Source organism: Streptomyces sp. NPDC005195 (genome assembly GCF_040608315.1).
GTDB lineage: Bacteria > Actinomycetota > Actinomycetes > Streptomycetales > Streptomycetaceae > Streptomyces > Streptomyces kaempferi.
Map to the genome: position 1 here is coordinate 56,545 of NZ_JBEXHZ010000014.1, position 105,358 is coordinate 161,902.

Annotated in this window: 82 protein-coding genes, 1 tRNA gene, 1 rRNA gene and 1 pseudogene (1 of these 85 cut by a window edge); 30 read left to right on the forward strand and 55 right to left on the reverse strand. The window is 71.0% G+C overall.

All coding sequences use genetic code 11. The annotated features are described in order from the left end of the window. Positions 1-919: the 5' portion of a DNA topoisomerase IV subunit B gene (locus tag ABZV34_RS17555; protein ID WP_356276764.1), read on the reverse strand. The gene continues 1,205 nt to the left of window position 1, outside the view; the window shows 919 of its 2,124 coding nt (coding positions 1-919); its start codon is at positions 917-919; the stop codon falls past the left edge of the window. A gap of 438 nt (positions 920-1,357) precedes the next feature. Between ABZV34_RS17555 and ABZV34_RS17560 the strand changes: the two genes are divergently transcribed. Beyond that, the gene (locus ABZV34_RS17560) at positions 1,358-1,588 is read left to right on the forward strand and encodes a hypothetical protein (RefSeq protein ID WP_356276767.1); all 231 of its coding nucleotides are present in this window, start codon (positions 1,358-1,360) and stop codon (positions 1,586-1,588) included. A gap of 373 nt (positions 1,589-1,961) precedes the next feature. Here ABZV34_RS17560 and ABZV34_RS17565 read toward each other — a convergent pair whose 3' ends face one another. The 7 genes from ABZV34_RS17565 to ABZV34_RS17595 all read right to left on the reverse strand — a co-directional run bounded on the left by ABZV34_RS17565 (position 1,962) and on the right by ABZV34_RS17595 (position 12,762). Beyond that, a complete protein-coding gene (locus ABZV34_RS17565; RefSeq protein ID WP_356276770.1) occupies positions 1,962-2,780 on the reverse strand; it encodes a serine protease in 819 nt (272 codons plus the stop codon). 132 nt (positions 2,781-2,912) lie between these two features. Further along, the gene (locus ABZV34_RS17570) at positions 2,913-4,442 is read right to left on the reverse strand and encodes an RNA polymerase sigma factor (protein ID WP_356276773.1); all 1,530 of its coding nucleotides are present in this window, start codon (positions 4,440-4,442) and stop codon (positions 2,913-2,915) included. A gap of 440 nt (positions 4,443-4,882) precedes the next feature. Further along, entirely contained in the window at positions 4,883-5,770 is an 888-nt protein-coding gene (locus tag ABZV34_RS17575) for an FCD domain-containing protein (RefSeq protein ID WP_356276776.1), read from the reverse strand. A gap of 162 nt (positions 5,771-5,932) precedes the next feature. Further along, complete coding sequence (locus tag ABZV34_RS17580; protein ID WP_356276779.1) at positions 5,933-7,693, reverse strand: ATP-binding cassette domain-containing protein; 1,761 nt, start codon at positions 7,691-7,693, stop codon at positions 5,933-5,935. Positions 7,694-7,801: 108 nt separating this feature from the next. Beyond that, positions 7,802-8,560: an NUDIX hydrolase gene (locus ABZV34_RS17585; RefSeq protein ID WP_356276782.1), complete on the reverse strand. Its 759-nt coding sequence runs from the start codon at positions 8,558-8,560 to the stop codon at positions 7,802-7,804. Positions 8,561-8,692: 132 nt separating this feature from the next. Beyond that, the gene (locus tag ABZV34_RS17590; RefSeq protein ID WP_356276785.1) at positions 8,693-10,711 is read right to left on the reverse strand and encodes a glycogen debranching N-terminal domain-containing protein; all 2,019 of its coding nucleotides are present in this window, start codon (positions 10,709-10,711) and stop codon (positions 8,693-8,695) included. A gap of 410 nt (positions 10,712-11,121) precedes the next feature. Next, on the reverse strand, positions 11,122-12,762 hold the full coding sequence (locus ABZV34_RS17595) for a DUF4192 domain-containing protein (RefSeq protein WP_356276788.1): 1,641 nt from the start codon (positions 12,760-12,762) through the stop codon (positions 11,122-11,124). 133 nt (positions 12,763-12,895) lie between these two features. Here ABZV34_RS17595 and ABZV34_RS17600 point away from each other — a divergent pair, with 133 nt between their 5' ends. Together ABZV34_RS17600 and ABZV34_RS17605 are read left to right on the forward strand one after the other, a co-directional pair. Then, complete coding sequence (locus ABZV34_RS17600) at positions 12,896-15,076, forward strand: RecQ family ATP-dependent DNA helicase (RefSeq protein WP_356276791.1); 2,181 nt, start codon at positions 12,896-12,898, stop codon at positions 15,074-15,076. 222 nt (positions 15,077-15,298) lie between these two features. Further along, on the forward strand, positions 15,299-15,934 hold the full coding sequence (locus ABZV34_RS17605; RefSeq protein ID WP_356276794.1) for a hypothetical protein: 636 nt from the start codon (positions 15,299-15,301) through the stop codon (positions 15,932-15,934). Positions 15,935-16,502: 568 nt separating this feature from the next. On the opposite strand, the gene ABZV34_RS17610 is transcribed toward ABZV34_RS17605, so the two are convergent. The 3 genes from ABZV34_RS17610 to ABZV34_RS17620 form a co-directional block, all read right to left on the reverse strand. Beyond that, positions 16,503-17,126 (reverse strand): hypothetical protein, encoded by a 624-nt coding sequence (locus ABZV34_RS17610; protein WP_356276797.1) that lies wholly within the window; start codon positions 17,124-17,126, stop codon positions 16,503-16,505. 68 nt (positions 17,127-17,194) lie between these two features. After that, positions 17,195-17,896 carry a ribonuclease HII gene (locus ABZV34_RS17615; protein WP_356276800.1) on the reverse strand — a complete coding sequence of 234 codons (702 nt, stop codon included), beginning with the start codon at positions 17,894-17,896 and terminating at the stop codon, positions 17,195-17,197. A gap of 82 nt (positions 17,897-17,978) precedes the next feature. Continuing rightward, the gene (locus ABZV34_RS17620; protein WP_356276802.1) at positions 17,979-18,602 is read right to left on the reverse strand and encodes a TetR/AcrR family transcriptional regulator; all 624 of its coding nucleotides are present in this window, start codon (positions 18,600-18,602) and stop codon (positions 17,979-17,981) included. 230 nt (positions 18,603-18,832) lie between these two features. On the opposite strand from ABZV34_RS17620, the gene ABZV34_RS17625 reads away from it, so the two are divergent. Beyond that, positions 18,833-20,380, forward strand: coding sequence for an MFS transporter (locus tag ABZV34_RS17625; RefSeq protein ID WP_356276805.1), 1,548 nt, complete (start codon positions 18,833-18,835; stop codon positions 20,378-20,380). 242 nt (positions 20,381-20,622) lie between these two features. Here ABZV34_RS17625 and ABZV34_RS17630 read toward each other — a convergent pair whose 3' ends face one another. The 3 genes from ABZV34_RS17630 to ABZV34_RS17640 form a co-directional block, all read right to left on the reverse strand. Next, complete coding sequence (locus ABZV34_RS17630) at positions 20,623-21,528, reverse strand: ADP-ribosylglycohydrolase family protein (protein ID WP_356276808.1); 906 nt, start codon at positions 21,526-21,528, stop codon at positions 20,623-20,625. Next, positions 21,518-22,201 (reverse strand): histidine phosphatase family protein, encoded by a 684-nt coding sequence (locus ABZV34_RS17635; RefSeq protein ID WP_153288193.1) that lies wholly within the window; start codon positions 22,199-22,201, stop codon positions 21,518-21,520. The genes ABZV34_RS17630 and ABZV34_RS17635 overlap by 11 nt, the downstream gene beginning before the upstream one ends. 105 nt (positions 22,202-22,306) lie before the next feature. Further along, positions 22,307-22,912 carry a DUF4937 domain-containing protein gene (locus tag ABZV34_RS17640; RefSeq protein ID WP_356276811.1) on the reverse strand — a complete coding sequence of 202 codons (606 nt, stop codon included), beginning with the start codon at positions 22,910-22,912 and terminating at the stop codon, positions 22,307-22,309. A gap of 157 nt (positions 22,913-23,069) precedes the next feature. Between ABZV34_RS17640 and ABZV34_RS17645 the strand changes: the two genes are divergently transcribed. Continuing rightward, positions 23,070-23,603 carry a TerD family protein gene (locus tag ABZV34_RS17645; protein WP_356276813.1) on the forward strand — a complete coding sequence of 178 codons (534 nt, stop codon included), beginning with the start codon at positions 23,070-23,072 and terminating at the stop codon, positions 23,601-23,603. 243 nt (positions 23,604-23,846) lie between these two features. After that, positions 23,847-24,881, forward strand: a complete 1,035-nt coding sequence (locus ABZV34_RS17650; RefSeq protein ID WP_356276816.1) for a hypothetical protein — start codon at positions 23,847-23,849, stop codon at positions 24,879-24,881. Between the two features lie 279 nt (positions 24,882-25,160). On the opposite strand, the gene ABZV34_RS17655 is transcribed toward ABZV34_RS17650, so the two are convergent. Together ABZV34_RS17655 and nrdR are read right to left on the reverse strand one after the other, a co-directional pair. After that, positions 25,161-28,064, reverse strand: coding sequence for a vitamin B12-dependent ribonucleotide reductase (locus ABZV34_RS17655; protein WP_356276819.1), 2,904 nt, complete (start codon positions 28,062-28,064; stop codon positions 25,161-25,163). A gap of 150 nt (positions 28,065-28,214) precedes the next feature. Then, entirely contained in the window at positions 28,215-28,778 is a 564-nt protein-coding gene (nrdR, locus tag ABZV34_RS17660; RefSeq protein WP_356276822.1) for a transcriptional regulator NrdR, read from the reverse strand. 529 nt (positions 28,779-29,307) lie between these two features. Here nrdR and lexA point away from each other — a divergent pair. Beyond that, positions 29,308-30,084: a transcriptional repressor LexA gene (gene lexA, locus ABZV34_RS17665; RefSeq protein ID WP_168530554.1), complete on the forward strand. Its 777-nt coding sequence runs from the start codon at positions 29,308-29,310 to the stop codon at positions 30,082-30,084. Positions 30,085-30,404: 320 nt separating this feature from the next. On the opposite strand, the gene ABZV34_RS17670 is transcribed toward lexA, so the two are convergent. The 5 genes from ABZV34_RS17670 to ABZV34_RS17690 all read right to left on the reverse strand — a co-directional run bounded on the left by ABZV34_RS17670 (position 30,405) and on the right by ABZV34_RS17690 (position 39,311). Further along, positions 30,405-32,453, reverse strand: coding sequence for an ATP-dependent DNA helicase (locus tag ABZV34_RS17670; protein ID WP_356276825.1), 2,049 nt, complete (start codon positions 32,451-32,453; stop codon positions 30,405-30,407). Between the two features lie 136 nt (positions 32,454-32,589). Then, the gene (locus tag ABZV34_RS17675; protein ID WP_356276828.1) at positions 32,590-34,467 is read right to left on the reverse strand and encodes an IucA/IucC family siderophore biosynthesis protein; all 1,878 of its coding nucleotides are present in this window, start codon (positions 34,465-34,467) and stop codon (positions 32,590-32,592) included. A gap of 57 nt (positions 34,468-34,524) precedes the next feature. Then, entirely contained in the window at positions 34,525-35,511 is a 987-nt protein-coding gene (locus ABZV34_RS17680; protein WP_356276831.1) for a GNAT family N-acetyltransferase, read from the reverse strand. Between the two features lie 38 nt (positions 35,512-35,549). Further along, on the reverse strand, positions 35,550-37,718 hold the full coding sequence (locus tag ABZV34_RS17685; protein ID WP_356276834.1) for an IucA/IucC family protein: 2,169 nt from the start codon (positions 37,716-37,718) through the stop codon (positions 35,550-35,552). Between the two features lie 204 nt (positions 37,719-37,922). Further along, a complete protein-coding gene (locus tag ABZV34_RS17690; protein ID WP_356276968.1) occupies positions 37,923-39,311 on the reverse strand; it encodes a diaminobutyrate--2-oxoglutarate transaminase family protein in 1,389 nt (462 codons plus the stop codon). A 345-nt stretch (positions 39,312-39,656) separates the two neighbouring features. Between ABZV34_RS17690 and ABZV34_RS17695 the strand changes: the two genes are divergently transcribed. After that, positions 39,657-40,886: a hypothetical protein gene (locus ABZV34_RS17695; protein WP_356276837.1), complete on the forward strand. Its 1,230-nt coding sequence runs from the start codon at positions 39,657-39,659 to the stop codon at positions 40,884-40,886. A 250-nt stretch (positions 40,887-41,136) separates the two neighbouring features. Here ABZV34_RS17695 and ABZV34_RS17700 read toward each other — a convergent pair whose 3' ends face one another. Then, positions 41,137-41,655, reverse strand: coding sequence for an SMI1/KNR4 family protein (locus ABZV34_RS17700; protein WP_356276839.1), 519 nt, complete (start codon positions 41,653-41,655; stop codon positions 41,137-41,139). Positions 41,656-41,724: 69 nt separating this feature from the next. Between ABZV34_RS17700 and ABZV34_RS17705 the strand changes: the two genes are divergently transcribed. After that, a complete protein-coding gene (locus tag ABZV34_RS17705; RefSeq protein WP_356276842.1) occupies positions 41,725-42,858 on the forward strand; it encodes an IS630 family transposase in 1,134 nt (377 codons plus the stop codon). Positions 42,859-42,865: 7 nt separating this feature from the next. Here ABZV34_RS17705 and hflX read toward each other — a convergent pair whose 3' ends face one another. The 6 genes from hflX to miaA all read right to left on the reverse strand — a co-directional run bounded on the left by hflX (position 42,866) and on the right by miaA (position 51,270). Beyond that, positions 42,866-44,359, reverse strand: coding sequence for a GTPase HflX (hflX, locus tag ABZV34_RS17710; protein WP_356276845.1), 1,494 nt, complete (start codon positions 44,357-44,359; stop codon positions 42,866-42,868). A 190-nt stretch (positions 44,360-44,549) separates the two neighbouring features. Then, positions 44,550-46,118, reverse strand: coding sequence for a M1 family metallopeptidase (locus tag ABZV34_RS17715; RefSeq protein ID WP_356276848.1), 1,569 nt, complete (start codon positions 46,116-46,118; stop codon positions 44,550-44,552). A gap of 67 nt (positions 46,119-46,185) precedes the next feature. Beyond that, positions 46,186-48,360, reverse strand: a complete 2,175-nt coding sequence (locus ABZV34_RS17720) for an HD domain-containing protein (protein WP_356276851.1) — start codon at positions 48,358-48,360, stop codon at positions 46,186-46,188. Between the two features lie 356 nt (positions 48,361-48,716). Further along, positions 48,717-49,586: a diaminopimelate epimerase gene (dapF, locus tag ABZV34_RS17725; protein WP_356276854.1), complete on the reverse strand. Its 870-nt coding sequence runs from the start codon at positions 49,584-49,586 to the stop codon at positions 48,717-48,719. Between the two features lie 61 nt (positions 49,587-49,647). Then, entirely contained in the window at positions 49,648-50,223 is a 576-nt protein-coding gene (locus ABZV34_RS17730) for a hypothetical protein (RefSeq protein WP_356276856.1), read from the reverse strand. Between the two features lie 108 nt (positions 50,224-50,331). Beyond that, entirely contained in the window at positions 50,332-51,270 is a 939-nt protein-coding gene (gene miaA / locus ABZV34_RS17735; RefSeq protein ID WP_356276858.1) for a tRNA (adenosine(37)-N6)-dimethylallyltransferase MiaA, read from the reverse strand. Positions 51,271-51,452: 182 nt separating this feature from the next. On the opposite strand from miaA, the gene ABZV34_RS17740 reads away from it, so the two are divergent. Both ABZV34_RS17740 and ABZV34_RS17745 read left to right on the forward strand, forming a co-directional pair. Beyond that, on the forward strand, positions 51,453-51,863 hold the full coding sequence (locus ABZV34_RS17740; RefSeq protein ID WP_356276861.1) for a hypothetical protein: 411 nt from the start codon (positions 51,453-51,455) through the stop codon (positions 51,861-51,863). A 24-nt stretch (positions 51,864-51,887) separates the two neighbouring features. Next, positions 51,888-52,148: an antitoxin gene (locus ABZV34_RS17745; protein WP_356276864.1), complete on the forward strand. Its 261-nt coding sequence runs from the start codon at positions 51,888-51,890 to the stop codon at positions 52,146-52,148. Positions 52,149-52,234: 86 nt separating this feature from the next. On the opposite strand, the gene ABZV34_RS17750 is transcribed toward ABZV34_RS17745, so the two are convergent. Beyond that, positions 52,235-52,954, reverse strand: a complete 720-nt coding sequence (locus ABZV34_RS17750; protein ID WP_356276867.1) for a class III extradiol dioxygenase subunit B-like domain-containing protein — start codon at positions 52,952-52,954, stop codon at positions 52,235-52,237. Positions 52,955-52,989: 35 nt separating this feature from the next. After that, positions 52,990-54,516 (reverse strand): tRNA (N6-isopentenyl adenosine(37)-C2)-methylthiotransferase MiaB, encoded by a 1,527-nt coding sequence (gene miaB, locus ABZV34_RS17755; protein ID WP_356276870.1) that lies wholly within the window; start codon positions 54,514-54,516, stop codon positions 52,990-52,992. A 120-nt stretch (positions 54,517-54,636) separates the two neighbouring features. Here miaB and ABZV34_RS17760 point away from each other — a divergent pair. Together ABZV34_RS17760 and ABZV34_RS17765 are read left to right on the forward strand one after the other, a co-directional pair. Further along, positions 54,637-55,241: pseudogene (locus ABZV34_RS17760) on the forward strand (MBL fold metallo-hydrolase); the annotation flags it as partial. A 106-nt stretch (positions 55,242-55,347) separates the two neighbouring features. Beyond that, complete coding sequence (locus ABZV34_RS17765) at positions 55,348-55,773, forward strand: DUF6234 family protein (protein ID WP_356276873.1); 426 nt, start codon at positions 55,348-55,350, stop codon at positions 55,771-55,773. A gap of 88 nt (positions 55,774-55,861) precedes the next feature. Here the strand turns inward: ABZV34_RS17765 and ABZV34_RS17770 are convergent, their stop codons facing one another. Together ABZV34_RS17770 and ABZV34_RS17775 are read right to left on the reverse strand one after the other, a co-directional pair. Beyond that, complete coding sequence (locus ABZV34_RS17770) at positions 55,862-56,530, reverse strand: response regulator transcription factor (RefSeq protein ID WP_356276875.1); 669 nt, start codon at positions 56,528-56,530, stop codon at positions 55,862-55,864. Continuing rightward, the gene (locus tag ABZV34_RS17775; RefSeq protein ID WP_356276878.1) at positions 56,527-57,552 is read right to left on the reverse strand and encodes a sensor histidine kinase; all 1,026 of its coding nucleotides are present in this window, start codon (positions 57,550-57,552) and stop codon (positions 56,527-56,529) included. The genes ABZV34_RS17770 and ABZV34_RS17775 overlap by 4 nt, the downstream gene beginning before the upstream one ends. A 490-nt stretch (positions 57,553-58,042) precedes the next feature. On the opposite strand from ABZV34_RS17775, the gene ABZV34_RS17780 reads away from it, so the two are divergent. Both ABZV34_RS17780 and ABZV34_RS17785 read left to right on the forward strand, forming a co-directional pair. Beyond that, on the forward strand, positions 58,043-58,528 hold the full coding sequence (locus tag ABZV34_RS17780) for a cation:proton antiporter regulatory subunit (protein WP_168530539.1): 486 nt from the start codon (positions 58,043-58,045) through the stop codon (positions 58,526-58,528). 4 nt (positions 58,529-58,532) lie between these two features. After that, positions 58,533-59,810, forward strand: a complete 1,278-nt coding sequence (locus ABZV34_RS17785) for a cation:proton antiporter (RefSeq protein ID WP_356276881.1) — start codon at positions 58,533-58,535, stop codon at positions 59,808-59,810. Between the two features lie 164 nt (positions 59,811-59,974). On the opposite strand, the gene ABZV34_RS17790 is transcribed toward ABZV34_RS17785, so the two are convergent. Next, on the reverse strand, positions 59,975-60,379 hold the full coding sequence (locus ABZV34_RS17790; protein WP_356276971.1) for a MazG nucleotide pyrophosphohydrolase domain-containing protein: 405 nt from the start codon (positions 60,377-60,379) through the stop codon (positions 59,975-59,977). A gap of 199 nt (positions 60,380-60,578) precedes the next feature. Here ABZV34_RS17790 and ABZV34_RS17795 point away from each other — a divergent pair, with 199 nt between their 5' ends. Continuing rightward, a complete protein-coding gene (locus tag ABZV34_RS17795) occupies positions 60,579-61,577 on the forward strand; it encodes a TAXI family TRAP transporter solute-binding subunit (protein ID WP_356276884.1) in 999 nt (332 codons plus the stop codon). 151 nt (positions 61,578-61,728) lie between these two features. Here ABZV34_RS17795 and ABZV34_RS17800 read toward each other — a convergent pair whose 3' ends face one another. Together ABZV34_RS17800 and ABZV34_RS17805 are read right to left on the reverse strand one after the other, a co-directional pair. Then, on the reverse strand, positions 61,729-63,135 hold the full coding sequence (locus tag ABZV34_RS17800; protein ID WP_356276886.1) for a HAMP domain-containing sensor histidine kinase: 1,407 nt from the start codon (positions 63,133-63,135) through the stop codon (positions 61,729-61,731). Between the two features lie 8 nt (positions 63,136-63,143). Beyond that, positions 63,144-63,830: a response regulator transcription factor gene (locus tag ABZV34_RS17805; protein WP_356276889.1), complete on the reverse strand. Its 687-nt coding sequence runs from the start codon at positions 63,828-63,830 to the stop codon at positions 63,144-63,146. 443 nt (positions 63,831-64,273) lie between these two features. Here ABZV34_RS17805 and ABZV34_RS17810 point away from each other — a divergent pair, with 443 nt between their 5' ends. The 8 genes from ABZV34_RS17810 to ABZV34_RS17845 all read left to right on the forward strand — a co-directional run bounded on the left by ABZV34_RS17810 (position 64,274) and on the right by ABZV34_RS17845 (position 71,168). Next, complete coding sequence (locus tag ABZV34_RS17810; protein WP_356276892.1) at positions 64,274-65,050, forward strand: amino acid ABC transporter ATP-binding protein; 777 nt, start codon at positions 64,274-64,276, stop codon at positions 65,048-65,050. Between the two features lie 131 nt (positions 65,051-65,181). After that, positions 65,182-66,015, forward strand: a complete 834-nt coding sequence (locus tag ABZV34_RS17815) for a glutamate ABC transporter substrate-binding protein (RefSeq protein WP_356276895.1) — start codon at positions 65,182-65,184, stop codon at positions 66,013-66,015. Positions 66,016-66,089: 74 nt separating this feature from the next. Further along, positions 66,090-66,755 (forward strand): amino acid ABC transporter permease, encoded by a 666-nt coding sequence (locus ABZV34_RS17820; RefSeq protein WP_356276974.1) that lies wholly within the window; start codon positions 66,090-66,092, stop codon positions 66,753-66,755. After that, complete coding sequence (locus ABZV34_RS17825; RefSeq protein ID WP_356276898.1) at positions 66,752-67,645, forward strand: amino acid ABC transporter permease; 894 nt, start codon at positions 66,752-66,754, stop codon at positions 67,643-67,645. Before ABZV34_RS17820 ends, ABZV34_RS17825 begins: the two co-directional genes overlap by 4 nt. 175 nt (positions 67,646-67,820) lie before the next feature. After that, entirely contained in the window at positions 67,821-69,593 is a 1,773-nt protein-coding gene (locus tag ABZV34_RS17830; RefSeq protein ID WP_356276900.1) for an FAD-dependent monooxygenase, read from the forward strand. A 496-nt stretch (positions 69,594-70,089) separates the two neighbouring features. Continuing rightward, a complete protein-coding gene (locus ABZV34_RS17835) occupies positions 70,090-70,161 on the forward strand; it encodes a putative leader peptide (RefSeq protein ID WP_322747027.1) in 72 nt (23 codons plus the stop codon). Positions 70,162-70,233: 72 nt separating this feature from the next. Continuing rightward, a complete protein-coding gene (locus tag ABZV34_RS17840; RefSeq protein WP_356276902.1) occupies positions 70,234-70,761 on the forward strand; it encodes a cysteine dioxygenase in 528 nt (175 codons plus the stop codon). Beyond that, the gene (locus ABZV34_RS17845; RefSeq protein ID WP_356276905.1) at positions 70,758-71,168 is read left to right on the forward strand and encodes a rhodanese-like domain-containing protein; all 411 of its coding nucleotides are present in this window, start codon (positions 70,758-70,760) and stop codon (positions 71,166-71,168) included. Before ABZV34_RS17840 ends, ABZV34_RS17845 begins: the two co-directional genes overlap by 4 nt. 275 nt (positions 71,169-71,443) lie before the next feature. Here the strand turns inward: ABZV34_RS17845 and recX are convergent, their stop codons facing one another. Then, a complete protein-coding gene (gene recX, locus ABZV34_RS17850) occupies positions 71,444-72,364 on the reverse strand; it encodes a recombination regulator RecX (RefSeq protein ID WP_356276907.1) in 921 nt (306 codons plus the stop codon). 3 nt (positions 72,365-72,367) lie between these two features. Further along, positions 72,368-73,495: a recombinase RecA gene (gene recA, locus ABZV34_RS17855; RefSeq protein ID WP_356276910.1), complete on the reverse strand. Its 1,128-nt coding sequence runs from the start codon at positions 73,493-73,495 to the stop codon at positions 72,368-72,370. 402 nt (positions 73,496-73,897) lie between these two features. Between recA and ABZV34_RS17860 the strand changes: the two genes are divergently transcribed. Then, positions 73,898-74,767: a hypothetical protein gene (locus ABZV34_RS17860; protein ID WP_356276913.1), complete on the forward strand. Its 870-nt coding sequence runs from the start codon at positions 73,898-73,900 to the stop codon at positions 74,765-74,767. Between the two features lie 60 nt (positions 74,768-74,827). Here ABZV34_RS17860 and ABZV34_RS17865 read toward each other — a convergent pair whose 3' ends face one another. Then, a complete protein-coding gene (locus tag ABZV34_RS17865) occupies positions 74,828-76,042 on the reverse strand; it encodes an AI-2E family transporter (protein ID WP_356276916.1) in 1,215 nt (404 codons plus the stop codon). A 92-nt stretch (positions 76,043-76,134) separates the two neighbouring features. Next, complete coding sequence (locus ABZV34_RS17870; protein WP_356276918.1) at positions 76,135-76,329, reverse strand: DUF3046 domain-containing protein; 195 nt, start codon at positions 76,327-76,329, stop codon at positions 76,135-76,137. Positions 76,330-76,409: 80 nt separating this feature from the next. On the opposite strand from ABZV34_RS17870, the gene ABZV34_RS17875 reads away from it, so the two are divergent. Then, on the forward strand, positions 76,410-77,366 hold the full coding sequence (locus ABZV34_RS17875; RefSeq protein ID WP_356276921.1) for a hypothetical protein: 957 nt from the start codon (positions 76,410-76,412) through the stop codon (positions 77,364-77,366). A 112-nt stretch (positions 77,367-77,478) separates the two neighbouring features. Here ABZV34_RS17875 and ABZV34_RS17880 read toward each other — a convergent pair whose 3' ends face one another. The 3 genes from ABZV34_RS17880 to ABZV34_RS17890 are packed head-to-tail and all read right to left on the reverse strand — an operon-like array spanning position 77,479 to position 79,417. After that, positions 77,479-77,787 carry an AzlD domain-containing protein gene (locus ABZV34_RS17880; RefSeq protein WP_356276924.1) on the reverse strand — a complete coding sequence of 103 codons (309 nt, stop codon included), beginning with the start codon at positions 77,785-77,787 and terminating at the stop codon, positions 77,479-77,481. Further along, positions 77,784-78,470, reverse strand: a complete 687-nt coding sequence (locus tag ABZV34_RS17885) for an AzlC family ABC transporter permease (RefSeq protein ID WP_356276977.1) — start codon at positions 78,468-78,470, stop codon at positions 77,784-77,786. Before ABZV34_RS17885 ends, ABZV34_RS17880 begins: the two co-directional genes overlap by 4 nt. Further along, entirely contained in the window at positions 78,422-79,417 is a 996-nt protein-coding gene (locus ABZV34_RS17890; RefSeq protein ID WP_356276927.1) for an AraC family transcriptional regulator, read from the reverse strand. The genes ABZV34_RS17885 and ABZV34_RS17890 overlap by 49 nt, the downstream gene beginning before the upstream one ends. Positions 79,418-79,575: 158 nt before the next feature. Here ABZV34_RS17890 and ABZV34_RS17895 point away from each other — a divergent pair, with 158 nt between their 5' ends. The 3 genes from ABZV34_RS17895 (at position 79,576) to ABZV34_RS17905 (ending at position 86,263) form a co-directional block, all read left to right on the forward strand. Continuing rightward, positions 79,576-84,468, forward strand: a complete 4,893-nt coding sequence (locus ABZV34_RS17895) for an ATP-dependent helicase (RefSeq protein ID WP_356276929.1) — start codon at positions 79,576-79,578, stop codon at positions 84,466-84,468. A gap of 86 nt (positions 84,469-84,554) precedes the next feature. Further along, a complete protein-coding gene (locus ABZV34_RS17900; protein ID WP_356276931.1) occupies positions 84,555-85,469 on the forward strand; it encodes a DNA-formamidopyrimidine glycosylase family protein in 915 nt (304 codons plus the stop codon). A 32-nt stretch (positions 85,470-85,501) separates the two neighbouring features. Next, positions 85,502-86,263, forward strand: coding sequence for an SDR family NAD(P)-dependent oxidoreductase (locus ABZV34_RS17905; RefSeq protein ID WP_356276934.1), 762 nt, complete (start codon positions 85,502-85,504; stop codon positions 86,261-86,263). Here the strand turns inward: ABZV34_RS17905 and ABZV34_RS17910 are convergent. The 10 genes from ABZV34_RS17910 to ABZV34_RS17955 form a co-directional block, all read right to left on the reverse strand. Next, entirely contained in the window at positions 86,211-86,498 is a 288-nt protein-coding gene (locus ABZV34_RS17910; RefSeq protein WP_356276937.1) for a hypothetical protein, read from the reverse strand. The two genes, ABZV34_RS17905 and ABZV34_RS17910, sit on opposite strands and share 53 nt — an antisense overlap. Positions 86,499-86,610: 112 nt before the next feature. Further along, complete coding sequence (locus ABZV34_RS17915) at positions 86,611-87,081, reverse strand: DNA starvation/stationary phase protection protein (RefSeq protein WP_356276940.1); 471 nt, start codon at positions 87,079-87,081, stop codon at positions 86,611-86,613. A 185-nt stretch (positions 87,082-87,266) separates the two neighbouring features. Continuing rightward, positions 87,267-87,644 carry a helix-turn-helix transcriptional regulator gene (locus ABZV34_RS17920; protein ID WP_148010798.1) on the reverse strand — a complete coding sequence of 126 codons (378 nt, stop codon included), beginning with the start codon at positions 87,642-87,644 and terminating at the stop codon, positions 87,267-87,269. A 109-nt stretch (positions 87,645-87,753) separates the two neighbouring features. Beyond that, a complete protein-coding gene (locus tag ABZV34_RS17925; RefSeq protein ID WP_356276943.1) occupies positions 87,754-88,299 on the reverse strand; it encodes a CinA family protein in 546 nt (181 codons plus the stop codon). Then, positions 88,296-89,009: a CDP-diacylglycerol--glycerol-3-phosphate 3-phosphatidyltransferase gene (gene pgsA, locus ABZV34_RS17930; RefSeq protein WP_356276946.1), complete on the reverse strand. Its 714-nt coding sequence runs from the start codon at positions 89,007-89,009 to the stop codon at positions 88,296-88,298. The genes ABZV34_RS17925 and pgsA overlap by 4 nt, the downstream gene beginning before the upstream one ends. After that, entirely contained in the window at positions 89,006-90,481 is a 1,476-nt protein-coding gene (rimO, locus tag ABZV34_RS17935; protein ID WP_356276949.1) for a 30S ribosomal protein S12 methylthiotransferase RimO, read from the reverse strand. The genes pgsA and rimO overlap by 4 nt, the downstream gene beginning before the upstream one ends. Positions 90,482-90,572: 91 nt before the next feature. Next, the gene (locus ABZV34_RS17940) at positions 90,573-91,427 is read right to left on the reverse strand and encodes a RodZ domain-containing protein (RefSeq protein WP_356276952.1); all 855 of its coding nucleotides are present in this window, start codon (positions 91,425-91,427) and stop codon (positions 90,573-90,575) included. 276 nt (positions 91,428-91,703) lie between these two features. Then, the gene (locus ABZV34_RS17945; RefSeq protein ID WP_356276954.1) at positions 91,704-94,430 is read right to left on the reverse strand and encodes a DNA translocase FtsK; all 2,727 of its coding nucleotides are present in this window, start codon (positions 94,428-94,430) and stop codon (positions 91,704-91,706) included. Positions 94,431-94,646: 216 nt separating this feature from the next. After that, the gene (locus ABZV34_RS17950; protein ID WP_356276957.1) at positions 94,647-95,330 is read right to left on the reverse strand and encodes a response regulator; all 684 of its coding nucleotides are present in this window, start codon (positions 95,328-95,330) and stop codon (positions 94,647-94,649) included. A 301-nt stretch (positions 95,331-95,631) separates the two neighbouring features. Continuing rightward, entirely contained in the window at positions 95,632-101,133 is a 5,502-nt protein-coding gene (locus tag ABZV34_RS17955; protein WP_356276960.1) for a HAMP domain-containing protein, read from the reverse strand. Positions 101,134-101,497: 364 nt separating this feature from the next. On the opposite strand from ABZV34_RS17955, the gene ABZV34_RS17960 reads away from it, so the two are divergent. After that, the gene (locus tag ABZV34_RS17960; RefSeq protein WP_356276963.1) at positions 101,498-104,245 is read left to right on the forward strand and encodes a SpoIIE family protein phosphatase; all 2,748 of its coding nucleotides are present in this window, start codon (positions 101,498-101,500) and stop codon (positions 104,243-104,245) included. Positions 104,246-104,306: 61 nt separating this feature from the next. Here the strand turns inward: ABZV34_RS17960 and ABZV34_RS17965 are convergent. The 3 genes from ABZV34_RS17965 to rrf all read right to left on the reverse strand — a co-directional run. Next, positions 104,307-104,382 (reverse strand) — tRNA-Thr (locus tag ABZV34_RS17965). A gap of 104 nt (positions 104,383-104,486) precedes the next feature. Continuing rightward, on the reverse strand, positions 104,487-105,149 hold the full coding sequence (locus ABZV34_RS17970) for a DegT/DnrJ/EryC1/StrS family aminotransferase (protein ID WP_356276980.1): 663 nt from the start codon (positions 105,147-105,149) through the stop codon (positions 104,487-104,489). Between the two features lie 114 nt (positions 105,150-105,263). Next, a 5S ribosomal RNA gene (rrf, locus tag ABZV34_RS17975) occupies positions 105,264-105,358 on the reverse strand; the annotation flags it as partial.

The following is a 105,358-nucleotide window of genomic DNA, read 5'->3' on the forward strand; positions in this document are numbered from 1 at the left end:
CGCGGGTGACCTCGGCCGGCGTCATCTGTCCGTGGTCGTCGAGGACCGGGACGGTCTCCTTGAAGCTGCCCTGCCCCGAGAAGCGGAGAACGTCGCAGACGGGCTTGTCCGAGGCCAGGTACTCGCAGAACTCACTGATGCCGCCGTCGAAGCGGAAGGACTCCTCGCCCTTGCTGCCGCCCTCGCCGAGCCCGTACTCGTCGCGTACGACGATGGTCAGGCCCGGGACCAGGAAGGCGGTCTGGCGGGCACGCTGATGCAGGTGGTCCAGGGAGAGCTTGGCGTCCTTGAGGAAGATCTGGCGATCGGCCCAGTAGCGCACGCGGGTGCCGGTGCGCGTCTTGGGGATCCGCTTGAGCTTGCGCAGCCCGCTCGTCGCGTCGAAGGCGGCCTCGGGGCCGTCCGCCTTGAACGCTCCCGGGGTGCCGCGCCGGAAACTGACCGCGTGCGTGTTGCCGCTGCGGTCCACCTCGACGTCCAGACGGGCGGAGAGCGCGTTCACCACGGAGGCGCCCACGCCGTGCAGACCGCCGGAGGCCGCGTACGAGCCGCCGCCGAACTTGCCGCCGGCGTGCAGCTTGGTCATCACGACCTCGACGCCGGACAGGCCGGTCTTGGGCTCCACGTCGACCGGGATGCCACGGCCGTTGTCCCGCACGTCCACCGAGCCGTCGTCGTGCAGGATCACGTCGATGTGGTCGCAGTAGCCCGCCAGGGCCTCGTCCACGGAGTTGTCGATGATCTCCCACAGGCAGTGCATCAGACCGCGACTGTCGGTCGACCCGATGTACATGCCCGGGCGCTTGCGGACGGCTTCGAGCCCCTCGAGGACGAGCAGGTGCCGCGCGGTGTAGTTGGAACCGTCCCGGTCTGATCCGGTCAGCAACGCTGTGGACGGCACGGACGTGTCGGCGGTCACGCGGTTCGCTCCTCGCTGAATTTCAGATGGGGCCCTTTTGGGTAAGGGGCCGGCTTCGGTCACCGCTGAGAGGGTACCGAGGCCTGGTAGAGCCGTTGTAACGCCACCCTCGCATGAACTCAGACTAGTCCAGGGTCGTATGGGTGTTCGATCCCTCGATGGAGTGAAGTACATATCACGTTCCCTTCGGGGCATGAACCATTTAGGCTCCGGGCACGTCCTCATGAACAACCGGCAAGCCAGCCGGGAGGGCCGACCCTGACAGACAGCGCGAACCCGTAAGACGCGAAGACGCAATACGGCTCATTCGCCGCCACCTGGCAGCAGACAGCCGCCCCGGAGAGAAATTTTCGAGGAAAGGCCACGAGCGGGAACGTTTTCGGCCTGGTTGGATGTTGACCCTGGTACGACAGCTCGTCGAGCTAGAGAAGAGGCGACGTGACTACTGTTCTGACCCCCGCGAGCCCGCTGACGGCCGCTGACCGCTGCGACCGTTGCGGCGCCCAGGCATATCTGCGCGTCGTCCTCCTCAGCGGCGGTGAGCTGCTCTTCTGCGCCCATCACGGGCGTAAGTTCGAGCCGGAACTCAAGAAGATCGCCGCTGAGATACAGGACGAGACGGAGCGACTGACGTCGGCCCCGGCAACGTCCGACGACGAAGAGCGCTGACCCTTCTTCGCATCAACGACGAGCCACCTCCGGCATAGGCCGGGTGTATGGGCGGCCACCCCTGCCACTGGGGGTGGCCGCCCATATGCGTACCGTCTCCACCGGATGAGCCGCATCGCCCCGGTGCGTACGGCTCCAGCCGCTTCGAGCACCAGGGGTGGCGAGGCTCCGACGGCCGGAACACCCCGGGCCGCCCTCTCCGAATACACCTGGCGCGCTCCTGGGCCGCACAGCTTCCGGAAGCACGCGAACCCGTATACCGACCGGCACGGCCTCAACGTCCTCACGGGCCTCCACGGCCTCCACACCGCCTGGAGCGGCCGGCAGGCCCGGCACCAGGCCCCGGCACAGGCCCGCTACGCCCGTGCCGCCCTCAGCGGCGCGAGCCCAGCGCCCTGACGACCTCTGAGACCCGCGTGTACACCCCGGGGCTTCCCGGCTGTCCGCAGCCGTTGCCCCACGACACGAGACCGATCAGCCGGCCCCGAGCGACCAGCGGCCCGCCGCTGTCACCCTGGCAGGCGTCCCGCCCGCCCTCGATCTCGCCGGCGCAGAGCATGGAGGCGGCCCTGTAGGCCCCGTCCGCGTTTCCCGGATAGGCTCGTTCGCAGACCGCGTCGGCCAGTACGCTCACGCCCACGGAGCGCAGGGTGAGCGCGTAGTCGCCGCCGCCCGACGTGTCACCCCAGCCGTAGACCGCGGCTCCCGTACCGGGCGCGTAGGCGGCGTCCCCGGAGGCCGCCATCCTGATGACCGAGCTCTGGGGCAGCGGGGAGGCGAGCGTGAGCACCGCGAAGTCCCCGGCGTTCGCGGTGGCGTCGTAAGCGGGATTGACCCAGGTCCTGCTGACCGGGATCTCCTGGCCCTTGGTGGAGAGCAGGTCCCCCCGGCCCGCGATGACACTCAGGTCGCGCACCTTCTGAGGTGGTCCTCCGAGCACTGTCGGACCCAGGCAGTGGGCCGCGGTCAGTACGAGCGTCGGGCCGATCGCCACACCGCCGCAGAACTGCCCGGCCCGCGTACCCCCGAACCGGTCACGGCTGGACAGCGCCACGGTCCACGGGCTCTGGGCGATATCGACGGGTTGGCCTCCGATGATGACGCCACCGGTCGCGGCCGGGGCGGGGGACGCCAGCGGTATCACGGCCGCGGCGGCCGCAAGGGCCAGCGAGGCGACAAGGGGGCGGCGCATGCGCGCTCCTCACTCTGGGATGGTCTTGGAACACCCAGAGTGATCCAGCCTGCGACGACGCGCACTCCGCGCACAGACCGAGGGCCCGGCTCCTCAGCGGGAGTCGGGCCCTCGGTGACGTACGGCCGAGACCTAGTCGAGGTAGTCGCGCAGCACCTGCGAGCGCGACGGGTGGCGCAGCTTCGACATCGTCTTGGACTCGATCTGACGGATCCGCTCGCGCGTGACGCCGTACACCTTGCCGATCTCGTCGAGGGTCTTCGGCTGACCGTCGGTGAGACCGAAACGCATCGAGACGACACCCGCCTCGCGCTCGGAAAGGGTGTCGAGAACGGAGTGCAGCTGCTCCTGGAGGAGCGTGAAGCTGACCGCGTCGGCCGGGACGACGGCCTCGGAGTCCTCGATGAGGTCACCGAACTCGCTGTCGCCGTCCTCACCCAGGGGGGTGTGCAGCGAGATGGGCTCGCGGCCGTACTTCTGGACCTCGATGACCTTCTCCGGGGTCATGTCGAGTTCCTTGGCCAGCTCCTCCGGGGTGGGCTCGCGGCCCAGGTCCTGGAGCATCTGGCGCTGCACGCGCGCGAGCTTGTTGATGACCTCGACCATGTGCACCGGGATACGGATGGTGCGGGCCTGGTCGGCCATGGCGCGGGTGATCGCCTGACGGATCCACCAGGTGGCGTATGTGGAGAACTTGTAGCCCTTGGTGTAGTCGAACTTCTCCACCGCGCGGATCAGACCGAGGTTGCCCTCCTGGATGAGGTCCAGGAAGAGCATGCCGCGGCCGGTGTAACGCTTGGCCAGGGAGACCACCAGACGGAGGTTGGCCTCCAGGAGGTGGTTCTTCGCCCGACGGCCGTCCTCGGCGATGATCTCCAGCTCACGCTTGAGCTTCGGCGCGAGCTTGTCCGCGTTGGCCAGCTTGTCCTCGGCGAAGAGGCCCGCCTCGATGCGCTTGGCGAGCTCCACCTCCTGCTCGGCGTTGAGCAGGGGGACCTTGCCGATCTGCTTCAGGTAGTCCTTGACCGGGTCCGCGGTGGCACCGGCGGCGGCGACCTGCTGCGCCGGCGCGTCGTCCTCGTCCTCGTCGGACAGCACGAAGCCCTGGGCGCCGTCCTCGGCGGGCTCCTCGGCACCGGGCTTGCCCGGGGTCTCCTCGACCGCCTCGTCGTCGGCCAACTCGACGTCGTCCTTCTTGGCGGTGGTCTTCTTCGCGACGGCCTTCTTGGCGACCGTCTTCTTCGCGACGGCCTTCTTGGCGACCGTCTTCTTGGCGGCGACCCGGCCGTCGGACGCGTCCTCGGCCGGATCGTGGGCGGCAGGGGCGGCCGGAGCTGCGGTGGCCTTCTTGGTGGTCACCGTCTTCGCCGCGACCGTCTTGGTGGCGGTGCGCTTGGCCGGACTCTTCGCTGCGACGCTCTTTCGGGTGCGCTTGGGCTCCGCGGCACTGACCATCAGCGTCACACCCTCTTCCTCGAGGATCTGGTTGAGGCTGCGCAGTACGTTCTTCCACTGAGTGGCCGGAATCTGGTCAGCTTCGAAGGCCCGACGCACGTCATCGCCGGCGATCTGCCCCTCAGCCTTTCCCCGCTCGATGAGCGCCATGACAGAGACGGACTCGGCGATCTCCGGCGGGAGCGTACGGGATGTGCTGGCCGACACGAACAACCTCTCGGAACGTTGGAAAACGGCTTCCGGCCCCGTCCGATACGGACAGGGACCGACGACCGCCGACTTGGGGATGGGTCGACGGCGCGGGCGGGGGCCGGGAAGACTCACAGCGCCATGAACGGCGTCCGTATTCCTTCCTCGGCTGTCACCTCTTAGGTCATCGCGCAGTTCCGAAGAGCGTTACGCCCAATCTGCGTGGCCCGAGTCACACCCCGTAAGAGCCCAAAAGCAGCCAGATACGGTCAGATAAGGTCAGAGAGATTCAGCTGATGGACTCATCACCTCAAACCGACGGCTGCGTCACCTCATCACATCACCGGACCCCGCCGAATCCCGGAAGGATCCGAAGAGGTCCGACGAGAGATGGTTCACCGGCCGAGCGATGCCACACGAGGACACACGCCCCCGACCGCGCCGCCCTCGGAGCGCGGTCAGTGCTCGCGCGGCGCGGGCACCACGCGCTCCACCTCGGGGTGGACCGTGAGCAACTGGCGCATGGCGGTCTCGGCCGCCGTGCCGTCCGCAGCGGCCAGCGCGTCGACGATGCGGCCATGGTGCACCAAAGAGGCCTCGGTCGGCCGCTCACAGCCGGTGACGGGACCACCGGAGACCTGGAGCGCGGCCGACACGATCCCGGAAAGGTGCTCCAGCATGCGGTTGCCCGCGACCTGGATGAGCATCGAGTGGAACTCCGAGTCGGCCCGCGAGAACGTGAGCGAGTCACCCTGCGCCAAGGCGTGGCCCATGATCTCGACCATGTCGCCGAGACGCTGCTGCACCTCCTCCCGACCATGCCCGGCGGCGAGGCGGGCGGCGAGCGGTTCGATCGTCCAGCGCAGCTCGCCCAGCTCGCGTCGCTGATCGTCACGCTGCGGACCGAAGGCACGCCATTCGATGATGTCCGGGTCGAGAAGGTTCCAGTCACTGACGGGGCGCACCCGTGTACCGACGTTGGGCCGGGCGCTGACCAGGCCCTTCGCCTCCAGGACGCGAAGCGATTCACGGACGACGGTCCGCGAGACTTCGAACCTTTGTCCGATTTCCTCGGGGACGAGGGGACGGTCCGCGCCGAGGTCGCCGGAGACGATCATCTGGCCCAGTTGTTGAACGAGCTGGCCGTGGAGTCCGCGTCCGCGGTTGCCCGCGCCGCGTCGGCCCACGCGGCCGAGCTCCTGGTCGGCGTTCTCCCACGCGGGGACACCGAGGCGTTCGGTACGAGGGGAGTCGCTGTAGGGATAGCGGTCGAGTTCGCCCGGGCCGGCCAGGCCGGAGTCTGTGGAGCGGGCGGCGGTCATCATGGTGTGCGCAAGGGTACTCACGGATCATTTGTCGGCGTTGTCTCCAACTCCCTTGAGGTCTTTGGTGAAAAGCACACGAAAGGGTGATCGCTCACCCCGTCGCAATTGACGCCTTATCGGAAAGAAATGGGCGTTCTCCAAGGAGTTGTGGGCAGGGCGGAAACGGACGGGCGCGGACGGTCGTCATCGAACCCGGCTCCGCAGGGTCGTGAGCAGATATGCGCAGAGCAGTGCGGTCAGCGACAACGTCAGTGCGCCGCCGACGGGTTGGGCGACCAGCCGCGCCATGGCCGCCAGATAGCGCGCTCCCCCGAACGGCCACTGCACCAGAGTGAGCTCGCGCAGCCGCTCCGGGAACCCGGCCGCCGTCCGCACGGATGGCCCCGACAAGGCCTTTTGTACGAGCGGGACGACGACGACCGGAACGGCGAGAACGGCCGCGAGCCCGGCGGTGGTGGACCGGAAGAGACCCGCCGCCAGCACCCCGGCCCAGGCGCAGCCGACCACCAGTCCGGTCCAACTCGCGCCCAGGGAAAGCCAATCGCCGGGAATTGCGGTGAGTTCCCGCCCGTACACGAGATAGAGGATTTCAAGGTCGCAGCCCACGGTGAGAAAGGCCAGCATGAGCGCGGTGCCCGAGGAGACGAGGAGTTTGGCCGCCAGCAGTCCCAGCCGGCGGGGGACGGTTCCGCGGTCCGCGGCCAGGGCGGGGTAGCGGAATTCCTCGCCGAAGGCGATCGCGCCGAGCAGTCCCGCGCCGAGCGCGGCCGGCGGCAAAGGGCTTTCGCGCGGCCAGGCGACCAGCAGTCGCGCGGTGGGGGTGTGCCCGATTCTGGCGAGGAAGACGGACAGGAGGACGGAGACGAGCAGCACGGCGGCGGAGGTGCGGTAGCCGGTGCCGAGACCGGCGGCGCGGCGCAGTTCGTAGCGCAGCGGACGCAGGGGACTCGGTGCCTGGCGTACGGCGATGGGGGGCGGGAGCGCGGGCCGCCCTTCCGTGACAGGAGTCCCGGCGGGGGAAGAATCGTCACTGCCGAGCGCGTCGCCGCGGGCGGACGGGTCGGCGGGTGTTCCCATGTCGCCGATCTCGTCGGCGAGTTGGTGGACGAGGATGCCGTGCCGGAAGGCGGTCTCGCCGACGTCGGCGCAGGTGCTGCCGTACACCGAGAGCCGGCTGCCGTTCTCGCGCACGACCTCGACGGAGCGCCGGCCGGTCCGGGCCTCCTTGGCGAGCAGGGTGCCGAGGCGGGCGGCGTGCGGGCTGCGGACGGCCACCCGGGGGCGCAGCCGGGTGCGGGCGAAGTCCGCGGCCTCCTGGTCGGCGGCGAGGCGGCCCTCCCGCAACGTGATGACCCGGTCGGCCACCCGAGCCGCTTCCTTGGGGTCACCGGTGCTGAACAGGACGGTGCCGCCCTGGGTCGCGTGCGCGCGCAGGATCCCGTGCATCCAGCGGCCCTCACGGGCGGAGAGTCCGGCGGCGGGGTCGTCGAGGACGAGGGTGTGCGGGTCGGCCAGCAGGGCGCAGGCGAGGCCCAGGCGGCGGTCCAGGCCGCGCGAGAGAGTGCCCAGGCGCTCGTCGCGCAGGCTGACGAGACCGGCCACTTCGAGGACCTCGTCGGCGCGCCGTACCGGAACACCGGCCGCGGCGCACAGCATGCGGAGCTGTCCGTGGACGGTGCGCGCGGGATGGCCGGGCACATCGCCGAGCAGTACGCCGACCTCGTGCGACGGATGGGCGATCCGGTGCAGCGGCCGACCCCTGAAATAGGTGATTCCTCGGCCCTGCCGGAGTTCGAGCATGAGCTTCAGCGTCGTTGTCTTTCCCGCACCCGAAGCTCCGAGGAGGGCTGTGACGTGGCCCGCGCGCGCCTCGAAGGACACGTCGTCGACAGCGGGCGGAAGCTCTCTGCGGGGGTTGCTGGTCAGTCCGATGGCCTGGATCACTCACAGCAAGATAGCGCGACATTTCCGTTTTTTCGGGCACCGATGACTGGTCTCTGCCGGGCCGTCCCTCTGTCGCGCGAGCTTCCCGCCCCGGAGCAGGTCTGATTGTCAGACTTCGGGGCGCAGCATGGGCGGATTGAGCAGGGTGGCGCCGCCCGCGCGGAACAGCTGGGCGGGGCGGCCTCCCTGGCGCGTGGTCGTACCTCCCGTGGGCACGAGGAAGCCCGGCGTACCCGTCACCTTGCGGTGAAAGTTGCGCGGATCGAGCGCGACGCCCCACACCGCCTCGTAGACACGGCGCAGCTCGCCGACGGTGAATTCGGTCGGGCAGAAGGCGGTGGCCAACGACGAGTACTCGATCTTGGACCGGGCGCGTTCCACACCGTCCCCGAGGATCGTCGCGTGGTCGAAGGCGAGTGGCGCCGCCTGCTCGCCGTCGCGGCCGTAACCACCCTGCTGGAGCAGCTCCTCCACCGGCGCCCAGCGCGCGCTCCTGGCGTCACCTCCGGCCCGGGGCGTGGGCAGGTCGGGGGCGAGCGCGAGATGGGCCACGCTGACGACCCTCATGCGCGGGTCGCGTTCGGGGTCGCCGTACGTCGCCAGCTGCTCGAGGTGCGCGCCGTTGTCCTGCGCCGGCGCGGACGGGTCGTGGGCGCGCAGCCCGGTCTCCTCGGCCAGCTCGCGCGCCGCCGCCTGCGCCAGATTCTCGTCGGCCCGCACGAACCCGCCCGGCAGCGCCCACCGGCCCTGGAACGGCTGCTCGCCCCTGCGTACCGCCAGCGCGCACAGGGCATGGCGGCGCACGGTCAGCACGACCAGGTCCACGGTCACGGCAAAGGGCGGAAAGGCAGACGGGTCGTAGGGCATGCCGCGATCATAGTCGTCTCCTTGACGATAAACACGCCCTTCGCCGACCACGTCCGGCCGTGATCCACTTCCGATCGCGACACGTTCCGGAGGACTCCGCGGGCCACGGTCCGAGGGGGGTCACCCGCGAGGTCACGCCCCCAACTGCAGTCCGTCGGCGGCCTCCTCGACCATGGCGAGGCCGAGCCTGCTGATGCGTACGGAGAAGGGTCCGCCCGCGATCCGCAGTCCCGTCAGCCCGATCTCACCGAGGGGTGCGCTGCCGGCCGGACGCAGTGTCACCGTCCCCGCCGGGGCGTCGGGGCGGATACCCGCGAGGGCGGTGACGAGCAGCACGACGGCTGCCGCCGACGTGGCCGCGGGCCGGCAGGCCGTGGGATGCGGCACCGGTGCGCTTCCCTGGGTGCGCTGCTCGCCCGCGTACATCTCGGGCAGCCGGTGCCCGAAGGTCTCGGCGGCCGCCAGGAGCCCCTGCAACAGGGCGTTCGCCTCCCTTTCATGGCCGGCGGCGATCAGCCCGGCGACGGCGACGGCGGTCTCGTGGACCCGTACGGCGCCGCTGCGATGGCCGAAGGGGTTGTACGCCGCTTCCCTGGCGCCGAGGCTGCGCAGCCCCCAGCCCGAGTCCATGGCGGGGCCTGCGAGCGCCCGCGCGAACCGCTCGGTCCGCGTCTTGTCCAGAAGGCCGGGGGCCAGGGCTCCGGAGCCGAGGAGTCCCGTGTCCAGGAGGTGGACGGTGCCCGCGCCGAGCTGCGGCACCGGGCGCCCGTCCGGGGCGCGGGCGGCCATGGGTCTTTCCTCGCCTCTGTCCTCGACCCAGAAGTCCTCGTGAAAGGCCGCCCGCAGGTCTTGCGCCCACTGCCGCAGTCCCGCGCCACCGGGCCGGCCTGTCTCGTCGAGCAGGTCGGCACCCAGCACGGCCGCCCGATGGGCGTGGGCCTGCGTCTCGCAGCGGTACGGCCCGCCGGGTTGCGGGTCGGGCAGGTAGGTGCCGTCACCCACGGTGGTCCGCAACCAGGCGAGGCACCGCTCGGCGGCGGGCAGCAGTTCCTCGGTCGCCCGCTCCGCCAGCCCCCAGCGCCGAGCCTCCGCGAGGAGGACGGGGAACAGCAGGGTCGCTTCGGTTGCCGTGCATCCCGGCGGCAGACAGGGACCCGCGTCCCGGAGCGGCCCGGGGATCAGGCCGGATCGCGCTCCCTGGCCCGCGATCTGGGTCCGGGCGAGAGTGCGCAGGGTGCCCGCGGCAAGGCGGGTGCCGAGCGGCAGCGTCATCCGGGCCGCGGCGAGCGCGTCGGCCGGTGCCAGGCCGCAGCGCCACGGCGCGCCCGCCGCGAGGTGCGGGTCCGACGGGTGCGCGGGGTCACGCAGCAACAGGGCCCGGAGATCCTCCACGCCGGTGTGCAGGAGCGCCTGGATCCTGGGGTCGTCGCCCATGGCCTGGGCCTGGGCCAGCGGGCTCGCCGCGCCTCGCCCCACGGCTCTGTTGGGCCCCGCGCCGTCGGGCCGTACCCGCAGCTCCACGGTGCGCGTGCCGCCGGGCGGCAGTTCCAGCTCCCAGCGGAGCAGTCCCGCGGAGGCCAGGGCGTCGGCGGGTGGCGGGTCGGCGGTGACGGTGGAGTTTCCCGTGGGGCTGGTCCACCGGAGGCCCGAGTCGTTGACGGTGGCGGGCAGTTCGGGTCCCGCTCGGCCCGAGGCGACCGAACCGAGTTCCGCGAGGTCCGTGCCGAGGGCGACCTCCAGCGAGAGGCGCAGCGCGCGGGAGGCAGCGCTGTGCAGGACGATCCGCTCCGTGCCGTCCGCGCTCCTGGTCCGTTCCACGATCACGTCCGGATCGGGGCCCGAGTCGGTGGACGCGCGCACCGTCCCCACGAAGCGGGCCCGGTCGGCGCCGATCATCCGGGCCTGTACGGGGAGCGGTTCACGCCCCGCCACCTTCACCTGGCAGCGGGAAAGCATCCGCCGGCCCGCGCGGTAGAACCCGTCCAGTCCGCGACCGGTCAGCTGTCCCTGTTCCGTGGAGATCGCCAGTCCCGGCAGGGCGACACAGATGAGCGATGTGTGCACGGGAGGCAGGTCCGTGGACCGGCGCGGAAAGGGAACCGGTGCCGGGCGGGCCGTGGGAGCACCCGCCGTCGCCGCGAAAGGGCTCATTGCGGTCTCCACTCCTGCGAACGGTGGTGCCGAACCGCCTCGGCGGTTGAGGTGTCGCGCGGGGCCGCGCGAGGACGGGAGGTCGCCGTCGGACTCGGAGGGCGGGGTGGGCATGGGCATGCGGCTTCCTCCGCGCTCGGTGCGCTGCGGGCGCGCTCGGCGCCGGGTCGGGAGATCCGGAGGGTCGGGGGTGTTCGGCGGCGCGGTCCGGCCGCGGGTACCGCCACACAGGTGAACGGAACGGCCCTGCTCCGAGTCACGCCCTCGATGCCGGAAGCCGACCGAATGGCGGCGGGACGGACGGCCATCCGTGACAGGGAGGTCGACGGGCCGGCCGAACACGCCGGGGATTCGCCGGGCGAACGCGGATGCGCGCGCCCCGCCTTCGGGGACTCGGTGGAAGCGACCGCTCATGTCTCCTCCCCCACCTCCCGGCGACGGTCCTCGCGGCGAGCCCTCGCCCGATCGGTCGTCCGCCCGAACGCACGCCCCGGCCCGTCCCCGGTGGGCGAGCCGTCCTCAGCGGGCCGAAGCATGGGGAGACCGCGCGCCCCGGGAGAGCGGCGGCTCAGGCGCGTCTCCCCGCTCCCCGCCGGTCGCGCCCTGCGCCGGCGACGGCCAGCCGCCCCGGAGGGCTGCGCCGTGACGTCGGACGATCCAGGGGGAACCGGTGCCCCTGAGTCCGGTGACGGTTCCACGGCCCCGAGGGGTGCCGCGCGGTCGGTTCCGGACGGCCGCGCCAATTCAGCCCCCGGCCGGCCGGTGCGCTCCGCGCGCAGGCAACGACGGATCGACTCGGGGTCCAGTCCCTCGTTGCACGCCTGGTGCAGAAGGCGCGCGAAGAGGTAGTCGGGATCGGCGCCCAGGGCCATGGCGAGGGCTTCTCGGGCCTCCAGTTCGTCACCGCTCGACCAGGCGACCCATCCGGCGAGGGTGAGAGGGGCCGCGGCGTGCTCGCCGTAGGAGCCGACACAGCGGCGGGCCAGCGCCCGCCAGAGTCGCAGGGCCGGGCCGGCCTCGTCGCCCTCCATCCACTCGGCGGCGCGGTCGCGGGTCGTACGGTCCTGAAGGCCGAGGATCAGGGTGGCGGCCTCCTCGGCTTCCAGGAGTCCGTCGTCGCGGAGGTCGGCCGGACGGACACCGGAGACGGGTGGAGCGTCCGCGAACCGTTTCAGGAGCCGTCGCGCCTGTTCGAGTGTCTCCTCGGACAGGGCCGTGCGGCTCTCGTCGTCCAGGATCCTGGGAATCAAAGCTCTGTTCGCCGCATCGAGCGCCACCTCCTGATCCACCGCGGCCCCGCGCTCCCAGGGGATGAGGCGAGCCGTGAGCTCTCGGAGAGTTCCGCGCACCTGGAGGCCCGCGTAGGTCGCCGCGGCGGCGAGGACGGAGGTGCCGGGCAGTCCCATCGTCTCTCCGTCGGGTGAGCAGCATCCCCGGCCGGGGCAGCAGTACGACCAGAAGCGGCCGTCGGAGATGCAGAGGGCCTCGATCACCGGCACGTCGAGGCGGCCGCAGGCCGTCCGCAGCAACTGGGCGAGCGGGCGCAGCCGCTCCATGACGTCCCGGCCCGACTCGCCGCTCCCGGGCTCCTGGCAGAGGTACACGACGATGCTCCCCGGGCGGGCCCCCCTGCGCTCACTTCCCTTCACCAGCCCGTGCGCCAGCTGCTCGGCCACGGACGGCCAGTCGTCCGGCTGGGCCGGGATGCCGAGCCGCGCCCGCCCGCCGAAGCGGCCCCGCCTCTCCCCGTCGTGCAGGGCGGCGAGCACGACGCTGTCCTCCGGCCGGTACCCGAGCAGGTACGGCAGGGCGTCCGCCAGCTCGGCCGGTGTCCGCAGGGTGACCTGGTGCCCGCCGGGCAGATCGCGTCCGTCGTGCCGGGGCCGCTTCTTCCACCGTCCGCTGCGCGTGCCGTGGGCCCCGCACTCGTCCTGTCCGCCGCGCGCACCGCCGTCATCGTGTCCGCCGTGCGCGTCCTCTCCCCCGTGCCCACCGCGCCCGCTGATGTCGCTGTCGCCGGACGCACCGGCCGCTTCGTTGTGATTCGTCATGCCGTGACCATCCCGCGGATCACGAAATCCCGCTTCGGCCTGTGGATAACCATGACCATGCGCACGACACAAGTTGTCCACAACGCGGTGGTCTCATTCGCGCGATGTCCGACTCATCGGGTTGCATGGGGCCATGACCAACGAAGACCCGGGACCCACGTCCGGCGAAGACCTGCGCATCGCGGCCGATGCCGTACTCGCCCGCCTAGTCGGCGCCCCGGCGGGCGAGGCCCGGTTGCGCGAGGACCAGTGGCGCGCCATCGAGGCCCTGGTGGCCGACAAGCGCAGAGCGCTGGTCGTGCAGCGCACCGGCTGGGGCAAGTCCGCGGTGTACTTCGTCGCGACCGCGCTGCTGCGCGAGCGGGGTGCCGGGCCCACCGTCATCGTCTCCCCGCTCCTCGCCCTGATGCGCAACCAGGTCGAGGCGGCGGCCCGCGCCGGCATCCGCGCGCGCAGCATCAACTCGTCCAACACGGAGGAGTGGGAGACCATCCAGGCCGAGGTGGCCGCGAGCGAGGTCGACGTGCTCCTGGTGAGTCCCGAGCGGCTCAACAATCCGGACTTCCGCGATCAGGTGCTGCCCAAGCTGGCGGCGGCGACCGGCCTGCTCGTGGTCGACGAGGCCCACTGCATCTCCGACTGGGGGCACGACTTCCGGCCGGACTACCGGAGACTGCGCACGATGCTCGCCGATCTTCCGCCCGGCGTCCCCGTCCTGGCCACCACGGCGACGGCCAACGCGCGCGTGACCGCGGATGTGGCCGAGCAGCTGGGCACCGGTGCGAGCACGGACGCGCTCGTCCTGCGCGGACCGCTGGAGCGGGAGAGCCTGAGTCTCGGCGTGCTGCAGTTGCCGGACGCGGCCCACCGGATGGCCTGGCTCGCCGAGCGCCTGGACGACCTGCCGGGTTCCGGCATCATCTACACACTCACCGTGGCCGCAGCCGAGGAGGTCACCGCTTTCCTCCGCCAGGCCGGGCACACGGTGGCGTCGTACACCGGGAAAACGGAGAACGCCGACCGCCAGCAGGCCGAGGAGGACCTGCTCGCCAACCGGGTCAAGGCCCTGGTCGCCACGTCGGCGCTGGGCATGGGTTTCGACAAGCCCGACCTCGGATTCGTGGTGCACCTGGGCTCCCCGTCTTCTCCCATCGCGTACTACCAGCAGGTGGGACGCGCGGGCCGCGGCGTGAAGCACGCCGAAGTGCTCCTGCTGCCGGGGAAGGAGGACCAGGCGATCTGGCAGTACTTCGCGTCGATCGCCTTCCCTCCGGAGGAGCAGGTGCGCCGCACCCTGGACGTCCTGGCCCGCGCCGGCAGACCGCTCTCGCTGCCCGCCCTCGAACCACTGGTGGAGCTGCGCCGGTCCCGTCTGGAGACGATGCTCAAGGTGCTCGACGTGGACGGAGCGGTACGACGTGTCCAGGGCGGCTGGGTCTCCACCGGCGTTCCCTGGACGTACGACAGCGAGCGCTACGCGTGGGTGGCCGAACAGCGGGCCACGGAGCAGCAGGCGATGCGCGACTACGTCTCGACGACCGGCTGCCGGATGGAGTTCCTGCGGCGGCAGCTGGACGACGAGCGGGCCGCACCGTGCGGACGCTGTGACACCTGTGCGGGAGCCCGGTTCGAGGCGTCCGTCTCCTCGTCGGCGCTCGACGCGGCCCACGGCGAGCTGAGCCGCGCGGGCGTCGACGTCGAGCCCCGCAAGATGTGGCCGACGGGCCTGCCGGCGGTCGGCGTCGATCTGAAAGGCCGTATCCCGGTGGGCGAACAGGCCGCGGCGGGGCGTGCCCTGGGACGGCTCTCGGACATCGGCTGGGGCAACCGCCTTCGTCCCCTGCTCGCCCGTCAGGCCTCGGACGGACCCGTGCCGGACGATGTGGCGCAGGCCGTGGTCGGTGTGCTCACCGACTGGGCGAAGGGGCCGGGCGGCTGGGCATCGGGACGGCCCGACGCACAGCCGCGACCCGTGGGCGTCGTCACCATGGCCTCACGCACACGTCCGCAACTGATCCAGTCACTGGGCGCGCGGATCGCGGAGATCGGCCGACTGCCGCTGCTGGGGTCCGTGGAGTACGTCGGCGAGGCCTCGCAGCTCGCGCGGAGCAACAGCGCCCAGCGTCTCAAGGCGCTCGACGGCGCACTGTCCGTGCCTCCTTCGCTGGCCGAGGCGCTGAGAGCGGCGGCGGGCCCGGTGCTGCTCGTGGACGACGCGACGGAGACCGGATGGACGCTCGCGGTCGCCGCACGACTGCTCCGCCGGTCCGGGGCGCAGGGAGTGTTGCCGCTGGTCCTGGCCGTACAGGCGTGAACCATGTGTCGTCACCGAGAACACTGGGCAAGGATATAAACGGCGTATAGTAAGAATTCGGTCGGTGGCCCCAATTGCTCGTTGCCGCAACCAAGTTCGACAGGAAGAATTGAAGTCCGCTCCCCGCACGGCTCGCCCGTGGTCCGGTAGGGCTCTGCCGCGACGTGCGCTCCCCCAGTCCGACCCCGCCCGCAGTGTGGGCGCGTAGCCGAAGGGAGGACCGTGACCTTCGGATTCGCTCCGTCCTCGGCGGCATCCATGTCGACGTCCGCCGATCTGTCCGCCGCTTCCGCCAATTCACTGACCCGCATGCTCGAACCCGCCGAATGGGCAGCCGCGGGCATTCCGCTTCTGCGCAGTCCCCGCGAGGTCGTCAGTGGTCTGCACGCTCGGCACCGGCCCAGACCGGCGACAGCGATCGTGGCCGTGCTCGACGCGGACGAGCGGCTGAGCGCGAGCGCCTCGTTCGTCCGACTGCCGACTCCGGCCGACGGCTGGATGTTCCGCAACGCCCTGCTCGCACAGCTGCGCCGGGTCATCCCGCACGACCTGCGGCGGCGCACCCCGGTGCGCACGGCGGTCCTGCTCTACTGCCGTGAGGGCGACGCGCGTTGGACACAGGAGGACGGGGCGTGGATGTGGGGGCTGCGTGACGCGTGCACCTTGCACGGGCTGCGCTGCGGGGCGTACATCACGCTGACGCACGACGGCTGGCAGGTTCTCGGCGAAGGCCGGGGTGGACGTCGTCCGAACACGGACTCACCACCGGAGCCCTTCGCCATGTCCGACGCACCGCCACCACTGCCGCGCACCGGAGGCGTCGCGTCGGAGGTGTTGCGGCGGGCGGCCGCCCGCTGATTCCCACGCCTCGGGCACCGACGGGCGCTTCGAACAGTCGGCATCCCGGTACCGGCCCCTGGCGGGCAGCGGCTTGCCGGGATGCCTCCTGAACGGACGGCCACCGGGCGGGACCGCACCCGATGGGAAGTCACCGCACGGGAGGGCACCCGGGGGCGGGCAGGTCAGCCGGCGCAGGCGCGGACCGCCGCGGCGACGCATGATCCGGCCAGTTCGGAGCCGCTCAGGACGTCCAGAAAGGCGCCTGGGAGCGGGCGGGCCCGCCGACGGTCCGTCCGTCGACCGCGGCGTTGCCGATAGCCGACCGCGGCGTCGCCGATCAGCCGCACCGGACACCGGAGGGCCCGCCCACCGCCGGTCCACGACCGACAGGCCGCCTCACCGAGCAGTCCTCCACGGGCGACCCCGCGCGCGGGGTCTCTACCGCGATCGCGCCGCGATCGTGGCGTACCCAGTGATCTGCGGGCACGCCGAAACGATCACCTCGCGTACGTCACCACGCCGACTCACCACGGTGCGGCGGTTCCGAGCGAGCCCCGGACGGCCTGGGACGGCGTCCGGGACTCGTTCAGACTCCGGCGCCCAGAACCGAGTTGATCTGCTGCGGGTCACCGCAGACGATCAGCAGGGCGCCGGCCCGGCCGAGGGCCAGGGGCAGAGCGGTGGCGACAGTGTCGGAACCGCCGTTGACGGCGACCACGACGACGGGACGGGACTTGGCCCGGCCCACGACGGAGGCTTCGGCGTAGAACACGTCGTCGCCCGCGTCGAGCTGCGCCCAGTAGGCGGTTTCGCCGAAGGAGAGCTCGTGCACGGCCCACGGGTGCGGTTGGCCGGTGGTGATCACCAGCACCTCACCGGGGGCACGGCCCGACTCCAACAGCAGGTCGACCGCTTCTTCGGCGGCGTCCAGCGCACCCTCGGCCGAGGCCGGGATCAGCTGGATCTGCGGGGTGGCGGCAGCGGGTGCGGCCGCCGGGACGGAAGACCCCGGCGCGGCCACGACCGGCTCGCGCGGGGTGCGTTGGGCCGGCATCGGCCTGACAGGTCCCGGACGTCCGGGACGCGGCGGAGCCACGGGACGGGGACCGGGTACGGGACGAGGGGTCGGCGCGGTACGGCCACTGGCCGAAGCCGCGCGGGGACCCTGGGCACTCTCGTGAATCTGAGGCTCCTCGGGAATGAGAGGCATGAGCTGATTTTTATCAAACGCCGGTGCGACTCGCGTCGGCGGGTGGCACAGGAGTGCGAGCGGAACCGTCAGAAATCGAAGCCGAGCTGACCCTCGATCTCCGAACCGCTTCCGTCCGCCCAGCCGCGGACCTTCTTGAGGTGCCGCCACTGGGGCAGCGCATCAAGATACGCCCATGTCAGCCGGTGGTACGGGGTGGGGCCCCGCTCCGCCAGTGCGGCCTTGTGCACGGGAGACGGATACCCGGCGTTGGCCGCAAAGGCGAAGTCTGCATGGTCGACACCCAGTTCGGCCATCATTTTGTCGCGCTGAACCTTGGCGATCACCGAGGCCGCCGCGACGGCCACGCAGGACTGGTCACCCTTGATCACCGTGCGGACCCGCCACGGCGACCCGAGGTAGTTGTGCTTCCCATCGAGGATGACCGCGTCGGGCCGGACGGGCAAGGCTTCCAGGGCCCGTACCGCCGCGAGGCGCAGGGCCGCCGTCATCCCCAGTTCGTCGATCTCCTCCGGAGAGGAATGCCCCAGGGCGTACGACGTCACCCACTTCTCCAACTCCACGGCCAAGGCGGTTCGCCGCTTGACGGTGAGGAGCTTGGAGTCGGTGAGACCTTCGGGGGGACGGCGCAGACCCGTGACCGCGGCACAGACGGTGACCGGGCCGGCCCATGCACCGCGGCCCACCTCGTCGACGCCGGCGATGGTCTTCGCTCCGGTCGTGGCGCGGAGGGAGCGCTCGACAGTGTGGGTGGGTGGTTCGTACGGCATGGCACCCTCAGCGTACGCCGCCCGGAGCCCCTCGTGACACCAGGGTTTCCCGCGGCGGCCGGTGCCCCGCCTCCGACCCGGTTCAGGCACCGTCGCGCCGCAGCAGCGGAACCATCAGCTGGTCGATCATCTCCTCCAGATCCCGCTCACTCCATTCGCTCGCGCACACCTTGGAGCGGTACATCATCATCGCCGGAATGGCGTCGAAGACGTAGGGGTTCGCGGCGTCCGGACGCACCTCTCCCCGCTCGATACCCCGGCGGACGATGTCCTGCAGCAGGTGCGTCGTCGGCTCGATGACCCCGCCGAGGATCACGCTGTGGAAGCGTTCGGCCTGCGCCACGTCGCATTCGTGAAGTACTGATCGAAGAGCGAATCCGGGTTGCGAGTACATCGCCTCCCGCACCAGCCGGCACAGCTCCAGCAGGTCCTCCCGGACACTCCCCAGGTCGGGGGCCTCGGCCAGACTCGGCAGCCCGGCCTTCAGCGCGTCCGCGACAAGATCCTCCTTGGAGGGCCACCGGCGGTAGACGGCCGCCTTCCCCGTCTGGGCCCGCGCGGCGACGCCTTCCATGGTGAGGCCGCTCCAGCCGACCGTACTGAGCTGCTCCAGTGCGGCATCGAGGATCGCGCGTTCGAGCACAGCACCGCGTCGGCGCAGTGAGGCCGCCTGAGCGGGGGCGGCCGTCCAACGCGAAGTAACCATCTGCGTGTCTCCGTTGTGCGAGGAGGCGGGGGACTGGGGGTGGGGCCGGAGGCGAGACCCTTTGGGGCGAGGGCCGCTCCGGTCGGGTGCGTTCGGTACCGGCGCGGGCGGCCGAACGACGTCACGCGGCAGCGACTTCAGTGAACGCTTGCGTTCACTGTCGGGGACTCACTACCGTTGACGCGACAGTGAACGCGAGCGTTCACTAACGCACTTGTGGGGGACCCATAGTGACAACCTCTCAGTTGATTCAGGATTCGAAGCCAGGAGCGGCCCGTCGGGAAGGACATCCCGGCCTCGCGCTCGCCGTCATCGCGGCCTGCCAACTCATGGTGGTACTCGACGCGACGATTGTGAACATTGCCCTCCCGCACATTCAAGACGCGCTCAAGTTCAGCACAACCGACCTGACCTGGGTGGTCAGCGCGTACACCCTCACCTTCGGCGGCCTGCTGCTGCTCGGCGGCAGGGCAGGCGACATCCTCGGTCGTCGCCGGGTCTTCATGACCGGCATCCTGCTCTTCACGCTCGCCTCGCTGCTCGGCGGACTCGCCCAGGAACCCTGGCAGTTGCTGGCCGCGCGCGCCCTCCAGGGCGTGGGTGGCGCGATCGCGTCGCCCACCGCGCTGGCGCTCATCACCACGACCTTCCCGGAAGGCCCGGAACGCAACAGGGCCTTCGCCGTCTTCGCCGGGGTCTCCGCGGGCGGTGGCGCGATCGGGCTCCTCGCGGGCGGCATGCTCACCGAGTGGCTCGACTGGCGCTGGGTGCTCTTCGTCAACGTGCCCATCGGCGTGCTGATCGCGGTGCTCGCACCGATGTACATCAACGAGTCGGAACGCCATCCCGGACGGTTCGACATCGCGGGCGCGCTGACCTCGACGGCCGGTATGGCCACCCTCGTGTACGGCTTCATCCGCTCCGCGGCGGAGGGCTGGCGGGACGGTCTCACCATCGGGTCGTTCGTCGCGGCACTGCTCCTGCTGCTGGCCTTCGCCTTCACCGAGACCCGGGCGAAGGAGCCGATCACCCCGCTGAAGATGTTCGCCGACCGCAACCGCTCCGGCACGTACGTGATCATGCTCAGCCTGGCCGCGGCGATGTTCGGGATGTTCTTCTTCATCGTGCTGTTCGTGCAGAACGTCCTGGGATACACCCCGATCCAGGCGGGCCTTGCCTTCCTCCCGGTGACGGCGGCGATCGGTATCGGCGCGGCTCTCTCGCAGCGGTTCCTTCCCGTACTGGGGCCCAAGCCCTTCATGATGGGCGGTTCCGCCCTCGTGGCGGTCGGGCTCGGCTGGCTGACGTTCATGAGCCCCGACAGCACCTACGTCGGCGGAATCCTCGGTCCGATGCTGCTCTTCGCCTTCGGCATGGGACTGAACTTCGTGACGCTGACCGTCACCGCGGTCTCCGGTGTGGCCCAGCACGAGGCGGGCGCGGCCTCCGGACTTCTCAACGTCACGCAGCAGGTGGGTGGTTCGCTCGGTCTCTCCATCCTGACCACGGTCTTCGGCACCGCAAGCCGGGGCGAGGCGAAGAAGCAGGTGCCGAAGTTCCTGACCGGCTCCTCGCCGGAGCAGAAGGCGGAGTTCGCCAAAACGCATCAACTGCCCGCGCCCTGGGGCCACGACGTGCTCGCCCACGGCATCTCGACCGCCTTCGTCCCGGCCGTCGCGATGGCCGTACTGGCCCTGATCACCGCTTCCGTGGTGATCCGCGTCCGCAAGAGCGACCTGGAAGCCCTGGCCGGCACGGCGGGACCGGCCGGAGTCTGACGAGGAGAGCCGCGGAGGCCGGACCCGGCCCGGGGACGACCGGTGCGGTCCGCGGTCAGGCCTTCCGCAGCGCGCGGCACCACGCCGTCACGCATCGCGGCCGGGACACCGTCCCGGCCGCGCATCGCGAACCGGACGGGTCACCGCTCCGAGGAACGTGAGGGACGGACCCAGAGGCCGCAGCGCCGCTCACGTCGCCTTCGCGGACGGCGGAGAGGCCATGGCGACCAGCGGCACCCCGCCTACGCCGCGACGGCCATCCACCGCGGCAGGCTCTCCGTCCGCGTCACCCACTCCCCCGGTGGGGCCCCCGCCTTTCCGGAGGCGACCACTCCGCCGACGATGGCACAGGTCGTGTCCATGTCGCCGCCCACCTGGGCCGTCGCCCAGAAGGCCGCTTCGTAGTCGCCGAGAGTCCGGGCCGCCGACCAGAGCGCGAACGGCACCGTGTCGTGCGCCGTCGTGCGCCGCCCGCAGCCCAGTACGGCTGCGACCGTCGCGGTGTCCCCGTAGTCGAGCATGTCCCGGGCCCTGCGCAGCCCCGCACCCACGGCGCTGCGCGGCACGAGCGCGATGACACCGTCGAGCAGCGCCCTGGGGCTCGGTGGCCCCGCCGGGTCGGCCGCCAGGGCGGCGGCCGCGGCGACGGCCATGGCGCCGACGACGCCCTCGCGGTGCTGGTGGGTGGGGTACGCCGAGATCTCCGCCTGGTGGACCGCCTGCTCGGGGTCGTCCGCGTACCAGGCCCCCAGGGGGGCGATCCGCATGGCCGCGCCGTTGCCCCACGAACCCTGCCCCTTGAAGAGGGCGGAGGCCAGCTGTCGCCAGTCGCCGCCTTCCCGGACCTGTCGCAGCAGCCGGTTGACCGCGGGGCCGTAACCGCGGTCGAAGTCGTGGTGCTCGGCGAAGGAGCGGGCCAGTGCGTCCTGGTCGATGCGGCGGTGCCGGGCCAGGACGGCCACCACGGAGGAGGCCATCTCGGTGTCGTCCGTCCACTGCCAGGGGCCGGGCGGAAGATCGCGGCGCTTGAGCAGCGGGTAGTGCGCGGGCACGAAGAACTGTGAGCCCAGCGCGTCCCCCACCGCGAGTCCACGCAGGCTGGCCAGGGCGCGGCCCATGCGTGCGTCGGGAGAGGTGTCAGCGGTCATCGCCCTGCCACTCTATCCCGCTGACCCCGTACGGCTCCGGATCACGCCAGCGCTCGAAGGGCCGGTCGAGCGTGTACTTGTCGTCGTCGCCGAGGACGAGCATCCGCATCTCCGCGTTCCCCGGATTCGACAGCGCCTCGAACTCGGCCACCGTCCAGTGGAACCAGCGCATGCAGAACAGGCGCATGGCCAGACCGTGGGTCACCAGGAGCACGTTCGGCGGATGGTCGGGCGCCTCGAAGCTGCGGTACAGGCTCTCCAGGAAGCCGCCGACCCGGTCATACACGTCGGCGCCGGACTCACCCTGGGCGAAGCGGTAGAAGAAGTGCCCATAGGCGTCCCGGTACGTCTTCTGAAGGCGTACGTCGTCGCGGTCCTGCCAGTTGCCCCAGTCCTGCTCGCGCAGCCGGGGCTCCTCGCGCACCCGCATGAGCTCGGGGTCGAGGTGAAAGGCACGAAGCGTCTCGTGCGTACGCCGGTACGGGGACACGTACACGCTGACGCGCTCGCGTCCCAGCACCTCGCGCAACCGCTTTCCGGTCTCCTCGGCCTGCTGCCAGCCCTTCTCGGTGAGCGCGAGAGCGTGGTCGGGCTCGCGTTCGTACACGGTGTCATCCGCGTTGCCCGCTGACTCGCCGTGCCGGACAAGGACGATGCGCCGTGGTCTTACCATGCCAAGACCCTAATTCGGGTCATGGCCGATCGAGCACTCGTACGGGCTCCATACGGCACAGATCACACGCGTCCCCCACATCGGGCACCCATGGTCACCACGCCTTCAGACCGTCCAGGCGGGTTCCAGCGCCACTATGTCGCCCGCGAGGGCCGCGACATCGGTATCCGTCTGGGCACGCAGCGTGAGCCGCTCCACGCGCTCGGCGCGGTACTTGCCGTGCTCGGCGGCCGACAGCCACATGGACAGGACCAGGAACTCGTGGCCCGGCGCCTCGCCGAACAGCCCCCGCACCATGCCGGGCGACCCGGCCATCGCAGGGTTCCAGACCTTCTCCTGCATCAGCGCGAAGTGCTCGGCCCGGTCCTCGTGGACACGACAGTGGGCCACTCTCAGCACGTCGGCGTCCGTGAAGCGCGGCTCGAAGCCGGTCTTCACGTCGAACCGGTGATCGAAGAGCTTGACCTGCGCGTCCTTGAAAGTCCCGGACTGAGCGGTGGCGAGCCGATCGTGCGAGCGGGCCATGAAGGAGTCGTAGAAGGCACGGCTCTCCCAGAAGGTGAAGATGTGCGCCACACCGGACCGCCCCCGGCTCCAGCCCCCGCCCTGTCCCCGGAATCCCGGCTCACCCAGAAGCCCCGCCCACTTTCGCTGCCCGCGCTCGAAACCGCGGCGGTCCACCACGGTGCAGCGAATCCACTTGACCAGCACCGCGCCATCGTAAGGCCACGGAGCGTGGCGTCGGTCACACTCCGGCGGAGTGCGCCCGCGCGAGCGCTCCCGCGCGCGTGGCACGATGGACAACCGAACCTGACCGCACAGCAGTTGGGGCAGGAAGTGGATGGAACGCGGGGAGGGGGAGATTCGGATGAACGGTCTCAACAAGGGGATACGCAAGGTCGAGCTCGCGGTGAAATGGGACCCCAGTCCCGTCGGTGAGCCCGCGACCGATCTCGACATCATCGCGGCGACCTACGAAGCCGGCGACGCGTACGGAACTCCCGTCTACGTGGTGCACTTCGACAGCCGCTCGCCGGACGGCACCATCTATCTGAACCGGGACAGCAAGGACGGCAAGGGCTACGGCTGGGACGAGGTCATGACGCTGGAGCTGGACCGCCTCAACAGCCGCTACACGCGTGTGGTGGTCGGCGTCCTGATCCAGCAGCGCTCCGGTCACAAGGCGTTCGTCGGCGTGCTCAACCCCGGTCTGCGCATGCGCGAGGGCTACACCGCCCTGGCGGAGGACAACTTCGGCGGGGTCCTGGGCGCGACGGCCGCGACGGTCGGCGAGTTCGTCCGCGACGACTCCGGGGAGTGGACCTTCCACCCGGGCATCCACGGCTACGACACGACCCCGGCGGAGTTCCCCGCGGTCATGGGCCGTCGGCACGACTCCTGAACCGCACCCCGGGCGCTCCCTGCCCGCGGGGACGTTCCTCCCGCGAGGACCGTCCCTCGCCCGGGAAGTCGGGCTCTCCGCGGGCCCGGAGGACGCCGGAGGGCGGCACAGCCTGCGGTCGCGCCGCCCTTCCGCCGTGGGACCGGCCGGACCTGACGCCCCCTCCGCCCGGCTGCCGGCGGGTGTGTCAGGGCGTGGGGATACAGTCCGCCGGACGTTTGCAGGTGAGGTGAAGGAGTTCAGATGGCGAGGACCACTCCGCCCCGGCCGATCGACGTGGCCGCCGTGTTCCCCGAGCTGGGACCGCTGGCACGGCAGGCCGTCCGCCTGCATCCTCGGCCGGGCCGACCCACCGTCCACGAGAGCTCGGTCGGCGGCCCGCTGCTGTGGCCCGTCGGCGAGGACTGGCCCGCATGCGGTGACGACCACGACCACGGGGACCTGCCGGTGTCGCTGGACGACGTCCGCCGGCACAGGGACCTGCTGGAAGCCGCGTGGCTCCGGCCCCGGTCTTCGCGCGAGGACCTCCTCACGGCGGAGCAGCGGGAGCGCCTCGACAGGTTTGAGGAAGGGCACCCTCCGCACGACGGGCCGAATCCGCTCCTGCCGGTCGCGCAGCTCTATCTGCGCGACGTGCCCGGACTCCCCTGCCCCGAGGGAACCGACGTCCTCCAGGTGCTGTGGTGCCCACTCGATCACGAGGAGGAGGCCATGCCCACGGCCCACCTCGTGTGGCGTAACTCCTCCGACGTCCACGAGGTGCTCGGCGAACCGCCCGCCCCGCTCGACGTCGACCACTACGGCGACTACGTGCCCGAGCCCTGTGTGCTGCATCCCGAGGTCGTCACCGAGTACCCGGCACCCCACGAGCTGCCCGGCGAACTCGCGAGCCGCCTCCACGACTGGGGACGCGACCTGTGGGCCGAGTTGCACCCGGAGGACGAAGGCCACCCCGGCGGCGCCTACTACCAGTACGAGCACAGCGTCGCCCCCGGCTGGAAGGCCGGCGGGTGGGGTCCCTGGAGCTTCCGCGACCCGTGGCCCATGAACTGCGAGACCTGCGGCGCGGAATACCGGCCGCTCCTGACCGTCAGTTCGGGGGAATGGGACGGCGGAAGCGGCAGTTGGATTCCGCTCGAGGACCGCGACCACACCGGTCCTGTCGGGATCCGGCGTCCGCCCGACCCTCCGATGGTCCAGATCGGCCGCGGCTACAACATGCAGATCTACCGCTGCCCCACGTCGTTCGACCACCCGCACCTCGAGAACATGCAGTGAGCCGGCGGTGATCGTCCGGCCTTCTTCGGTGAGCCGGAGGAGGCACCGCTCCTGACGGACGGCTCGACGACGCTCCCGTCAGGGCGCCGGGGCCGTCCCTGACGGATGTCCAGAAGCACGGTGACCACCGGTGACCGGACGGACGCCCTCCGCCAAACAGTGCGGCCCCCGGAGACAGTCTCTCCGGGGGCCGCACCGCTCTCTCACCCGCGCCTCATGCCCCGCGTGTCACGACTGCCCTCGAAACCCCGGGCAGGGACACATGGAGGACGGTCGCGATCAGCTGCAGCCGCTGGTCGAACCGCAGCCCTCGCAGATGTAGCAGGAACCGGCCCGCTGCATCTTCGTACCGCAGGAGAAGCACAGCGGGGCGTCCGCCTGGATGCCCAGCTGCATCTCCACCAGTTCGGCACTGGTGTGAGCCTGCCTCGGGGCGGGCTCGGCCACCGCGACCTCGGCCACGGGGGCGACGACGGCCCTCAGTTCCTGCGCGCGGGGCGCGGACTGCGCGAGGCCCTCGACGTCCATGTCGACATCGTCCATGGACGGCTCGTAGGAACCGGTCTCCAGGTGACGCTGACGCTCGTCCGCCGAGTGGATGCCGAGCGCGGAACGCGTCTCGAACGGCAGGAAGTCCAGCGCCAGACGGCGGAAGATGTAGTCGACGATCGACTGCGCCATCCGCACGTCCGGGTCGTCCGTCATGCCGGCCGGCTCGAAGCGCATGTTGGTGAACTTCGAGACGTACGTCTCCAGGGGCACGCCGTACTGCAGACCCACGGAGACCGCGATCGAGAAGGCGTCCATCATGCCCGCGAGGGTGGAGCCCTGCTTCGACATCTTCAGGAAGACCTCGCCGAGACCGTCGTCCGGGTAGGAGTTGGCGGTCATGTAGCCCTCGGCGCCGCCCACCGTGAAGGAGGTGGTGATGCCGGGACGGCCCTTGGGGAGGCGCTTGCGCACCGGGCGGTACTCGACGACCTTCTCGACCGTCTCACGGATGGTCGCCTCGGCCTTCGCCGTGACGGCGTCGGTCGCGGGCTTGTCCTTGGTCTTGGCGGAGAGGGGCTGGCCGACCTTGCAGTTGTCGCGGTAGATCGCGAGCGCCTTGACGCCCATCTTCCACGCCTCGAAGTAGACCTCTTCGACGTCCTCGACGGTCGCCGTCTCCGGCAGGTTGACCGTCTTGGAGAGCGCGCCGGAGATCCAGGGCTGGATCGCGGCCATCATGCGGACGTGGCCCATCGCGGAGATGGAGCGCTCGCCCATGGCGCAGTCGAAGACCTCGTAGTGCTCGTGCTTGAGGCTCGGGGCGTCGACGACATTGCCGTTCTCGGCGATGTGGGCGACGATCGCCTCGATCTGCTCCTCCTGGTAGCCAAGGCGTCGCAGGGCCTGCGGGACGGTGCCGTTCACGATCTGCATCGAGCCGCCGCCGACGAGCTTCTTGAACTTGACCAGCGCGAGGTCGGGCTCGAGGCCGGTGGTGTCGCAGGACATCGCGAGACCGATGGTGCCGGTCGGGGCGATGACCGAGGCCTGCGCGTTGCGGAAGCCGTTCTTCTCGCCCAGGTGCAGTACGTCCTGCCAGGCCTCCGTGGCGGCGGCCCAGATCGGCGTGTCCAGGTCGTCCGCACGGACGGCCACGGCGTTGGCGTCGGAGTGCTGCTTCATGACCCGCTGGTGCGGCTGCGCGTTGCGGGCGTAGCCGTCGTACGGGCCGACGACCGCGGCGAGCTCGGCGGAGCGGCGGTACGAGGTGCCGGTCATCAGCGAGGTGATGGAGCCGGCCAGGGCGCGGCCGCCGTCGGAGTCGTACGCGTGACCGGTCGCCATCAGGAGGGCGCCGAGGTTGGCGTAGCCGATGCCCAGCTGACGGAAGGCGCGGGTGTTCTCGCCGATCTTCTGGGTCGGGAAGTCCGCGAAGCAGATGGAGATGTCCATCGCGGTGATGACGAGCTCGACCACCTTGGCGAAGCGCTCGACCTCGAAGGACTGGCGGCCCTTGCCGTCGTCCTTCAGGAACTTCATGAGGTTCAGCGACGCGAGGTTGCAGGACGTGTTGTCCAGGTGCATGTACTCGCTGCAGGGGTTCGAGCCGTTGATACGGCCGGACTCCGGGCACGTGTGCCACTGGTTGATCGTGTCGTCGTACTGGATGCCCGGGTCGGCGCAGGCCCAGGCGGCCACGGCCATCTTGCGGAAGAGCGACTTGGCGTCGACCTCCTCGATGACCTCGCCGGTCATGCGCGAGGTGAGGCCGAACTTGCCGCCCTGCTCGACCGCCTTCATGAACGTGTCGTTCACGCGGACCGAGTTGTTGGCGTTCTGGTACTGGACGGACGTGATGTCGTCGCCGCCCAGGTCCATGTCGAAGCCCGCGTCGCGCAGGGCGCGGATCTTCTCCTCTTCCTTGACCTTGGTCTCGATGAAGTCCTCGATGTCGGGGTGGTCGACGTCGAGGATGACCATCTTGGCCGCGCGGCGGGTGGCGCCGCCCGACTTGATCGTTCCCGCGGAGGCGTCGGCGCCGCGCATGAAGGAGACGGGACCGGAGGCGTTGCCGCCCGAGGAGAGGAGCTCCTTCGAGGAGCGGATACGGGAGAGGTTCAGGCCGGCACCGGAGCCGCCCTTGAAGATCATCCCCTCTTCCTTGTACCAGTCGAGGATCGACTCCATGGAGTCGTCGACGGACAGGATGAAACAGGCGGAGACCTGCTGGGGCTGCGGCGTCCCGACGTTGAACCAGACGGGGCTGTTGAAGCTGAAGATCTGGTGCAGGAGCGCGTACGCCAGCTCGTGCTCGAAGATCTCGGCGTCGGCGGGCGAGACGAAGTACTTGTAGTCCTCGCCGGCCTTCCGGTACGTCTTCACGATGCGGTCGATGAGCTGCCTGAGGCTCACCTCGCGCTGCGGGGTGCCCACGGCGCCCCGGAAGTACTTGCTGGTGACGATGTTGACCGCGTTCACCGGCCAGAAACCGGGGAACTCGACGCCACGCTGCTCGAAATTGATCGAGCCGTCGCGCCAGTTGGTCATGACGACGTCACGGCGTTCCCACTCCACCTCGTCGTACGGGTGCACGCCGGGGGTGGTGTGGATACGCTCGATGCGCAGTCCCTTGCTGGCCTTGGTGCCCTTGGCGCGGGAACCTCGTGCCGGACCGCTCGCCGTCTCTGTCATGCCGTCTCCCTGTTTCAGGCTAAAACGCCCTGAAGTGCCACGTTCTTCCCATGGCACATTGTGTGTCCGATGCCGCGCGCGCCGTCCGTACGGCCCCGCGCGGCAGGTCTGTGGTCGCCGCCGGGCGGCCGGGCCGAGCCGGCCTTCCCGTCAGTCGGCGGCGGTGGCGGGCACGGGGACCTGGACGGTCTCTCCGGACCCGCGGTCGCATTCCGGGCGCTCCGTGTCCGCGGCGCCCGCGCTTCCCTCGTTCCCCACGGCGGGGCAGCGCCCCGTCTCCCTGAGTTCCACGATGGCGGCCTCGAAGTCCTCGAGCGAGTCGAACGCCCGGTAGACGGACGCGAACCGCAGATAGGCGACGAGGTCGAGTTCCTGCAACGGGCCGAGTATGGCCAGCCCCACGTCGTGGGTGGTCAGTTCGGCGCTTCCGGTGGCCCGCACCGCCTCTTCGACCCGCTGGCCGAGCTGGGCGAGCGCGTCCTCGGTGACCGGCCGCCCCTGGCACGCCTTGCGCACGCCGTTGATGACCTTGGTACGACTGAAGGGCTCGGTGACGCCGGACCGCTTGACCACCATCAGCGAGCACGTCTCCACGGTCGTGAAACGACGGGAGCAGTCGGGGCACTGGCGGCGCCTGCGGATCGACGTGCCGTCATCGGTCGTACGGCTGTCGACGACGCGGCTGTCGGGGTGCCTGCAGAAGGGGCAGTGCATGGCTCCAACCCTCCTTCACAGCACGGCTCATAGACCCCGCGAGACCTCACGGGCCTCTCGAAGCAGCCCCAAGCATAGGCGATGACCGGGGGCTCGAAGACCCGGGGGACCACAACTTCTGGGCCGCTTCGGCAATCCAACCACTAGATGTGGGGATCGACCCGTAAATTCGCCCAGGGCGCGCGTGTCGCGCACGTAATGGGCATGTGCCGCACGGGCGTACCGATCCCGGACACGCGGAGATACCGTGGTCACGGCGCGGACAGCACGCGGACGGGGGGTCGGTACCCGACGGACGGGGTGCCGGATGGCAGACTGGGCGCGGCCCACATCCGCCGGCACGGTCATCGCCTCGGCGGTGAAGAGTACAGCAAAGAGACCTTTTGTCCGACGGATGCGGCATCAGCCATACACCCAGCCACATGATCGCGTAGGGCAATCCACGTTTTTTCACTCGAACGTGTGTTTGGCGCAACCTTTCGAAAGCAACTACCGTTGTCCAGCAGGGAGACCATCGAGAGGGGCCGACGTGACCACCACCGCAGACAGCGCCACCATCACTGCCCAGGACCGCTCCCAGGGCCGACTCGAGCCGGTGCATGCGATGAACGAAGCCACGAACCATGAGGGGCCCAAGCGTTCCCTGCCGGGCCGACCTCCAGGCATCCGTGCGGACAGCTCGGGACTCACCGACAGGCAACGCCGGGTGATCGAGGTCATCAGGGACTCCGTGCAGCGACGCGGCTACCCGCCGTCGATGCGGGAGATCGGACAGGCGGTAGGCCTCTCCAGTACCTCCTCGGTCGCACACCAGCTGATGGCACTGGAGCGCAAGGGCTTCCTGCGCCGAGACCCGCACCGCCCGCGCGCGTACGAGGTCAGGGGCTCCGACCAGTCCTCGGCACAGCCCACGGACACCGCGGGCAAGCCGGCCGCGTCGTACGTCCCGCTCGTGGGCCGTATCGCCGCCGGTGGCCCGATCCTGGCCGAGGAGTCCGTGGAGGACGTCTTCCCGCTCCCCCGGCAGCTGGTGGGTGACGGTGAGCTGTTCGTCCTCAAGGTCGTCGGTGACTCGATGATCGAGGCGGCCATCTGCGACGGTGACTGGGTGACGGTCCGCCGCCAGCCCGTCGCGGAGAACGGCGACATCGTGGCCGCGATGCTGGACGGCGAAGCCACCGTGAAGCGGTTCAAGCGCGAGGACGGCCATGTGTGGCTGCTCCCGCACAACTCCGCCTACCAGCCGATCCCCGGCGACGAGGCGACCATCCTGGGCAAGGTGGTGGCCGTACTGCGGCGAGTGTGACCGCGCGCGCCGGACGGCACCGTCCGGCGCGCCCCTGACCGGGCCCCGGGACCAACTGCGCCGGTTCCGGGGCCCTGCACGTTCTGCCGCGCGGTCGCCCCGCGGCGCTGAGTTCGGTCCGGGCCGCCCAGCATCCGGGCGTTCCACACCCGGGTCCCGGCCTCTCGGTGTCCCCCACCAGCGTCCCTCACCGGCGTCCACCGAGACTGATCATCGGGGTACCTGACGCCCTCGGCTCCGCACTCGACGGACAGGCCCCGCGGGCCGACCCGAGACGCGATGCGCGACGCGCTAAGGACCGGCCCCCCGGCAGACAGCCGCTACGCCTCGTCGGCCGCCTCGCTCGCCTCCGCCGTCGCCCCCTCAGGCCCGGTCCCGGTTTCCTCCGCGGTCCGGGTTTCCTCCGCCTTCCGTGCCGTCTCGTCGATCGCCGCGAGCGACCTGCGGACCTGATGACGATCCGTCGTGTACCAGAAGTCGGGCAGCGAGGCCTTGAGATAGCTGCCGTAGCGAGCCGTGGCCAGGCGCTGGTCCAGCACCGCCACGACACCACGGTCCCCCGTGGCACGTACGAGACGGCCGGCGCCCTGCGCCATCAGCAGCGCCGCGTGCGTGGCGGCGACGGCCATGAAGCCGTTGCCGCCCTTGTCCTCGACGGCCTTCTGGCGGGCGCTCATCAGAGGGTCGTCGGGGCGCGGGAACGGGATCTTGTCCATGACGACCAGCTGACAGCTGGGACCGGGGACGTCCACGCCCTGCCAGAGCGAGAGCGTGCCGAACAGACAGGTCTCCGGGTCCGCCGCGAAGTTCTTGATCAGCTCGCCGAGCGTCTCCTCGCCCTGCAGCAGGATGGGGTACTCGGGGATGCGCGTGCGCAGCTCCTCCGCCGCGAGCTGGGCGGCCCGCATCGAGGAGAACAGGCCCAGCGTGCGGCCCCCGGCGGACTGGATCAGCTCGGTGAGCTCGTCCAGCATGTCGCCGCGGTCGCCGTCGCGCGCGGGGCGGGCCAGGTGCCTGGCCACGTACAGAATGCCCTGCCGGGGGTAGTCGAAGGGCGAGCCGACGTCGACGCCCTTCCACTGCGGGAGGTCGTCGCCCTCGGTGCCCTCGGGGGCGAGGCCCAGCGACGCCCCCACTCCGTTGAAGTCCCCGCCGAGCTTCAGGGTGGCCGACGTCAGGACGACCGACCGGTCCGAGAAGAGCTTCTCCCTGAGGAGACCGGACACCGACATGGGGGCCACCCGCAGCGACGCGCCGAAGCGGTCGTGGCGCTCGTACCAGACGACGTCCCATTCGGAGCCGTTGGTGATCCGCTCCGCCACGTCGTGGACCGACTCCACCGCGGCGAGGGCCTGCTTGCGGACCGCGTCCTCGTCCTGGACGGACTTGTCGCGGGTGGAGCCGATCGCCGAGATCACCGTGCGCGCGGCGTCACGCAGGGCCATCAGCGCGTAGCCGAGATCCTCCGGGATCTCCTCCAGACGTCCGGGAAGCGCCAGCTCCATCAGCCGCTCGAAGCCCTCGGCGGCGGTCTGCAGCTGGTCGGCCGCCTTCTCGTTGACGAGCCTCGCGGCGCGTCGGACGGCACGGTTGACCTGGCCGGGGGTGAGCTCGCCGGTCGCGACGCCGGTGACCCGGGAGACCAGCTCATGGGCCTCGTCGACGATCAGCACCTCGTGCTGCGGGAGGACCGGCGCGCCCTCGATGGCGTCGATCGCCAGCAGCGCGTGGTTGGTGACGACGACCTCGGCGAGCTTGGCGCGCTCACGGGCCATCTCGGCGAAGCACTCCGCTCCGTAGGCGCATTTGCTCGCGCCCAGGCACTCCCGGGACGACACGGACACCTGGCTCCAGGCGCGGTCGGAGACGCCCGGCGTGAGGTTGTCACGGTCACCGGTCTCGGTCTCGTCCGACCAGTCCCGCAGACGCAGCAGGTCCTGGCCCAGCTTGCTGGTGGGCGCGGCGGCCTCGAACTGGTCGAAGAGGCCCTCTTCCTCCTCCTGTGGCACACCCTCGTGCAGCCGGTGCAGGCACAGATAGTTCGACCGGCCCTTGAGCATCGCGAACTCGGGGCGGCGGCGCAGCAGGGGATGCAGCGCGTCGACGGTCCGTGGAAGATCACGCTCCACGAGCTGTCGCTGGAGCGCCAGGGTGGCGGTCGCCACGACGACGCGCTCCCCGTGGGCGAGCGCGGGCACCAGATAGCCGAGCGACTTTCCGGTGCCGGTGCCCGCCTGCACCAGCAGGTGGGAGCTGTCGTCGATGGCACCCGCGACGGCTTCGGCCATGGTCACCTGGCCGGGGCGCTCCGTGCCGCCGACGGCGGTGACGGCGGCGTGCAGGAGTTCGGGGAGTGAGGGCTCTGTCATAGCGCTGCCAGCCTACGGGGCTCCACTGACAACCGGGCGATCACGGCCGGGACGACGGACGCGATCAGGACGGTCGCGGGAAGGGTCGGGGGGACGGGTGCGGGGCAGGTCGGGGGGACGGGTGCGGGGCGGGTGATCACGACGTGTGGAGGGGGTTCGGCACGGTGCCGTGCACGGCGGCGTGCGGGCGCTCGGGGCGGTCGCGGTAGCCGTCGAGATGCAGCCGGTTGCGGTTCAGGCACAGCCGCTCGATACGCGGGGTGAGCAGGTCGAACGTCTCGTGGCGTTCCTTGAGCTCCGGGAAGCGGGTCTGGTGGCGGACGACCTCGGCGCGGACGAGTGACCAGAACTCGCTCTCCGGAACACCCAGTTGTTCCTCGCAGAGCGGCGCGAGATAGCGGAAGACCCCGACGAAGAGCCCGGAGTGGATGAACTGGGTCAGGAAGGCCGGCGGCTCGGTCAGCAGCACCTCGCGCACCTCGTCCGGCATGGAGGAGTGTTCGGGCAGTGGATCCGCGCTCACGTTGATGTCGTCGACGAAGTCCTTCACGGCGAGTCGGACCGGTACGTCGTGGTCGTCGAAGACGACGATCGCGTTCTCTCCGTGCGGGCTGAACACCGTGCCGTACCGGTAGAGGAAGTGCAGGAGCGGTGGCAGGAGCGCGGCGAAGAGGCGGCGCAGCCAGGCCCTGGGCGCGAGACCCGAGCGGGCGACCAGTTCCGCCGTGAAGGCGCGGCCCTGGGGGTCGGTGTGCAGGAGGGCGGCCAGGGTACGGGCACGCTCGCCGGGTGCGAGGTGCCGCGAGACCGGCTCGCGCCAGATCGCGCCGAGCAGTTCCCGGTACTGGTAGGGCACTTCGGGAAGTCCGTCGTACACGGGGTGGTGGACGGTGACCGAGGCGACCTCGCCGAGCAGGATCACTCCGCAGGTGTCGCGCAGGAACGGATCGGCGTCCCGCAGGGTCCGCATCCAGGCGGTGACGGCGGGGGCGGCGAGCGTGCGTTTCGTGGGGAGGCCCCGCCACACCAGCGTGTTGAGGACGGACAGCGGAAGCTTCACCGTGTGCCGGTCCGGGCGCGAGACGTTGAGGAAGGTGCGGATCGACTGCTGGGGCAGGCGCAGATCACCGTCGGAGGGCAGGGGCACGATCGCTCCCGCGGCGACATGCCGCGCGAACAGCGGCAGCACGACGTCGTCCCACTGCCACGGGTGCACGGGCAGGTAGAGGTACGACTCCGGTGCGAGCCCGCGGGTGCGGAGGACCTCGTCGAAGGCCTCGCGGGTGGCGGGGGCCAGTTCGCGCGCGTAGAGCTGTTCGGCGGTGTCGAGGCCGCCGACGCCTCGGTAGGTGGCCAGTGTCGTGTGCACCGCGATCCAGGGAAGGGGCGTGGCCCGGCGGGCCTCGGGGGCCCAGGCGGCGGCGTCCCGCGCGGAGAAGCCGAGGCGGCCCTTGTTGAGCACGATCCACGGATGGCCGGTCTGATGGCCTTCCAGCTCGGCGTACCCGAGGTCGGCTAATTCGGCGGCCGTACGGGCGTCACGGTCGAGGCGCACGTCCGCGGCGAGCGTCGTGCTGAGCTCGCGCAGGGCGTGGCCGAGCGTCGCGCCGTCCAGTTCCAGCGTGCCGCGGGCCCGGGTGAGGAAGCCGAGCGGGTCGGTGAACGGACACGGTTCCTTTCCCTCTTCGGTGAGGGTGAGCGAGGCGGGGTCGACGCGCCAGCTGTCGTACGAGAGGCGGCGGGCGCGGAAGGAGAGGCTGTCGCCTGCGTCGAGCCGGAGGGTGTAGGGGCGAAGGGCGTCGGCATGGGGAGCGTCGTGGTGCGGGGCGTCGGGATGCGCCGACGGACGCGGGTGACCCTGTTCCGGCCGGACGATCTCCTCGTGCGCGAACTCCCCGATCATCTTCGCGAGCAGTCGGCGGCCGGCCTGCTCCCAGCGGTCCTCGCGCAGCTCGGGCGGGTCGTACAGGGGGGACAGTCCTTCGGAGGCCGGGCTTGCGGACGGATTCGGCACGGGGACTCCTCGACGGGGAACCGGGACGGGACGAGCGGAGTACGGAGAGTGACGGATCTACATCAGGTCGCGCAGGGCCCGGTCGCGCATCATGAGTGCCGCCCTCTTGCCCGGCAGTTCGACCTCGGCGGAGAACCGGAAACCCCCGCTCAGGAAGGCGGAGACGGAGGGGATGTTGCGCAGATCGGGCTCGGCCACGACCCGTGCGCAGGCGGGACGCCGGTCGAGTACGAGATCGGCGACGGCTCTGAGCAGGGCCGAGCCGAGACCGTGCCCGCGGTGGGCGACTCCGCCGATGAGCAGATGGATTCCCGTGTCGTGCGGGCGGGCCGGGTAGTGGCGGGCGAGTTGGTCGAGGTCCGCGCGGTAGATCTCCCAGTAGCTCATGGGGGTGTCTTCCAGCAGGCCGATGCAAGGCACGCTGCGTCCGTCGCCGTCGAGCTGTCGGTTCAGATGCTCCTCGGTCACCGACTCGGGTCCCGCGAGCTCCCAGAAGGCCGAGACGGCGGGGTCGTTCATCCACCGGGTGACGAGTCGGAGATCGCGTTCCACCCGTACCGGAACCAGCTGGAAGGTGCCCACGGGGGTGGCCGTCGGACCCCAGTCGCCGATGCCGCCGAGCAGGTCGTCACGGGCTGGACCGACGGGAGCGGAGCAGGCGGCGCCCGCGCCGCGGTGGTCTCCGGCGTCGCCCGCACGGTCCTCGCCCGTACGGTCCTCACCGGGCCGGGATCCGCCGACCGCGCCGGCGTGCGCACCGGCCACTCCGGATCGACCGCCTCCCCCGGATTCCCCGGCTGGCCCGGCTGAACCGACCGGCCGTGCCGACCCTGCCGACGCGACCGACCCTGCCGAGCTGATCGGCTCGACCGACCCGCCGGGCTCGACCGGCCCGGGTGTGCCGGCGAACAGGGCGATCAGCTCGTCGGGCAGGCGCAGGTCGAGAGTGTCCTCGCAGTCCGTGCCCGGCCCGGGGTACGGGTCCGCGCCGGAATCGGTGTCGGGGGCGGTACCGGCGTCGGTGCTCGCATCGGTGGGAGGCACGGCGACGCTCCTCTCAGGAGACGGGGTGGGTCGAGCCCTCAGGAACGAAGGGGGTTGGTGACGGTGACGTAGACGGACTGGGTGTCGACCGGGCCGACGAGTTCGTCGAGGCCGTGCAGCCGTGTGAGCAGGTTGGCCTTGCAGCGCAGAACGGGCGAGTCGAGCAGGAGGGAGGGCAGGGGCGTGTCGAGGCGTCCCGGGCCCGCGGCCGCCTCGGTGAGGAAGCGGCGGAAGGCCGCGAGCAACAGCCCTTCCCCGGCCAGGCGTTGGGAGCCGAACGCACCGATGAGGCCGAACACGTTGTTGATGGCGAGGTAGTAGGCGAACCGTTCGTCGGTGACCTCGTCGCAGACGAAGGTGTCGCTGTGCGCGCCGATGCCGGGCAGCCGGGCGTCGAGCTCCGCGCGCCGTGACGCGCGGAAGTAGTAGCCCTGGTTGTCGCGATAGCGGCCGCCGACGGGCCATCCCTCGCGGTCGAGCACGACCAGGGTGTTCTGCTGGTGGGCCTCCAGCGCGATTCCGGCTTCGCCGTCCAGCCAGAGCACGGGGCGGACGACCTGTTCCAGGTAGCGCAGGAACCACTCGGTGGCGACGGCTCCCCGGGGCCGGCCGGCGCGGCCGGCCAGCCGGGTGACGATCTCGGCGAGCCGGGACCGCATGACGGGCCGTGGCTCGTCGTCGGCCCGTGCGCCGGGCTGGGCGTACGGCCGGGGCGAGACGAGTCCGGCGACGCAGGCGACGTCGTCCGACGGGCCGAAGGGGTTGTGCCGGATCATCACGTCGAGCCCGGCCACGGGCGTGCCGTCGGGGGCGTCGACGGCGAGCCAGGCCGGGTCACGGACGATGTCGAACCCCGGGTGGACGGCCTGCCACTGCTTGGACAGGCCGCCGCGCAGCAGCCGGTGGACCTCCACACCGCGGTGGAGCTCCTTACGGAGGTTCTCCCGGCGCGAGTTGGTGATCCGCAGGCCCAGCGACAGCTTCAGCATCGCGGGGGCACCGGCGCGGTAGAGGGTTCGGACGGAGGACGTGGGGTGCCAGCGGGGGCCGTACGGGCCGAGGTCCTGGAGCAGTCCCGCGTCCAGCAGGGCCGCGGTCCCGGGGCGGTGCCGGACCTCGCCCATCTGCCAGGGGTGCAGCGGCAGGGCCGCGTACCCGTCGGGCAGCGGCAGGCCGGCTCCGGCCAGCCGTACGGTGAGCTGCTGTGCGTGGACGGGGCGGCCGCGCTCCGTCCACGCCGAGTCGGACGCCAGCAGCGAGGGGGCGACCGCCATCCAGTGCAGCGGGAACGACCCGCGCAACTCGGGTGAGTACAGCGGCATCTCGGCCTCGGAGAGTTCCTCCCGGCTCTTCGGGGTGGGGTGCAGGGGATGCCCCAGCAGGAGCGCCTGCTCGGCCGCGAGAAAGAGGTCGGGGGTGTCGGCGGGCCGCTCTCTGCGGTCGCTGAGGAACACCACGGTCCGGCGTACGGAGTCGGCGACCCGTCCGACCAGGTCCGATCCGTCACCGACGGGGTGGTGGGCGGGGGCCGGGTCCATGACGTACGGGAGCGCGGTGTCCGTCCCGCACGCGACGCCGGCGTCGGTATCGGCGTCGGTGCAGGCTTCGCTGCCGGTTCCGGTGCAGGCATCGCTGCCGGCGCCGGACATGGGCGGGGAAGCCATGTCCCGCGTGGACGCGGTAGCCGTGGCGGACTCCGGCGCACGGTCCGCCCCGGACGTCGGCGCCGGGTCCTCCTCGGGTGCCCCGCCGATCGTGGACGTCGTCCCGGTGCCCGGCGCCGGCTGGCGCGCGAGCAGTGCCGCCACCGTGACCGCGTCGGCGGGCGGCGCTCCCTCGGGGGCGTCGGCGAGATGCGGGAGCCCGAAACGGTGCCAGCCCGTCGGGGACCAGTAGAGGACCGGGACCAGCAGGGCCGTCCCGCTGGCCGGGAGGGGGACGCGCAGGGTGCCGTCCACGGGCGCGGTGAGGTCGTGCTCCCGTACCCAGCAGCGCAGCAGGTTCTCCACCGCCGCCGCCTGGGCCGCGGTGTGGGCGAGGGGGTGCTCCAGCGGATCGGTGGTGGCGCCGCGCAGCCGCTCGGCCTGCTGGGCCCCGCCCTGCTGCCGGGGGACCGATTCGGCATCCGCGGCGAGCGGGGTGTGCGGGCCACGCCCCGCTCGCTCGGGGGTGACGAAACGGCCGTCGGGTGCGGGGGTGGCGTTCAAGAGAGTTCCTCGTGGGGTCGTTCGGACTCGTGCGGCGACGAGTCGGGGCGGTACCGGGGTGCGTGGGCTCTTCGGCGTTCCCGGCTGGTCCGGGCGGGGGCGGTGGCTACGGCCGTGGAGGTCGTCGGGCCGGGGCCGCGCGGTGTGCGGGGCGGCCACGAACCCGCCGGGACGGCCGGACCGGGGACCGGCCGGCGCGCCCCCTCAGCCCGATCCCCCGCGCGCCACCGCGCCCACCGCGTCCGCGAGCCGGTCGAGTACCGCGGCCGCCTGTTCGTCGGTGATCGTCAGGGGTGGCAGAAGCCGTACGACGCTGGCGTGCCGGCCGCCCAGTTCGACGATCAGGCCGCGGCGCAGGCACGCGCGCTGCACGGCGGCGGCGAGTTCCGGGGCGGCGGCCCGGGGTCCGTCGGCGGCGGGGTCCGACGGCGTCTCGGGCCGCACGAGCTCGACACCGATCATGAGCCCGCGGCCCCGTACGTCGCCGATGCAGGTGAACTCCCCGGCAAGGCGGCGGAGTTCGCTGATCATGCGGGCGCCCAGGGTCGCGGCGCGCTCCGCCAGTCGGTTCTCGCGGACGTACGCGAGGGTCGCCGTGCCGGCGGCCATGGCGAGTTGGTTGCCGCGGAAGGTGCCCGCGTGGGCGCCCGGCTGCCACACGTCGAGGTCGTCGCGGTAGACGACGACCGCCAGCGGCAGGCTGCCGCCGATGGCCTTGGACAGGACCATCACGTCCGGGGTGATCCCGCTGTGCTCCACCGCCCAGAAGGTGCCGGTCCGGCCCACTCCCGTCTGGACCTCGTCCGCGATCAGCGGGATGGACCGGGCCGCCGTGATCTCGCGCATCCGCCGCATCCAGGCGTCCGGCGCGGGAATCACCCCGCCCTCGCCCTGGACGGGTTCGAGGATCATCCCGGCGGGGTGGGGCACTCCCGACTTGGTGTCATCGAGCACGGACTCGGTCCAGCGCGCGGCGAGTTCGGCGCCACGCTCACCGCCGATACCGAAGGGGCAGCGGTAGTCCTGGGGGTAGGGCAGGCGGGTGACCCTGACCTCGCTCGCGCCGCCGGACGCTTCGAGCGCCCCCGCCGTCATCCCGTGGTAGGCGCCGGTGAACGCGAGCATTCCGGTGCGTCCGGTGGCCGCGCGCACCAGTGTGAACGCGGCCTCGACGGCGTCGGTCCCGGCCGGTCCGCAGAACTGCACCCGCGCGCGTGCGGCGAACTCCGGGGGCAGGGTGCGGAACAGCTCGGTGGTGAAGGCGTCCTTGACGGGTGTGGCGAGGTCGAGGACGTGCAACGGCGCCCCGGAGTCGAGGACTTTCCTGATCGCCTCCAGGACGACCGGGTGGTTGTGACCGAGGGCCAGGGTCCCCGCCCCGGAGAGACAGTCGAGGTAACGGCGCCCGTCCGCGCCCTCGATGGTCAGCCCGCGTGCCCGTACGGGAACGATCGGCAGGGCGCGCGCATAGGTACGCGCCGCCGATTCACGCGCCGACTGGCGCCGCAGAATCCCCTCGTGCGCCGCGCGCGCCCCCTCGGAGGCGCCCGGCGAGCCCTCCTGTGTCTCTTCGGGCTCGCGCCCCACCGGCACCACCGCAGAATCGGTCACCGCCACGACTTCAGGTCCTCCCGCTGTGCAGACGCGAGTTGGCGGGGGGTTCTGAACGCACGGTGCAGGCCCCCCGTACGTACCAACGACGTGACCGGCGTGGAGAAGCGGGTGCGGCGAAGATCCTTGCCGTGACGGAACCGTTGCCGTTCCGTGGGATGTCCCCCACAGCGAGCGCATAGTGTGTGGTGCCGTTCAGCGATACCGAAGGATCGCCGGTTCCGGCCGGTCGATCGCCGCCCGCGGTCCCGTGCCAGAGGTTCCGTGCCAGGGGTTCCGGACCGGCGGATCCTGACAAGTTCTCATACGCCCAGGGGGAGTTACACCATGCCATCCATACGCCCGCCCTTCACCGCCCGTCGAGGCGGGAGCGCGCGCCGCACGACCTCCCCCGTCCTGGCCGCGGTCGGCCTGGCCGCGGCGCTGACGCTGACCGCCACCGCCTGCGACTCGGGCAGCAGCACGGCGGGCGACCGGCCCAGCACGCCGGCGTCCCAGAACGGCGACGACAAGATCAAGATCCCGGACGACATCAAGAACAAGCTCAAAGAGCACGGGATCGACATCGACAAGTGGAAGAACGGCGCCTGGAAGAACTGGAACAGGGACGACTGGCTGCGCGAGGCCAACGACTTCGTCAACCCCATCATCAAGGGGCTGTGGAACCCGGACCGGATGCGCGGCGCGGACGACCCTGACAAGAACAAGGGCGTCGACGAGAACGACCTCTCCGGTGACCAGGGCGTCACCGATCCGACCCCGGCCCCGGTCGCGGCCAAGGCCGTGAGTCCCGCGTACCACGACAGCGTGCCCGTGGCGGGCAAGGTGTTCTTCGACTCCCCCGAGGGCACCATGGTCTGCTCGGCGACCGTGGTCGAGGACCCGGCGCACCCGGGCAAGTCGAACCTCGTGTGGACCGCGGGCCACTGCGTGCACGCCGGCAAGAAGGGCGGCTGGTTCCGCAACATCGCCTTCGTGCCCTCGTACAACAGCGCCGGCAAGTCGTCCGCGGAGCTGCAGAACGCCGACCGGACGGAGGTCGCTCCGTACGGTGTCTGGTGGAGCGACTGGGCGCAGACCTCGGACCAGTGGATCGAAGGCGGCGGCCCCACGGGCGGTCAGGGCGCGCCGTACGACTACGCGGTGCTGCACGTGACGCCCGAGAAGGGCGGCGACGGCAAGTCCCTGGAGGAGACGGTCGGCGCCGCGCTCCCGGTGAACTTCGGCGCTCCGGCCGTACCGAAGGTCGCGCGCATCACGGCGACGGGCTATCCGGCGGCGGCGCCGTTCGACGGCCAGAAGCTGTACCAGTGCACGGACAGGCCCGGCCGGCTCTCGATCGCGCAGGCCGATCCGACGATGTACCGCATCGGCTGCACCATGACCGGCGGCTCCTCCGGCGGCGGCTGGGTGGCCGCCGGCCCGGACGGCAAGCCCGCGCTGGTGTCGAACACCTCGATCGGCCCGGTCAGCGCGGGCTGGCTGGCCGGCCCGCACCTGGGCGATGTGGCCAAGGGTGTGTACGACTCGGTGAGCAAGAAGTTCGCGGGGCGGTAGGACGACGGGCGTGAGCGGGACGTACGGCGGCCGGTTGGCGTTGCCAGGACCGGTCCCGCAGCGCCGCACGGACGAAGGCCCGCCCCCTGACTGAGGGGGCGGGCCTTCGTCCGTCCGTCCGTAGACAGAACCGGGGCACCCGGAGCCCCGGGCACCGGGTGGAGCTAGTGCCGCATCAGGCAACGTTCGCCCTGCTGTGACGTCTCAGCTGGTGCTGTGTCGCCGGCGGGCAATGCCTTCCCGTCAGATGTCAGTCGGGTTCGTCTTCGCTGTCGAAGTCACTGGCGGAGGTGAGGCCTTCGACGAAGGATCGGAAGTCCGGGGCGAGGGCCAGCTCTTCATTGCGGTCGGCATCGAACCACGTCACCGATGGTTCCCGGTGTCGGCCGGATGCCCGGTAGTCGAGGGCAATCCAGTAGTGCCCGTCGCCGGAGAGGAGCACGGCCGGCGCGGGAAGTCCCCATTCCTTGATCAGGTACGGGCTGTCCAGCAGAGAGACTGTGCGTTCGTGGTCGCCGATGCCCAGCAAGTGGTCGAACGGGATGTGATCGGCACTCCAGGAGGTCGGCTGGTCTGTCGGGAAGGCGTCCCGGTCGGCTGCGGACTCGCCCCCGTTCTGACCGCGCAGCAGGTCAAGGAGCGGGCTCGGGAGCGTGACACCGAGCAATTGCTCGGCTTCGCGCACCGCCTCATCAGTCAGCGGCTGGTGTACTCCGTAGCGGCTGCCGGACTTCCAGAAAGCGGCCTGCACATCCTCAAAGCGTGCCATGGCCGAAATCGTAGGAGCCCTGCGTCGCGCTGCGGCGCCCGGCCCGGGACAGGCCGCCAGAATGATCACGTGAGCGGACGTGCGCGGGTGCGGGAAATTGACGATGCCGAGGGGCGACGGCTGCTGCGGATCGTCCGCAGGGGCACCGGGTCGGTGGTGACGTGGAGGCGGGCCCAGATGGTGCTGCTGTCCGCGCAGGGCATGCCGGTGGCGAAGATCGCCGAGGTGTCGTTCACCAGCGATGACCGGGTGCGGGACGTGATCCACAACTTCAACGCCGACGGCTTCGAGTCGCTGTATCCGAAGTACTCCGGCGGTCGGCCGAAGACCTTCACCCTGCCCGAGCGGCGTGAGATCAAGAAGATCGCGAGGTCCAAGCCGACCGAGCACGACCTGCCGTTCTCGACCTGGAGTCTGACCAAGCTGGCGGACTTTCTGGTCGCCGAGGGGGTGGTCGACGACATCAGCCACGAGGGCCTGCGCATCCTGCTCCGCGAGGAAGGCGTCTCGTTTCAACGCCTGAAGACCTGGAAGACCTCCCGTGATCCGGACTACGCGGCCAAGAAGGCCCGCGTCGAGCACCTCTACGCGATCGCCGACGGCGAGGTCATACCCGAGGAGGGCGAGCCCGAAGTCATCTTCTGCATGGACGAGTTCGGGCCGCTCAACCTCATGCCCCACCCCGGCCGACAGTGGGCCGAACGCGGCGGCAAGAACAAGGATCCCGACCGGGAGCCACGCCGGCGTAGGCGGGCGACCTACAACCGTTACGACGGAGTACGGCACCTGTTCGCCGCACTCGACCTGGCCAAGAACAAGCTCTACGGCCACATCAAACCGATCAAGCGGCGCACCCAGTTTCTGGAGTTCTGCCGCTACCTGCGCACCCTCTATCCGCGATCGATTCGGATCGCGATCGTCTGTGACAACTTCTCCCCACACCTGAGCACGAAGCGGTGCCAGCGCGTCGGCGAATGGGCTGCAATGAACAACGTCGAGATCGCCTACACCCCGACCAACAGTTCCTGGCTCAACCGCATCGAGGCCCAGTTCACGGCCCTGCGCTACTTCACCCTCGACGGCACCGACCACGCCACCCACAAGGAACAGGGCAGCATGATCCGCCGCTACATCATCTGGCGAAACCGCCACGCCGACGACCGGCGCCTACGCGCCGTCGTCGACAGGGCGAACGTTGCCTGATACGGCACTAGAGCGCCGGCGCCGGAACGTACGGCGCGAGGTCCGCCGCCAGTTCCTCGTGGACCCGCACTTTGAGCAGCGTGCCCTCCGGGGTGTGCTCCTCGGAGATCACCTCGCCCTCGGAGTGGGCGCGCGCGACCAGTCTGCCGTGCGTGTACGGCACGAGCGCCTCGATCTCGACCGAGGGGCGCGGCAGCTCGTTGTCGATGAGCGCGAGCAGCTCGTCGATGTTCAGGCCGGTGCGGGCCGAGACCGCGATGGAGCGTGTCTCGTTCCGCATCAGGCGCTGGAGGACCAGCGGGTCGGCCGCGTCCGCCTTGTTGATCACCACGACCTCGGGGACGCCGGTGGCGCCGACGTCACGGATGACCTCGCGCACGGCGGCCAGCTGCTCCTCCGGCGCCGGGTGCGATCCGTCGACCACGTGCAGGATCAGGTCGGCGTCGCCGACCTCCTCCATCGTGGAACGGAACGCCTCGACGAGGTGGTGCGGCAGATGCCGTACGAAGCCGACGGTGTCGGTGAGGGTGTAGATCCGCCCGCTGGGCGTCTCGGCACGGCGCACGGTCGGGTCCAGGGTGGCGAACAGCTCGTTCTGCACCAGGACGCCCGCGCCGGTCAGGCGGTTGAGCAGGGAGGACTTGCCGGCGTTGGTGTAACCGGCGATGGCGACCGAGGGCACCTTGTTCCTGCGCCGCTCCTGGCGCTTGATCTCGCGGCCGGTCTTCATCTCCGCGATCTCCCGGCGCATCTTCGCCATCTTCTCGCGGATACGGCGCCGGTCCGTCTCGATCTTGGTCTCACCGGGACCACGGGTGGCGAGGCCGCCGCCCTTGCCGCCGCCCATCTGACGGGACAGCGACTGGCCCCAGCCGCGCAGTCTCGGCAGCATGTACTGCATCTGCGCGAGCGCGACCTGTGCCTTGCCCTCGCGGGACTTGGCGTGCTGGGCGAAGATGTCGAGGATCAGGGCCGTACGGTCGATGACCTTGACCTTGACGACGTCCTCGAGGTGGATCAGCTGGCCGGGGCTCAGCTCACCGTCGCAGATCACGGTGTCGGCGCCGGTCTCCAGGACGATGTCCCGCAGCTCGTTGGCCTTGCCGGATCCGATGTACGTGGCCGCGTCGGGCTTGTCGCGGCGCTGGACGACGCCGTCGAGCACGAGCGCGCCCGCGGTCTCCGCCAGGGCGGCCAGCTCGGCGAGCGAGTTGTCCGCGTCCTGGATGGTTCCCGAGGTCCAGACACCGACGAGGACGACGCGCTCCAGGCGGAGCTGTCGGTACTCGACCTCGGTGACGTCCTCGAGTTCGGTGGAGAGGCCGGCGACGCGGCGCAGGGCCGCGCGCTCGGAGCGGTCGAACTGGTCGCCGTCCCGTTCTCCGTCGATCTCGTGGCTCCAGGCGACGTCCTCTTCCATCAGGGCATCGGCCCGAAGACCTTCGGGGTAGTTCTGCGCGAGGCTCTGCGCGTCCTGGGAAGGGGAAGAAGAGGAGGTCATTGGATCCTTACGTCGAAGGAGGCTCCGGTGCGTCACTGGCGACACCGGGTCGGCGACGGACCGCGCCCGTCTGTGGGAACAACGTGCGGGACCACCGGGAGATTCCCCGATTCCACCGGGCCTACTCTCCGCGGGGCCGCGCCGCCGACCTGGAGATGGTCGCACGGCACGGCCCGTCTCGTCATGCGAGTTACCGGGCGCCCTTGGGGGCCTTCGGGGCGTCACTCCTCCAGTCCGGGTGACCGGGCATCGGGGGTGTCCTCTTCCCGTACAGCCACGCCTGGAAGAAGCCGCTCAGGTCGCGGTTTCCGATGCTGGAGGCGAGCCGCTCGAAGTCGGCGGTCGAGGCCGTGCCGTCCCGGTGGACGGCGACCCAGGCCCGCTCCAGGCGTTCGAAGGCGGGCTGTCCGATCTCCTGGCGCAGCGCGTACAGGGCGAGCGCGGCGCCGTCGTAGACGTTCGGCCGGAAGATGCTGATCTTCTGGCCCGGCCTGGGCCCCTTCGGTGCCGCGGGCGGGCCGCCGGCGGCCCGCCAGGTGTCGGACGCGCGGTAGGCCGCCTTCATCCGGGTCTCCATGGGCTTCTTGCCCTTCTCCTGCGCGTACAGGGCCTCGTACCAGGTGGCGTGCCCTTCGTTGAGCCACAGGTCCGACCAGTCACGCGGGGTGACGCTGTCGCCGAACCACTGGTGCGACAGCTCGTGCACCATGATCGACTCGACGTACCACTTGGGGTAGGCGGGCTGGGTGAAGAGCTCCCGCTCGAAGAGGGAGAGCGTCTGTGTCTCGAGTTCGAAGCCGGTCTGCGCCTGGGCCATCAGCAGGCCGTACGTCTCGAAGGGGTACCGGCCGACCTTGCGCTCCATCCAGGCGATCTGGTCGGGAGTCTTCCTGAGCCACGGTTCGAGCCGCTCGCGGTCCTTGGTGGGGACGACGTCGCGCAGCGGCAGTCCGTGCGGGCCGGTGCGGTGCAGGACCGTGGAGCGGCCGATGGAGACCTGGGTCAGCTCGGTGGCCATGGGGTGCTCGGTGCGGTACGTCCAGGTGGTGGCCCCGGGGGCGCGGACCACCCCGGTGGGCAGACCGTTGGCCACGGCCGTGTATCCCTCGGGCGCGGTGACGTGGATGGTGAACATCGCCTTGTCGGAGGGGTGGTCGTTGCACGGGAAGACGAGGTGGCCGGCGTCGGCCTGGTTGGCCATGGCGAGCCCGTCCTTGGTCCGCACCCAGCCGCCGTCCTGGTTGCCGCGGACCGCCGGATCGCTGAGGTGGCGCACGGTGATCCGCATCCAGCCACCGGCGGGCACCGGTCGCGTGGGGGTCACCACCAGGTCCTCCCCCGCGCTCGTGAACTCCGCCGGTGACCCGTTGACCTCGACCGACCCCACCGAGCCGCGCGCGTAGTCGAGATTGACGCGCTCGAGGCGGCGCGACGTCACGGCGTCGATCGTGGTGACGGCCGCCAGCAGCTCGGTGTTCTTGCCGGTGTAGGTGAAGGAGAGGTCGTACGACTTCACGTCGTACCCGGGATTGCCCAGGTGCGGGAAGAGCCGGTCGCCGATGCCCAGGGGCGTCGCCGGGGACGGAGCGCTCGCGGCGACGAGGCAGACGGAGACGGCGGAGGCGAGCAGGGCCGCCCGGACGCGGCGGCTCCGGGGGCCGGGAGACGTGGCGCCGGGGGCGGTGGAGGCGGGTGTCGTGGCGCCGGGGGTGCCGGACGTGCTGGGGTGGTCGGTCCTGGGGCGGGGGGTGAGCAGCATGGACCACCGCTACCAGCGGTCGTCCCTCCCGCGCGGGAGACGCGCTCCGGGCCCACCCGAACGTGTGCTACTGCGCGGCGGCCGCGGCGTGCTGCGCCCTGCTCACGTCGTACACCCCCGGCACGTTCCGCATGGCCCGCATCAGCCCGGGGAGGCGGGCCGCGTCCGGGAGTTGGAGCGTGTAGGTGTGGCGTACGCGCTGCTGGCTGGGGGGTTCGACGGTCGCGGAGACGATCGCGGCACCCTCCAGGGCGATGGCTTCGGTGAGGTCGGCGAGGAGATGGGCGCGCCCGAAGGACTCGGCGACCAGCGTGACGCGGCACTCGGTGGTGTCGCCCCAGCTCACTTCGACCTCCGCGCGCCCGGCGCCCTTCATGCGCGCCACCCCGGCGCACTCGACACGGTGCACGGTCACCACTCCCCCGCGTACGGCGAAGCCGGTCACGCGGTCGGGCGGTACGGGGGTGCAGCAGCCCGCGAGACGTACGGAGGCGCCCGGCTGCTCGACGACGGCGTTCGCGGCGGGGCGGGCCGCGGGGGCCTCTGCGGCCGGCCTGGGGGCCGCGGCGGGCTCCTCGGGGGGCGCCGCGTCGCGGGGCGAGGGGTGCGCGGCCAGCCAGCGCTGGATGGCGATCCGGGCGGCGGGCGTGTGGGCGTGCTCCAGCCACTCCCTGGAGGGTTCCGAGGCCGGGTCCTGTCCCATGAGGAGCTGCACGGTGTCGCCGTCCTTGAGCACCGTGCTCAGCGTCGCGAGCCGCCCGTTGACACGGGCGCCGATACAGGCGTGCGCGTCCTCGCCGTACTGCGCGTAGGCGGCGTCCACGCAGCTGGCACCCTCGGGCAGGCCCAACGCGCCGCCGTCGGACCGGAAGACGGTGATCTCGCGGTCCTGGGCGAGGTCCTCGCGCAGGGTGGACCAGAACGTGTCCGGGTCGGGGGCGCCCTGCTGCCAGTCGAGGAGCCGGGAGAGCCAGCCGGGGCGGGTGGGGTCGACCCGCTCGCCGTCCGCCGCCCGCTCGCCGTCGCCGTCCGTCTGCTCCTCCGCGGGAGCGGTGTAGGGGTTGCCGAGGGCGATGACGCCGGCCTCGGCGACCTTGTGCATCTGGTGGGTGCGGATGAGGACTTCGGCCACCTGGCCGTCGCCGCTCGCCACGCCCGTGTGCAGCGACTGGTACAGGTTGAACTTGGGGACCGCGATGAAGTCCTTGAACTCCGACACCACGGGCGTGAGACAGGTGTGCAGTTCGCCCAGGACGCCGTAGCAGTCGGCGTCCTCGTTCACGAGCACCAGGAGTCGCCCGAAGTCCGCGCCGCGCAGGGGCCCGCGCTTGCGCGACACGCGGTGCACGGAGACGAAGTGCCGTGGCCGGATGAGGACTTCGGCCTGGATCCCGGAGTCGCGCAGGACACCGCGCACCTCTTCGGCGATCTCCGTGAGCGGGTCGCCGGCGCGCGACGCGTTGTCGACGATCAGCTCCCTGGTGTGCTCGTACTCCTCGGGGTGCAGGATCGCGAAGACGAGGTCCTCCAGTTCGGTCTTCAGCGCCTGGACACCGAGGCGTTCGGCGAGCGGGATCAGGACGTCCCTGGTCACCTTGGCGATCCGGGCCTGCTTCTCGGGGCGCATCACACCGAGGGTCCGCATGTTGTGCAGCCGGTCGGCGAGTTTGATCGACATCACGCGGACGTCGTTGCCGGTCGCGACGAGCATCTTGCGGAAGGTCTCGGGTTCGGCGGCGGCTCCGTAGTCGACCTTCTCCAACTTGGTGACGCCGTCGACGAGATAGCAGACCTCGTCACCGAACTCGGCGCGCACCTGATCGAGCGTCACTTCCGTGTCCTCGACGGTGTCGTGGAGCAGGGAGGCGGTCAACGTCGTGGTCTCCGCGCCGAGTTCGGCGAGGATCAGGGTCACCGCGAGCGGGTGGGTGATGTACGGCTCGCCGCTCTTGCGCATCTGGCCCCGGTGCGAGGACTCCGCCAGTACGTACGCCCGGCGCAGCGGCTCCATGTCCGCGTCCGGGTGGTGGGCGCGGTGGGCCTCGGCGACGTGGCCGATCGCGTCGGGGAGCCGGTCGCGGGCGGTCGGGCCGAGCAGCGCGGCGCGGCCGAGGCGGCGCAGGTCGATCCGCGGGCGGCCCTTCCTGCGCGCCGGCGATCCCCCCTGCTCCAGCGGAACCGAGCGCTGGGGGGAGGGCGTTGCAGGGCCTGGCGTCGCGGGATTCGTCGCCTCCGCACTCATGGGCACCTCCGGCTGCGTAGACCGGCGGACGGGGTGCCCATGGCGTACTCGGCTCAGGGGTTGGCGTCGATCCCCCGTCCGGGCCGGTGCTTGATGCTACCGAGCCCACCACGCCCGGCTGACCACCTCTCGCCGAGCGTGAAACGGATCACCCATTCGAGCGAAGGTTCAGGGGTTTGCGGTTCCGGGGTTCCGGGAGGGGCCGGACGTCGCGGTACCGGGCCGGGCGGGGGTGGGTGACACCGCGTCGGACCAGGCGTTGTGTCAGTGGACCGGGCGAGGACCTGTGACCCCGCGCCGGGCAGCCGCGGGCGCGTCCCGCGGACATGCGGCACCTTTCGCGACGAGGCGTTCGCTCAGAGCCGGACGGCGGCCAGCCACCGCGCGTCGATGTCGCCCTCGGCGACGATGACCGCGGGGCCGGTCATCTCGATCCCGCCGTCCGGATGCTCGGTGATCACCAGGCGTCCGCCGGGCACGTCGACGGTGTACGTCGTCGGAGTTCCGGTGACGGCCGGGTCGACGCCGTCGCGACGGGCCGCCGCGACGGCCACCGCGCAGGCGCCGGTGCCGCAGGAACGGGTCTCTCCCGAGCCGCGCTCATGGACGCGCAGGGCGACGTGGCGCGGGCCCCGGTCGACCACGAACTCGACGTTCACCCCGTCCGGGTAGGCCGACGCGGGCGTGACGGGCGGCGGCGTGAAGAGGTTGCCGGCCTGGCCGAGGTCGTCCACGAAGGCGACGGCGTGCGGGTTGCCCATGTTCACGTTGCGTGCGGGCCAGTTGTGCTCGCCGACGCTCACGGTGACGTCCCCCTCGGGGAGGACCGCCTTGCCCATGCCGACGGTGATGTCCCCGTTCTTGGCGAGGTGCACGCTCTTCACGCCGGCGCGCGTGGCGACTGTGACGTCCCCCTCGGCCACATGTCCGGCCCGCTGGAGGTAGTGCGCGAACACACGCACTCCGTTGCCGCACATCTCCGCGACCGAGCCGTCGCCGTTGCGGTAGTCCATGAACCACTCCGCCTCGGCCGCCATCTCCGCGGCCTCGGGGTGCGCGGCGGACCGTACGACGTGCAGCAGACCGTCGCCGCCGATGCCCGCGCGCCGGTCGCACAGAGCGGCCACGGCGGCCGGGGGCAGGTCGACGGCGTTCTCCGGGTCGGGGACGATCACGAAGTCGTTCTCGGTCCCGTGACCCTTGAGGAAGGCGATCCGCGTGCTCATTCCTCGATCGTACGGGGTCGGTCCTGCACCCCGTCCGCGGCGGGTGCCCGCCCCCGGCGGCTCAGCGCAGCCGGGCCACGCGTCCCACGGCGAGCACCGCCACCGCGGCGACCACCACGACGTACGCGAGCACGACGCGCCAGTCCAGGCGGCGGCCGGAGCCGCTCGCGGGGAAACCCGGCAGGGTGTAGCCCACGCGGCGGGCGGCCATCATGCCCCAGCCGGCGGCGCACAGGCAGATCAGCAGGCCGAGCATGGCGACCACGGCGCCGCCGTCGCCGAATTCGAAGGCCAGCGGGAACGCGAACATCAACGAGCCCGTCGCGGCCAGGACGACGATCGGCGCGAGCTGCCAGATACGCAGCAGGCGCTGCGGACGCAGTTCGACCTCGACCTCGGGTCCCGGGGACATCTCGTCAGGTCCCGGCCCGTCGGCGGTGACACCGTCCGGAGGCTCCTCGGGTCCGTCGGAGATCAGCGGATCACCGTCGGAGACCGGCCGCTCGTCGAGGCTCAGCAGGTCCTCGTCGAGGCCTGGCCGGTCGCCGTCGAGGCCCCGCGGTCGCTGCTGCTCGTGCGGTTCCTGCGCGGTGTCATCCTCCGCGTCCTGTGCGGTGTTGCGAGGGCTGGCCTCCATCGCCACGCGCCCTCCCAACTCGGACTCCACATTGTCGATCGAAGCTCGATGATGGCACGGCGCCGGAGGCCCCGATGGCGGCCGGAGCGTCCCGATGCCATGACGTGATCAGGCTGTGACCGGTCGTTCGACCAACGCCAGCGCGAGGTGTGGAAGTTCTGTGAGGTCCTCCGCCGCGCCACTGAGCCAGTGGACCCGGGGATCGCGCCGGAACCACGAATCCTGGCGCCGCGCGAAGCGTTTGGTGGCGCGCACGGTCTCCGCGCGCGCCTCGGCGTCGGTGCACTCCCCGGCGAGCGCCGCGAGCACCTGCTGGTACCCGAGCGCGCGCGACGCCGTGCGCCCCTCGCGCAGGCCTCGCGCCTCCAGCTCCCGCACCTCGTCGACGAGGCCGGCCTCCCACATCCGGTCGACGCGCCGGGTGATCCGCTCGTCGAGCTCGGGCCGCGTGACGTCGACTCCGATCTGGACGGTGTCGTACACCGAGTCGTGGCCGGGGAGATTGGCCGTGAAGGGCTTGCCGGTGATCTCGATGACCTCCAGCGCACGCACGATACGGCGGCCGTTGCTGGGCAGGATCGCCTGGGCGGCCTCGGGGTCGGCCAGGGCCAGTCGCGCGTGCAGCGCGCCCGAGCCGCGCAGTCCGAGTTCCTCCTCCAGGCGCGCACGCACCTCGGGGTCGGTGCCGGGGAATTCCATCTTGTCGACGGCGCCGCGCACATAGAGCCCGGAGCCGCCCACCAGGACCGGCCAGCGGCCCTCGGCGAGCAGGGCGTCGATTCGGGCGCGGGCGAGCCGCTGGTACTCGGCGACGCTGGCCGTGACGCTCACGTCCCAGATGTCCAGCAGGTGGTGCGGAATCCCGGCCCGCTCCTCGGACGTCAGCTTGGCGGTGCCGATGTCCATCCCTCGGTACAACTGCATGGAGTCGGCGTTGACGACCTCGCCTCCGAGACGGCGGGCGAGAAAGACGCCCAGATCGGACTTTCCTGCCGCGGTCGGTCCGACGACGGCGATGACTCGGGGGGCGGGGGGTGCGCTGCTCACCGCCCCAGTCTCGCAAACCCCGGCCCCCTCCTCCGACGAGCCGCGTGACGCCACAGGTTCGGGGTCGTTGCCTGTTGCGAGGTTCCGGCCGCCGGATTTCGAGGACCGGCCCCCCGGGCGACGCAATGGGACGCACCGGGTGACGCGGAATTTCGTCCTCACGAGTAACGTATGGAGTGGATATGGGCGTTTTTGCACGACTTCTCAGGAGGTCGAAGGCTGCGGAGGAGGCGTCGATCGCCGAGGTGCCGGACGGCACCCTGACGGCCGAAGCCGGTGCCGAAACCGGTGCCGGGACCGACGCCGACGTCACGACGACCGACGCCGAGGTCACGACCGGTGCCGAGGGCATCGCCGACGCCGGTGCCGATGCCACGGCCGACGCCGGCGGCGCGGCGGAGCCGGTGCCAGAGCCGGTGGCGGAAGAGGCGACGGGATCGTCCGAGAGCGAGAACGCGGGCAAGTACGGCCGCAAGGCCGAGCCGGCTCGCGCGGCGACGGGGGCCGCGCCCTCGGAGGACGTCGAGATCCCTCAGCAGCAGACCGCCGAGAAGGCCGCCGACAACGGGGCCGGTGAGAGCGCCCGTAAGTAACTGTCCCGCGAGGGAAGGTGGACCATGAGTCTCCTGGACAATCTGAAAGCCAAGCTCGCGCCTGCCAAGGACAAGGTCTCGGACCTCGCGCAGCAGCACGGGGACAAGGTCACCCACGGCCTCGACAAGGCCGCCAGGGTGGTCGACGAGAAGACCAAGGGCAAGTACAGCGACAAGATCCAGACGGGCACGGGCAAGGCGAAGGGCGCCATGGACCGGCTCGCGCACAAGGACGGTGGCACCATGCCTCCGCCGGACGCGCCGCCACCGCCCCCCGCGTTCTGAACGGCGCACATCGACGGACGGCCGCGGAGCACCCAGGGCTCCCGGCCGTCCGCCGTGTCCGGGCAGGCGGCCGTTCCGGTGCGGCGCTACGACCAGGCCGCCACCAGGTACCCCACCCCGTAGGGCGCGTCCTCGTACAGCAGGGCGCCGCCCAGCTCCGCGTCCTCGGCCGCGCCCGCGAGGACCTGCCAAGGGGCGCGTCCTGAGGCCTTCAGCTCGCGGGCGAGGCCGGCGTCCAGCGTCCGCAGGGCGGCCACGTCCGCGGTCCCCAGCGCCCGGGCGACCTCCGCGTCGAAGCCCGCCGCGCGCTCGTCGAGGTATCCGGGCGCCTTCAGCGTCCGGCACGCGCTGGCGTCGCCCATCACCAGGAGGGCCACCCGCGCGGCCTGTCCGGCGGCCTCCGCTCCGGCGCTGCGGCACCGCTCGGCCGTGAACGTCTCCGCCACGGCGAGACCCGCCACGGGGGCGTCGGACCAGTCCGTGCGCTCCAGCAGCCAGGCGGCGACGGCGAGCGAGGGCGGAAGCGCGCGCTGCGAGGGCGCCGGAGCCGTGCCGCCCCGCCCGAGGCGTACGCCGAGGTCCACGCCGAACCCGTGGAACGAGCCCGGTGTCCCCTCGGGGTAGGTCCCGTGCCCGCCGTCCTCGGCGGGGCCGACGACGACCAGCAGATCGGGCCGGGAGGCGGCGAGCACGCCGAGCGCGTCCGCGCACGCGTCTCGCGCGGCGGCCAGTTCGGGCGCCGCCCCGGCGGCGATCCCGGGCACGAGCAGCGGCGGACAGGGGCAGGCTGCGGCGGCTACAAGCATGATCGGCAGCGTAGCCCTTCGCCGCGGGAGCGGGGTCAGTCGCAGCCGCAGCCGCTGCCGGCCGCGACGGGCAGCGGCTCCGGGGCACCGATCCTCGGCAGTCCCAGCATCACACCGGCCGGCTTCGCCGCCTGAGCCGCGTTGCGCCTCTCCCAGGCGTCCCCCGCGCGCGTGCGGCGCACGCCGAGGGCGGTCCCCTCGGCGAGCAGATGGTGCGGGGCGGCGTAGGTGATCTCGACGGTGACGACGTCACCGGGGCGTACGTCCTGGTCGGGCTTGGTGAAGTGGACCAGGCGGTTGTCGGGGGCGCGGCCGGAGAGGCGGTGGGTGGCGCCGTCCTTGCGACCCTCGCCCTCGGCGACCATCAGCTCCAGGACGCGTCCGACCTGCTTCTTGTTCTCGTCCCAGGAGATCTCCTCCTGGAGGGCGACGAGACGCTCGTAGCGCGCCTGGACGACCTCCTTGGGGATCTGTCCCTCCATCGTGGCCGCCGGGGTGCCGGGGCGCTTGGAGTACTGGAAGGTGAAGGCCGCCGAGAAGCGTGCCTCGCGGGCCGCGTGCAGGGTCTGCTCGAAGTCCTCCTCCGTCTCACCGGGGAAGCCCACGATGATGTCGGTGGTGATCGCCGCGTGCGGGATGGCGGCCCGGACCTTCTCGATGATGCCCAGGTAGCGGTCCTGGCGGTACGAGCGGCGCATCGCCTTCAGGACGGTGTCCGATCCGGACTGCATCGGCATGTGCAGCTGCGGCATCACGTTCGGCGTCTCCGCCATGGCCGCGATCACGTCGTCGGTGAAGTCGCGGGGGTGCGGAGAGGTGAACCGGACCCGCTCCAGGCCCTCGATCCGCCCGCAGGCGCGCAGCAGCTTGCTGAAGGCCTCCCGGTCGCCGATGTCGCTGCCGTACGCGTTGACGTTCTGACCCAGCAGCGTGATCTCGGAGACGCCCTCGCCGACCAGCGCCTCGATCTCGGCGAGGATGTCGCCCGTCCGGCGGTCCTTCTCCTTGCCGCGCAGCGCCGGGACGATACAGAAGGTGCAGGTGTTGTTGCAGCCGACGGAGATCGACACCCAGGCCGCGTACGCGCTCTCGCGGCGGGTCGGCAGCGTCGAGGGGAACGCCTCGAGGGACTCGGCGATCTCGATCTGCGCCTCTTCCTGGACGCGGGCGCGCTCCAGGAGGACGGGCAGCTTGCCGATGTTGTGCGTACCGAAGACGACGTCCACCCAGGGCGCCTTCTTCACGATGGTGTCCCGGTCCTTCTGCGCCAGACAGCCGCCGACCGCGATCTGCATCCCGGGACGCTTCGTCTTCATCGGGGCGAGGCGGCCGAGGTTGCCGTAGAGCTTGTTGTCGGCGTTCTCCCGGACTGCGCAGGTGTTGAAGACGACGACGTCCGCGTCGCCGTCGGACCCCTCGGGCGCCCGCACGTAGCCCGCGCCTTCGAGGAGCCCCGAGAGCCGTTCGGAGTCGTGGACGTTCATCTGGCACCCGTAGGTGCGCACCTCGTAGGTCTTCGAATCCTGAACGTCCACCGCGTGGCTCCGGTCGCTGCTGCTCATGTGACAAGGGTAGGCGGTGCCGGGAGTACGTCGTCCCGGCACCGGAGTCTCCGTCTCTGACCGGCGCGGGCGGCGCGGGGACCAGCGGGGGTGGCACCGACGGCGGAGGCGGCACCGACGGCGGCCTCCTTACGCTGGTTCGGCACCTCCGGCTGGCGCGTCGACGTCGAAGACCGGACCGTGCTCTTCGACCCGTACCTCACCCGCTTCAGGACCGGCCTGTTCGACGGTGCCTTCGACACCGGCACGGAACTGCGCACCGATCCCGACCTGGTGCGGGAACACGTGGGACACCCCGAACTCGTCCTGGTCAGCCACGCCCACTGGGACCACCTCACCGATGTGCCGTACATCGCCAGGACCACCGGCGCCCGTGTCGTCGGCACCGAGACGACGTACCACCTGCTGGTCGCGTTCGGCGTCGACCCGGGGCAGATCTCCGTGGTGAAGGGCGGCGAGGTGCTGAACTTCGGCGGCGGACTCACCGTCGAGGTCGTGGCGAGTCTGCACAGCCGCAACGCGAAGTACTCCACTTCGCCCCGGGTACGCTCCACGCACCGCCCACGACACCCCCGAGGACCATCTCGGACCTGCCGGAGGGCGACACGCTCGCCTTCCTGGTGACGGCCGGGAGCGGCGGTCCCTCGGCGTTCCTGATGGGCGCCAGCGACTTCAGCGAACGCGCGGTGCGGGGGCTGCGCCCCGATCTCGCCATGGTGGCGGTGCGGCACGGGCCTGACCCGGCTCCCGGCTCGGGGCCGCCTCGTACTCAGGCGCGGGCTGGGTATTTCCGCTCAGGCCCCCGACGTCCCGCGACGCGAGGCTTGCCGTATGACGCCTTCCCCGGAGTCCGGCCGGCGGCCGAGCCCGTTCGCCGACATCGCCCTCGCCGTCACCCTGCTCGTCGTGGACGCCGTCGCCGCGGTCGTCGCGCTCGTGTCCGGTCTCGACGCGGCCGGGTACTCGTTCTTCGACACGGGCGCCGACACGGAGGCCATCAGCGTCGTCAGGCCGGTCGTGTACGTCTCGGCCGTCGCCGCGCTCGTGCTGGTCTCGGCGGTCGTGTCCTACCGGGGCGGGGCGATCGTCACCACCTGCGTGCAGACACTCGTCGGCCTCGCGCTCGTGCTCGGTGTGGTGACCGGCCTGAGCGCGGAGCACGGTGGCGGCCGTCCGCCCACACCGGGCCCCGGCCACAGCGGCCCGCAAGCGCCGTGCCGGTCCGGCGGCGACAACAGCGATTGCCTCGGTTCCTGAGCGATCCGCGGCCCCGCACCCCGAGCCGGGAGCGGCGCGCTCACGCGGCGACGAACCTGCGGCGGCCGTACGGCACGGTGCCGCCGCGTCACGGCTCGATGAGCCCCGCGCGGATCGCGTACCGGGTGAGCTCCAAACGGTCGCGCATACCCAGCTTCTGCAGGAGGTTCGCCCGGTGGCTCTCCACGGTCTTGGCGCTGATGAAGAGCAACTCGCCGATCTCCTTCGTCGTGTGCCCCTCGGCGACCAGCTTCAGCACCTCCTCCTCCCGGTCGGTGACGGCCCGCGCGGGCAGCCCCTCGCCGCGGCGCAGACGTTCGAGGTAGCTGCGCACGATCGCGGTCTCGGCGCCGGGATAGATGAACGGCTCGTCGCGCATCGCCGCCCGGCACGCCTCGACCAGGTCCCGGTCGGCGACCGACTTCAGGACGTAACCGCAGGCACCGGCCTTGAGCGCCTCGAAGAAGTACTGCTCGTTGTCGTACATCGTCAGGATGAGGATGCGCAGGTCGGGCAGGCGCCGGGAGAGTTCGCGGGCCGCCTGCAGACCGGTCATACGGGGCATGGCGACGTCGAGGACGGCGAGGTCCACCTGCGTCTCGCGGGCCAGCGCGACGGCCTCTGCACCGTCTCCGGCCTCCGCCACCACACGCAGATCGGGTTCGCCGTCGAGGATGAGCCGCACACCCCGGCGCACGAGTGTGTGGTCATCGGCGAGCAGGACACGCGTGGGCCTCCCGGCGGGCGCGGACATCATCGGTCTCCCTCGGAAGCGGTGCCGGACACGGTGTCGATGCCGGTGCCGGACGCGGTGTCGATGCCCGGCCGCGGCTGCGGCTGCCCGCCGGTCGTCGTGATGCGCAGCCGTACGTCGGTGCCCCGCCCGGGTGCCGGACCCAGCGAGAACGCGGCGCCGACCAGCAGCGCCCGCTCGCGCATCCCGGTGATGCCCGCTCCCTCCCGCGCCCCGCCCGGTCCTCTGCCGTTGTCCCGTACGAGGAGTTCGACGCCGTCCGTGACGCGCCGCAGCCGGAGTTCGGCGCGGTCGGCGCCCGCGTGCCGGGCCGTGTTGGTCAGCCCCTCCTGCGCCACCCGGTAGACCACGAGTTCGGCCTCGTCGTTCAGCGCAGGCAGATCGGCGTCGAGGTGGTGGACCACGGACAGCCCGTGTGTGGTGAACTCGCCCGCGAGGGAGCGCAGCGCGCTGTGCAGTCCGAGCTCCTCCAGCACACCCGGGCGCAGCCTGCGGGCGATGCGGCGGATCTCGTCCAGGCTGCCGCGGGTGGCCTCCTGCGCCTGGCTCACCTCCTCCCGCAGCTCCCCCGGCACCCGGTCGGCGACCCGCTTGAGCTGGAGCAGGACGGCGGTCAGGGTCTGGCCCACCTCGTCGTGGAGCTCCTGGGAGACGCGCCGGCGTTCGCCCTCCTGCGCGGACAGCGCGCGGGCCGAACTGGTGGCGCGCTCGGTCTCCAGCCGGTCGAGCATGGTGTTGTACGTGGTGATCAGTTCGGCCACCTCGGCCGGGCCCGTGACGGGCGCCCTGGTTCCGGGATGGGTGAGGTCGGCGGTGGCCATGGCCCGCGCCAGCCGTTGCAGCGGGGCGAGGCCGATCCGCAGGACGACCGCGTTCAGGACGAGCATCAGGGCCAGCCCCAGCACGACGACGAGCGCCTCGCCGGGAAGCACGGGCGTCGAGACGGTGACCGGCCCCAGCAGCAGCGCGGTCGCCACGGTCAGGCCCGCGGCATTGAGCAGGAAGATCCGCCGGAACAGCGACACGTTCCTCTGTCCGTCCCTTCCGGCCGGCTTCCGCCGGGCTGCCTTCGCCCGCCCCGCGGCCGACGCCCCGTCCTTCCCGGCCCGCGGCCGTGCCACCGCCCCCACCAGCCTCGCAACAGCCGGGCGGCCCTGTCCATCCGTGCCAGCACCCATGTCGCAACGGTACGGCGAGATGGCAGCATGACCGTTTTGGGTGGGCTTTTTCGAGGCCGCATCGTGCCGGCGCGCGCGACGGATCCGGCGTGACCGACTTCGGCCGGACAGCCTCGACGCGGGGCCCCGACACGGCTGGACGCCACACGGCTGGACGGCACACGGCCGGACCGCACACGGACACCCCCGAGACGGACGGACGTGACGCACACCGCCGCGACGCGTCCGGCTGCGACGCGTCCGGCTGCGACGACGAGCGGGCCCAGCACGACGACCGACGCGCGACAAGCAACAAGAAGCAAGAAGCAAGAAGCAAGAAGCAAGCAAGGGGAGAATCATGTCGGCTCCACGCCTGCGGGCGACGCCACTGCCGGGTATCGGGGTGCAGTACGACCTCGTGACCCGTGAACAGCGCCACCTGTCCGTGGTGGCGCACCGCGACGGCGCCCGCACCGTCAGCGTGTACCAGGCCGACGACCCCGACTCCTGCGCTCAGTCGCTGCGGCTGTCGAGCGGTGAGGCCGCCTCGCTGATCAACGCCCTGAAGCCCTCCCCGCACAGCCCGAGCCTGCTGTACACCACCGACCTCGGGCTGATCGCCGAGCGCATCGAGATCGCCGCGACGTCGCGGTGGAACGGGCGGGTGCTCGGTGAGACCCGGATGCGGACCGAGACCGGCGCCTCCGTCGTGGCGGTGCTGCGGCGTGCCGAGGCGATCCCCTCCCCCACTCCGGACTTCCGTCTGGCGGGCGGGGACACCCTGATCGTCGTCGGGACCCGTGAGGGTGTCGACGGCGCCGCGACGATACTCGGACGGGAGTGAGCGCGTGCACTCTGCGGTTCTGCTGATCGAGTTCGGCGCCATCATCCTCTGTCTCGGCCTGCTCGGCCGTGCCGCGGCCCGGCTGCGGTTCTCCCCCATCCCGCTCTACCTGCTGGCCGGTCTCGCCTTCGGCGAGGGCGGGCTGCTCCCGCTCGGCGCGAGCGAGGAGTTCGTCGCCACCGGTGCCGAGATCGGCGTCATCCTGTTGCTGCTGATGCTCGGCCTGGAGTACACGGCGAGCGATCTGGTCTCGAACCTCAAGGCCCACTACCCGTCGGGTCTGGTCGACTTCACCCTCAACGCCCTGCCGGGAGCCGCCGCCGCGCTCCTGCTGGGCTGGGGTCCGGTGGCCGCCGTGGTTCTGGCGGGAGTCACCTGGATCTCGTCGTCCGGAGTGATCGCCAAGGTGCTGGGCGACCTGGGGCGGGTCGGCAACCGGGAGACCCCGGTGATCCTGAGCATCCTGGTCCTGGAGGACCTGGCGATGGCGGTCTACCTGCCCATCGTCACCGCGCTGGTGGCCGGGGTGGGCCTGGCCGCCGGGAGCGTGACACTGGCGATCGCGCTGGGGGCCGCGGGACTCGTCCTGTTCGTGGCCGTCCGCTACGGCCGCGTCATCTCCCGCTTCGTCTCCAGCGACGACCCCGAGAAGCTGCTGCTGGTCGTGCTGGGCCTGACGATCCTCGTCGCGGGCCTCGCGCAGCAGCTTCAGGTGTCCGCCGCGGTCGGAGCGTTCCTGGTCGGCATCGCCCTGTCCGGGGAGGTCGCGGAGGGGGCACACACGCTGCTGAGCCCGTTGCGGGACCTGTTCGCGGCGATCTTCTTCGTCTTCTTCGGGCTGCACACCGACCCGGCGAGCATTCCGCCCGTGCTGCTGCCCGCGCTGGCGCTGGCCGTGGTGACGGCACTGACGAAGATCGCGACCGGGTACTGGGCGGCGCGGCGGGCCGGCATCTCCGTCAAGGGCCGCTGGCGGGCGGGCGGTGCGCTGGTCGCGCGCGGCGAGTTCTCCATCGTCATCGCCGGACTCGCGGTCACCGCCGGTATCGAGCCGTCACTCGGCCCGCTGGCCACGGCGTACGTGCTGATCCTGGTCGTACTCGGCCCGCTCACCGCCCGCTACACGCAGCCGCTGGCGGCACGCCTCACCGCCCGGTTCGGCGGCAGCCCCACGCCCGCGAGCGTCACCGGGCGCCCCGTGGAGGCGGAGGAGTGGACGACATCCGAGGCCGAAGCGGAGCGGGAGGACGACGTACGCCGACGGACGGCTGTCCCGGACTGAGCGGAGTCCGGACCGAGCGGAGTCCGGACCGAGCGGAGTCCGGACCGAGCGGAGTCCGGACCGAGCGGAGTCCGGACCGAGGAGAGTCCGATCCCGTGCCGAAGGGCTCAGGCGTCCGGTCAAAGGCCGGGGGGGGCTGACTCATCCGCTCCAAGGCCGAGGGCTCACGCGTCCGTGCCCCGCCACCCCTGCCCGCGCAGCACCGCCGCCACGTCCGGCGCGCGGTAGTGCTCCCCCTTGAGCACCTTGCCGTCGGCGCGGCGGGCGACGTGGCCGTCCGGCCCCAGCTTGGTCATGTTGGACCGGTGGACCTCGGCGATCACCTCGTCGAGGTCGACGCCGTGGACGAGTGCGGTGCCGTACGCCACGTACACGATGTCGGCCAGCTCGTGCGCCAGCCGGTCCAGCGGACCCGTGACCGAGACCTCGGCCACTTCGGCGGCCTCCTCGGCGAGCAGCTCACCCCGGTGGGCGGCGAGCGCTGGGGAGACCTCCGTCGGCGTGCTGCGGGCGGCGAGACCGAGGGCGAGGTGGAACGCGCGGACCAGGGCGGCGGGCGAGGGAACCACGGAGGGGGAGCCGGTGGAAACGGCGGGGGAGCCGGGTGAGGAGGACTGCATCGCTCGACCCTACCGACCCCGCCACGCCCCCGCCCGTGCCGCTGCACCGCCCCCGCCCTCCCCGTTGCACCGCCCAGTCCGCCCTGCGGCACCGCCTCGTCCGTCCCGCCCTGGCCAGAAGGGTCCCCGGGCTGGCAGGATCGCGCGCATGTTCCAGGCACTCCCCCGCATCGGCAGGCGCCGCGCGCTGTTCGGCTCGGCGGCCGCGTTCGCGGTGTGCGGGCTGCTGCTCTGGTGGCTGCTGCCGCTGGGCGAGGAGACTCCGGGCGGAACGATCACCTTCAGCACGGGCACTCCGACGGGGGTCTACCAGAAGTACGGCGTGCTCCTGCAGAGCGCGATCGCCAAGGACATGCCCCGCCTGGACGTACGTCTGAAGAACAGTGACGGTTCGCAGGAGAACGTGCGCCGCGTGGCCACGGGACAGGCCGACTTCACCATCGCGGCGGCCGACGCCGTGGAGACGTACCTGCTGGGGAACAAGCCGGGCGCGGACCGGCTGCGCGGCTGCGCGCGGCTCTACGACGACTACGTGCACCTGGTGGTCCCGCGCACCTCGTCCGTGCGGTCGGTGGCGGACCTGCGGGGCAAGAAGGTCGCCGTGGGGCCGGACGGCTCCGGGGTACGGCTGATAGCGGAGCATGTGCTCCAGGCGGCCGGCCTCGATCCGAAGAACGACATCTCGCCCTTCCCCGACGGCATCGGGACCATGCCCGACCTGCTCGAACACCACAAGATCGACGCCTTCTTCTGGTCGGGCGGCCTGCCGACCAGCGCCGTCCAGAAGCTCTCGAAGAACTTCGACGTCAGGCTGGTGCCGATCAGCAGCGACCTGGTCGCGAAGCTGCACGAGCAGGGCGGTGCCTCCCGCTACTACCGGGCCGCCGTGATGCCCGCCGACGCCTATCCCGCGGCACAGCAGGGCGGTTCCGTGCAGACGCTGGCGGTGGCGAACTTCCTGATCACCCGGGAGGACTCGGACGCGCGGCTGACGGAGGAACTCACCCGTACGGTGATCAACAGCCGTGACCACATCGGCTCCCAGGTGCACGCGGCCCAGCTGGTGGACCTGCGGACGGCGATCTACACCGACCCGCTGCCCCTGCACGAGGGCGCCCGGCGCTACTACCGCTCCGTCAAGCCGTAAGCCACGGCGGCACAGGCAGGGAAAGGACATCCGGCCGGAACCCGACGGATGTCAGCACGTCGGAACCCGCCATGCGTCATGACGCCTGACCGTGACATGCGTCATGACGCCGCACCGCGACATGCATCATGACGCCTGACCGCGACAACGGTCAGGACGCCGGTTCGGACCTCGGCACCGTCACCGTCACCTTGAGCCCGCGCGGCTCGTGACGGGCGTACGAGAGGGAGCCGCCGCCGACCGAGAGCAGCACCCGCGAGATGGACAGGCCGAGTCCCGACCCCTTGATGTTCTGGTGGCCGGCGCTGCGCCAGAAGCGGTCGCCGATGCGGGCGAGTTCCTCGTCGCTCAGACCCGGCCCGCGGTCGGCGACGACGACCTTCGAGACCTCGCCCTTCGAGAAGACCTCGACCTCGACGCTCTCCCCTTCCGGCGTGAACTTCAGGGCGTTGTCTATCACCGCGTCCAGGGCGCTGGAGAGCGTGATCGGATCGGCCCAGGCGGTGGTGGCCGGGCAGGTACCGGTCAGCCGTACGCCCATGCTGTCGGCGAGGGGCGACCAGGAGGCGAGGCGCTCGGCCGTCAGCTCGCCGATGTCGGTGAGCCGCAGATCCGCCTCGGCGTGCTCGGCGAGCGCCAGGTCGAGCAGGTCGTCCAGGACCTCGGCGAGCCGCTTGCCCTCGGTGCGGACGGAGGCGATCTCCTCGTTGCCCTCCGGCAGTTCGAGGGCGAGCAGCTCGATGCGCAGCAGCAACGCCGAGAGCGGGTTGCGCAGTTGGTGCGAGGCGTCGGCGACGAAGGCCCGCTGCTGCTCCAGGACCTCCTCGACGTTGTCCGCCATCTCGTTGAACGACCGTGCCAGACGCCTGAGTTCCGGCGGGCCGCCGGCGGCCGCCACCCGGGATTTCAGGCGGCCGGTCGCGATGTCGTGGGTGGTGGCGTCAAGGACGCGCACCGGCCTGAGCACCCAGCCGGTCAGCCGCAGCGCCGCGCCGAGGGCGAGGAGCATCGCGGCGATCTCGCCCGCGCCGATGATCAGCCAGCCGTGCAGCATCTTCGAACGCATCTGCCCGGTGGGCGAGTCGGTGACGACGACGGCGATGACGTCACCGTCCCGGATGACCGGTGACGCGACGACGAGCCGGTGCCGCTGCCAGGGCCAGACCTGTTCCGGGTCGTGGCTGCGACGGCCGAGGAGCGCCTCGTCGAAAGCCTCGCGGCCCTCGCCCTCGGCGGGCAGGTACAAGGTCTCGGGCGCGTTGGCCATGACGGCGTGGTTGCGGTAGAAGACGCCCGTGCGGATGCCGTACACGTCGTAGTACGCGGCGAGTTCCTTGATCAGGGTCTGCCGGCGCTCGTCGACGGCGCCTTCCCTGGGGCCCGTCGGCTGGTCGGTGACGAACTGAGCGAGGGCAGCGAAGCGTGCCGTGTCGTCGATGCGGTCGACGACCACGCGCTGCTGCTCGGCGGCCGCGACGCTCCCGGCGAGCGGGATGCCGAGCGCGAGCAGCACGGCGGCCATCAGGACGATGAGCAGCGGAAGCAGGCGGGTGCGCACGGTGCACGCTACGACGTGGGGGCGACGAGGCGGTACCCCACACCGCGCACGGTCTCGATCAGCGCCGGCATCCGCAGTTTGGAGCGCAGGGACGCGACGTGCACCTCCAGGGTGCGCCCGGTCCCCTCCCAACTGGTGCGCCAGACCTCGCTGATGATCTGTTCCCGGCGGAAGACCACTCCGGGCCGCTGGGCGAGCAGCGCCAGCAGGTCGAACTCCTTGCGGGTCAGCTGGACGACCGAATCGCCCACGCTGACCTGGCGGGTGGGCAGTTCGATGCGGACCTGGCCGAGCCGCAGGGCCCCGTCGCCGGCCACCCCGGCGTCGTCGTGGACGCTGCGGCGGCTGACGGCGTGGATTCGGGCGAGCAGTTCCCCGGTGTCGTACGGCTTCACCACGTAGTCGTCGGCGCCGAGGTTGAGGCCGTGGATGCGGGAGCGTACGTCGGAGCGGGCCGTGACCATGATCACCGGGGTGCTGGTGCGCTTGCGGATCTTGCCGCAGACCTCGTAGCCGTCCTGGTCGGGCAGGCCCAGGTCGAGCAGGACGACACCGAAGCAGTCGCTCTCCGGTACCAGTGCCCGCAGAGCCTCCTCGCCGCTGCGGGCGTGCGTGACCTCGAAGCCGTGCCGCGCCAGTACCGCGGACAGGGCGGCGGCGACGTGGTTGTCGTCCTCGACGAGCAGCAGTCTCATTCCGGCCCCCTCCGGTCCATTGGTCGTCCGCCCCGGTTCCTCGCTCGTACAGTGCTTCGCTCGCACAGTTCTTTCGTTCGTGCCGTTCGTGCCGTTCACGTCGTTCGCCCGTGCGGTCGTGGCCCGCGGACAGCCGCGCACGGGCCCAACTCGTACAACTTCAAACAGTCTCATTTTGTACAACCAGGGCACACGCGCGTGCCCCCTGGAAGTCACGCCGATGGACAAGGACGGCGTCAAGAGGGTTCCGGTTGCGGAGGGCTTCCGTTACCCAGCCGGTACCCTGCCGCCCGCCTGGCGCGCACGGGGCGTCCGCGTGCGGCTACGACACGTGTCCGATTGCTATCCGATCGTGATGCTCAAGTTCCCCTCAGATGTAATGACGCTGGTCGCACGGGCTCACTACTGTCCTCCGAAACCGAGGAGGACGGAGCCCCAGAGCGATGACCGAAGTATCGGTGGCCAAGGATGCCGTGGCCGCGACCGAGGACCTGGTCGTCCTGAAGAGCGTCAACAAGCACTTCGGCGCGTTGCACGTGCTCCAGGACATCGACCTGACGATCGCCCGTGGCGAGGTCGTCGTGGTCATCGGGCCCTCCGGGTCCGGGAAGTCCACCCTGTGCCGCACCATCAACCGCCTGGAGACGATCGATTCGGGCGACATCACGATCGACGGCAAGCCGCTGCCCGAGGAGGGCAAGGCGCTCGCCCGGTTGCGCGCCGACGTGGGCATGGTCTTCCAGTCCTTCAACCTCTTCGCGCACAAGACGGTGCTCGAGAATGTGATGCTGGGGCAGATCAAGGTCCGCAGGGCGGACAAGAAGGCGGCCGAGGAGAAGGCCCGCGGGCTGCTCGACCGGGTGGGTGTGGGCACGCAGGCGGACAAGTACCCCGCCCAGCTCTCGGGCGGCCAACAGCAGCGCGTCGCGATCGCGCGGGCGCTGGCGATGGACCCCAAGGTCATGCTCTTCGACGAGCCGACCTCGGCACTCGACCCCGAGATGATCAACGAGGTGCTCGAGGTCATGCAGCAACTCGCGCGCGACGGCATGACCATGATCGTCGTCACCCACGAGATGGGCTTCGCGCGCTCGGCCGCGAACCGCGTGGTCTTCATGGCGGACGGCCGCATCGTCGAACAGGCCGCGCCCGACGCGTTCTTCAGCAGCCCGCGCAGCGAGCGCGCCAAGGACTTCCTGTCGAAGATCCTGCACCACTGACGGCCCGCGCCTCCTCACCGCCGCAGTCCGCTTCCGAACCGACGGTCCTCACCGAAGCCCCTGCTCGAAGTCCCTCCTTGAAGACCCTGACTGAAGACTTGCGACTCCTCCCCACACGAAGGACGTTCACCATGAAGCTCCGTAAGGTCACCGTCGCGGCGGCCGTCGCGCTCTCGCTCGCCGCGACCGCCACGGCGTGCGGTTCGGACGACAAGAAGGACAGCGACTCCAGCGGCGGCAAGACCATCACCATCGGTATCAAGTTCGACCAGCCGGGCATCGGTCAGAAAACGCCCCAGGGCTACTCGGGCTTCGACGTCGACGTCGCCACGTACGTGGCCAAGAAGCTGGGCTACAGCGCCAACCAGATCCAGTGGAAGGAGACGAAGAGCGCCGACCGCGAGGACGCGCTCAAGCGCGGTGACGTCGACTTCATCGCCGCCTCGTACTCCATCACTCCGGAGCGCCAGGCGAAGGTCGACTTCGCCGGCCCCTACCTGCTCGCGCACCAGGACGTCCTGATCCGGGCAGACGACGACACGATCAAGTCGCCGTCGGACCTCAACAGCAAGAAGCTGTGTTCGGTGACCGGTTCGACCTCGGCGCAGAACGTGCACGACAAGCTGGCGCCCAAGGCCCAGCTCCAGAAGTACCCGACGTACTCGGCCTGTCTGACCGGTCTGCAGAACAAGGCGATCGACGCCCTGACCACGGACGACTCGATCCTCGCCGGCTACGCCTCGCAGGCGACCTTCAAGGGCAGGTTCAAGCTCGGCGGCTTCAAGATGTCCAACGAGAACTACGGCATCGGCGTCAAGAAGGGCAGCGCCCTCAAGGCCAAGATCAACACTGCTCTGGAGTCCATGGTCTCCGACGGTTCCTGGGAGAAGGCCGTGACGGCCAACTTCGGCCCGGCGGAGTACAAGAACGAGCCTGCGCCGAAGATCGGCAACATCGTCAGCTGATGAAGGGCCCGCCGGTGCGCCGCCCTCGGGGGCGGCGCACCCGGGCACCACCACACGCGGAAGCGCGGGAGATCGTGTTCGACTTTCTTCAAGGTTACGACCTGCTGGGAGCCTTCTGGGTGACGGTGAAACTCACCGTCCTCTCAGCCGTCGGCTCCCTGATCTGGGGAACGACGCTGGCCGCCATGCGGGTCGGCCCGGTGCCCCTCATGCGCGGTTTCGGTACCGCCTACGTGAACACCGTGCGGAACATCCCGCTGACCGTGATCATCCTGTTCACGTCCCTGGGCCTCAACCAGACTCTGGGCGTCAGCCTCGGCGCGGACGATTTCGACACCATCAACTTCCGGCTCGCCGTGCTCGGCCTGACCGCCTACACCTCGGCGTTCGTCTGTGAGGCGCTGCGGTCCGGTATCAACACCGTTCCCGTCGGTCAGGCGGAGGCGGCCCGCGCGATCGGCCTCAACTTCACCCAGGTCCTGACGCTGATAGTGCTGCCGCAGGCGTTCCGTTCGGTCGTCGCTCCGCTGACCAACGTACTGATCGCCCTGACGAAGAACACGACGATCGCGGCCGCGATCGGTGTTGCCGAAGCGGCGACCCTGATGAAGAGCATGATCGAGAACGAGGCACAACTCATCGCGATCTCGGCCGTCTTCGCGTTCGGATTCATGTGTCTGACGCTGCCGACCGGCCTCCTTCTCGGCTGGGTGGGCAAGAAGGTGGCGGTGAAGCGATGACGTCCGTCCTCCATGACGCCCAGGGCCCCCGTGCCAAGCGGCGCAACATCCTCTACTCGGCACTGTTCCTGGTCGCCTTCGCGGCCCTGTCGTGGTGGGTGATCACCAGCCTCGACGACAAGGACCAGCTGGCCTGGGAGAAGTGGAAGCCCTTCGTCCACGGTGAGGCCTGGAGCACGTACCTCTGGCCGGGGCTGCAGAACACGCTGAAGGCCGCGGCCCTCTCCATGGTCATCGCCCTGCCGCTCGGTGCTTTCTTCGGCATAGCCCGGCTCTCCGACCACGTCTGGATCCGGATACCGGCGGCGGCGGTCGTGGAGTTCTTCCGCGCCATCCCGGTGCTGGTCCTCATGATCTTCGCCGTCGCCGCGTACTCCGAGTACACGAACGTCAGTTCGGACGACCGTGCGCTCTACTCGGTCGTCACGGGACTCGTGCTCTACAACTCCTCGGTCCTCGCGGAGATCGTCCGCGCGGGCATCCAGTCCCTCCCCAAGGGCCAGTCCGAGGCGGCCCTGGCCGTCGGTCTGCGCAAGAACCAGGTCATGCGGTTCATCCTGCTTCCGCAGGCGGTCACCGCGATGCTGCCGGCGATCGTCAGCCAGATCGTCGTGATCGTGAAGGACACCGCGATCGGCGGCGCGGTCCTCACCTTCCCCGACCTGCTCGCCTCCGTGGGCCCGATGAGCGCGTACTACGGCGCGAACACCATCGCCAGCTTCACCGTCGCGGCACTGATCTTCATCGCGATCAACTTCAGCCTCACGAGCTTCGCGAGCTGGCTGGAGGGACGGCTGCGGCGCGGCAAGAAGTCGACGGGCGCGGTACTGCCGCCGGCCGCGGTCGCGGGCACGGAAGCGACCGGGGCGGGCGGCGGCATCTCCATCTGACGGATCCTCACCCGGGGTCGGCGCGACGGGGGCAGCGGCATGATCACCACTGCCCCCGTCACTTGACGCAAGCAGCGGCAATAGGTTGCATACGTTCTGTGATCGTGCACCCCGCTCCGACTGCCTTTTCCCTCACGTCTCCGAAGACGCTGCTCCGGGCAGGGGGCCGCGCGCCGTGGACCCGGTGATCATTGCCGGAGCGGGCCCTGTGGGCCTCGCCCTCTCCCTGGCGCTGGCCCGCCAGGAGGTCCCGTCCGTAGTACTCGACGAGGGGCCCGGCAAGGACGAACAACGGCTCGCGCGGACGGTGGTACTGCGCGAGGACACCGCCGCGCTCGTCGAACGCCTGACCGGTCTCCCCCTCTCCGACGTCGGGTTCCGTTGGGCCGGATGGCGGTCGATGCGGCGCAAGCAGGTGATGCGCGAGATCAGATTCGACACGACGGGATCGTTCGGCGGTGTGCTGGACTCCGACGCCGGGGCGGAGGGCTCTGGAGGCACCGCACGCGACAACGGAGGCGCCGCCCCGTACGGCGCGAAGGGGAGCGTGCAGAGCCCGAAGGGCGGCACGCCGGACTCCAGGGACGCCGGACCGTCCGCCCCGCTGCATCTCCCCCAGCACACCCTCACGACCGCCCTGCGCGAGGCCATCGCCCACGAGCGGCTCATCAAGCTCGCCCTCAACAGCCGCCTCGACTCGATCGAGCAGGAGACCTCGGGCGTCACCGCGCACACCCGGGGCTCCAACGGCACCTGGTGGAGGGGTAGTTACCTCGTCGGCTGCGACGGTCCGCGCTCGACCGTGCGCAAGCTCCAGGACATCCGCTTCCCCGGGCGCACGGCCGTCGAACGTCACGCCGTGGCCGCGCTGCGGACGGAACTGCCCTGGCCGGGCGAGGCGTTGCTGCACCGGATGCCACCGTGGCGGACCTCGGGCCCCTCGGCCGGCGAGGTGACCGCCCGCCCTCTCGCCGACGACGTGTGGCGCCTGGACTGGCTGCTGCCGCCCGGCAAGGACCTGGTCACCCCCGACCTGCTGGTGACGCGCATCCGGGAGACCCTCGCGGGCTGGAGCGGCGGCCCCACACCCCCGTACGAACTGCTCGACACCGGCGTCCACACCGTCCATCACCGTCTCGCGCGCCGGTGGCGGTCCGGCCGGGTTTTCCTGGCCGGGGACGCCGCGCACCTGCTCGGCGCACTCGGCACCCAAGGCCTGGACGAGGGCCTGCGGGACGCCGACAACCTCGCCTGGAAGCTGGCGGTGGCCTGGCACCACGGCCCGCACGAGACGCTGCTCGACAGCTACCAGGTGGAGCGGCGTGCCGTCGTCGCCGCCCGACTGCGCGCCGCCGACCAGGCGCTTCCGCTGCTGCGCGGTGGCGGAGGACTGCGGGCGTACGTGCCCGGATCGGCCCGCGGCCACGACGTCATGCTCACGGACGGGCACCTGGGACGCGGCCCGCTGGGCAGGCCGGGGACGTACGCCGACTCACCGCTCGCACCCCGCCCCTCCGAGTCGCAGACTCCGGTGGACACGGCGCCCGGTGCGCCGGTCGTCGACGTACGGGTGACCGCGGAGGACGGCACGTTCGTACCGCTGCGGGACCGGCTCGGCCGCGGCGTGCTGCTCGTCGTACTGATCGCACCCGGTACGGGGGTGTGGGAGCGGAAGCACTGGGTGACGGCCGGGATCATGCCCCGGCTCGCGGCCGCCGTGACCGCGCTGCCCCACCCCGCCGAGCTCCTGGTGGCCGAGAGCTACCCCGGCGCGGCCGCGCACAGCGTGCTGCTGGTACGGCCCGACGGCCACTTGGTCACCGCGCTGGGCGGGGTGCGCCCGGCCGACCTGTACGCGGCGGCCGAAGCGGCACTGGGCGGCCCTGCCGGGGCGGCGGCCGACGCGGAGCGGGAGGCGAGAACGGAGAACGCGGTGCGCACGGGCTGACGGCCGGGCCGTTCTCCCGCGGGGCCGCCCGAACGCGCCCGCACCCGCTCGAATCTGACGGGCTCGCACTCACGGCGCCCATGTCGCGGCGGGCTTCCCGGGCTCGCCTCGCGGGTGCGGTCCCGGGTCTCCACCGCACCGTCGTGACGCACCGCACACGTGATGGATCGCACGCAGTGACCGGGTGTACCCCGCGGAAGTCCGTCCGCGGGGCCGCCACCCGGCCGCCCACGGGGTGGTACCCGTCCGCCCGCGTGGTCGGGCGCCCAGGCGCGAGGCCGACTGCCGAGACGGTCGGGACCTCGGGTTCTTCCGGCTCACCGTCGTCCGTGAACTCCCGGACCGAGCTCGTCCGCGCCCTCCGCACCCGCGGACCGGTGTCCCGCCGGCCCGGAATCCGTCGGGCCACCCCGGGTGACGGCCTGGTCCACATAGTGACAGTGAGTTGACGGGTCCGAACCGTCATGGTGTACTCCGAATCGTGACCGACACCTGTGTGCGCCTGTGGCGGAGGGTCCATATGGACCTCATCCGCTATGCGGGCTGCGTGTGTCGACCGTCCTGCTGAATTCGCTCCCTTCTTCCCGCGCGCGCCCTCCGTGCTGACGCGCGCCCCAAGCGAACCCTCAGGACGGTACAAGTGTCTGTGTCCCCCTCTGTCTCAGCGCCCCCACAAGCTCCCTCGCAGGCCGACCTGCTCGACTTCGTGCGCCGTGCCGCCGCCGACACCGAGTTGGTCGCCTCGCTTCCGCTCGACCCCCAGGGCCGTACCTGGGTCCGTCTGGAGGGCCCGGGTGGCAGCGAGGCCTGGCTCATCGGCTGGCCCCCCGGTACCGGAACCGGCTGGCACGACCACGCCGACTCGGTCGGCGCCTTCGTCGCCGCGGCCGGCGAGCTCAGGGAGTACTCGCTCGCCGCACGGCTGCCCACCGACGGCTGGCGGACCCTCGAACTGACCGAGGGCGTCGACCGCGAGCGGCGACTGCCGGCCGGGAAGGGCCGTTCCTTCGGCCGCCACCATGTGCACGAGGTGCTCAACGAGTCCACCGAGGAGCACGCGATCTCCGTCCACGCGTACTACCCGCCGCTGCCCCGGATCCGCCGCTACAGCCGTACCGGGCAGATCCTCCGACTTGAGCAGGTCGAACGACCGGAGGACTGGCAGTGAGCGACCACACCCAAGCCCCATTGGGCATCGACGCGTTGCTGGAAGAAGTCCGCACGGGACTCGACCGGGTGGAGGCCAGGGAGGCACACGACGCCGCACGGGCGGGCGAAGCCCTTCTCGTCGACATCCGGTACGCCGCCCTGCGTGACCGCGACGGGCTGATTCCCGGTGCCCTCGTCGTCGAACGCAACGAACTGGAGTGGCGGCTCGACCCCCGGGGCAGCCACCGCGTCCCCGAGGCCACCAGCCACGATCTGCGGGTCGTCGTGATCTGCAACGAGGGGTACGCGTCCAGCCTCGCGGCCGTGTCCCTGCGCCAGGTGGGACTGCGCCGGGCGACCGACCTGGTCGGAGGATTCCAGGCGTGGAAGGCGGCCGGTCTACCGGTGACAGCGCCGTCCCCGTAGTCCCTGTGGTCCCCGTGGTCCAGGCAGACTCCACGGTTCAGGTGGTTCCCGGCGTGGTTCAGGTGGTTCCGTCATGGTGGGCACCCTCTGCCGTAAGGGGCGGCCGCCGTGGCGTACCGGCCCCGGCCCCTGCCCCTGTTCGAAACCGGGTCCCGAATCCGGTCTGCTCCGGTCTGGTCTGGTCCGATCCAGTCTGGTCCAGTTTGGTCCGGTCGGAGTCCCGTGCCCAGAATGGCCGCCGGGCCAGAACTCCCGGTGCCCGCGACCCCGTCGGGTCAGAACCCCTCGTCCCCGATCCCCTCCGTGTCCTCGCCCTCTTCCTCCAGGGCCTGGCGGACCACCCGCAGGGCCATGCCCTCGGGGTAGCCCTTGCGGGCGAGCATGCCCGCGAGACGGCGCAGCCGCTTGTCGCGGTCGAGGCCACGCGTGGAGCGCAGCTTGCGGGCCACGAGTTCGCGCGCCGTCACCTCCTCCTGCTCGGAGTCGAGCTGTCCGACGGCCTCGTCGATGAGCGTCGAATCCACGCCCTTGGTCCGCAGTTCCCGTGCGAGGGCCCGGCGGGCCAGACCCCGGCCGTGGTGCCGGGACTCCACCCAGGCGTCCGCGAAGGCGCCGTCGTTGATCAGGCCGACCTCCTCGAAGCGTGACAGGACCTCGTCCGCGACCTCGTCGGGGATCTCACGCTTGCGCAGCGCGTCCGCGAGCTGTTTCCGCGTACGCGGGGTCCCGGTGAGCAGGCGCAGACAGATCGCCCGCGCCCGCTCAGCCGGGTCCCCTGGGGGCTCCCCCTTCCCGGCCCTCGACGAGGTGGGAGTGCCTCCATCCTGTGAGTCGCCGGACGGCTCACCGAAACCGCCGTTTCTCCGACGCCCCCGTCCACCGCGCGGCCCTCCGTCGCGCCGGCCGGCACCGGCACGGCGTGAATCGTCGGCCGGCGAACCGTGTGGATCCGCCGGAACGTCGCCGTAGTCCGCCGGACCGTCCGCGCCACCGCGCCCGACACGGCCGCGGGAGCCTCCGCCCCAACGGCTCTCGCCCTCCGGTCCGTCCGGATCCCCGCCGGGGAACCCGTCGGAGCCGTACGCCCCGCCGTGGGCTCTTCCACTGTCTCCGACAGCGTCGCCGCGTCCCCCGTACCCCCGCCCCTCCGGTGGCACGGGGTCTGCGTACTCGGCCCAGTCGGTTCGTCGCGTCATGGACTAGCTCTTGGCCGCCGCGGTCTTGGACTTGGTGGTCTTGACCGCGGGGGCCGGAACCGTCTTCGCGGCCTCGTCCGAGGCGGTCGGGGCCGCCGCGTCCGCGCCCGGCTCGACGGTGGGCTCCGCCGGCGGCCTCACGCCGACGCCCAGCTTCTCCTTGATCTTCCTCTCGATCTCGTTCGCGAGGTCGGGGTTGTCCTTCAGGAAGTTGCGCGCGTTCTCCTTGCCCTGGCCGAGCTGGTCGCCCTCGTACGTGTACCAGGCGCCGGCCTTGCGCACGAAGCCGTGCTCCACGCCCATGTCGATCAGGCCGCCCTCACGGCTGATGCCGTGCCCGTAGAGGATGTCGAACTCGGCCTGCTTGAAGGGGGGCGCGACCTTGTTCTTGACGACCTTGACGCGGGTGCGGTTGCCGACCGCGTCCGTGCCGTCCTTGAGCGTTTCGATGCGGCGGATGTCGAGACGCACCGAGGCGTAGAACTTCAGCGCCCGGCCGCCCGTCGTCGTCTCCGGCGAACCGAACATCACGCCGATCTTCTCGCGGAGCTGGTTGATGAAGATCGCGGTGGTCTTCGACTGGTTGAGCGCGCTGGTGATCTTGCGCAGGGCCTGGCTCATCAGACGGGCCTGCAGACCCACGTGCGAGTCACCCATCTCGCCCTCGATCTCCGCGCGCGGCACCAGGGCGGCGACGGAGTCGATGACGATGAGGTCGAGCGCGCCGGAGCGGACGAGCATGTCCACGATTTCCAGAGCCTGCTCGCCGTTGTCCGGCTGGGACAGGATCAGGTTGTCGATGTCGACGCCGAGCTTCTTCGCGTACTCGGGGTCGAGGGCGTGCTCCGCGTCGATGAAGGCGACCTGCCCGCCGGCCTTCTGCGCGTTCGCCACCGCGTGCAGCGTCAGCGTCGTCTTGCCGGAGGACTCCGGGCCGTACACCTCGACCACTCGGCCGCGCGGCAGGCCGCCGACACCGAGGGCCACGTCGAGCGCGGTCGACCCGGTGGGGATGACCTCGATGGGCTCGTTCGGCCGCTCGCCCAGGCGCATCACCGCGCCCTTGCCGAATTGCCGTTCAATCTGTGCGAGCGCGGCGTCGAGCGCCTTCTCGCGGTCAGTACCTGCCATGGGTTCCACCCGATTTGCTTGAGTCGATCGCTTCACGTCAAAGACGCTAACGCCTGCCACTGACAATGCGCCCCGACGCCTGCCCGACCTGTGGATAACTCGGGCACATCTCCACGAAAGCCCTGCCGGAATCCCCGCCATGAGCCTCGCCGGAGATTCCATAAGAATGGATGTTCGATTTTGGTGTCAAGCGCACCACGCGGCACCTCCGAGACTACGGTCACGGTCCGACAACGGCCGGACCCCCGGCGCCGAGCCCGGTCCGGACGGGGACACGACGCGGCGCGCAGCGGGATCGCGGCCCACCTGCCCGCCCGTGTCCTGCGCATACTCTCCGCGGCGTACGGCGGGAGTCTTCGGCCGTACGACGACCCCGTGCTCCGGGCCGTCGAAGCTGAACCCATGGACCATCCGGAGAGCCGCGCGGAACACCGCGGCGGAACGCACCCGCCCGCCCTCACCACTCCACCGGCCACCGTCCCCGCGCCGCGCGACGGCCACCGGGAGGGCGGGGGTGCCCGTGCCGCATGGCGCGCGATCCGTCCCTCCGAGCGCCTCTGCCACGGAACCGGCGCCGTGCTGACGCTCTCCGGGCTGGCGCACCTGGTCGTCTTCGCCGTGGACGGCGGGCCCTGGGACGGGCCCGTCTCCTGGCGCAAGCCCGTGACGTTCGGGCTCTCCTTCGGACTGACGCTGATCGCGCTCACCTGGGTCACGTCGTACCTGCGTGTCGGAGCGCGCCTGCGCACCGCGCTGCTCGTCGTGTTCGCCGTGGACTGCGTCGTGGAGGTCGGCGGGATCACCCTTCAGGCATGGCGCAGGGTGCCCTCGCACCTCAACATGGAGACCGCCTTCGACACGGCGGTGTCGATGACCCTCGCGGTGGGCGGCGGGGTCCTGGTGGTGCTGCTCACCGTGTTCGCGGTCGCCTCCTTCCGGAACCGGCCCGCGGGCCCCACGGGAATGCCGCTCGCGCTGCGCTCCGGGTTCGCGATCCTGCTCGTCGCCCTGCTGTCGGGTGCCGCGATGATCGCGCGCGGTGTCGTCCTCACCCGTACCGGCCACCAGGAGGCGGCGTATCACTCGACGGCCCCGCTCAAGCCCCTGCACGGTGTGAGCCTGCACGCGGTGCTGGTCCTGCCCGCACTGGCCGGGCTGCTCTCACGCACCTCGTGGAGCGACCGGACGCGGTTGCGGATCGTGTACGCGGCGGTCGGCTGCTGGGCGGCGGCGGTCCTGGGCGCCGCCGTCTGGGCGGTCCTCACCTGGTGAGACCCGCCTCGCCGCAGGTCCCACGGGACGGTCCCGGCCGGCCTCGTCCGCCGCTGGGCCTCATCTGCCGAGCAGCCCGCGCAGCCGCGCGCGGAAGGAGGCGGATCGTCTGATCCGCCGCCCGTGCACCCGGGGGTCGTCCGTGACGTCGTACCGCTTCACGTACGCGCCCAGGAAAGCCTGCAGCGTGGCGACCGCGGGAATGGCGATCAGGGCGCCGACGGCACCGAGAAGCGCGGTGCCCGCGATGACCGAGCCGAAGGCGACCGCGGGGTGGATGTCGACGGTCTTGGAGGTCAGCTTCGGCTGCAGTACGTAGTTCTCGAACTGCTGGTAGATCACGACGAAGACCAGCACCCAGAGCGCGTACCAGGGATCGACCGTGAAGGCGATCAGCATCGGCAGGGCGCCCGCGAGATACGTGCCGATGGTGGGGATGAACTGCGAGACCAGGCCCACCCAGACGGCGAGCACGGGCGCGTAGGGCACGCCCAGGGACTCCAGCAGGATGTAGTGCGCGATGCCGGAGATCAGCGCCATCAGACCGCGCGAGTACAGATAGCCGCCGGTCTTGTCGACCGCGATCTCCCACGCCCGTAGCACCTCGGCCTGCCGCGCGGGCGGCAGCACGGAGCACAGCGCGCGCCGCAGCCGCGGCCCGTCGGCCGCGAAGTAGAACGAGAACAGCGTGATCGTCAGCAGCTTGAAGAGGCCCCCGAGCACCTGCGCGGACACGTCCAGGACGCCGGTCGCGCTGTTCTGCACGTACTTCCGCAGCCAGTCGGAGTGGACCAGGCTGTCCTGGACGTCCACCCGTCTCAGGTGGGTGTGGAAGGTCGAGTTGATCCAGTTGATCACCGAGTCCAGGTAGGCGGGGAAGCCCTCGATCATCTTGATGATCTGGCCCGCGAGCATCGAGCCGAGCAGGGCGACGAATCCGGCGGTCACGATGAGCAGGCCGAAGAAGACGAGGAAGGTGGCCATCCCCCGGCGCATGTTGTAGGAGGCCATCCAGCTCACCGCGGGCTCGATCGCGAGCGCCAGGAAGAACGCGATGAGAATGTTGATCAACAGGCCTATCAGCTGGTGGAACGCCCAACTGCCGAGCTGGAAGACGGCGATGAGGGTGAGCGCGAGCACCATGGCGCGCGGCAGCCAGCGCGGCATGCGGGCGCCCTGCCCCGCGGCGTCCCTGCCGGGAGGCGGCGTGGGCGGCGTCGTGCCGAACGGTGATGTCTGCTGGTCGACCTGTGCGGTCTCGTCTGTCGGGGCCACGGTGCAAGTCTCGCCCACGCCACCGACAATCGGTGCCGGGCCCCGGACCTTCGTGGCCGGTCGGCGGCTTTCGCCCGGAAGTTCCCGTCCCGTCAGCGGTTTTCGTACGGAACGTTCATGGTCGCGCACACCACGCGCCACACGTCCTTGGCCTCCCAGCCGGCGTCCAGGGCCTCGTGCACCGTCCGGCCGCCGAGCTCCGTCATCACATGATCGCGCGCGAAGCTCTCGGAGTACCCCGCACCGAAGTGCTCCGCCATCCGCTGCCAGAAGACCGTCAACCGCATGACTCCAGTATCCCGCCCCTGAGAGTGGGTCCCGGCCGGGACCCCTTGCCGAGACCGCTTTCCGTCCTACGGTCTGAGGCATGGCCGAATCCGGAGCATCCCCACTCCCCCCGACGCCCCCGGCGCACACCCCGCTCTCACGCGCCGAGCACTTCGTCTGGCTCACGGCGCGCGTACTGGAGCAGCGCCGCTTCGTGTACCACTTCCTGGCCGGCGACGACGGCGGCGGCGCCGACGCGGTCGAGACCGCGCTGGCCGCCTACCGCAACGACGACGAGGGATACGGTCATGCGCTCGAACCCGATCTGCGCGGCCCGGTCAGCCAGCCCCTGCACACGGCGCACGCCCTGCGCGTGCTCGACTCGATCGGGCGCTGCGGCGGACAGCGCGTGGACCGTGTGTGCCGCTATCTGACCTCCGTCTCGACGGCGGACGGCGCGCTGCCCGCGATCCGTCCCAGTCAGCGCGGGTATCCCCACGCCCCCTTCGTGCCGGTCGTCGACGACCCGCCGAGCGAACTGCTGGCCACCGGGCCCGTGGTGGGCCTGCTGCACCGCAACGAGGTGTGGCACGCCTGGCTGTTCCGGGCCACCGATTTCTGCTGGCAGGCGGTGGACTCCCTGGAGAAGTCCCATCCCTACGAGGTCGAGGCGGCCGTGGCCTTCCTGGACTCCGCACCCGACCGCCCGCGCGCGGAGGCCGCCGCCGACCGGCTCGGCCGGCTGGTACGCGAGCAACGGCTCGCCGCGCTGGACCCGGAGCGCCTCGACGCGTTCCCGGTGGCCTCCGGCTACGCGCCGGGCGAGCACCATTTCCCGTACGACTACGCGAGGACTCCGGGTTCACTCGCGCGCGCGTGGTTCACCGACGAGGAGATGGCCCGCTCCCTCGACTTCCTCGCGGACGAGCAGCGGAAGGACGGCGGCTGGCCGGTCCGCTGGCGGACCTGGGCACCGGGCACCGCTCTGGAGTGCCGTCCCATGGTGACGATCGAGGCACTGCGCACCCTGCGGGCCCACGGGCGGGCCATCGGCTGACCCGGGCGCGGGGTCGGTCCGCCGTCCGTCGCGGGCCGGAGGATCCCCACCGTCCGCGTCCGGTGCCGCCGGCCGTCGCCGCCTCCGGTGCCGCCGGTCGTCGCCCGCGCCGTCAGCCGTTCATCGCCCGCACTCCAGCCGTCACGACCACCGCGGCGCCGACCACGAGCAGGAACGGCGCCCGCAGGAGCAGTGCCACGGCGGCCGCGGCGAGTCCGGCGGCCTTCGCGTCCACGACCAGGACGCGCCCGTCGGCGAAGGTCTGCTGCGCCGTCAGCGCGGCCAGCAGGGCGACAGGCAGCAGGGCGGCCAGACGCTTGACGAGCGGACGCTCCAGAACGCCCGCCGGAACGAGCAGCCCGGTGAGTTTGACGACGTAGCAGCCGACGGCGGTCACACCGATCGCGATCCAGATGTTCAACGGTCCTCCCCCGGTGCGTCGTGGCTGGTCCCCGGCCGGCCGTCGGTCGCCGGGCGCCGGCGTCCCTCCACGTAGAGGGCGGCGGGAGCGGCCAGCGCGGCCACCAGCACCGGGACTCCCGCGGGCAGCACGGAGAGCAGACCGAGCCCCAGGAGGACCGCGGCACCGGCGACCACGCGCTCCATGGTGGTCGTCAGCATCGGTGCGAGCAGTGCGAGGAAGACGGCGGGCCCGGCGGCGTCCAGCCCCCACGCGTCGGTGTCCCCGATGGCGTCGGCCCCGACGGCGCCCAGGAGCGTGGTCAGGTTCCACAGGACGTAGAGGGTGAGCCCGGTGACGGTGAAGCCGATCCGGACGCTGCGGCGGGTCGGCTGGGCCAGCGCCACGGCCGTGGTCTCGTCGATCACCCACTGCGCGGCGAACGGACGCACCGCGCGCGGGAGGGCCAGCAACTGCGACAGGCGCAGTCCGTAGAAGGCGTTGCGCACTCCGAGGAAGAAGGCGCCCGCGGCGGCCGTGAGCGGATTGCCGCCGCTCGCGAGAGCGCCCACGAGCGCGAACTGCGAGGCACCGGTGAACACCAGGAGGCTGAGCGCGCAGGTCTGCGGCACCGTGAGTCCGCTGCCGGCCGAGGTCACCCCGAAGGCGAAGCCGGACAGTCCGACGGCGATCCCGACTCCCAGGGCGTCCCGGACGACGGCGGCGTCGGGTCTTCCGCCGTCTTCTTTCCTGTGTGTCGCTGCGTGAGCTGTCTGTTCTGCCACACCCCGGACGGTAGGTACAGCCCCGGCTCGGCGTCTTGTACGTTCTTGCGCTCCCGCTGGTAGGCACCCGGGGGCACGCCCACGATCCGGGTGAAGTGGCGGTTCAGATGGGGCTGGTCGGTGAAACCGACGGTGACGGCCGCGTCCGCGGGCGCGGAACCGGTGTCCAGGAGCCGGCGGGCCCTGCGGACCCGGGCATCGGTGAGCCAGGTGTGCGGCGGCATGCCATAGGTGTCACGGAAGGCGCGCAGCAGGGCGAACGGGCTGGTGCCGAGGTCGGTGGCGAGCCGCTCCAGGGTCGGGGGCTCGGCCATCCGCTCCTCCAGCACGGCACGCGCGCGAGCGGCGACGCGGGAACCGGCGGTGTGCACGGCCCGCTGCGGCAGCGGGCCACCGTTCAGACGGAGCAGCCGGGTCACGGCGACCCTCAGCAGGGTGTCGGCGGCGAGCGCGTTGCCCTCCTCTGCGGCCCGGAGCACCTCGTGGACCAGGCTGACGGCGTACGGGTCGTCGAGCACCGGGCGGGTGAATCCGGGGGTGCCGCGGATCGTGGTGGTCTCGGCCGCGATCTCCGCCATCAGCTCGGCGGACGGGTACACCGCCCCGTACCGCCAGCCCTCGGGAACACCCGCCCGGCCCGTGTGCGGGGTGTCGGGGTTGACGAGCGCGAGGGTGCCCGGGCCCGCGTACTGGTCGGCGCCGCCGTGGTGGAAGACCTCGACGCCGTCGGCGATGGCGGCGATCACGAAGTTCTCGTGGGTGTGCCGCACGAAGACCTTCTCGACGAAGCGGGCGCGCAGCAGGTCGACACCCGGCAGTTCCGCGTACCGCCAGTGCCGTGCCCGCTCCTGCCCCGAACCTGCCATCTCCTCATTCTCCGCGACGGCACGGCCGGACACCGACCACTCGGTCCGCCCCTCGGCCCGTCCCGGTCCGGCCGTCCCCGCCCGGCCGTCCCGGTTTCCCAGCGGCCACATTCGCGCAGGTCAGGGCGGTTGTCAGTGGTGGGGTGCAGGATGGACGCATGGTCAGCTCCACGCACCGGGCCCTCGACGGCTTCTCCCCCGCGACCCGCGGCTGGTTCACGGGGGCGTTCTCCGCGCCCACCGCCGCCCAGGCCGGGGCGTGGAAAGCCATCGGTGAGGGCTCGGACGTGCTGGTGGTCGCCCCGACCGGCTCCGGCAAGACCCTGGCCGCCTTCCTCGCCGCGCTCGACCAGCTCGCCTCGGCACCGCCACCGGCCGACCCCAGGAAGCGCTGCCGGGTGCTGTACGTGTCACCGCTCAAGGCCCTCGCGGTCGACGTGGAGCGGAATCTGCGCAGCCCGCTGACCGGCATCCGCCAGGAGTCGGTGCGCCGGGGGCTTCCCGAGCCCGAGGTGAAGGTCGGCATCCGCTCCGGTGACACCCCGCCCGCCGAGCGCCGCGCGCTGGCCACCCGCCCGCCGGACATCCTGATCACGACTCCCGAGTCGCTGTTCCTGATGCTGACGTCGGCGACACGCGACGCGCTGACGGGCATCGAGACGGTGATCCTGGACGAGGTGCACGCGGTCGCCGGTACGAAGCGCGGAGCCCATCTCGCGCTGACCCTGGAGCGCCTCGACGAGCTGCTGCCCCGGCCGGCACGCCGCATCGGCCTGTCCGCGACGGTCCGTCCGGTCGACGAGGTGGCGCGCTACCTCTCCCCCCGCCGCAAGGTGGAGATCGTCCAGCCGCCCTCCGGCAAGGAGTTCGACCTGTCGGTGGTCGTCCCGGTCGAGGATCTGGGCGAGCTGGGCGGCTCCCCGGTCGCCGACGGCAAGGAGGGCGCGGAGAAGCCCTCGATCTGGCCGCACGTGGAGGAGCGGATCACCGACCTCGTCCAGTCCCACCGCTCCACGATCGTGTTCGCCAACTCCCGCCGCCTGGCCGAGCGCCTCTGCAACCGGCTCAACGAGATCGCGTACGAGCGGGCGACCGGCGAACCCCTGGAGGAGGCGCACGCCCCGGCCCAGCTGATGGGGGGCTCCGGCGCGGCCCAGGGGGCTCCCCCCGTCATCGCCCGCGCCCATCACGGCTCCGTCTCCAAGGAGCAGCGGGCCCTGGTCGAGGAGGACCTGAAAGCGGGGCGCCTGCCCGCCGTGGTCGCCACCTCCAGCCTGGAGCTCGGCATCGACATGGGCGCGGTGGACCTCGTCATCCAGGTCGAGTCCCCGCCGTCCGTCGCCTCCGGCCTCCAGCGCGTGGGCCGGGCGGGCCACCAGGTCGGCGCGGTCTCCACCGGCGTGGTCTTCCCCAAGTACCGCGGCGACCTCGTCCAGGCGGCGGTCGTCACCGAGCGGATGCGCACCGGCTCCATCGAGTCCCTCAGGGTCCCCGCCAACCCCCTGGACGTGCTCGCGCAGCAGCTCGTCGCCATGACCGCCCTCGACACCTGGCAGGTCGACGACCTGCTCGCCACCGTCCGGCGCGCCGCCCCCTTCGCCTCGCTCCCCGAGTCGGCGTTCACCGCCGTGCTCGACATGCTCGCGGGCCGCTATCCCTCCGACGCCTTCGCCGAGCTCCGGCCCCGCGTGGTGTGGGACCGCGTCGCCGGCACGGTCACCGGCCGCCCGGGAGCGCAGCGCCTCGCCGTCACCTCCGGCGGCACCATCCCCGACCGAGGCCTTTTCGGGGTCTTCCTCGCGGGGGCCGACCCCAAGAAGGGCGGCGGCCGGGTCGGCGAGCTCGACGAGGAGATGGTCTACGAGTCCCGCGTCGGCGACGTCTTCACACTCGGCACGAGTTCCTGGCGCATCGAGGACATCACCCGCGACCGCGTCCTCGTCTCGCCCGCCCCCGGTGTCCCGGGCAGGCTCCCCTTCTGGAAGGGCGACCAGCTCGGCCGCCCGCTCGAACTGGGCCGCGCGGTCGGCGCGTTCCTCCGTGAGGTCGGCTCGCTGCCCAAGGACGACGCCCGGCTCCGGCTGCTCGCCGCCGGACTCGACGCCTGGGCCGCCGACAACGTGCTGTCGTACCTCGCCGAACAGCGCGAGGCGTGCGGCCACATCCCGGACGACCGCACGATCGTCGTCGAACGGTTCCGCGACGAGCTGGGTGACTGGCGGGTGGTCGTGCACTCGCCCTTCGGTGCCCAGGTGCACGCCCCCTGGGCCCTCGCGCTCGGCGCCCGGCTCTCCGAGCGCTACGGCATGGACGCCCAGGTCATGCACGCCGACGACGGCATCGTGCTGCGTCTGCCCGACGCCGATCTGATGAGCCTGGACCTGCTCGACCAGGAACCCGCCAGGGCGGGCACGGAGTACGACACCGAACAGGCGCCCGTGGGCGCGTCGGACGTCGCCTTCGACAAGGGCGAGGTCAACCAGATCGTCACCGACCAGGTCGGCGGCTCCGCGCTGTTCGCGGCCCGTTTCCGCGAGTGCGCCGCCCGCGCGCTGCTGCTGCCTCGCCGCAGCCCCGGAAAGCGCACCCCGCTCTGGCAGCAGCGCCAGCGTGCCGCCCAACTACTCCAGGTGGCGAGCGAGTTCGGGTCCTTCCCGATCGTCCTGGAGGCGGTCCGTGAGTGCCTCCAGGACGTTTTCGACGTCCCCGGTCTCACGGAACTGATGGGCGACATCGAGTCCCGCAAGGTGCGCCTCGTCGAAGTCACGACACCCGAGCCCTCCCCCTTCGCCCGCTCACTCCTGTTCGGATACGTCGCCCAGTTCCTGTACGAGGGTGACTCGCCGCTCGCCGAACGCCGGGCGGCCGCGCTGTCGCTGGACTCCCGCCTGCTGGCGGAGCTCCTGGGCCAGGCCGAACTGCGCGAGCTGCTCGACGCCGAGGTGCTGACCGAGCTCGAGCGCGAGCTCCAGTGGCTCACCGAGGACCGGCGCGTCAAGGACTCCGAGGGCGTCGCCGACCTGCTGCGCCTGCTGGGCCCGCTCACCGAGGCCGAGTTGACCGAACGGGGTGCCGAGCGGGAGTGGGCCGGGGAGCTTGCGGCGGCCCGCCGTGCCATCCGGGTCAGGATCGCCGGCGCCGACCACTGGGCGGCCATCGAGGACGCCGGCCGTCTGCGCGACGCGCTGGGCACGGCGCTGCCCGTCGGTGTCCCGGAGGCCTTCACGGAGCCGGTCAAGGATCCGCTCGGCGACCTTCTCGCGCGCTACGCCCGCACCCACGGCCCGTTCACGTCCACCACGGCCGCCGCCCGCTTCGGTCTCGGCACGGCCGTCACGGACGGAGCACTGCAGCGTCTCGCCGCGAACGGACGTGTCGTGCAGGGCGAGTTCCATCCGGCGGGCATCGGGCAGGAGTGGTGCGACGCCGCCGTGCTGCGCAGACTGCGGCGCCGTTCCCTCGCGGCCCTGCGCCATGAACTGGAGCCCGTACCGCCCGCCGCGCTCGCGCAGTTCCTCCCGCAGTGGCAGCACGTCGGCGGTGGGCACGGGCTGCGCGGCATCGACGGACTGGTGCGAGCCCTGGAGCAGTTGCAGGGCGCCTCGGTGCCCGCCTCCGCCCTGGAGAAGCTGGTGCTGCCCTCCCGGGTCTCCGGCTACGCTCCCGCGATGCTCGACGAGCTCACCGCCGCCGGTGAGGTGGTCTGGGCGGGCGCCGGGGCACTGCCCGGCAAGGACGGCTGGGTCTCGCTGTATCTCGCGGACACGGCCCCGCTGCTCCTGCCGCCCCCGCACCCCCTGGAACCGACCGCGCTGCACCAGTCGGTCCTGGACGCCCTCTCCGGGGGCTACGGCCTGTTCTTCCGCCAGATCACCGACCAGGTCCGCGCGACCACGCACCCCGACGCCACCGACCCCCAGCTCGCCGACGCGATCTGGGACCTGGCGTGGTCCGGACGGCTCACGAACGACACGCTCGCACCGATGCGCTCCCTGCTCGGCTCGGGCCGCACCGCCGGCTCCACGGCCCATCGGGCCAAGCGCACGGTTCCGCGCGGGCGTTACGGTTCCCTGACCGGCGCCGCCCGCCCCCAGTCCCGTACCGGCCCCCCGACCGTGGCCGGCCGCTGGTCGCTGCTCCCCGCCCGTGAGGCCGACGCCACCGTGCGCGCCCACGCCCTGGCCCGCACCCTGCTCGACCGGCACGGTGTGGTGACCCGGGGCGCGGTCGCCGCGGAGGGGGTCGAGGGCGGATTCTCCGCCGTGTACCGCATCCTGTCCGCCTTCGAGGACAGTGGCCAGGCGCGCCGCGGCTATGTGGTGGAGGGGCTCGGTGCCGCCCAGTTCGCGATGGACGGCGCGGTCGACCGGCTGCGCGCGGCCGCGAACGCACGGGACCGCGGCGTGGCCCTGACCGGCCTGGACGTCCCGCACGGCGTTTCCGGCCCGAATGGCTTCCAGGCCTCCAGCGGTTTCACCGACCCGGGCGGCTTCCCGGGCGCCGGCGGTTTCGCCGCCTTCCCTGACGGTCCTGGTTTCGCCGACTCCGACGACCACGGCTTCTCGGCCGACGCCGCCTTCCCGACGCCCCCTGCCCACCGTGCGGACGGCTCCATCCACCCCCTGCCCCCGAACCGCACCCGCCCGCACGACCGCCCGACCGTCCAGGCGGTGGTGCTGGCCGCCGCCGACCCCGCGAACGCGTACGGCGCGGCTCTCGCCTGGCCCGAGCCGCCCACCGACGCCGGACACAAGCCCGGACGCAAGGCGGGTTCCCTGGTCGTGCTCGTCGACGGCGAGCTGACCCTCTACATGGAGCGCGGCGGCAAGACGCTGCTGGCCTGGCCCTCCGACCCGGACGGCGCGGTCATGGACGATGCACGTCTGGACGCGGCCGCCGGGGCCCTCGCCGCCGCCGCCCGCGCCGGCTCCCTGGGCACGGTCACGGTGGAGCGGGTGAACGGCGCCTCCGCCCTGACCTCCCCCTTCGGCACCCTTCTGGAAGGAGCCGGCTTCATCGCGACCCCCCGCGGACTGCGCCTGCGCGCCTGACCACCCCAGACCCGCCCCACACCCCCGCACCCACACCCACACCCACACCCGAGCATCCCGCCCACACCCGTGCCACCCTGGAACGCATGCCTGAAGGAGACACCGTCTGGCAGGCCGCGAGACGGCTGCACCTCGCCCTCGCGGGCAAGGTGCTGACCCGCTCCGACCTACGGGTCCCCAGGTTCGCCACCGCCGACCTCACCGGCCGCACCGTCCTGGACGTCACCCCGCGCGGGAAGCACCTCCTCACCCGGATCGAGGGCGGTCTGACCCTCCACTCGCACCTGCGGATGGACGGCTCCTGGAAGGTGTACGCGCCCGGCGGGCGTTGGAGTGGCGGTCCGGCCCACCAGATCCGGGCCATTCTCGGCACCACCGACCGTACGGCCGTCGGGTACCGGCTGCCCGTTCTGGAACTGCTGCGCACCACCGACGAGGACCGGGCCGTCGGCCATCTCGGCCCCGACCTCCTCGGCCCCGACTGGAACCCCGACAGGGCCCTGGCGAACCTCCTCGAGGACCCCGCCCGTTCGCTGGGCGAGGCGCTGCTCGACCAGCGCAACCTCGCCGGAATCGGCAATGTCTACAAAAGCGAACTGTGCTTCCTCCTCGGGGTCACCCCGTGGCTCCCCGTCGGCGAGCTCTCCACAGACCGCGCCCCCCTGCTGCCCGTCCTCGCCAGGAGGCTCCTGGAGGCCAACCGCGACCGTCCGGTCCGCAGCACCACGGGCCGCCCCGACCAGAACCTCTTCGTGTACGGACGCGCGCCCCGCCCCTGTCTGCGCTGCGGTACTCCGATCCGGCGGGCCGACCAGGGCGACGGCTCCCGCGAACGCCCCACGTACTGGTGCCCGGCCTGCCAGCCGGGCCCCACCCCGACATCCGGCCCCACTCCGCCACCCCGTCCCAGCCCGGGACCCGCCCCCGCCCCCGCCCCGGACCCGGCCCGGACGCCGAGCGCCCCCGAACACCGTACGAGGACACCCCGCCCAAGCAATTGACGGGCCGTCAGAAACCCTCGTACCGTCCCTGTATGGCCGTGAAGGCGTACGACCTCACCGGACGCACCGCATTCGTCACGGGCGCCGCCGGCGGCATCGGCCGCGCGTCGGCCGTCCTGCTCGCGGAGGCGGGAGCCACCGTCCACTGCGCGGACCTGGAGCCAGAGGGCCTGCACGAGACGGTCACCCTCATCGAGGCCTCCGGTGGCGCGGCCCACGCGCACACGCTCGACGTCACCGACCGCGAGCGGCTCCGCCAGGCCGTCAGATCGTGCCCGCGCCTCGACGTCATGGCGGCGGTGGCCGGGATCATGCACAGCAGCGAGGTGCTGGAGACCCGGGACGAGGACCTCGACCGGGTTCTGGGGGTCAACTTCAAGGGAGTGCTCCACTCCTGTCAGGAGGCGGCCCTCCTCATGATCGAGCGGAACATCCGCGGCAGCATCGTCACCATGGCGTCGGGCGCCGTGGACACCGGAGGGCGCGGACTGCTCTGTTACGGCGCCGCGAAGGCGGCCGTCGTGCAGTTGACGAAGACGCTGGCGACCGAGATCGGCCCGCACGGCATCCGCGTCAACGCGGTCGCGCCCGGCTGGACACGTACACCGATGACCGACCACCACGGTGAGGCACAGGCGCGCACCGAGGCGGCCATGGCCCGGCTGTCGCCCCTGGGCCGGGTCGGCGAGGCCGAGGACGTCGCCCACGCCGTGCTGTACCTGGCCTGTGACGCCTCGGCGTTCACGACGGGTCAGATCCTCCGCCCGAACGGAGGCGTCGCGATGCCCTGGTAACCCCGCGCCGCCACCGCCCACGTTCCCGGTCCGCCCCCACGCCATCGGCGGCGGCCCCCGCGATGCCCGGCTTCGGCACGCAGTGCACCGGCAGCAGACTCAGTCCCCACCCGCCGGCGACGACCGCTCCTTCGAGCGCACCCGCGCCGGGCACCAGCGCCAGCCGGAGCACCCCCCACCACCACAGCGCACCGAGCACCAGCGCCACCCCCCAGCGCGTTATCCGCCCCGCCATGGTGCTCACCTCCAGCCCGAAGCTAGACCCGCGCCTCATGCGTCGACAGGGCGCACCAACGGCACAGAGGCGCACCCAGGGCACATACGGAGCCGACCGCGCCTGCCTCCTTTCACCCGTTCTCCGCCTGGAACATCCAGTGGTGCTTCTCCAGATCGGCGGTGACCTGGATGAAGATGTCCTGGCTCACCGGATCCGCCTTGCCGGTCGACTCCACCCGCGCCCGCATCCGGGTGATCACGGCGCCCAGCGCGTTGACCAGAGTCCCCACGGCATCGGTGTCCTTGACCCAGCCGTCCGGGGTCCCGCCGATGCCGCTGTCGGAGGCCACGGTCCGGGCTCGCCCGTCGGGCGGGACACCCAGCGTCGAGGCGCGCTCGGCCACGGTGTCGGAGTGCAGCCGCGCGGTGTCCACGACCTCGTCGAGCTGGAGGTGGACGGATCGGAAGCGCGGTCCGACGACGTTCCAGTGGATCTGCTTCGCCACCAGCGAGAGGTCCACCAGGTCGACCAGCGCTCCCTGCAACGCCTCGGACACCGTCTTCAGGTCCGCGTCCGCCAACGGGCTCTTCACGACGTACATCCGATTCCTCCGACTCTCCACGGCTCGATACGTCACAACCCACTAACCATGACATAAACGAACAATTCGGGTCACTCGAAGAAAAACGAAGGCCCCGGCCGAACCTGCTCCAGATCTCCCTGGAACAACCCCGGCCGGGGCCTTCGTGCAAGCGTGCTCAGCTCGCGGGCGTGAACTCGTGAGCGTCAGGCGGCGACGACGTCGACCGCCTCGGCTGGCGCCTTGATGGTGACCCGTTCCGGTGGCACACCGGTGACCGACACGGAATTCAGCATCGGACGGCGTACCGGTGCGGGCACCGGGTCGGTGGCCGCTGCAGACTGTGCCAGCTCGGCGAGAGCGAGCTCGTCGCTCACTTCCCGCATGAGCTCGGACATCCGTACGTCCAGCGCGTCGCAGATGGCGGAGAGCAGCTCGGAGGATGCCTCCTTCTGCCCCCGCTCCACCTCGGAGAGATAGCCGAGTGAGACTCGGGCGGACGAGGAGACTTCGCGCAGAGTACGGCCCTGGCGCTGGCGCTGCCGACGCAGCACGTCACCCAGCAGGCGACGGAGCAGAATCATCGGTGGCTCCCTCCTCGGACCGCGTAGCCGCATCCTTCTCGCCCCACCGTACCGCCTCGCGCCGCGGCCGTGCGGGGAGCGATGTCGTGTTCACTCAGGGCTGCAAACATCAAGTCCCCCCGTTCTGTTCCGTATCCTGTGCCCGCTCATTTCCGGTCTGTTCGCCCGCGAGCTCTCTCAGGAGCAGCGCGAGTACGCTGCGTACACTCTCCATACGGATTTCCGCCCGGTCGCCGTTCAACCGCAGCCGGACCACTTTCCCGCTCCCGACGGCGGGAAACATCGCCTCGGCGGGGCCGTCCACGGCCACGAAGACCGTGCCGACCGGCTGTCCGTCCTGGGGGTCGGGTCCCGCGACACCGGTGGTCGCGATCCCCCAGTCCGCGCCGAGCGCCTTGCGCACTCCGGCCGCCATCTGCGACGCGACCTGCGGATCCACCGCCCCGCGCTCGGCCAGCAGGGTGGCGTCGACGCCCAGCAGCCGGTGCTTGAGCTCGGTGGCGTACGCGGTCACGGAGCCCCGGAAGGCGCGGGAGGCCCCGGGCGTCGCGGTGATCTCCGCCGCCACCAGACCGCCGGTCAGCGACTCGGCCACGGCGAGCGTCTCGCCCCTCACCTTGAGTAGTCGCAGCACCTCGGCGGCCTCCGGACTCACCGCTCCGCCTCCTCGGACGCCGCCTGCCGTGCGGCGATTCCACTCCTGCGCAGCACCATGGCCTGTCTCACATAGTCGAGCCCGGTGACGACGGTCAGGACGACCGCCACGGCCATCACCCAGAACCTCAGGGTGGCCAGGCCGCCCGTCAGCGCGAGGACGTACATGCCGACCGCCGTGCCCTGCGCCAGTGTTTTCAGCTTGCCGCCGCGACTGGCCGGAATGACGCCGTACCGGATCACCACGAAGCGCAGCAGGGTGACGCCGAACTCCCGCCCGAGGATCACGCCCGTCACCCACCACGGAAGATCACCCAGCGAGGACAGACAGATCAGCGCCGAGCCCATGATCGCCTTGTCGGCGATGGGGTCGGCGATCTTCCCGAAGTCCGTGACCAGGTCGTACGTGCGCGCCAGGTGGCCGTCGAAGATGTCGGTGATCATGGCGACGGCGAAGGCCGCCCAGGCCCAGGCACGCCAGACGGGGTCGTATCCACCGTCGGTCAGCATCAGCGCCACGAAGCCGGGCACCAGGACGAGCCGGATCATGGTCAGGATGTTCGCGATGTTCCAGAGGCTGGCCTGGTTGACGGCCGCGGCGCCCAGCTTCCCGCCCCGCGCCGGCTTGGAGTCACCCGGAGCACCGGGAGCGCCCGCCGCGCCGTTCGCGCTGGGGGAGCCGCCCGCCGCGGACGCCGGGACTCCGGTCATCTGCCCGCCTCCTCAGTACCGGGGAGCGAACCCGGAAGCGGCTCGGCCACCAGGTCCACACCTTCCGTACCGACCACCTTGGCCTCGACGATACGGCCGACGGTCAGACCTTCGCCGCTCGTGAACAGGACCTGTCCGTCCGTCTCGGGCGCCTGGTGCGCCGCGCGGCCGTACGCGCCGTCCTCCTCGTCGAGGGACTCGACCAGCACCCGCACGGTCTCGCCGACGCGCTCCTCCGCGCGCTGCGCGACCAGCTCCTCGGCCAGCCGGGACACCCGCGCGAGGCGCTCTGCGACGACGTCCTCGTGCAGCTTGTGGTCGTAGGTCGCCGCTTCCGTGCCCTCCTCGTCGGAGTACCCGAAGACACCGATCGCGTCGAGACGCGCATGGGTGAGGAACCGCTCGAGTTCCGCGAGGTCGGCCTCGCTCTCCCCGGGGAAGCCCACGATGAAGTTGGACCGCACGCCGGCCTGCGGGGCCTTGGAGCGGATCGTGTCGAGCAGCTCCAGGAAGCGGTCGGTGTCGCCGAAGCGGCGCATCGAGCGCAGTACGTCGGGCGCGGAGTGCTGGAAGGAGAGGTCGAAGTAGGGCGCGATGTTCGGTGTCGAGGTCAGGACGTCGATGAGCCCGGGACGCATCTCGGCGGGCTGCAGATAGCTGACCCGCACCCGCTCGATGCCGTCGATCTCGGCCAGCTCGGGCAGCATCGTCTCCAGCAGGCGGATGTCGCCGAGGTCCTTGCCGTACGAGGTGTTGTTCTCGGAGACCAGCATGACCTCCTTGACGCCCTGCTCGGCCAGCCAGCGGGTCTCGTTCAGTACGTCGCTGGGGCGCCGGGAGATGAAGGAGCCGCGGAAGGACGGGATGGCGCAGAAGGAGCAGCGCCGGTCGCAGCCGGAGGCGAGCTTCACCGAGGCGACCGGCGAGCCGTCCAGGCGGCGGCGCAGCGGTGCGCGGGGGCCGGACACCGGGGCCACGCCCTCCGGCAGGTCCGAGGGGGCGCCGTGGCCGGGAAGCGCCACTTCCTCGCCGGCGCTCTGGCGCTCGGCCGGGCTGATCGGCAGCAGCTTGCGCCGGTCGCGGGGGGTGTGCGAGGCGTGGATCCCGCCGTTCAGGATGGTCTGGAGGCGGTCGGAGATGTCCGCGTAGTCGTCGAAGCCGAGCACGCCGTCGGCCTCGGGCAGGGCCTGGGCGAGCTCCTTGCCGTATCGCTCGGCCATGCAGCCCACGGCCACGACGGCCTGGGTTCTGCCCCGGCCCTTGAGGTCATTGGCTTCGAGGAGGGCGTCGACGGAGTCCTTCTTGGCGGCCTCGACGAAGCCACAGGTGTTGACGACGGCGACATCCGCTTGCTCGGCGTCCTCCACGAGTTGCCAGCCGTCCGCCTCCAAGCGGCCTGCGAGCTCCTCCGAGTCCACCTCGTTACGGGCGCAGCCAAGGGTGACGAGTGCGACGGTACGGCGTTCAGGCATGGGCTCAAGACTACTTTGTCTCACTGACAGCCCACGTCGACGGGGTTGGCCGATCTTGGCCAACCCCGTCCCCGCCTGTGCCTTGGGCCCGTTATCCGACGACGGGGTCACCCTTGGTGTAGGTCAGTCGCTCGACCTGTCCCGACTGGAACTGGTCGTCGATCTTCTTGCCGTTCACATAGAGCTGGATCGCGCCCGCGTCGCCGAGGACGAGGTCGATCTTCGTCTTGTCCTGGAAGGTCTGGGACTCGCCCTGCTTGAGCAGGCCGTCGAAGAGGAGCCGGCCGTTGTGGTCCTTGGCGGAGATCCAGCTGCGCCCGTCCGGGGCGCTCACCTGCACGGTCACCTTGTCCTGCGGGGCGGCCGCGATGGCGCTGTCGGAAGGATCGGGCTTCGGGTCGGCGGGCTTACTGATCTTGGGGCTGGCCGAGACGGGCGACTTGCCGGTGGTGGGCGTGGAACCCTCGGCGACGTTCGACTTCGCGCCGTCGCCCGAGCCGCCCTTGATCGCGGTGAAGCCGACGAAGCCGATCACGGCGACGATCGCCGCGACCATGGCCGCGGTCCAGTTCGGCCCGCGACGCTCCGGACGGATACGTTCCGCCTCGAAGAGCGGGGCGGCCGGGGTCGGCGCGGGACGTCCGCCGTGTTCGGCGTCGTAGCGTGCCAGCAGAGGGACCGGATCGAGCTGTACGGCGCGGGCCAGGGTCCGGATGTGACCGCGTGCGTAGACGTCACCACCACAGGGGCTGAAGTCGTCCTGTTCGATCGCGTGCACGATGGCGATACGGACCCGGGTCGCGTTGCTGACATCGTCGACGGTCAGTCCTGCCTCGATGCGGGCCTGCTGCAGGGCACGGCCGACCGAGGGACCTTCTTCGTGGTGCTCTTCGAACGGGCGCTCGTCTTCGGGGATGTTGCCGTCAGGGGAGTTGCCGATGGACACGGGGGCGCCTTTCGAGCGTGTAGCCACCTGTGCTGGAGGTTCAGTTTAGGGGGGGTGCGAAAGGGTGGGGCAACCGGGCGGTAGGACTTTGTACGCCATCAGAATGGCCCGTCATCCTGATGCGGGACATGTACCTGTCCCCTCGCTCAACTTGACGTTCGCCGAAGGGAAACGGTTGCCCTGCGGCTCCTTACGGGTGAGTCACGTTCGAATATCAACATGCCGTGTACCCCCTGGTCGGGTGACCGATGCGTCCCGGTTTCCCGGGCCGAGGACTCACGCTTCCGCTTCCCCACGCATCACGGCGAGCACGCCGTCGAGCTCGTCGCCCTTCACCAGCACGTCACGTGCCTTGGATCCCTCACTCGGCCCCACGATCCCGCGCGACTCCATGAGGTCCATCAGCCGTCCCGCCTTGGCGAAACCGACACGCAGCTTGCGCTGGAGCATCGAGGTGGACCCGAACTGCGACGTGACGACCAGCTCGGCCGCGGCGCACAGCAGATCGAGGTCGTCACCGATGTCCTCGTCGATCTCCTTCTTCTGCTTGGTGCCCACCGTGACGTCGTCCCGGAAGACCGGCGCCATCTGGTCCTTGCAGTGCTGCACGATCGCGGCGACCTCGCCCTCGGTGACGAAGGCGCCCTGCATACGGGTGGGCTTGTTGGCGCCCATCGGCAGGAAGAGCCCGTCGCCCTTGCCGATCAGCTTCTCGGCGCCCGGCTGGTCGAGGATGACGCGGCTGTCGGCGAGCGAGGAGGTGGCGAAGGCGAGCCGCGACGGCACGTTCGCCTTGATCAGACCGGTGACGACGTCCACCGACGGCCGCTGCGTGGCGAGCACCAGATGGATGCCGGCCGCGCGCGCGAGCTGGGTGATGCGCACGATGGAGTCCTCGACGTCCCGCGGCGCGACCATCATCAGGTCGGCCAGCTCGTCGACGATCACCAGCAGATACGGGTAGGTCTTCAGCTCCCGCTCGCTGCCCTCGGGCGTCTTCAGCTTGCCGTCACGGATGGCCTGGTTGAAGTCGTCGATGTGCCGGTAGCCGAACGCCGCGAGGTCGTCGTAGCGCAGGTCCATCTCCCGCACGACCCACTGCAGCGCCTCGGCGGCCCGCTTCGGATTGGTGATGATCGGCGTGATCAGGTGCGGGATGCCCTCGTACGCGGTCAGCTCGACCCTCTTGGGGTCCACGAGGACCATCCGGACGTCCTCCGGGGTCGCGCGGACCATCACGGACGTGATCAGGCAGTTGATGCAGGAGGACTTACCGGAACCGGTGGCTCCGGCGACGAGTACGTGCGGCATCTTCGCCAGGTTGGCCATCACGTAGCCGCCCTCGACGTCCTTGCCGAGCGCGACCAGCATCGGGTGGTCGTCCTCGGCCGCGTCCGCGAGGCGCAGCACGTCACCGAGGTTGACCATCTCGCGGTCGGTGTTCGGGATCTCGATGCCGACCGCCGACTTGCCGGGGATCGGGCTGATGATCCGCACGTCGGGGCTGGCGACGGCGTACGCGATGTTCTTGGTGAGCGCGGTGATCCGCTCGACCTTCACGGCCGGGCCGAGCTCGACCTCGTAGCGGGTGACCGTCGGACCGCGGGTGAAGCCGGTGACGGCGGCATCGACCTTGAACTCCATGAAGACGTTCTGGAGCGAGGCGACCACCGCGTCGTTGGCCGCGCTGCGGGTCTTGCCGGGGCCGCCGCGCTCCAGGAGGTCGAGTGACGGCAGGGAATAGGTGATGTCGCCGGAGAGCTGGAGCTGCTCGGCGCGCGGCGGCAGGTCGCGCGGCGCCTCGGGCGCGGACTTGGTGAGGTCGGGCACGACGGAGTCGACGGCCAGGGACTCCTGCCTCGGCCGCTTGGCTCCGGGGACGGCCTTGGCGCGGGCGGCCGGCACCGGAGTCGTCTCCTCGTACCCGTCGCGTTCCGCGGTGACGCCGTGCGTCAGGTCGGCGACCAGCGGAGAGGGCGGCATGCCGTGCATCACGGCGCCGTCGAGCGCGGCGGCGGCCGCCGCGGCGACGTCCACGGCGTCCATCGGCCGGTTCGGGTCGTGCTGCCACGCGGGAGCCCGCCGGGGCCGGCCACGGCGCTTGGTGAGCGCCTCTTCCTCGGCGCCTTCGGGGTCGTACTCGCCGGGGCCGCCCGGGCGTCTGCGGGAGCGTGCGGGGAGCGCCTCGCGCCACTGATCGTCGTAGCGCTCGTCGTCCTCGCCGAAGAACATCTCGTCCGGGTCACCCTGGACGATGCCGAGCCGCTGCCCGAGCAGCCGCAACCGCTGGGGGATCGCGTTGACGGGCGTGGCCGTGACGACCAGCAGACCGAAGACCGTGAGCAGGACCAGGAGCGGTACGGCGAGGACGTCGCCCATGGTGTACGTCAGCGGGGTGGACGCGCCCCAGCCGATGAGGCCGCCGGCGTCCCTTATCGCCTGCATGCCGTCGCTGCGCGCGGGCGCCCCGCAGGCGATGTGGACCTGCCCGAGCACGCCGATGACGAGCGCGGACAGACCGATCACGATGCGGCCGTTGGCCTCGGGCTTCTCGGGGTGCCGGATGAAACGGACGGCGATGACGGCGAGGAGTATCGGGACGAGCAGGTCGAGCCGGCCGAAGGCACCGGTCACCAGCATCTCGACGAGGTCGCCGACGGGTCCGCGCAGATTCGACCACGTGCCCGCCGCGACGATCAGCGCGAGACCGAGCAGAAGGAGCGCGAGGCCGTCCTTGCGATGCGCCGGGTCGAGCCCCTTCGCGCCCCGCCCTATGCCGCGGAACATCGCCCCGACGGCATGCGCGAGGCCCAGCCACACGGCGCGTACGAGCCTGTACACACCCGCGGTCGGGCTGGGCGCCGGTGGGGGTACGGGCTTCTTCGCCGCGGGCGCCTTCTTGGCGACCGCCTTTTTCGCGGGGGCCTTCTTCACCGCAGCCTTCGTCGGAGCGGCCGCCCTCTTCGCTGGCGGCTTCTTGGCTGCGGACTGACGTGAGGCCATGGGTGTGAGGTTACCGGTGGAGACGACAAGGGACACGTGTGCCCACAGCTTCACCCGATCGTGTCGCCCTTGCCGGGGCACGGAACTGACGCCGGATCACCGCGTGCGGCCGGTCCGAAACACTCGTCCGCCGGACGGCGCCTTCGCGTTTCGCTCACCTTCTCTTCGCGGGACCGAAGGCCGGTTCGCCACACGCCCGGCGCGGGGGTCCGGAAGTCAGCTCTGCGAGGGAACCGACGCCGCCCCGTTGCCCGTGCCCGGCTCCAACGCGTCCAGTGCCCGGCGCAGTCCGGTGAGTTTGCGTTCGAGATGGGCTGCGGTCGCCACCGCCGCCGCGTCCGCCGAGTCGTCGTCGAGCTGCTTGGACAGCGCCTCGGCCTGCTCCTCAACGGCCGCGAGCCGCGCCGAGAGTTCGGCGAGGAGACCGGCAGGCTCCCTGGGGCTGCCGAGCGCCACCTTGCCGCCGCCCTCCAGCTGGAGCCGCAGCAGCGCGGCCTGCTCCCGCAGTTGGCAGTTCTTCATGTAGAGCTCGACGAAGACCGAGACCTTCGCGCGCAGCACCCACGGGTCGAACGGCTTGGAGATGTAGTCCACCGCACCCGCCGCGTACCCCCGGAAGGTGTGATGCGGACCGTGGTTGATCGCGGTGAGGAAGATGATCGGGATGTCCCGGGTCCGTTCTCGCCGCTTGATGTGCGCGGCGGTTTCGAATCCGTCCATGCCCGGCATCTGTACGTCCAGCAGAATGACCGCGAAGTCGTCCGTGAGTAGTGCTTTGAGCGCTTCCTCCCCGGACGATGCCCGCACCAGTGTCTGATCGAGCGCGGAGAGGATCGCCTCCAGCGCCAGCAGATTCTCCGGCCGGTCATCGACCAGGAGGATCTTGGCCTTCTGCACCATGGCCCGCCCTCCTCGTCCCGGCAGTGCACCGGGCGCCGCCCCAGGGGACGGCTCCCATGCGCCGTCCGTCCTTGTGCCGGTCATGGTAGCCGCACCCCGCCTGTCGCCACACCCTGTCACCGCGATGTCACTGTGCACGTAGCAGAAACGTAGTGGGGGACCAGAAGGTTCCCCGAATCCCGCGCTTCTACACGGCTTCGCACACAGCCGGTTGTCCGACGTCGGGCGTGCCGCGGCGAGCAGCCGACGCGCACACCACGGCGTCTCGGACGCGGCCACCGTACAGCGGTCCGCACCCCGTTCACTCCCCGCGCATCCACTGCTCCATCACGGAGAGCAGGTGATCGGGATCGACCGGCTTGGTGACGTAGTCGGACGCCCCGGACTCGATGGCCTTCTCCCGGTCGCCCTTCATCGCCTTCGCCGTGAGCGCGATGATCGGAAGTCCGGCGAACTGCGGCATCCGGCGAATCGCCGTGGTCGTCGCATAGCCGTCCATCTCGGGCATCATGATGTCCATCAGGACAACCGTCACATCATCGTGCTGCTCCAGAACCTCGATACCCTCACGGCCGTTCTCGGCGTACAGCACCGAGAGACCGTGCTGCTCCAGGACGCTGGTGAGCGCGAACACGTTGCGGATGTCGTCGTCGACGATCAGCACCTTCTCACCCTCGAACCGGATGCCTCCGCGCGACTGCGACGCCGTCTCCTGCTGCGCCGCGACCGGCCAGTGCTCCTGGGCGGGTCCGCCGGCCCCGTTCGGCTGCGCCCCCGGCCCAGGACGCGACTCGGCCACCGGCAGTGCCCTGCGGCGCCTCCTGAAGAGCGCGGCGGGCCCGTTCTGGGCCTCCTGGTACGACTTCACCTCGGCCGGCGTCCCGATGTCCGCGCCGGCCAGCTCCGCCTCGGACGCGAGCAGCTCGCCGGCCCCCAGCGCGGGCGCCATCTGCCCGTAACCCTGCGGAGGCAGTTCGCTCGGGTACAGCGGCAGGTACAGCGTGAACGTCGAACCGCGTCCCGGCTCGCTCTGCGCGTGGATCTCACCGCCCAGCAGACGCGCGATCTCCCGCGAGATGGACAGCCCCAGCCCCGTACCGCCGTACTTCCTGCTCGTCGTGCCGTCCGCCTGCTTGAAGGCCTCGAAAATCACCCGCATCTTGCTGGCGGCGATCCCGATGCCGGTGTCGGTCACGGAGAACGCGATCAGATCGGCGTCGGCGTCCCGCAGCGAACCCGCCTCCAGCAGCTGCTCCCGGATGGCCACCGGCACATCGGCGCCCGCGGGCCGGATCACCAGCTCGACCGCTCCGGAGTCGGTGAACTTCACCGCGTTGGAGAGCAGGTTGCGCAGCACCTGGAGGAGCCGCTGTTCGTCGGTGTGCAGCGTGGCGGGCAGCTCCGGCGACACCCGGACCGAGAAGTCGAGGCCCTTCTCCGCGGTCAGCGGACGGAACGTCGCCTCCACGTAGTCGACGAGCTGCACCAGCGCGATGCGCGTCGGCGACACGTCCATCTTCCCGGCCTCGACCTTCGACAGGTCCAGGATGTCGTTGATCAGCTGGAGCAGGTCGGAGCCCGCGCCATGGATCGTCTCGGCGAACTCGACCTGCTTCGGGGTGAGGTTCGTCTCCGCGTTGTCGGCGAGCAACTTGGCCAGGATCAGCAGGGAGTTGAGCGGCGTCCGCAGTTCGTGCGACATGTTCGCGAGGAACTCGCTCTTGTAGCGCATGGAGACCGCGAGCTGTTCGGCACGCTCCTCCAGGACCTGGCGGGCCTCCTCGATCTCGGTGTTCTTGACCTCGATGTCGCGGTTCTGCTGGGCCAGCAGCTCGGCCTTCTCCTCCAGTTCCGCGTTGGAGTCCTGCAGGGCCTTCTGCCGGTTCTCCAGCTCCGCCGACCGCTCCCGGAGCTGCTCGGTCAGCTCCTGCGACTGCTTGAGCAGCACCTCCGTCTTGGTGTTGACGGAGATGGTGTTGACGCTCGTCGCGATCATCTCGGCGATCTGGTTCAGGAAGTCCTTCTGGATCTGCGTGAACGGCGTGAAGGAGGCCAGCTCGATGACACCGAGCACGGTCCCCTCGAAGAGCACCGGAAGGACGATGACCTGGGCCGGGGGTGCCTCGCCGAGCCCGGAGGAGATCTTCAGATAGCCGCTCGGCGCGTTCTCCACCAGGATCGTGCGCTTCTCCTGGGCGGCCGTCCCGATGAGCGCCTCACCGGGCCGGAACGACGTCGGCATCGAGCCCATCGAATAGCCGTACGACCCGAGCATGCGCAGCTCGTACGCCTCCTCGTCCTCGGCGCTCGCGTCCCTCCCGTCGACGGACGGCATCGACAGGAAGAACGCGCCGTGCTGCGCGGAGACCACCGGTGTCAGCTCGCTCATGATCAGCGAGGCCACGTCGTCGAGGTCCCGGCGCCCCTGCATCAGCGCGGAGATACGGGCCAGGTTGCCCTTGAGCCAGTCCTGTTCCTTGTTGGCGATGGTGGTGTCGCGCAGGTTGGCGATCATCTTGTTGATGTAGTCCTGAAGTTCCTGGATCTCGCCCGAGGCGTCCACGTCGATCTTCAGGTTCAGGTCACCGCGGGTCACCGCGGTCGCCACGCGCGCGATGGCACGCACCTGCCGGGTCAGGTTCCCCGCCATCTCGTTCACCGACTCGGTCAGGTCGCGCCAGGTGCCGTCGACGTCACGGACCCGCGCCTGACCGCCCAACTGGCCCTCGGTGCCCACCTCGCGGGCCACCCGGGTGACCTCCTCCGCGAAGGACGACAGCTGGTCGACCATCGTGTTGATGGTGGTCTTCAGTTCGAGGATCTCACCGCGGGCGTCGATGTCGATCTTCTTTGTCAGGTCGCCCTTGGCGATGGCCGTGGTGACCATCGCGATGTTGCGCACCTGGCCGGTCAGGTTGGACGCCATCCCGTTCACGGACTCGGTGAGGTCCTTCCACGTACCGGCCACTCCCGGAACGTGCGCCTGCCCGCCGAGGATGCCGTCCGTACCCACCTCACGGGCCACCTTGGTGACCTGCTCGGCGAACGAACTCAGCGTCTTCACCATCGTGTTGAAGGTGTCGGCGAGCTGCGCGACCTCGCCGCGCGCCTCGATCGTCACCGTCCGGGTCAGGTCTCCGTTGGCGACGGCCGCCGCCACCTGCGAGATGTTCCGCACCTGCATGGTCAGGTTGTAGGCCATCAGGTTGACGTTGTCGCTCAGGTCCTTCCAGATGCCCGTGGCGCCCGGCACCCGCGCCTGGCCGCCCAACTGGCCCTCTGTGCCCACCTCGCGGGCCACCCGGGTCACCTGCTCGGCGAACGACGACAGCTGGTCCACCATCGTGTTGACGGTGGTGACCAGTTCGAGGATCTCGCCCTTGGCGTCGACGGTGATCTTCTTGGACAGATCACCCATGGCGACCGCGGTCGTGACCTCGGCGATGTTGCGCACCTGGATGGTCAGGTTGTTCGCCATGAAGTTCACGGACTGCGTGAGGTCCTTCCAGGTGCCGGAGACACCCTGGACCTCGGCCTGCCCGCCGAGCATGCCCTCCGTGCCCACCTCGCGGGCCACCCGCGTCACCTGCTCCGCGAAGTTCGAGAGCTGGTCGACCATCGTGTTGAGGGTGTTCTTCAGCTCCAGGATCTCGCCGCGCGCGTCCACGTCGATCTTCTGCGACAGGTCACCCCGCGCCACCGCCGTCGCGACCTGGGCGATGTTCCGCACCTGGGCGGTGAGGTTGCCCGCCATACCGTTCACGGAGTCCGTCAGGTCACGCCACACACCGGCGACACCGGGCACCTGCGCCTGCCCGCCGAGGCGGCCGTCCGTACCCACCTCACGGGCCACCCGCGTCACCTGGTCCGCGAAGGCGGAGAGCTGGTCGACCATCGTGTTGATGGTGTTCTTCAGCTCCAGGATCTCGCCGCGCGCGTCCACGTCGATCTTCTGCGACAGGTCACCCCGCGCCACCGCCGTGGTGACCTGGGCGATCTGCCGCACCTGCGAGGTGAGGTTGCCCGCCATGAAGTTGACGGAGTCGGTCAGTTCCTTCCACGTACCGGACACGCCGTCCACGCGGGCCTGCCCGCCGAGGCGGCCCTCCGTGCCCACGTCCCGGGCCATCCGCGTCACCTGGTCGGCGAAGGACGACAGCTGATCCACCATCGTGTTCACGGTGTTCTTCAACTGGAGCATCTCGCCGGAGACGTCGACGGTGACCTTCTGCGACAGATCACCGTTGGCGACCGCCGTCGTCACCTGCGCGATGTTGCGGACCTGTCCGGTCAGGTTCCTGAAGGCCGTGTTCACGGAGTCCGTCAGGTCCTTCCAGGTACCCGCCGCCCCCGGCACCTGCGCCTGACCGCCCAGTTCACCCTCGACACCGATCTCCCGCGCCACGCGCGTGACCTCGTCACCGAAGGACGACAGCTGGTCCACCATCGTGTTGACGGTGTTCTTCAGCTCCAGCATCTCGCCGGCGACCTCGACGCTGACCTTCTGCGACAGATCACCGTTCGCCACGGCCGTGGTCACCGCGGCGATGTCCCGCACCTGGGTCGTGAGGTTCCTGAAGACCGTGTTGACGGAGTCCGTCAGGTCCTTCCACGTGCCCGCCGCGCCCGGCACGTTCGCCTGCCCGCCGAGCCGCCCCTCGCCACCGACCTCGTTGGCCACCCGCGTGACCTCGTCCGCGAACGTCCGCAGCGTCTCGGTCATCTGGTTGATCGTCTCGGCGAGCTGTGCGACCTCGCCACGTGCGGAGACAGTCACCTTCTGCGACAGGTCACCGTTGGCGACCGCCGTCGTCACCTGCGCGATCCCGCGCACCTGGGCCGTGAGGTTGCCGGCCATGAGGTTCACCGAATCGGTGAGGTCCTTCCACACGCCGGCCACACCGGGCACCTGTGCCTGACCGCCGAGTTCACCCTCGGTGCCCACCTCGCGCGCGACCCTCGTCACCTCCGAGGAGAACGAGGAGAGCTGGTCCACCATCGTGTTGACGGTGTTCTTCAGTTCGAGCATCTCGCCGGCCACGTGAACCGTGACCTTCCGGGACAAGTCACCCTTGGCGACCGCCGTCGTGACGAGAGCGATGTCACGCACCTGAGCGGTGAGCCGGTACGCCATGGTGTTGACCGAATCCGTGAGGTCCTTCCACGAACCGGACATACCGCGCACCCGGGCCTGTCCGCCCAGCTTGCCCTCGGTGCCGACCTCGCTGGCCACCCGGGTGACCTCGTCGGTGAACGTCGACAGCTGGTCGACCAGGTTGTTGACCGTGCGCCCGACCTTGAGGAACTCCCCGCGCAGCGGATGCCCGTTGCCGTCCGCCGCCTGCGCCCGCAGTTCCATGCGGGGCGACAGATCACCCTCCGCCACCGCGGACAGCACCCGGCCGACCTCGGAGACAGGCCGTACGAGGTCGTCGACGAGCGCGTTGGAGGCGTCGATCGCCGCCCCCCAGGAACCCTCGCAGGCGCCCGTCTCCAGCCGCTCCGTGAGTTTGCCCTCACGTCCGACCATCCGCCTCACCCGGGACAGCTCACCCGTCAGATGCAGATTGCGGTCGGCCACCTCGTTGAAGACCGCGGCGATCTCCGACATCACGCCGTCACCGGAGACCGTGAGGCGCTTGCGGAAGTTGCCGTCACGCATCGACACCAGGGCCGCCAGCAGCCTGTTCAGAGCCGCCGAGTCCACCTCGGTGGTGCCGTTGCGCGGCGTACGTTGGTTGTTCAGGGACTGTCCGTCTTTTGCGCGCGTCTTAGTGCCCCGCGTCGCTGCGCCAGACTCCACTGTGTCCCTCCCGCAAGGGTCGACCATTACTGCTCGGCGTACTGGGATACTGCTGCTCGGCGAACCGGAAGACCCTCAGCCTGCCGGAGCCTTCCCACTGGAGCCTTCCCAGTGTTTCACCCCTGCCGAACCAGGCCATAACAGTTCGGCAGCTTCGCACATCGTCCGCACACGGTTCCGACACGGACCAGGGGACCCTCCGGAGGGAAACATGAGGCCTCTCCGGGCGGAAACACTGGTGACCGGCATCCGCATGGGCCGCGAAGGTAAGTAACCTTGCATGCGGCTGTCCAGCCACACCGGTCCGTCCGGCCTGGGCGGTGGCACGAGAACGAGCGGGCAGGCATCGGAGGGGCACCGCACCATGACCACCGGACTGCACCCTGGGGGACCGCCTCAGGATCCTCGGCCGACAGGGAACCAGGCGCTGCCCCAGCAGGAGCGGGTCGGCCCAGCACCGCTGCACGCCGACAACCGGACAGGGAGATCTGTGATCACCGCGCGCGCGGCCGCCAGCTTCGACCCCGTGGGACGATCGGTCGCGACCGCCCGTTCCTTCGTCCGCGACACCCTCCAGGGCTGGGGCTTCGCCGACATCGTCGACGACGCCGTGGTCCTGACCAGCGAGCTGGTCACCAATGCCGTCGTGCACGCGGGCACCTCCGCCGATGTCCTGTGTCTGCGCAGCGACGAGGGCGTACGCATCGAGGTGGCGGACCGCTACCCAGAACGTGAGATTCCACTCCAGGCGTCGGCTGTGAACATGGGCAGCCCGGACCGCGAGGGCGGCCGCGGCCTCCAGCTCTGCGCGGCGCTGGCCGGCCACTGGGGGGTCGAGTACTCCCCCACCCACAAGCAGGTCTGGTTCCAGCTCGCGCTCCCCGAGCGCCCGGTGGGGACGCGCACCGCGGGCCCTTCGCTCCCCGCCCATCTCCTTCCGCTCGCCGACGGCCGGGTGCGCGTCGCGGTCGTCCAGATCGACCGCACCGGCTCCATCTCGGCGTGGAACGAGGACGCCGAGGACCTCTTCGGGTACGCCGCCGAACAGGTCACCGGCAAACCCCTGACCGATCTCGCGGCCTGGCCGCACACCCCGGGCACCAGCACCGGCATCGTCGAGGCTCTCCAGCTCTCGCGCTGGGAGGGCAGTTACGGCATCCGCGCCGCGAGCGGCCGCGTCACCCCCGTCTACGCCTCCCACCTCCGCGTCCGTGACACGGGCGGCGAGCCCTCGACCGTCTGCCTCGTCGTGCGCGACCACGAACGTGCCGTGCTGCAGACCCCGTTGCGCGCCTCCGCCACGGACACGACGACCAGCTCCGAGGGCCAGGCCACGGACCCCTTCGAGGTCTTCATCGGCTCTCCGGCCCCCGATGACCTGGACGGCCTTCTCCAGCGCACGGTGGAACGCGCCCGCGACATGCTCGACGGCGACTCCGCCTTCCTGCTCCTGGCCACCGACGACGAGACGGAGTTGGAGGTACGCGCCTCGACGGGCCTGCCCTCCGCCCGCCAGCGCTTCGCCCGCGTCCCCGTCGAGGCGGGCCCCGGCCGCTACGGCTCGGCCCGGATGCCGGCCGTCCACGAGGATCTGACGGTCGTCCCCGGCGCCGTTCCCCTGCTGGGCGGCACCGGCATGCGCTCGGTGGTCACGGTCCCGCTGAAGGTCGAGGGGCGTCTGACGGGCTCGCTCGGTGTCGCCGCCGAGTCGCCCTTCAGGTACTCCAACGAGGAGGCGCTGCGCCTCCAGTTCGCCGCGGACCGTATCGCGCTGGCGGTGGAATCGGCCCGCCTGGGCGAGCTGGAACGCCTGCGCCGCGGCTCGCTCTCGTTCCTCGTGGAGGCTTCCGACCTCCTCGCCGGCACTCTCGACCGTGACCAGACCCTGGCCCTGATGGCCCAGATGACCGTCCCGACGCTGGCCACCTGGTGTGCCGTCTACACGATCGCCGACCAGGCCTCGGATCCGTATCTCTCCTATGTCCTGCACGAGGACGAGGAACGCATCGACGGCCTCAAGGCCCTGCTGTCGAAGATCGCCCCGCCGGACCCGGTCCCCACTCCGGGCGCTCGTGTCTGGCCGGCCCCCGCCGAGGCGGCCCATCAGGCGGCGCTGCGCACCTCCATGCGCAGCCTGGGCCTCGGTGAACGCTCACCGGTGAGCTCCGGCATCGGCACGACGCTGGCGACGGCCGCGGCGGTCGGGGGCGAGACGGTCGTACTGCCCCTGGTGGCCCGCAACCGGGTCATCGGGATGCTGACGCTCGGCAAGCCGTCCGACGAGCACTTCCGGCAGGAGATCCTGGAGCTGGCCGAGGACCTCTCCCGAAGGGCCGCCCTGGCCCTCGACAACGCCCGCCTGTACTCGGAGCGCACGGCGATCAGCCAGTCCCTCCAGCGCAGTCTCCTGCCCCCGGAGCTCCCCCACATCGAGGGCGTCGAGGTCGAGGTCATCTACCGCGCGGCCGGCGAGGGCAACGAGGTCGGCGGCGACTTCTACGATGTCTTCCCGATCCGCGACGGTGCCTACGGCTTCGCCATCGGCGACGTCTGCGGTACGGGTCCGGAGGCGGCGGCGGTCACGGGCCTGGCCCGGCACGCGCTGCGGTTGCTGGCCCGCGAGGGTTTCGGCGGCCCGGCGGTCCTGGAGCGGCTGAACTCGGCGATCCTCGACGAGGGTGCCCGCAGCCGCTTCCTGACGCTGCTGTACGGCGAGTTGTGGCCCCAGGAGGACGGCAGTGCCGTGCTGAAGGTGGTCTGCGCCGGCCATCCGCTCCCGCTCCGTCTGCGCCAGGACGGCACGGTGGAGGCAGCCGCCGAACCGCAGCCGCTCCTCGGTGTCATGGAGGACCTGGAGCTCTACGAGCAGACGGTCACCCTCGATCCGGGGGACGTGCTGCTGTGCGTGACGGACGGCGTCACGGAACGCCGCGAGGGCACCCGCATGTTGGGGGACGACGGCCTCACGGACGTCCTCACCACGTGTACGGGTCTGACGGCAGGCGCGGTGGCCGCCCGTGTGATGCGCGCGGTGGAACGCTTCGCCTCCGATGCCCCGTCCGACGACATGGCGATTCTGGCGATGCGGGTACCGGGCCTGCAGGTGGACTGAAGTCCTCCCCGCCGGGAGCAGCAAAAAGGCCTCGCCCGGGAGGGCGAGGCCTTTTCTGTTGTGGAGCCCCCCAACGGAATCGAACCGTTGACCTTCTCCTTACCATGGAGACGCTCTACCGACTGAGCTAGGGGGGCCGACCGCCTTTGCGAGGTTTCCCTCGCGGCAACGAAATAGATCATACCCCGAACAGAAGCGTGCTCCTAATCAGTTCTGCTGACGCCCTGTGAGGTCGGTGGAATCAGAAGGCGGGCTGCAGAAGGCCGCCGAGCGCGTTGCAGGCGGAGACGATCCGCTGCATCTCCCGCTTCGTCAGCGACGCGTCCACGGGCAGCGCGAGCGTCTCGTCGGCGGCCCGCTCCGTCTCCGGGAGGTAGACGTCCCGCCGGAATCCGGGCATGCGGTGCACGGCTGTCTTCACCGGTACCCGGCACTCGACTCCGCGGGCCCGTACGGCCCGTGCGAAGGCGTCCCGGTCCGGCCGCCCGTTGCCCGGCACCCGCACCACGTACTGCTGGTACGTGTGCCCGTCGCCGCCGGCCGGTGTGCGCACGCCGTTCAACCGCCCGTCGAGGTAGGCGGCCCGTTCCCGGCGTTGCGCGATGTCCTCGTACGGCGCCTCGGACTCGCCCAGTTCGAGGACGAGGAGTCCGTGCCGCTGCCCGATGTCACGCAGTCGCACCATGTCGGCCGACCGCCCGAAGCGGTGGACGACGACGACGGCCATGGATCGTGCGGTCACGGCCGCCTCGACCGCGCAGGCGTCGAGGCAGTAGGTCGCCGGGTCTATGTCGGCGAAGACGGCCGAAGCTCCGGCCTGGGTCACGGCCTCCGTGACTTCGACGTTGCCGAACGCCGGCACGATGACCTCGTCACCGGCTCCGACGCCCGCGGCCCTGAGCATTGCAGCAGTACCCATGAGGCGGATGGTGGTCGCGCCAAGTGAACGCAAAGTGACGCACAACAAAAAAGAGCTGGTCCCCGAACCGAAGTTCGGGGACCAGCTCTTTCAATATTAGTTCGGCGGCGTCCTACTCTCCCACAGGGTCCCCCCTGCAGTACCATCGGCGCTGTAAGGCTTAGCTTCCGGGTTCGGAATGTAACCGGGCGTTT

Excerpts from the sequence above, each read along its gene's own strand:
- ABZV34_RS17620 (WP_356276802.1), bottom strand. The coding sequence starts at position 18,602 with ATGGTTACTTCGCGTTGGACGGCCGCCCCCGCTCAGGCGGCCTCACTG.
- ABZV34_RS17770 (WP_356276875.1), bottom strand. The coding sequence starts at position 56,530 with ATGATGTCCGCGCCCGCCGGGAGGCCCACGCGTGTCCTGCTCGCCGAT.
- ABZV34_RS17565 (WP_356276770.1), bottom strand. The coding sequence starts at position 2,780 with ATGCGCCGCCCCCTTGTCGCCTCGCTGGCCCTTGCGGCCGCCGCGGCC.
- ABZV34_RS17715 (WP_356276848.1), bottom strand. The coding sequence starts at position 46,118 with ATGCTGCTCACCCCCCGCCCCAGGACCGACCACCCCAGCACGTCCGGC.
- dapF (WP_356276854.1), bottom strand. The coding sequence starts at position 49,586 with ATGAGCACGCGGATCGCCTTCCTCAAGGGTCACGGGACCGAGAACGAC.
- ABZV34_RS17655 (WP_356276819.1), bottom strand. The coding sequence starts at position 28,064 with ATGACAGAGACGGCGAGCGGTCCGGCACGAGGTTCCCGCGCCAAGGGC.
- ABZV34_RS17645 (WP_356276813.1), top strand. The coding sequence starts at position 23,070 with ATGAACGGTCTCAACAAGGGGATACGCAAGGTCGAGCTCGCGGTGAAA.
- nrdR (WP_356276822.1), bottom strand. The coding sequence starts at position 28,778 with ATGCACTGCCCCTTCTGCAGGCACCCCGACAGCCGCGTCGTCGACAGC.
- ABZV34_RS17815 (WP_356276895.1), top strand. The coding sequence starts at position 65,182 with ATGAAGCTCCGTAAGGTCACCGTCGCGGCGGCCGTCGCGCTCTCGCTC.
- ABZV34_RS17920 (WP_148010798.1), bottom strand. The coding sequence starts at position 87,644 with ATGATTCTGCTCCGTCGCCTGCTGGGTGACGTGCTGCGTCGGCAGCGC.
- ABZV34_RS17670 (WP_356276825.1), bottom strand. The coding sequence starts at position 32,453 with ATGACAGAGCCCTCACTCCCCGAACTCCTGCACGCCGCCGTCACCGCC.
- ABZV34_RS17860 (WP_356276913.1), top strand. The coding sequence starts at position 73,898 with ATGGACCATCCGGAGAGCCGCGCGGAACACCGCGGCGGAACGCACCCG.
- ABZV34_RS17720 (WP_356276851.1), bottom strand. The coding sequence starts at position 48,360 with ATGAGTGCGGAGGCGACGAATCCCGCGACGCCAGGCCCTGCAACGCCC.
- ABZV34_RS17765 (WP_356276873.1), top strand. The coding sequence starts at position 55,348 with ATGACGCCTTCCCCGGAGTCCGGCCGGCGGCCGAGCCCGTTCGCCGAC.
- ABZV34_RS17895 (WP_356276929.1), top strand. The coding sequence starts at position 79,576 with ATGGTCAGCTCCACGCACCGGGCCCTCGACGGCTTCTCCCCCGCGACC.
- ABZV34_RS17610 (WP_356276797.1), bottom strand. The coding sequence starts at position 17,126 with ATGCCTCTCATTCCCGAGGAGCCTCAGATTCACGAGAGTGCCCAGGGT.
- ABZV34_RS17695 (WP_356276837.1), top strand. The coding sequence starts at position 39,657 with ATGCCATCCATACGCCCGCCCTTCACCGCCCGTCGAGGCGGGAGCGCG.
- ABZV34_RS17615 (WP_356276800.1), bottom strand. The coding sequence starts at position 17,896 with ATGCCGTACGAACCACCCACCCACACTGTCGAGCGCTCCCTCCGCGCC.
- ABZV34_RS17870 (WP_356276918.1), bottom strand. The coding sequence starts at position 76,329 with ATGCGGTTGACGGTCTTCTGGCAGCGGATGGCGGAGCACTTCGGTGCG.
- ABZV34_RS17635 (WP_153288193.1), bottom strand. The coding sequence starts at position 22,201 with ATGGTAAGACCACGGCGCATCGTCCTTGTCCGGCACGGCGAGTCAGCG.
- ABZV34_RS17750 (WP_356276867.1), bottom strand. The coding sequence starts at position 52,954 with ATGCTTGTAGCCGCCGCAGCCTGCCCCTGTCCGCCGCTGCTCGTGCCC.
- ABZV34_RS17890 (WP_356276927.1), bottom strand. The coding sequence starts at position 79,417 with ATGGCAGGTTCGGGGCAGGAGCGGGCACGGCACTGGCGGTACGCGGAA.
- ABZV34_RS17700 (WP_356276839.1), bottom strand. The coding sequence starts at position 41,655 with ATGGCACGCTTTGAGGATGTGCAGGCCGCTTTCTGGAAGTCCGGCAGC.
- rimO (WP_356276949.1), bottom strand. The coding sequence starts at position 90,481 with ATGCCTGAACGCCGTACCGTCGCACTCGTCACCCTTGGCTGCGCCCGT.
- hflX (WP_356276845.1), bottom strand. The coding sequence starts at position 44,359 with ATGACCTCCTCTTCTTCCCCTTCCCAGGACGCGCAGAGCCTCGCGCAG.
- ABZV34_RS17600 (WP_356276791.1), top strand. The coding sequence starts at position 12,896 with ATGACCAACGAAGACCCGGGACCCACGTCCGGCGAAGACCTGCGCATC.
- ABZV34_RS17875 (WP_356276921.1), top strand. The coding sequence starts at position 76,410 with ATGGCCGAATCCGGAGCATCCCCACTCCCCCCGACGCCCCCGGCGCAC.
- ABZV34_RS17825 (WP_356276898.1), top strand. The coding sequence starts at position 66,752 with ATGACGTCCGTCCTCCATGACGCCCAGGGCCCCCGTGCCAAGCGGCGC.
- ABZV34_RS17960 (WP_356276963.1), top strand. The coding sequence starts at position 101,498 with ATGACCACCGGACTGCACCCTGGGGGACCGCCTCAGGATCCTCGGCCG.
- ABZV34_RS17780 (WP_168530539.1), top strand. The coding sequence starts at position 58,043 with ATGTCGGCTCCACGCCTGCGGGCGACGCCACTGCCGGGTATCGGGGTG.
- miaB (WP_356276870.1), bottom strand. The coding sequence starts at position 54,516 with ATGAGCAGCAGCGACCGGAGCCACGCGGTGGACGTTCAGGATTCGAAG.
- ABZV34_RS17900 (WP_356276931.1), top strand. The coding sequence starts at position 84,555 with ATGCCTGAAGGAGACACCGTCTGGCAGGCCGCGAGACGGCTGCACCTC.
- ABZV34_RS17810 (WP_356276892.1), top strand. The coding sequence starts at position 64,274 with ATGACCGAAGTATCGGTGGCCAAGGATGCCGTGGCCGCGACCGAGGAC.
- recX (WP_356276907.1), bottom strand. The coding sequence starts at position 72,364 with ATGACGCGACGAACCGACTGGGCCGAGTACGCAGACCCCGTGCCACCG.
- ABZV34_RS17905 (WP_356276934.1), top strand. The coding sequence starts at position 85,502 with ATGGCCGTGAAGGCGTACGACCTCACCGGACGCACCGCATTCGTCACG.
- ABZV34_RS17585 (WP_356276782.1), bottom strand. The coding sequence starts at position 8,560 with ATGCCCTACGACCCGTCTGCCTTTCCGCCCTTTGCCGTGACCGTGGAC.
- ABZV34_RS17795 (WP_356276884.1), top strand. The coding sequence starts at position 60,579 with ATGTTCCAGGCACTCCCCCGCATCGGCAGGCGCCGCGCGCTGTTCGGC.
- ABZV34_RS17595 (WP_356276788.1), bottom strand. The coding sequence starts at position 12,762 with ATGACGAATCACAACGAAGCGGCCGGTGCGTCCGGCGACAGCGACATC.
- ABZV34_RS17745 (WP_356276864.1), top strand. The coding sequence starts at position 51,888 with ATGAGTCTCCTGGACAATCTGAAAGCCAAGCTCGCGCCTGCCAAGGAC.
- ABZV34_RS17910 (WP_356276937.1), bottom strand. The coding sequence starts at position 86,498 with ATGGCGGGGCGGATAACGCGCTGGGGGGTGGCGCTGGTGCTCGGTGCG.
- ABZV34_RS17805 (WP_356276889.1), bottom strand. The coding sequence starts at position 63,830 with ATGAGACTGCTGCTCGTCGAGGACGACAACCACGTCGCCGCCGCCCTG.
- recA (WP_356276910.1), bottom strand. The coding sequence starts at position 73,495 with ATGGCAGGTACTGACCGCGAGAAGGCGCTCGACGCCGCGCTCGCACAG.
- ABZV34_RS17730 (WP_356276856.1), bottom strand. The coding sequence starts at position 50,223 with ATGGAGGCCAGCCCTCGCAACACCGCACAGGACGCGGAGGATGACACC.
- ABZV34_RS17915 (WP_356276940.1), bottom strand. The coding sequence starts at position 87,081 with ATGTACGTCGTGAAGAGCCCGTTGGCGGACGCGGACCTGAAGACGGTG.
- ABZV34_RS17970 (WP_356276980.1), bottom strand. The coding sequence starts at position 105,149 with ATGCTCAGGGCCGCGGGCGTCGGAGCCGGTGACGAGGTCATCGTGCCG.
- pgsA (WP_356276946.1), bottom strand. The coding sequence starts at position 89,009 with ATGACCGGAGTCCCGGCGTCCGCGGCGGGCGGCTCCCCCAGCGCGAAC.
- ABZV34_RS17650 (WP_356276816.1), top strand. The coding sequence starts at position 23,847 with ATGGCGAGGACCACTCCGCCCCGGCCGATCGACGTGGCCGCCGTGTTC.
- ABZV34_RS17945 (WP_356276954.1), bottom strand. The coding sequence starts at position 94,430 with ATGGCCTCACGTCAGTCCGCAGCCAAGAAGCCGCCAGCGAAGAGGGCG.
- ABZV34_RS17950 (WP_356276957.1), bottom strand. The coding sequence starts at position 95,330 with ATGGTGCAGAAGGCCAAGATCCTCCTGGTCGATGACCGGCCGGAGAAT.
- ABZV34_RS17590 (WP_356276785.1), bottom strand. The coding sequence starts at position 10,711 with ATGAGCCCTTTCGCGGCGACGGCGGGTGCTCCCACGGCCCGCCCGGCA.
- ABZV34_RS17630 (WP_356276808.1), bottom strand. The coding sequence starts at position 21,528 with ATGACCGCTGACACCTCTCCCGACGCACGCATGGGCCGCGCCCTGGCC.
- ABZV34_RS17740 (WP_356276861.1), top strand. The coding sequence starts at position 51,453 with ATGGGCGTTTTTGCACGACTTCTCAGGAGGTCGAAGGCTGCGGAGGAG.